Consider the following 115,343-nt stretch of genomic DNA (forward strand, 5'->3'; position numbering starts at 1 on the left):
GCCGGCGTTTGAGGCCATTCAGCCTGGCCGGCGTTTGAGGCCATTCAGCCTGGCCGGCGTTTGAGGCCATTCAGCCTGGCCGGCGTTTGAGGCCAAAAGTCAGCTCGACCGGTGCGTGAGGTCGGCCAAGGCCGCGAGTTCGGCGGGCGTCCGAGGCAATCCCGCCGGCGCCAGCCCATGCGCGGCCAACACCGCGAACGCGGCATGCGCCCAGGTCGGCCGCAAACTCGCCGCAGCCAGCAACGCCGTGTCGGCGAGCAACTCCTCGACCGGCCCGGTGCGCAACCGCCCACCCGCGAGCACCGCCGCGTCGTCGGCCCACCGCAACGCCAGGTCCACGTCGTGCGTGGCCATCACCACGGTCGTGCCCGCCGCCCGCAACGCGGCCAGCGTGTCCAGCAACGCCTCCTGCCCTGCCGGATCCAACCCCGCCGTCGGCTCGTCCAGCACCAGCACCTCGGGCCGCATCGCGATCGCCCCCGCGATCGCCACCCGCTTGCGCTGCCCGAAGGACAACAGGTGTACCGGCCGCTCGGCCAACCCCGAGATGCCCAGCGCGGCCAACGCCTCGGCCACCCGCGACCGAACCTCCGCCGCCGCGAGCCCCAGGTTGAGCGGCCCGAACGAGACGTCCTGGGCCACCGACGCGGAGAACAACTGATCGTCGGGATCCTGCACGACCAACTGCACGGCCCGCCGCAGCTCGGCAAGTCCCTTCCGATCATGCCGAATCGGCACACCGTGCAGTTCGACCCGCCCCGCAGCCGGCACCAGGCCACCCGTCAACAGCCGCAACAGCGTGGTCTTCCCACTGCCGTTCGGCCCGAGCAGGGCCAACGCGCGCCCGGCCGGAATCGCCAGGGACAGGTCGCTCAACACGACCGGCCCGTCCTCGTAGGCGTAGCCGATCTCTCGTACCCGCAACGGAATCACTGCACCACCGGTCCCAGCAGAAGGGTGGCGACGACGACCGCCGCCACGACGAACAGGGCGGACCCGACGAACACGCGCGAGATCCGTACCTCGTCCACCAGCACCCGCAGCCGCCCGTCGTAGCCGCGCCCGGCCAGCCCCGCCTCCAACCGCTGGGCCCGGGCGAACGCGTGCACGAACACCGCCGAGCCGAGCCCGGCCACCGAGCGCCAGCGGGCCCGCCGGGTCCGGTGCCCGAGCCGACCGGCCTGGGCCTGGTTGATCCGGATGGTGGTGTCGTACAGCAGGAACAACATCCGGTACATCACCGCCGCCACGTCCACCACCGCCGCCGGCACTCCCACCCGGGTCAGCCTGGGCAATACGTCCGACAGCGGCGTGGTGAACGCGAACAACAACATCGCCAACCCGGCCGCCCCCGAGCGGGCCAGCAACTCGCCCGCGTGGCGCGGCCCGTGCTCGGCCCAGCCGACCCCGTCCGCGCGGATCGAGACCAGCAGGGTGAGCGCCCCGGTCGCGGCGAACCCGAGCGGCGCGCGGGCCGCCCGCCACAACCGCCGTACCGGCACCTTGGCGAAGCCGAACGCGACGATCAGCACGGTCGCGGCGACCAGCACCGCGCCCGGCCACGGCGGCAACGCCACCGCGCAGCCGAGCAGCCCGAAGGAGAGCACGGCCTTCTCGGCCGGATGGCGGCGCCGCCACGAACTCGCGTGCGCCGCCGCGTCGATCGGCAACACCGGCTCAGTGCCCCGAAGCCGATACCGGGCTCTCCGTCGCCGAGGCCGGAGCCGGGCGCGGGGCCGGGCTCACATCCGCCGGACCACTCTCCGCCTCGTCCGCAGTGTCGCTCGCCTCGGGCGCGAGTCGCCGACGGGTGCGCTTGACGCCGAACATGTACCCGACCACCCCCGCGCCGAGCGCGGCCTGCAACGCGAACAGGCCGGACTCGATCTCCCCGGACGGCGGTTCGTACAGCGGGCTGAACCACGGCTGGTAGCCCGGATCGTTCTCGGTGATCGCGGTCTCCGCCTGGGTGTCGGCGCCCGCGAACGGCTTGTCCTTGTGATCACCCATCCCGAACACCACGGGCAGCGCCGCGAGCAGCACCACGGCCAGCACGATCAGCAGATTGATCTTCGTCGAGCGCTTCATGCGGTCTTCTCCCCCTCACGAGCGACCGACGCGTCCTGCGCGACCGAGGCGTCCTGCGCGACCGGCGCGCTCGGCGCGCTCGGCGCGACCGGTGTGTTCCGCAGCACCCCGAGCCGGATCAGGTCCCCCCGGCTGGACTGCCGCAACAACCGCACCACCAGTACGGTCAGCAGCCCCTCGCTGATCGCCAGCGGGATCTGGGTGAGCGAGAAGATGCCGCCGAACTTGGCCAGCGCGCCCGGGAATCCGCTGTCCGGGTCGGGGAAGGCGAGGGCGAGTTGCACGCTGGTGACGCAGTACGTGCTCAGGTCCGCGACGAACGCCCCCATGAACACCGCGACATCCAGCGGCATGGTCCCGCCGCGTCGATCGAGCAGCGAGCGGGTGAGCCGATATGCGCCATAGCCCGCCCACGGCCCGACGATCGCCATGGAGAACACGTTCGCGCCCAGCGTGGTCAGCCCGCCGTGGGCCAGCAACAGGGCCTGGAACAGCAGGGTGATCGTGCCGAGTACGGCCATGATCGGCGGCCGGAACAGGATCGCGCCCAGTCCGGTGCCGGTGGGATGCGAGCAACTCCCGGTGACGGACGGGATCTTCAGTGCGGACAGTACGAACGAGAAGGCGCCGGAGGCGCCGAGCAGCAGGGTGTTCTCGGGTCGATTGCGTACCTCGCGAGTGAGCGCGCGGGCACCGTGGACGACGAACGGGGCAGCCGCGACGCCCCAGGCGGCGGCGTGTTCCCAGGGCAGATAGCCCTCGGCGATATGCATGAGGAAGGGTCCCTCTCCAACACCTCGTGGACGGACGATCGCCGTGGCCGGTCTCCTGGCTGACGGGTCGTACGTTCACGTCTCCGCCTTCCCGGGGCCGCGCGAGCGGTCCCAGTGGCTTCCCCGAGGCGACGAATCAACGTTCCCGAGGGGATGGAGGAGAACTTCCCGATCACAGTGGCGAGGGCCGCGCCGGCATCGAACCGGCTTCCCGAACACCACGGCGAGCCGACCCTAGTGGTCGGATGGACATGGCGACAAGGTGGCAATTGCAAACCGTGCGCAAGCCCACAATCGGTGCGGAGCGGTCGAGCAATAGCCGCATTCGGCCCATCAGTCCAGCCCGGGACCGCGCCCGCGGACCACAAGGGTGCGGGCGACCCGGTCGCCGATCCGCCGGCGCCGCTCGTCGGTGAGCACCGCGACCAGCCCGACCGCGCCGAGCGCGAACGTGTCGACCGGCAGCAGCAGCCAGCGGATGCCCAGTTGCCGCCGCCCGGCCCGGCCGCCGGAGACGTCGACCACCCGGATCCCGAACGCCTGCATGCCCCACGTCCGCCCGTCGTGCTCGGCGGGGCGCAACACCCAGTACCAGAACAGGATCCCCAGCGCGACCGCGACGACCCCCGCGGTGATCGCCGCGGTCAGCGGGCCGCTGCGGATCGAACCGTCGGGGTGTGTGGGCAGCAGGACGAACAGGAACATCGCCGTCCCGGGCAGCAGCGCCGACGCGAGGACGTCGAGTACGAACTGGCCGAGCCGCCGGCCGAGCACGGACGTGGCGACCGGGCGCTCGACCGCGGGCAGCCAGACCCGGGCACCGGTGCCGATGGGACGTGCCGTGCGCGCGTATCGCTGCGGAAGGCTCCGTTCGTACATGCCCTTGTACTTTCCGCAACCGGGCGGGTTGACTCCCGACGGGTCGGATATCGCCGAGATTGCCCCCGGTCGGCGGACAAGAACGGACGCGGGGGCCGGGCCGGCGATCGGCAACCATCGGGTTCGAGCGAAATCGATCCCGGGTGACCGACCGAGAACGAGCTGCCGGCGACCGACGCGGTCAGGGCCGCGCGGATCCGACCATCCCGACCATCTCGATCATCCCGATGATCCGGACCATCCGGATCGTTCTGACCGCTCGGACCGTTCGGACGGCTCAGACCGCTCAGATCGTCATCGGCCCGTCCGCCCCGAACAATTCCGGCTCGGACCGGCTGATCACGTCGTAGAGCGGCTGGTAGTTGATCCACGCCACCGTGTCGTTGCCGAGTTGCTCCCGGGTCAGCCGTGCGTTCTCCGCCGAGATCGGCCTGAGTTCGCCGGCCGCCTGGGCGAGCAACTGCACCTGGCACGAGCGCTCCATCGTGATGAACCACCAGGCCGCCGCGTCGACCGATTGTCCGACGGTGAGCAGACCGTGGTTGCGCAGGATCAGTGCCTTGCGCGGGCCGAGGGTCTCGGCGATCCGCCGGCCCTCCTCGGCGTCCAGGACGACGCCGGCGTAGTCGTCGAAGAGTTCGTGGTCCTCGTAGAAGGGACACACGTCCTGGGTTATCGGTTCGAGCCGGATGCCGAGCGCGGATATCGCGCGCCCGTGCGTGGAGTGGCTGTGCGCCGCCGCGACCACGTCGGGCCGGGCCGCGTGGATCTGCGAGTGGATCGCGAACGCGGCCTGGTTGACGTGGAATCGGCCCTCGACGACCTGCCCCTCGTGGTTGACCAGGATCAGGTCGTCCACGGTGATGTGCTTGAACGACATCCCGAACGGGTTGACCCAGAAGTGATCCGTCAACTCCGGGTCGCGCGCGGTGATGTGTCCGGCCACGCCCTCCTCGAAGCCGAACCGGCCGAACAGCCGCAGCGCCGCGGTCAGTCGCTCCTTGCGGTGCCGGCGCTCCCGCTCGACCGTCTCGAAGGTGGGCGGCAGCGCGAAGCTCAGGTCCGAGGGCGACACCGGCCGGGGCGGCTCGATGCGCGGGGTCGCGTCCTGGGCCTGCGGCGTGGCGGTGTCGGACATGTACATCTCCTCGGACTCGGGTCGCGCGGGACTCGGCCCGACGCTACCCGCGAGTCACATCCGAGGACAGCCCCGCGCGGGGGTCCGTTCGCGAGCGGCCGCGGATTCTAGCGCCGGATCGCCGCCGGGACCGGATTTCCGGAAACAATTCGAATATTGCCCGCGATCGCCTTCCGGCTGCTTCTACGCTTCCGTGCAGCGAGTCCGGGACGTCGAGTACGAAGCAGTCGAACTCGAATTTCCGGACGCGCGAAATCATGAAGCGCGAAGTGCGGGGCGCACGGCGCGAGCCACGGCGCACGCGGCACTTTACCGGTGCGCGCGGCGCCTTATCGAGGCACACCGAGGGGAAGGGGCGCGTGACGTGAGCGGCGGGGGCGGATATTCGGCGGAGGTCGTGAGCATCGGCGCGCGAGGTCCCTCGACGGCGCCCGCGTACGGCCGCGGCGACCCGGCGGGCTCGCGGGCCAAGTCGGACCCGGGCCGCCGCAACGCCCCCGCGCGGAGCCCGGCATCGCGGGGCCCGATGGCCAGGAGTTGGGCGGAGATGGCACCACCCCCGCGCCGGTCCAGGCCGTCCCGGCGCAGTTCGGGCGACCCGCCGACCGGGTCCGACACCGAGCGGACCCCTGCGATCGAGGCGGATGTCATCGAAGCGAATCAGGCCGACCCCAACACCCCGGTCGACAGTGCGCCGATCGAGCCGGCCCCGGTCGGCGCGCCGCCCCCGGGCGTCGTGGCGCCCGAGGAGGAGCCGGTCGGCGTCCACCGGAAAGCCGCACCGCCGATCGCCCCGGAGGCAATCATGGCCAATATGGAAACGGCCCTCAAGGAAGCAATGACGATCGAGGGCGCCGTGGGGGTGGCCCTGGTCGACTACACCAGCGGAATGGCCCTCGGAATTCTCGGCGGCAGCAAGGAACTCGACCTCAATGTGGCCGCCGCCGGAAACACCGACGTGATGCGCGCGAAGATGCGCACGATGGAGATGTTGCACGCGGGCGATCAGATCGAGGACATCCTGATCACCCTCGGCAAGCAATACCATCTGCTCCGCCCGCTGACCGGTCGGGCCGGCAAGGGACTGTTCCTGTATGTCGTGCTGGTCAAGGACCGCGCCAATCTGGCCCTGGCCCGGCACAGCCTGAAACGTATCGAGGAGGAGATCGAGGTCTGAGTCGCGCTCCGACGACGGGCCTCGGCACGGCGTCGGAGCGCGCGGGCCCGTCCTCGATACCCCCGGCGTCCACCGTCACCCCCATGCGGTGGGCGCCATCGGGGTGTCCGGGGACACGTACGGCGGCCCTGGTCTCCCTGCGCCGTCTCGGATATGACGGTACGTCAGATGTATCGACGCGCCGCCGTACCGATGGGCGCCGCTGGATCGACGCGCGGCCGTACCGACGCGCCGCGATACGGCGACGCCGAGGTACCGTCGCACCCCGAGCCCTCCGAGGAGCCGCATGTTGTCGGGCGAGAAGATCCTGATCACCGGGCCCGCGGGCCAGATCGCCTACCCGCTGACCGAATACCTGGCCCGGGACAACGAGGTGTGGGGCATCGCCCGCTTCTCGAATCCCGAGGACCGCAAGCGGGTGGACGCGCTCGGGGTGACCACGCGCGTCGTCGACCTCGGTGCGGGCAGCTTCGACGACCTGCCGCAGGACTTCACCCACGTGCTGCACCTGGCCACCTTCCAGGGACCGGGGCTCGACTACGACGAGGCACTGCGGGTCAACGCCGAGGGGACCGGGCTGCTGCTCCAGCACTGCCGGCGGGCCAAGGCGGCCCTGGTGATGTCCACCGCGTCGGTGCTCAAGCCGCACCCGGACCCGAGGTACGTCTTCCGCGAGACCGACCCGCTCGGCGACGCCAACGTCGCGCACGCGCCCACCTATTCGGTGTCCAAGACCGCCGAGGAGGCGGTGTCGCGCTACTGCGCGCGTGCGTTCGACCTGCCCGTGGTGATCGCCCGGATGAACGCCTCCTACGGCCCGAACGGCGGCCTGCCGACGATGCACCTGGACGCCGTACTGGCCGGTCGGCCGATCGTCACCCGCTGGGATCCGTGCCTGTACAGCCCGATCCACCAGGACGACATCAACAGCCAGACGGCGGCCCTGCTCGACGCGGCGTCCACCCCCGCGACGGTGGTCAACTGGGGCGGCGACGAGCCGGTGAGCGTGCAGGAGTGGGCGGCATACCTGGCCGAGCTGAGCGGCCGGCCCGCCGAGGTGGTGGTCCGCGAGCAGCCGGGCACGCTGCGCGGTCAGGTACAGGACACCACCAAGCGGGCGGCCCTGACCGGGCCGTGCGCGGTCGGCTGGCGGGCGGGGCTGGCCGGGGTATACGCCGCCCGGCGCGGCGATTCGGCCTGACCGGGCCGGGCGGCCCAGGGGCGTCGTGGCGCTCGGCGGGGGATCGAGGACGCGCCCTCGCCCCACGCTCGATAGCGTCGAGTCTTCAGGTCTTACTCGCGCCGTCTCGGAGCGCTCCACTTCGGCGGATCACGTCGCTGCGAGCGGCACCACGCAGGAGGGACAACGATCATGGGCATCCTCGATACCCCCATCGGCACGCTGGAGGGGGAGCGTACGACCCTGGGCGGGGTGACCGCAGGCCGGGTCGCGCTCGTCGTCAACGTCGCGTCCAAGTGCGGCCTGACCCCCCAGTACACCGGCCTGGAGGAGCTGCAGAAGGAGCTGGGCGCCCGCGGCTTCACCGTGGTCGGCGTGCCGTGCAACCAGTTCATGGGCCAGGAACCGGGCAGCGCCGAGGAGATCCTCGAGTTCTGCTCGACCACCTACGGCGTCACGTTCCCGCTCACCGAGAAGATCGACGTCAACGGCGAGGACCGGCACCCGCTCTACGACGTGCTCACCGCCGCCTCGGACGCCGAGGGCGGCTCGGGTGATGTGCAATGGAACTTCGAGAAGTTCCTGCTCTCCGCCGACGGCGCGATCGTCGGCCGGTTCCGCCCGCAGACCGACCCGCACGACCCGAACCTGATCGCCGCGATCGAGAGCGTGCTGCCGAAATAGTCGGCGACCGCCTCGAACGCCGGCCGGGCCGACGACGGTCCGGCCGGCGTTCGAGGCGGGGGCTCGGTCGTACCGCCTTGCCGGAGGCGGGGTGTCCGGTCGTACCGCTCGCCGAGTTCGCCCGGCAAGGTTCGCCCGCCGAGTTCGCTCAGCAGGTCGCTCACCGAGGTCGCTCACCGAGGTCGCTCGGCAAGGCTCGCGGGCAGGACCTAGACGAGCGCCCACACCGCCGTCGCGTCGTCGCAGATCTTGCCGCGCGGCCACCGGGTTCCGTCCGCGTCGGCGGCCTCCGCGGCCCGCACCCGGGCGAGCAACTCGGCCGGTCCGAAGTGGCGCAGCGTGGTCATCAGCCGGTCCCAGTCGCTCAGCCCGAACCGATCCACCAGCCGACTGGCCCCGTCGGTCAGCGCGGCGATCCCGCGCACCTCGCCGAGCGCCACCCCGCCGGTCAACGCCTCGCCCGCCGCCGCCGGATCGGCCGCCGCGACCCAGTAGCCGCCGGCCACGTTCCGCGCCGCGCGCACGGTGTCCAGGTACTCCTGATGCGCCGTCAAGTAGGCCGCCGAGCCCACCGGATGCGCGTCCCGGCGGCGTCGCGCGGGCACCCCGATCACATCCAACCGGTCGTCGGTGACCATGGTGAGGTCGTCGTCGCGCTCGATCAGCAGCGTCGAATCGGACAACACCAGATACTCCAGCCGATCCTCGATCACCCGCGCCACCACCGCGGTCGCCGCGGGCGCGTCCGGTCGGGCCAGGTCGCAGCCGTCCGCGTGCAGCGCCGAGGTGTCCTCGATCGCGTCGTGCAGACACTCGGCCAGCGACCGGTCCGGCCGGCCGGCGCCGTGGGTGAACAGGGCGGCGCCCAACCGCTCGACGAACCATGGGACACCGTGCTTGCAGCCGTTGTCCGAACTCGACGTCACCCCGTCGAGCAGCACCATCGTGGTCGGCCCCACGACGACGAAGTCCTCGTTCGGCTTGCCCGGATGACCCGGCTCGGTCGCGAATTCCACGCGCATCGCGGACATCCCTCCCTTATAGGTGCCACGCCGTACGGCTGCCCCGCGCCCGGGGCCGGGAAACGGCGAGTGATCATGCCTCCCCCTGGCACGGACGCGGGGAAAGTTCCCAGCGGTTTCACACAACTTCACACAACGGTTTCGCGTGAGGTCTCGTGCCGGTCGGGGAACTGCCCCTAATCTCTGGCTTCGAGACACCCTCAGTCCCCGTTTCTACGCGCGTCGCGCGGGTCGGCGATGCGCGCCATCTCGATCCGAAGGGATCCCATGCTCGGGATTGGACGACGCCGCGGTCGCCTCGCCCTCACCGGCCTGCTCGCCGCGAGCCTGCTCACCATGGGCGGCACCGCGACGGCCGACGCACGCGCCGGCAGCCACCGCCCCGGCGGTACCACGGACCTCGAATTCCTCGCGCTCAACGACCTGCACGGCAACCTGGAGGAACCGCAGGGTTCCGCCGGCAACGTCACCGAGATCGGTCCCGACGGGAAGCCCGTCTCGATCCCGGCCGGCGGCGTCGAGCACCTGGCCACCCAACTGCGCGCCGAGCGGGCCAAGAACCCCAACTCGCTCACCATCGCGGCCGGCGACATGATCGGCGCCAGCCCGCTGCTTTCCGGTCTGTTCCACGACGAACCGACCATCGAGGCGCTGAACAAGCTCGGCCTCGACGTCACCTCGGTGGGCAACCACGAGTTCGACCACGGCAAGAGCGAACTGCAGCGCATGCAGTACGGCGGCTGCCACCCCAAGGACGGCTGCTACACCCCCGGCCGCACCTTCGAGGGCGCCAACTTCCAGTACCTGGCGGCCAATGTGCTCGACGAGCGCACCGGCCTGCCGATCCTGGCGCCGGTGAGCATCAAGAACGTGGGCGGCGCCCGCATCGGCTTCATCGGCATGACGCTCGAGGGTACGCCGAACATCGTCACCGCCGAGGGCGTCAAGGGCCTGACCTTCAAGAACGAGGTCAAGACCGCCAACGCCATCGTGCCGTGGCTGCGCCTGTTCGGCGTCGAGTCGATCGTGGTGCTGCTGCACGAGGGCGGCCTGCCGACGAGCAACGCGTACAACTACGACTGCAACGCGGGCGGCAACCTGGGTCTGTCCGGGCCGATCGTGGACATCGCGAAGAACCTGGACCCGGCGATCGACCTGATCGTCACCGGCCACACCCACCAGGCGTACTCGTGCAACATCCCCGACCCGGCGGGCAAGCCGCGCATGGTCACCAGCGCGTCGTCCTACGGCAAGATGTACACCAAGATCGACCTCACCTACGACAAGCGCACCCGGGACATCGTGCGCACGTCGGTCAAGGCGCAGAACACGGTCGTCCGCCGGGACACCCCGAAGGCCCCGGACCTGACCAAGCTGCTCGCCGACTGGCAAAAGCTCGCGGCACCGGTGGCCAATCGGCCGGTCGGCTACATCAGCGCCGACATCCGCGGTCGCGGCGCCGGCACCCCCGAATCGCCGCTCGGCGACATGATCGCCGACGCGCAGTTGGAGGCGACCGCGCCGGCCGACAAGGGCGGCGCGCAGATCGCCTTCATGAACCCGGGCGGGATCCGCTCCGATCTGCAGTTCAAGGCGGCCGGCACCGAAGGGGACGGCGTCGTCACCTACGGCGAGGCGTTCACGGTGCAGCCGTTCACCAACATGATGCAGACCGTGGACCTCAAGGGTCAGGCCGTCCTGGACGTACTCACGCAGCAGTACACCGGCGGCAACGCGGGCAACCCGAAGGTCCTCCAGATCTCCAAGGGCCTGACCTACACGACGGACCGAGCCAAGACCGGCGCGGACAAGATCGTGCCCGGCAGCGTCAAGCTCAACGGCGTGCCCATCGACCCGGCGGCAACCTACAAGGTCAGCGCGAACGAGTTCCTGACCGGCGGCGGCGACGGCTTCGCGGCCTTCAAGACCGGCACGAACAAGCGCGTCGGCGCGTCCGACCTGGAAGCCCTCCTGGCCTACTTCGCAGCCCACTCCTCGGCAACCACCCCCCTCGCCCCACCCGCGGCAGACCGAATCACCTTCACCGGCTGACCTGACCTGACCCCAACCCACGGACGGGCCCGGCTCCTTGGGGGCCGGGCCGTTCGCGTGTCGGGGGCCCGCGCGTGCTTCGCGGGACGGGTGCCGGGTAGCGGCGGTCGGGTCGGGGGCTGTACTTGGCTGGCGGTTCTGCGCATGCCGCCGGCCCGCTTCGCGGCGGACTCGTCGGCGGGTGCGGCGCTTGCGTTTCGGGCGGGCCGGGTTTTCGGCGGGGGCCGGGTCGTTCGCGTGTCGTGCGGGGGGTGCTTCGTAGGGTGGGTGTGTCGCGTGTTGCGTGTCGCGTGTCGCGTGGGGCGTATCGCGTATCGCGTGGGGCGGATGTCGGTCGGGTCGCCAAGGCGGACGTCGAGTCGGGGTCGTGCCCGGGGAGGTGGTCCGGGCGTGTTGCCGGTCCATTTCGCGGCGCATCGGTCGGCGGCCACGTTGCGCGCATCTCGGATGAGCCGGGTCCTCTTGGCCGGCCGAGCCGTTCGAGTGTCGTGCGGGGCGGGTGTCGCGTCGCCGAGGTCGACGTCGTGTCGGGGGTCGTGTCGGGGGTCGTGTTGGGGTCGAGTTTCGGGTCGAGTTTCGGGGTCGTGCCTGGGCGGCGGCTCCGGGCGCATTGCCGGTCCACCTCGCGGCGCAGTCGCCGATGGGTGCGCTGCGCGCGTCCCGGATGGGCCCGGTCTCCCTGGAGAGGCGGGCCGTTCACGTGTCGCGCGGGACCACGTAATGCGTGCGGCGCCTGTCCCGTCGGCGAGGCCAACGCCGCGTTGGGAGTCGTGCCTGGCAGCGATGCCGGGCGCGCATTGCGACCTACATCGCGCCGCACTGGTCGGTGGGCGTGCTGCCGGCGTTCGAATGGGGCTCGGCCCTCTTGAGGTCGGGCCGTTCGCGTGTCGTGCGGGAAATGCTTCGTGTCAGCCGGGTGCCGCGCCGCCGGGCCCGCGTCGCGCCGGGGCCGAGTCGCGCCGGGCCCGCGTCGCGCCGGGGGCCGCGCCTGGGCGCGTTGCCGGCCTGCTTCGCGGCGTGTTCGTCGGCGGGTGCGCCGCGCGCGTCTCGGATGGGCCCGGTCCGCTGGGGAGTCGGGCCGTTGGTGATTCGCGCGGGGCACGTATCGTGCGGGGTACGTATCGCGTGGGGCGTATCGCGTGGGGCGCGGAGTGTGGGGCACGTGTCCGGTCGCCGAGGCCAACGCCGCGTCGGGGGCCGTGCCTGGGCGACAATCGGCGCATGAATACCACGAGGCGGCCCCCGACCGGGGCCGATGTGGCTCGCGCCGCAGGGGTTTCGCGCGCCACCGTGTCCTATGCGATGAACGACGTATTGGACGCCCGCATCCCCGAGGAGACCCGGCGCCGAGTGCGCGAGGTAGCGTCGAGCCTGGGCTACGAACCGCGGTCCGACGCACGTTCGTTGCGGCGAGGACGGACCGATCTGATCATCGTGCCCACCTACGTGGTGCCGTTCGGCCAACTCATCCAACGCTTCCTGGACGGCCTGGCCCGCGAGTTGCACGTACTCGGGCACACCCTGGTGATCCACGGCAATCCGGCCGCGCACGGCATCGAGGCGGCGAAGGCGTGGGGCGCGCTGAATCCGGCGGTGGTCCTGGTGCTACCGGAGCGGATGTCGGCCGAGGGCGTCGAGTACCTCACTTCACGCGGCATCGCCGTCGTCGCCCTGGGCCACAGCCCGGCCCCGGTCGCACTCACCCTGAAGGTCGACCACGCGGCGGCGGGCGGATTGGCCGCGGAGCACCTGATCGCGCGCGGACGCCGGGACTTCGCGGTGGTGGTGCCGCGCGAACCGGCGCTTGCCGACATGGGCCGCGAACGCCTGGCCGGGTTCCGCGCCGCGGCCGAGGCGGGAGGCGGCACGGTACGGGTGGTGGAGATGGCCGAGGACCCGGCCGAGGCAGCGCGAGTCGCGGGGGAGTGGCGCGCCGGGTGGTGTCCGGATGGCGTGTACGGCTACAACGACGAATACGCGGCCCTGCTGCTCGGCGCGCTGGCTGACGTGGACATCGCGGTACCGGAGCGGCTCGCGCTCGTCGGAACGGACGACCTGACACTGTGCGAGATGGTCCGCCCACGCCTGACCTCGGTCGCCTTCGAGGAACTGCTGCCAATGCGGGCGGTCGCAACGGCGATCGTGGCGGCCGGGGAGGGTGCGGTGCAGGGCGAGTTGACGCTGTGGCGGATGGCGATGCGGGTGCGGGGATCGGGGTGAGCCGAAGGGGGGAGGCGACACTGCCGAGGCCGGCGGAGCATCGCGTCCCACCGGCCAACGCGGCGGGCGTTGCCCGCCACTGGGGGCACCGATCGCGACCGTGAGCACTGCCATGATTTGTGTGCAGTGCCCCGAATAGTGAGCACCGCTCTGAATTGCAAGCATCGCTCCGAATCACGACCGCCGCTCTGGCTTACGATCGCTGCTCCGGATCGCGTGCGCCGCTCGGGAACGCGCGCGCTGCTCCGGAACACGCGTGCCGCTCGGGAATGCGCGCGCTGCTCCGGAACTCGCGCGCTGCTCTGGCTCGCGCGCCGCTCCGTCTCGCGACCGCCGCTCAGAACTGCGGACACTGCTCGGGGCCGCGGGCGCAACCCGGACCGCGACCACCGCTCCAGGCCGCGACCACCGCTCAGAGCCGCCGATAGGGCTCGGGGCCGCAGGCGCAGCCGGGACCGCGACCGCCGCTCAGAGCCGCCGATACTGCTCGGGACCGCAGGCGCAGCCCGGACGGCAACCACCCGTTTCCGGGCTGCGGGCGCTGCTCAGGGCTGCGATCACCGCTCTGGACCGCGGGCGCTGCTCAAGACTGCGAGCACTGCTCCGGTTTGCGATCGCCGCTCCGGGCTGCGGATGCTGCTCAGGACCGTAGGCGCTGCTTGAAAACCAAGAGCACCACTCTCGCTTGCGAGCACTGCTCCGGACCGCGGCCACCGTTCGGGGCTGCGAATACCATTCCGGATTGCAAGCACTGCCCCGGGCTGCGAGCACTGCCCCGGGCTGCGAGCACTGGCCCGGGCTGCGAGCACTGCCCTGAACTATGAGCACTGCCCCGAACCGTGAGCACCGCCCAGGACCGCGTGCCGTGCTCCGAACTGTGAGCCTCGATCCGAACTGTGAGCCCCGTTCCGGACCCCGCGTGCCCCGTTCCGGACCGCGTGCCCTGATCCGGACCGTGAGCGCCGTTCCGAACCGTGAGCATCGCTCCGGACCGCGTGCCCCGCTCAGGGCTGCGTGAGCTTTGTGAGTTGGCGGGATACCAAGGGGTCGGCCGGCAGGCTGGGCGTGGGGCTTGCCTCGTCCTCGTTGCTGACCACCACGATTGTGGTGCCGGTGCGGACCACGATTACGCCAGCTGTGCCGCCCGCCCCGATGGTCACGCCGACCGCGAGTGTTTCGTCGCCGAGGGGTGCGTGCGGGATTTCGGCGTACTTGTCGGTGCCGGTCGTGCCATCGGCGTCGACGGAGGTGACCGACGAGCAGGTCTTCAGCGCCGCGCGGCCCTTGGCGAACAGGTCCCGCGCGCCGGCGTCGGTGAAGGCGAACAACTCGACCGCGGTGAAGGCCGTCGGGTTCGGGTCCCCCTTGGACACCGACGCCTGCGCGGACGCGAGCGGAGCCGGGTTGGCCTGCTTCGGGTTGAGCAGGTCGATGAGCGGCTGGCAGGCGGGCTGTTGGGCGGTCTCGCGGCCGCTGGTGGGGTCGTCCGGGGTGGCGTCGTACGTGCCCTGCGGCATTTCGGCCGCCGTCAACAGCGCGTGGTCGAGCCGGGCTTGGGCGGCCGGGTCGGACCCGGCGCCGCCGCCGGCCGGAGCGGCCGAATCGTCCGTCGGCGGTACCGCGGGCGGCGGTTCGCCTGGCGCCGCCGGATCGGTCGACGTCGGGGCGGCCGCGGTCGATTTGGCGCGCGCCGGTTTGGTCGCCGCCGCGGTGGGCCGCTTCGGCGCGGCCGTCGACGACGCGGTGTCCTTGTCCGCCAACTTGTCCTCGTCGCGACTGCACGCGGTGCCGGCCAGGAGCAGGGAACCGGCGATCGCCGCCGTGCCCATTCGGATCACGATCTTGCGCATGCGGGGTTCCTTCGGAAGGCTCGGCCGATTCCGTGGCCGGCTCGAACGCGCCGGGGGGAAGCGGGCGATCGGGGCCGACCGTGGTCCGGAGGGCCGTCGGAAAACAAAACAGCGGCCGATCGGCCGCACCCTCGTCCCACGCCGCGAACAAGGCAACCGACGCCAGACACAAGGAAGTTCGCCGCCTTGTGCGGCGATGACCACTCCATGCGGCCGAGCGCGGGCTGCTCCGTCGACACGGCGGCAACGAGAGCGGATTCATCATTGTGGACGCCGCTTGCGTTTGCCAACCGTCCGCGCTCGGATCATTGTCGTGACTTTGCCCGCCGTTCGCGTGGACGCCGCTTGCCCGCGCACCCGCTGCCCGCGTGCCCGCCTGCCCGCACGGCCCGCGCCGCGCCGGTCGGCTCGGTCGCCCCCCGGCACGGCACGGCACGTACAGGTCGACGAAGGGCCGGCAGTCGGCCGGCGCCGTGGTCACGCGGACACTGGCCCCGCAACTCCTCCGTCAGGTAGGTACCTTGCGGCAGGCCCGTCGCGGCTCGACCGCGTCTCGCCACCACGCCGGCAGTTCCTCCACACGACGGGCCCATCCACCGGGCAACTCAGCCCGTACACCCACGATTCCGCCCACGATCGCACACGTCGTGTCCACGTCCCCGCCCGCGCTCGCGGTGGCCCAGAAGGCCGCCCGGTAATCGTCGAGATGCCGAGCTGCCGACCAGACCGCGAACGGAACGGTGTCGGGCGCGCTGACCTGCCGACCGTTGCCCAGGATCCGACCCACTGCCCGGGAGTCCTGACGGTCCACCAGGTCCAATGCCGCGCCCAGCCGTTCGCGGACCAATCCGGCGGGCGTACGTTCCCGGACGAAGGCCACGAAGTCCCCTGCGCCCGGCCGCTCCAGCGTCGCCGCGCCCGCCGCCGCGACAGCGACCGCCACCGCACCCGCGATGCCCTCGGGGTGAGTGTGCGTCACCTCGGCCGACAACACGGCCTGGCCCACCACCGCATCGAGGTCGTCCGCGAACCACGCCCCCAACGGCGCCACCCGCATCGCGGCCCCATTGCCCCAGGACCCCTGCCCGGCAAACGGTTCGGCGGCCAACGCCCGCCAATCCCCGCCCTCCCGCACCAATCGCAACATCCGGTTCGTCGAAGGCCCATACCCCCGATCGAAATCGTGCCGAGTCGCGAACTCCCGGACCAGCGCGTCCTGATCGACCCGCCCACGGATCACCAACTCGGCATGCAGGACACACGCCATCTCGGTGTCGTCGGTCCACGGCCAACTCCCGCCGGGGAGACGCCGATCGGCCAGGCAAGGAAGGTTCTCCGGAACAAAGAACTGCGCACCCAGGGCATCCCCGAGCGCAAGGCCCCGCAACGAGGCGAGGGCGGATGAGACAGAGTCATAAGTCATATGGGCGGCCATTATTGCGCCTCCCATGCTTGGATGTCCCGAATGACGTCCCATCAGAAGGTGGCAGCCACCGCCGAGTTGCGCAGCCGAAAGCCCCGGGCAACCGATCGGCCACGCAGCGCCGGCCACCGTCGCCCCGACCCGGCCGCCACCCGGGGTGCAGCGCAACCCGGCACCACCCCTTCGCCGCCGCCCCGCGCACCGCGCGAGCGCGCGTGACCCCGGCGGTCACCGCCGCCGTACTGGGCGCGGCCGGTCTGCACGCGGGCTGGAACGCGCTCGCACACGGACTCCGGGACCGGCTCGGCACGATGACGCTGATTCAGGTGGCGAGCCTGGCCATCGGCGTGATCTGCCTGCCGTTCGTCGGCGTCCCGGCGGCCGGCGCCTGGCCGTGGCTGCTGGGCTCGGCGGCCCTGCATACGGCGTACAACCTGCTCCTGCTCGAGACCTACCGGCTGGGCGACTTCGGCCAGGTGTACCCGATCGCACGCGGCACCTCGCCGTGGGTCACCGCGCTGATCGGGGTGACCCTGCTGCACGAATACCTGACCGTGACCCAGACCGTCGGCGTGGTGGTCATCTCGCTCGGCATGCTCGTCCTGGCCCTGTCCGGCGGCATCCCACGCCGCACCGAGGCCGCCGCGGTGCTCGCGGCATTCACCACGGGCTGTGCGATCGCCGTGTACACCGTCCTCGACGGCCTGGGCGCCCGCTCCTCCGGCTCACCGATGTCCTACGCGGCCTGGCTCTTCATCCTCCAAGCCGCCCCGACCATCCTGATCCTCAACCGCCGCCGCCGCCGAACCCCCACCCCCGAACCCAACCCCCAACGCGCCTGGGCCCTCCTGGGCGGTGCCATGTCCCTGGTCGCCTACACCCTGATCATCTGGGCCCAGACCAAAGCCCCGTTGGCCACCATCGCCGCCCTACGCGAATCCTCGGTCGTCATCGGCGCGATCATCGGCACCACGATCTTCCACGAGCCCTACGGCCGGCACCGAACAACCGCCACGATCCTGGTCCTGACCGGCATCACCGCGATCAACATCGCGTAATACCGGCGGCCGACCGCGCTCGTCCTCCCGCGCGAAAGCCGGTTCAGCCCGCTCGAAACTGGATACGAAGCTTCGGCCGATCGTGGACCTCGACGAAGACGACGGCGTCATGGACGACATCGACCTTGATCACCGTGTCGTCCTCGGCCGAGAGCCGGACCAACCGGTGGCCGGGACCGTACGGTTCCTCGGGCTCGGGAGCGGTCCGGAAGCTCTGGCAGCGATCGTCCCCGCACTCGCACCAGTCGTGAAAACTCACCAGGCCGAGCGCGTCCGCCAAGGCGTGCTCCGCCTCGCCGCGCAGCAGTACGACCAACTCCGAGTGGAACTCCGGTAGGACTTCCGAAACGAGCGGATGAGCATCGTTCACGTCGGGATCCCGAATCCGTACGACATCTCCAGGTCGTCACTGGAGATCTTGAATTCTTCCAGAGCGAGCGGCCGTTGGTGGCGGTTCAAGGTCAACCGCAGTACCTGGAACAGCGGTACGCCGTCGGCCAGATGAAGTGCGGTGGCCTCGTCGGGGAGCGGCATGCGGCTGCGGACGTTCTCGGTCCAGTGGAGTTCGTGGCCGATGCGCTCCAGGGCCGCGTAGAGCTGCGGCGCGGGCGGGGGAGCGGCGTCGGCGTACGGCGTGTTCTCCAGGACCGAGAACGGCACGTACGTGCGATGCGCCTGGCGCAGCCGCCCGTGCTCCGCGGTCTGCAACTCGTCGTACGTGAACATCGGCTCACCCGGCGCCACGCGCAACATGTCCGCGAGCACGAGGGGCGCGTCGGTACGGGTCGCGACCGGCTCCTCCCGCGTGGTCCAACGGATCGCATCGGCCTCGACGTACCGCCCGTCCCGATCCCGCCGCACACCCCGCGGCCGAGTCGTGTTCGGCCGAGCGTGCGGGGAACGTACGAACATCCCACGCCCCATCAGCACCTCGACCAACCCGGCCGCCCGCAACTCGCTGATCCCCTGCCGAACCGTCGGCCGCGAGACCCCGAACTCCCTCGCCAACTGCTCCTCACTCGGCAGCGGCTGCCCGGCCGGAAACGTACCGTCCATGATCCGATCCCGCAGATGGTCCGCGATCTCCTGATACCGCGCCTTCCTACGCCCGGACTCCACGCACACCCTCCACCAACCATCCCTGGGCGGACCCCGCCCGCACACTTCCCCCGGTCAGCATCCCGCAGGACATGGCTCTTGACAAGACGTAGTACGGGTGCAAACGCTGGACCCGCCCCGCAGCCTGGGACGACAGCGTCCACATCGCGAAGCCCCCCGAACGCCGGCCGCGATTCCGCTCGCAGGGCCCACCTCGGGGCGGACCTCGGGCGTCGACCGAATGTGCGCCGCCTTCGCAAAAACGCAGAACCCGGCCCGGTGTGGGGAAATCCACGGCCCTGCCAGGGCCGGGACCAGGGCTGAAGGTCCCAAGATACGACAAAGGCCCAGACCAAGGAAAACAACCCCTGACCTGGGCCTTCGTACTTCTGAGCGGGTGACGAGGATCGAACTCGCACCACTGGCTTGGAAGGCAAGCCCGATCTTGCGGGCGGCCTGCCCAAGTCCCCACGTGGCGCCGCGCGTCCGCTCATCCCCTGAGTGCCCCCAGGCCCCCTGAGCCCCGCGCCGTTCTGGCACGCATCTGGCACGCGACGCGGGCCGAACCCCGCCCTCAAAGCGAGTGGCAGGTCCGGGGGTTCCCTCCTCGATTGGGCGTGCCCCATGCCGCAGTACCGGGCACGCCTTCGGGTGGGTCATACAGGGGAATTCTGGGGAAGTGCAGTCTTCGCGCTGAGCTGAGGGTGAGTGTTTACCTTCGCATCGCTCGGCGGCGCGGGAGCATGGTCAGGGGGCCATACGCTGGCCCGGCAGAGGGGGCCGCAGGCATCCCCACCCGGTTTTGCTCCCCATCGGCCCCCTGATCTTGCTCCAGTAGGGGTCCCCGCCGATCGGCGCGAAGGTAAAGACTCACCCGCGGCGGAGCTGACCCATGTTGATCGCCTGGTTGGGCTGGGGGCTGCGCCGAGGCTGGCGGTCACGCCGCGTGCCCGGCGCGGCCCGCAGGTTAGCCGAGCATCGGCAGGCGGGACGCGTGCCCTTGATCAGATACGGCTCAATTCGACAGTGCACTGAGCCATGGGTTGCTGCCTAAGGGCTGGACACCATGCGCAATGGTTACCTGTTTGGATTCAGAAGCGATCAAAACCGAGAATCAAAAGATCTCTGACGATCAATCTCATTCGAATTCGAGAATATTTGGAGAATATGCCAAAATCGCACACCCTGCTCTGCGTGATCTGTCATCGTCCTCGCATGAGTCGACGTAATCTCCTGCCGGGAGACCCACTGCCCTACGGTATGAGCGCTCCCCGAGTCGTGAACGTGACACCTGAGATGGCGCGGAGTATTCTCGCTCGCGACTTTGACAATCGTCCGATCGATACAAGCGTTGTCATTATGATCGCGGAAGAAATAACCCGCGGCGATTGGCAGGTGACGCATCAGGGCCTGGCATTTGATGGTGATCTGGCGACGGGGCGCCTGATGGATGGCCAGCACCGACTGAGGGCCATTGTCAAGTCTGGTGTTACGGTACCGATTCTAGTCTTCGAGAATGCGCCTCCCGAAAGCTTCTCGGTCCTTGATACTGGAAAGCGGCGATCAGCCGGAGATGTTTTGTTCCTGAAGGGGCACAAGGACGCCACACTGCTTGCTGCAGCCGTTCGACATGCCCATCTTTTCGCGAATATTCCGGACAGTTCATGGGTCGGTGCTTCATCTCGGCTGACTAATAATCAGGTGCTCGATATTCTAGCTACGGATGAAAAGGCCTTCAAGGAAGCGGTCGCTATTGGCAGACTGCTGCATCAATCCATCGGGATTATCCCTACAGCTGGCGCGACCGGATACTACTTGACGGTTAGAGAGGCTCGTACGGTTGATCCAAAGCCGTGGGTTCACGGCTTGCTCACTGGTGCTGATCTTTCGATTGGCGATCCAAGGTTGGCTCTCATTAAAGTTCTGGCCGTGTTGCGGCGCGGCTCAAGTGTGCGGCGCCGTACCGATAATCGTGCGCAACTTGGCCTCTATATTAAGGCGTGGAACGCTTGGGCTTTAGGGCGAGAGGCGAGGGCTTTGCGCTTCCAGGAAAAGGAAAAGATGCCTAGCCCTGTGAAATTGAAAGCAAGAAAAGGTAGGTCTGGAGAAGAAGTTGCGTGAGTACTCTTCGTGGTCTGCGTAGGTAGACCCATTGTCTGAGAGTCGGGGCAGTGACTACGCGCCAGCGAGGTCGATGAGGGTCGGCGTCGGGCGGATCGTGTGGGCTGCGGTCTCCATGTCTGTGAAGTCAGTTGGGCTGAGTGAGCCTGGGCATGGGGCGATGAGGGGTTGGTTCCACGCGACACGTGAGGGTCAGGGCTTTGTGCTCGGTACTGCATTTACCTGCCGGTCGAGGTAGTGCCGCCATGTTTCCTGCGAGATTTCTCCTGCGACCGATCCTTGGTCCAGGCCGCCTGATGGTGGCTCGGCCGGTAGCGTCGCGGTGTGGCTACTGACGATGACGCTTCCTCCGCATGGGTCGTTCATGGCGAACAGATCATCTATGACAACGAGTGGATGCGCGTCTTCCTGACTGACGTCGAGCTGCCTGATGGGGAGCGGTTCGAGCATCATGTGATCTAGCTGCATGCCGCGGCGATGGTGGTGCTGATCGATGATCAGGATCGGGTGCTGATGATGTGGCGCCATCGGTTCATGGCGGACCGGTGGGGATGGGAGATCCCCGGTGGCCTGGTCGATCTCGGCGAGGGTCCCGAAGACGCCGCGTTGCGCGAGCTGCTGGAAGAGACGGGCTACCGGCCTACGACCTCTCGGCACGTGGTGCGGTTTCAGCCCACGGTCGGCATGGTCGATTCGTGACATGACGTGTTCGTGGGCGAGGGGCTACCAAGGTTGCCGAGCCGACCGAGACCACCGAGGTGGCGCGCATGAAGTGGGTACCCCTTGCCGACATCCCGAGCCTGATCGCCAAGGGGCGGATCTGGAACTCGGGCGTGCTGGCTGGTCTCCTGCACGTGTTGGCCACCCGTGGGGGCGCCAAGCTTGACGAGTCGTCAGAGTCGTTCTGACAGACGGACGAGGCGGCGGCGCGAGCGGGCCGATGCGGTCACGGTGCTCAACTCCTTTGCCTCGTTCCAGTGGACGCGGGTTTCTTCGGTGCGGCCGTGGGCGATCAGTGCCCCGGTCAGGTCGCGCCGAAGACCCGCCTCCGCGCGTGAAGCCGCGCATGCCAGCCAAGGCGTTCGTCAGGGTGTCGATGACCTCGGGGTCGCCGAGGTGGACGAGGCAGGATCCGCGCAACCTGGCCAGGTGCGTGAGGTTGGGGGCCGGGAAAGGGAAGGTCCGGGTCGTTCGGGTCCGGTGGCGGTGCTGCCGCGGCCGAGTCCATGGAGTTGATCGATGCGGCCCCGTTGCCCAAGGCCGCGCGTACCTAGGATTCGGCGCGGTACAGCCAACTCCGGGTCAGGGAAGGCAGCCGTGACCAGTTCTCGCCATGGGCGTATCGGATGAGTTGCAACGCTGGCTCGGCCTGCCCCAACTCCAGCAGTACGTACGCCGGTTCGGCCGTTGCGAACGCCAGGATTCTCAGGTCTTCCGTAACGCTTGCTGCGGCCTTCGCGTGCTCGAAGTGCCCCCACGACTCGTGGAGCGATTCGGTGTCGACTCCTTGCCACCCCGCCAGGCCGGCCCGCAGCTCGGCAGCATCGCGTGCTTGAGCGACTGCTCGAACTGCCTTATGTGCGCGCTCATCTCGTCGGCCACGATGGCGGCGCCCAACCGGCGATCCTTCAATCGGATGGCGTTCGCCTGGAACTCGAGTAGCGCCAACATCTCGTCATCGACAGCGCGGGCGTTCTCCAGCCGCGTCATCAGTTTCGCGTGCCGCGCCCTGCGGTGAACTCTCAACGCACGGTAACCAAAGCCAGATGCCCTGAAGGTGGCGATGCTGTGCGAAATACGAGCCTGCAATCGCTGGTGTGGTTGGCCCGGGCAGCGACGACCCGCAATGGTGTCTCAAACGAATGGCACGGAACTCCGCTGATCCCGTATCCGCTCATCATCGGAAAAATCTTCGAATTGGTGGCGGTGGACCGCCAAGTCGGCGAACGGGTACTGGCGTTATACGATCGGGACAACGTGCCCGCCGGCGGCACGCTCTCGGACCCCCGGGTAGCCATGATCGGCTTCTCGGTTCACCGGGACCCGGAATCGCCTCGGTTGACGGTGGCTCTCGCGTGCGACGCGACTTACCGCACCCGCTGTTCCGGGCTCAAGGGGTTCTCCTGGACCCTGCACCGGACCTGGGCGCGCGACGAGCGTCCGACTCCGGTCTGACCCAAGCTCGGCCGGAGATCTTCCGTCACCTCCGGCCGATAAAGAGAACTCCCCGCCTCTGGACCATGGGCGGGGAGTTCTCGCGTGCCGGGAGTCCGGTCACGCCGTCCGGAATTGGGTCCGAAGTTTCGGGCGGCCGATGACTTCGACGTAGACCACGGACTCATGGACCAAATCAAGGTTGATCATGGCGTTGTCGTCCTCCCCTAGAAGGGCGATCATGCGATGGCCAGGGCCGTACGGGCCTTCGGGGGCTGGTGCTGCCCTGAAGCTCTGGCAGAAGTCGTCCTTGCAGTTGCACCAATCGTGGAAGCGCACCATATGGAGATCGCCCGCCAACGAATGCTCGGCCTCGTCGTGGAGGAGCCCGATCAACTCGAGGTAAAGCTCTGGTAGGACGTCCGAGACGAGTGGGTGGGGTTCGTTCACGATGAGATCCCAAATTCGTACGTGATTTCCAGGTCGTCACTCGGGATCTTGAATTCTTCGAGTGCGAACGGTTTGTCGTGCTGATTGAATGTCAGGCGCAGTATCTGGAAGAACGGTACGCCGTGGACCAGGTGTATGGAGGTTGCCTCGTCCGGGCTGGGCGTGCGGGCGCGAATGCTTTCGGTCCAGTGCAGAGCGTGGCCGAGACGTTCGAGTTCGGTACACAGGGCGGGTGCCGGCGGTGGTGCGGACTCGGTGAAGGGTGTCCCGATGAGTCGCGAGAATGGGATGTAGGTTCGGTGGGCCTGGCGCAACCGTCCGCGCTCTGCCGTTTGTAACTCGTCGTACGTGAACATCGGTTCACCCGGCGGGATGCTGAGGAGATCGGCGAGTGCCATGGGGGCGTCCGTGTGCGTGGCGGTTGGCGTGTCGGCGGTCGTCCATCGGACGGCGACCGACTCGATGTAGCGGCCCTCGCGATCCTTGCGGACCTCTCGTGGGCGGGTCATGTTCAGGCGGGGCTTGGGGGAGCGGACGAACATTCTGCGATCCATCAGCACCTCGACCAAGCCGGCGGCGCGAAGCTTGGCGATGCCTTGGCGAATGGTTGGGCGGGGGAGGCCGAACTCTTTGGACAGGATTTCTTCGGATGGGAGCGCCCGGCCGGCGGGGAAGGTCCCGCTGACGATGCCCTCCCGCAGGTAGTCCGCCACCTCCTGATACTGCGGATTGCGCGGCGACTTCTCCACGGCCCTGCTCCTTTCCTGCTCACCTTGTGGTTCCGGGCAGGTCGTTCACTCGAAGCGACTCGTAAGACCGGCATCTCGACGGTGCGTAGTACGGATACCAGGCTGGATACACCCGTACTACGGATGCTCGGCCGAACCCTGTGAAGCACGTCCCGTGACCGTCGAAGGCGCGCTCCTGAGGTGGCTCGGGATGGTTCTCCCGGTTCAGGGGCGCTTACGAAGTTGGTTACTCCGGTGGCCGCCCTCGACGCGTCGATGGGCGTGGCCGAGGCACATCAAGGAAGGCAGGAGACCCCGGTCCGGGCCGACTTTGGCGGGTCCTTCGCACCGGGGCCGCTTCCCGTCCGAACGACCAGTGATCTTCGAAGGGGTTGTCCTCGTGCGAAATGGTGCATACCAGGTTCGGGCGCGTCGGTACAAGCGCGCTGGCGGCCGTCCAGCTCACGGTTGCGACGGCCGGGCTCCGGTGCCGGCTGTTCTCGATCCGGCCCGGGTGCGACGTGGCCGGCCGAAGTCGTCGGGGGCCATCGGGCTGTGGCAGCAGGATCCGGTGATGCGGATCGACGAGACCTTCGGCTACACGTATCCCAGGATCCTGCGCGTCCGACGGCGCGGCCCTGACTCCGCTGTCACGATTGCGCTGCTGCCCGGTCAGACGCCGAAGGACGTCGCCGATCACGTGCCGGGCATCGCCCATACGTGGCGAGTTTCTCGTGTCGCGACCTCGTCGCCGGGGCGCGGTGTCGGGGTCCTGCGGGTCTGCTTCGACAAATCCTGGAGCGGATCCGCTTCGGTGCCCTGAACATCACTGAACTGCCCACCTGGGAAGGGGCGTTGGAGGTATCGACGGCTCGCGGGGCGCATGCCGCCGCGTCTGCAACGAGGGCGAAATGGAGCGATTCATCGGACGACTGGTCGTCGGGAGTCGGATTTGCTTTTCGTACGAAGCGAGCCGGTCGGGACCTTCGTGTTCCGGCCGATGTCTCGCCCGACGAGGGCCACCGTCGACTCCACTCGAATCGGACCTTTGGTGAGAAATATCTCGCCGATCCCACGGTCCTCTCGGCGGGATCGGGCGGCTCGTGGTCGCGATCGCGGAGCCCGCCTCGGACCGCGTTTCAGGAGACGGCCGATTTTCGATGGCTTGCAAAGAGGCGCGGGTCGGACCCGTAGGGGGAATCCGCAGCCCTGTCACGGACACTGCCAGGGCTGAAGGTCCCGAGATACGACAAAGGCCCAGACCAAGGAAAACATCCCCTGACCTGGGCCTTCGTACTTCTGAGCGGGTGACGAGGATCGAACTCGCACCACTAGCTTGGAAGGCTAGGGCTCTACCATTGAGCTACACCCGCAGCTGGTGTGGCGTGCACGTGGCGCCTAGGTTAGCGGATTGGTGCGCGGCCAGTGCAGACTCTAGCGTGTCGTCCTCTAGACTTCATCGGGCGCCACGGGGCGTAGCGTAGTGGCTAGCGCGCCTGCTTTGGGAGCAGGAGATCGGGAGTTCGAGTCTCCCCGCCCCGACCACCACACCGTGAACCCGCCGCAGGATGGATCGGTACCACCGGTTCTGATCCTTCAGTGTGCCGTCAGGCAAGATGCACAGGCCCGGAAGAACAGCCCGCAGCAAGGAGACCCTTACCGTGAAGAGCGCCGTCGAGACGCTGAACCCGACCCGGGTTCGGCTCACCGTCGAGGTTCCCTCCGAGGAGCTGAAGCCCAGCCTCGACGCGGCGTACAAGAAGATCGGCAAGCAGGTGACGGTCCCGGGCTTCCGTAAGGGCAAGATCCCTGCGCGCATCATCGACCAGCGCTTCGGCCGCGAGGCCGTCTTCGTCGAGGCGTTCGATGACATCCTCTCCACGTCGTACGGCAAGGCCGTCGAGGAGAACGAGCTGCGCGTCCTGGGCCAGCCCGAGGTCACCGAGGTCACCGACGTGACCGAGCTGGCCGGCGGCGCCGATCTGAAGTTCACCGCAGAGGTCGACACCCGTCCCGAGATCGAGCTGCCGGACTACTCCGGCATCGAGGTCGAGGTCGATGACATCACCGTCACCGACGAGGACGTCGCCGAGAAGATCGAAGAGCTGCGTGACCGCTTCGGTGCGCTGAACACCGTCGAGCGCGCCGCGGCCGAGGGCGACACCGTCGTCATCGACATCGAGGCCAAGGTCGACGGCGAGGTCCTGGAGGACGGCGTCGCCAAGGCGATGTCGTACCAGATCGGTGGCGACACGATGTTGGACGGCCTCGACGCCGCCGTCATCGGCGCGTCGGCCGGCGAGACCAAGACCTTCGACACCGAGCTCCAGGGTGGCAGCGCCGCGGGCTCGACCGCCGCGGTGTCGGTCCTGGTGACCACCGTCAAGGCCAAGGAGCTCCCCGAGCTCGACGACGACTTCGCCCAGCTGGCCAGCGAGTTCGACACGCTGGACGAGCTGAAGGCGGACCTGCGCGAGAAGCTCGACCACCAGAAGCTGCACGACCAGCAGAACGAGGGTCGGGACAAGGTTCTGGAGGCCCTCCTCGAGCAGATCGAGGTGCCGCTGCCGGAGAGCATCGTCACCGAGGAGATCGAGCAGCGTCGCGGTCAGCTCGAGCAGCAGCTCGGCATGATGGGCATGGACCTGGCCAAGTGGCTGGAGATCCAGGGCCAGACCGCCGAGGAGTACGAGGCCGAGCTCCAGGACAGCGTCCGCAAGGGCATGCGCGCCCAGTTCGTGCTCGACGAGGTGGTCAAGAAGGAGCAGCTCTCCGTCAACCAGGAAGAGCTGACCCAGCACCTCATCCAGCGCGCGCAGCAGTCCGGCATGAGCCCGGACCAGTTCGCCCAGCAGGTCATGCAGTCCGGCTACGTGCCGGTCCTGGTCGGCGAGGTCGCGCGCGGCAAGGCGCTCGAGGTCATCGCCAAGGGTGCCAAGGCCAAGGACGCGTCCGGCAACGAGGTCAGCCTCGGCGTCGACCTGCACGCGGACGACCACGAGGGCCACGACCACGCGGAGGCCGAAGCAGCCCCGGCTGCGGACGAGGCCACGGAGGAGAAGGCCGAGGCCTGATCCCCCGCAACACCGGCGACACCCGCAATACCGGCGACACCCGCAACACCCCACAACCGGGCCCGGCCCCGCTTCGGCGGCGACCGGGCCCGGTTGTGTGTCGGGACGCTCGGACATCCATCCCTAAGCCGCGGACCCGCGATGCCGCGGACCCGCGATGCCGCGGACCCGCGATGCCGCGGACCCGCGATGCCCCGGACCCGCGATGCCCCGGACCCGCGAAGCCCCGGACCCGCCACGCCCCGGACCCGCCACGCCCCGGACCCGCCACGCCCCAAAGCCCCAAACCCGCAGGGCCTCATGCCACCGAGGCCCCAAACCCCCGAACCCGCGACGCCCCGACCACCAGGCACTCCGACCACCCGCCCCCCGCCGCCCGGGCACGCGCGTATGCGCGCCGAGCCTCCCGCCGGATGCCCGCCGGACGCCCGCCCCCTCCCGGCCGTCCCCCGACGACCTCCAGGCCACCCCGAGCAAGCCTCCGCCACGCCTCCGCCGCGCCTCCGCCACAGCTCCACCGCGCCTCCGCCCCCTCCACCCCCGTCGCCCGACCCGCGCGCGATTACCCCGATGGCCGGTTGATATCGGCCTGCTGCGCTCTGGGCGAACAGTCCTGAGTCTGGGATGGCCTGCGCCGATCCGCGCGTTAGGGTCGCTGTACGAAGGGGGTCACCCGCCATGAATGCAGGTGTCTCCCGAGGTCGACTTCGTGACGGCTCGGGATTGCCGTCGGAAACGAGCAGGTGGATACGTGACGAATCCGCAGATCGTGACTCCGGGGCTCGCGGTGCCCACTTCGCGTGCATCTCAGCCGGGTGGGATGGGGCTCGACGACCAGGTCTACAACCGGTTGCTGCGCGAGCGGATCATTTTCCTCGGCTCGGTGGTCGAGGACCAGATCGCCAACGCGATCTCCGCCCAGCTCCTGTTGCTGAACGCGGAGGACCCGGAAAAGGACATCTGGCTCTACGTCAACTCGCCCGGTGGCTCCATCACCGCCGGCATGGCGATCTACGACACGATGCAGTGGATCAGCAACGATGTCGCGACCGTCGCGATGGGCCTGGCCGCCTCCATGGGCCAGTTCCTGTTGACCGCCGGAGCCCCCGGCAAGCGCATCGCGCTGGCCAACTCCGAGATTCTGATGCACCAGCCGTCCGCCGGCCTCGGCGGTTCGGCGTCGGACATCAAGATCCAGGCCGAGCAGTTGCTGCGCACCAAGCGCAAGATGACTCGCCTGATCGCACACCACTCCGGGCAGAGCCCCGAGAAGATCGAGCACGACTCGGACCGCGACCGCTGGTTCTCCGCCGAGGAGGCCAAGGAATACGGCTTGGTGGACCACGTGGTTCGCAGTGCGGCCGAGGTTCCCAACACCGGCAGCACCAGCTGATATCGACGACCGAGCCCGCGTTCGGTCGTCCGGATCACCGAGTCGAGTCCGCAGTCCCGGAGGGCTGAGATTTCCATGAATGACAACCTGTTCCACCGGCCCGAGGGCCTGGCATCGAGGGCCTCGCGCAGCGCCGAGAGCCGTTACGTACTCCCGCACTTCGTCGAGCGCACCTCGCAGGGCGTGCGCGAGTACGACCCCTACGCGAAGCTCTTCGAGGAGCGCATCATCTTCCTGGGCGTCCAGGTCGACGACGCCTCCGCGAACGACGTGATGGCGCAGCTCCTGACGCTCGAGTCGATGGACCCCGATCGAGACATCTCGATGTACATCAACTCGCCCGGCGGGTCCTTCACCGCGTTGACCGCGATCTACGACACGATGCAGTTCGTGCGTCCCGACATCCAGACGGTGTGCATGGGCCAGGCGGCCTCCGCCGCCGCCGTTCTGCTCGCCGCGGGAACTCCGGGCAAGCGAATGGCGCTGCCGAACTCCCGCATCCTCATCCACCAGCCGTACAGTGAAACCGGGCGCGCGCAAGTCAGCGACCTGGAGATCCAGGCTCGTGAGATCCAGCGCATGCGCACCATGCTGGAGACGATGCTCGCGAAGCACAGCACCAGGCCGATCGAGCAGGTTCGCGACGACATCGAGCGCGACAAGATTCTGACCGCCGAAGAGGCGCTCGCATACGGCCTCATCGACGAGATCACCGCACCTCGGAAGGTCGTCGGCTAGTGCCCCCGCCCGGTCGGCGGCTTGCCGCCGACCGGACAACGGTTACCGGTTGATGGTCAAAACCGGGGGATCGGAGATTCCGGCGGGGTACCGTCGAAAGACCAGGCACCAGGTCCGGTACATCCGGGGCCCAGGCGAAGGAGATGCACCTCGTGGCACGCATCGGTGACGGTGGCGACCTGCTCAAGTGCTCGTTCTGCGGAAAGAGCCAGAAGCAGGTGAAGAAGCTCATTGCCGGTCCGGGTGTCTACATCTGCGACGAGTGCATCGACCTGTGCAACGAGATCATCGAGGAGGAGCTCTCCGAGTCCTCCGAGTTGAAGTTCGAGGAGCTTCCCAAGCCACGGGAGATCTACGAGTTCCTCGACGGCTACGTGGTCGGGCAGGAAGTCGCCAAGAAGGCGCTCTCGGTAGCGGTGTACAACCACTACAAGCGGGTCCAGGCCGGCGAGTCCGCCAAGGCCTCCCGTGACGACGGTGTCGAGCTGGCCAAGTCGAACATCCTGCTGCTCGGCCCGACCGGCTGCGGCAAGACGCTGTTGGCGCAGACCCTGGCGCGGATGCTCAACGTGCCGTTCGCGATCGCCGACGCCACCGCGCTGACCGAGGCGGGCTACGTCGGCGAGGACGTCGAGAACATCCTGCTGAAGCTGATCCAGGCGGCCGACTACGACGTCAAGAAGGCCGAGACCGGGATCATCTACATCGACGAGGTGGACAAGATCGCTCGCAAGAGCGAGAACCCGTCGATCACGCGGGACGTGTCCGGCGAGGGTGTCCAGCAGGCGCTGCTGAAGATCATCGAGGGCACCACCGCGAGTGTGCCGCCGCAGGGCGGGCGCAAGCACCCGCATCAGGAGTTCATCCAGATCGACACGACGAACGTGCTGTTCATCGTGGGCGGCGCGTTCGCCGGTCTGGAGAAGATCATCGAGGGCCGGGTCGGCCGCAAGGGCATCGGCTTCGGCGCGCAGATCCGCTCCAAGCGCGATGTGGAGAGCGCCGACTCGTTCGCCGACGTGATGCCCGAGGACCTGCTCAAGTTCGGCATGATCCCCGAGTTCATCGGCCGGCTCCCGGTGCTCACCTCGGTGCACAACCTGGACCGCGAGGCGCTCATCCAGATCCTCACCGAGCCCAAGAACGCGCTGGTGAAGCAGTATCGCCGGCTGTTCGAACTGGACGGCGTGGAGCTGGACTTCGAGATGGAGGCGCTGGAGGCGATCGCCGATCAGGCGATCATGCGCGGCACCGGCGCGCGTGGCCTGCGGGCGATCCTCGAAGAGGTGCTCCAGTCGGTGATGTACGAGGTGCCGTCCCGCAAGGACGTGGCCCGCGTCGTGGTCACCGACCAGGTGGTGCTCAAGCACGTCAACCCCACGCTCGTCCCGCGCGACGTGGTCAAGCGCGAACGGCGCGACAAGAGCGCCTGACCCGGGTGCCCGACCCGGGCACCACCGGCCGACCCGGCGGAACCACCGGCCGACCCGCTACCGCGCACTGCCCGCGTACACGTTCGCGATCACCAACCGGGCATGCGCGGCTCCGGCCCCGTCGCTGACGTAGACCAGGTCGTGGCCGTCGCCCCACAGGCACGTCGCGGTGGTCGGGCCGGGCCAGCAGCGCAGCAGCCCCGGCGGGCCCGGTACGGCCGGATCCTCGGCCACCGCGACCGCCGGGACGAAGTCCCGGACGTAGTCCGCCGGCGCCGTTTCCCGCCCGCCGGCCAGCGTCAACAACACCGTCTCGCCGATCAGCGCGCCGCCGAACACCTCGGTCCGCACATCGGCGAAGGTCCGCCCGAGCGTCGCGGTCAACTCGGCCACCGGCGCGGGCAACGCGGCCCGGGCCACCGGCTGCCGACCCTCGATCGTGCCCGGCATCACCAGCGGCCCGGCGGCACGCGTGCTCGGCGGCGCGGTCGGCAACCCGCGCGGCCGGTGGGTCCCACCGCCGCCGGAGTCGAGCAGCATGACCACGATCACCACCGCGGCCACCACGACCGTGACGCTGCCCAGGACGCCGACCACCAGGGCGGCCCGCTCCCGTCCGCGGCCGGCCGCCGGCGGCCCACCCGACGGCCCGGTCGGATACCCGGCCCCATCCGTTCCGGGCCCCGGCCACCCGCCGTACCCCTCGCTCATCGCCCCACCACCCGTGGCTCGTCGGCACCCGGTACAACGACCGTACGACCACGAGGCGACGCCCGAACCACCCTTCGACCACCCGCCTCGCGGCGTCCCACCGCGCCGAATCCACGCGCACCGCGGCGCACCGTACGGCGGCCCGATCCGCCGACGGACGGGGGAAGCAGCCCACCACCCCCGCGCACCGGTCCGCTCGGCCACCGCTCGACCCCGGCGAACCGGGCCCGCCCGCCGACCCGCCGGCCGGCCACGAGCCGATCGCCCCCACGCGCCGGTGCCGACATGGATGACCCGTCCGAGACCCGCCCACCGTGCCCGCGCCCGGACCGCCACCCCCTGTCCGCGCTCCGCGCATGGTTGCCCCGGCGCGTCGAAGGCGCCCACGTGCCTTCCGTAGACTGGGGCGGTGACCGAGAACACCATCCCCGCAGCCGCTGCCGCCGAGCAGCCGCAGGCCCTTCCCTCCCAGTACACCCCCGCCGAGGTAGAGGGGAAGCTGTACGAGCGCTGGGTAGCCGCGGGTTGGTTCGAGGCCGACGCCAAGAGCGACAAGCCGCCGTACACGATCGTCATCCCGCCGCCCAACGTCACCGGCCAACTGCACCTGGGCCACGCGTTCCAGCACACGCTGATGGACGCGCTCACCCGCCGCAAGCGCATGCAGGGCTTCGAGGCGCTGTGGCTGCCCGGCATGGACCACGCCGGCATCGCCACGCAGAACGTGGTCGAGCGCGAGCTGGCCAAGGAGGGCAAGTCGCGCCACGACCTGGGCCGTGACGAGTTCGTGCACCGGGTCTGGCAGTGGAAGGAAGAGTACGGCGGGAAGATCCTCGGCCAGATGCGCCGGCTCGGCGACGGCGTGGACTGGTCGCGCGAGCGGTTCACCATGGACGAGGGCCTGTCCCAGGCCGTCCAGACCATCTTCAAGCGGCTCTACGACGACGAGTTGATCTACCGCGCCGAGCGGATCATCAACTGGTGTCCGCGCTGCCTGACCGCGATCTCGGACATCGAGGTCGAGCACCAGGACGACGACGGCGAGTTGGTCTCGATCCGCTACGGCGACGGCGAGAACTCGATCGTGGTGGCCACCACGCGCGCCGAGACGATGCTCGGCGACACCGCCGTGGCGGTGCATCCGAGCGACGAGCGCTACGCGCACCTGGTCGGCACCGAGATCGAACTGCCGCTCACCGGGCGGCGGATCCCGATCATCGCGGACGAGCACGTGGACCCCGAGTTCGGCACCGGCGCGGTCAAGGTGACCCCGGCGCACGACCCGAACGACTTCGAGATCGGCCGCCGGCACGACCTGCCGATGCCGACGATCATGAACGAGCGCGCGATCGTCACGGTGCACGGCCCGTTCGAGGGCCTGGACCGCTACGAGGCACGCTTCGCGATCGTCGCCGCGCTGCGCGAGCAGGGCCGGATCGTCGCCGAGAAGCGCCCGTACGTGCACGCCGTCGGGCACTGCTCGCGGTGCAAGACCACGGTCGAGCCGCGGCTTTCCATGCAGTGGTGGGTCCGGGTCGAGCCGCTGGCCAAGGCGGCCGGCGACGCGGTGCGCGACGGGCGCGTGGCGATCCACCCGCAGGAGCTGGCCGGGCGCTACTTCGGCTGGGTCGACAACATGCACGACTGGTGCATCTCGCGCCAGCTGTGGTGGGGCCACCGGATCCCGGTCTGGTACGGCCCGAACGGCGAGACGGTCTGCGTGGGACCGAACGACGAGGCGCCCACCGGCGAGGGCTGGACGCAGGACAGCGACGTGCTCGACACGTGGTTCTCCTCCGCGCTGTGGCCCTTCTCCACTCTGGGCTGGCCGGAACAGACCGCCGATCTGGCCAAGTTCTATCCCACCGACGTACTGCTGACCGGGCACGACATCATCTTCTTCTGGGTCGCCCGGATGATGATGTTCGGGCTCTACGCGATGGACGGACAGGCGCCGTTCCACACCATCACGCTCACCGGCCTGGTCCGCGACCAGTTCGGCAAGAAGATGTCCAAGTCGTTCGGCAATGTGGTCGACCCGATCGACTGGATGGACGCCTACGGCACCGACGCGCTGCGCTTCACCCTTGCCCGCGGCGCCAACCCCGGCACCGATGTGCCGATCGGCGAGGACTGGGTCCAGGGCTCGCGCAACTTCTGCAACAAGATCTGGAACGCCACCCGGTTCGCGCTCATGAACGGCGCCACCGTGGACGGCCCGATGCCCGCCGCCGAACAACTCTCCGCGACCGACCGCTGGATCCTGTCCCGCCTCGACGCGGTGGTCGCCGAGGTGGACGCGTACTACGAGGACTACCAGTTCGCCAAGCTCTCCGACACGCTGTTCCACTTCGCCTGGGACGAGGTCTTCGACTGGTACGTCGAGCTGGCCAAGCTGCCGCTGGGCGGCGACGACGAGGCCGCCGCGCAGGCCACCCGGCGTGTCCTCGGCCACGTGCTCGACGTGACCCTGCGGCTGCTGCACCCGATCGTGCCGTTCGTCACCGAGGAGTTGTGGACCACGCTCACCGGCGGCGAGTCGCTGGTGCCGGCCGCGTGGCCGACCCCGGGCGGGTTCGCCGACCCGGCCGCCGAGGCCGAGATCACCACGCTCCAGCAGGTGATCACCGAGGTCCGCCGGTTCCGCTCGGACCAGGGCCTCAAGCCCGGCCAGCGGGTGCCGGCCAACATCTCCCTCGCGGGCACCACGATCGCCGCGCACGAGGCGGCGCTTCGGCAACTGGCCCGCTGTACGCCGGCCGGCGAGGGCTTCACCGCGACCACGTCCTTCCCGGTCGCGGGTGCCGTGATCGAACTGGACCTGTCCGGCGCGATCGACTTCGCCGCCGAGCGCAAGCGGCTGTCCAAGGACCTGGCCGAGGCGGAGAAGGTCCGCGACGTGAACACGAAGAAGCTCGGCAACGCGGGCTTCCTGGCCAAGGCCGCGGCCGACGTGGTGGACAAGGTCCGGGAGAAGCTGGCCGGCGCCGAGGCCGACATCGAGCGGATCACCGGTCAACTGGACCGGCTGCCCACGAGCTGACCCGGCTGGCCGCGCGGCCCGGGCACACCCGCCCGGGCCGCCCGGCCGACCGGCGAGCCGACACCTCCGGCTCGGCACCAAGACCCCGCAGAACCCGATCGGAACCGGTGACACCTGTGACAGACCCCGCCGAGGCACTGGCCGCCCAGCGCGCCGTCGAGGCCGAGCTGACCGGGCGCTGGCCCGAGACCAAACTCGACCCGTCCACCGACCGCGTCGTGGCGCTGATGGACGTGCTCGGCGAACCGCAACGGGCCTATCCGGTCATCCACATCACCGGCACCAACGGCAAGACCAGCACGGCCCGGATGATCGAGACGCTGCTGCGTACCTTCCAACTGCGCACCGGCCGCTACACCAGCCCGCACGTCGAATCGATGACCGAGCGGATCAGCCTGGACGGCGAGCCGATCAGCGCCGAACGATTCGTCGAGACCTACCGCGACATCGAGCCCTACGTCGAGATCGTCGACGCCGCGCAGCCGCACCGGCTCTCGTTCTTCGAGGTGCTCACCGCGATGGCGTACGCGGCGTTCGCCGACGCCCCCGTGGACGTCGCGGTCGTCGAGGTCGGCATGGGCGGTACGTGGGACGCGACCAACGTGATGGACGCGGCGGTCGCGGTGGTCACCCCGATCGCGGTCGACCACGCGGCCCGACTCGGCGATACGCCCGGCGAGATCGCGGTGGAGAAGGCCGGGATCATCAAGAAGGACAGCCTGGTCGTGCTCGCCCAACAGCCCGTGGACGCCGCCGAGGTGTTGCTGCGGCGCGCGGTCGAGGTGGACGCGACGGTGGCCCGCGAGGGCATGGAGTTCGGCGTGGTTCGGCGCGATCTGGCGGTCGGCGGCCAACTGCTCACGCTGCGCGGGTTGGCGGGGGAGTACACCGACGTCTTCCTGCCGCTGCACGGCAGCCACCAGGCGAGCAACGCCGCGGTCGCGCTGGCCGCGGTGGAGGCGTTCCTGGGCGTCGGGGTGGCCGGTCGGCCCGGGCTCACCGGCGCCGGCGCGCTGGACGCGGACCTGGTCCGGGAGGCGTTCGCCTCGGTCACCTCGCCCGGTCGGCTCGAGATCGTCCGGCGCAGCCCGACGGTGATCATCGACGCCGCGCACAACCCGGCCGGCGCCCGGGCCGCCGCGCAGGCGATGACCGACTCGTTCGACTTCCGGCACCTGGTCGGCGTGGTCGGGGTGATGGGCGACAAGGACGTGCGCGGCGTGCTGGAGGCCCTCGAGCCGGTGCTCGCCGAGGTCGTGGTGACGCAGAACTCGCAGCCGCGCGCGATGCCCGCGGACGAACTCGCCGCGCTCGCGGTCGAGGTGTTCGGCGCGGACCGGGTCGACGTACAGCCGGCCCTCCCGGACGCGATCGAGGCGGCCGTCACGCTCGCCGAGGAGGAGGGCGATCTCGGCGGCGCCGGTGTGCTGATCACCGGCTCGGTGGTCACCGTCGGCGAGGCCCGGGTGTTGCTCAACGGACCCGATCCCGCCGCCCGGACCCGCGACGGAAGGGACGGCTGAGCATGCGCGCGCTGTGTTCCACCCACCTGATCGGCCAGGCCATGGTGATCTGCCTGGCCGCGCTGGTCGCCATGCAACTCAGCGACATCTCCACCGGCGTGTTGTGGGCGGTGGCCGGCCCGTCCGCGCTGGTGTGCGTCCTGCTGTGCGCCAAGCTCAAGGAGCCGTGGGCGATCAAGGCCGGCTGGGTGCTGCAAGTGGGCCTGTTCGTGACCGGTTTCGTGGTCCCGATGATGTTTTTGATCGGCGTGGTGTTCGCGGCCATCTGGTACGCCTGCATCCGGGTCGGCGCGATCATCGACGCCGCCAAGGCGGCCCGGGCGGCCGCTACCGAATGATCCGGGACGTACGGCCGAAGGGCCGACGCGTCACCCCGGATAGGCTCTGCGCGTCGACCGTTCGTCCGGGCGCAAGGCCCGTGCCCGTTCCCCCTTTTCGAGAAAGCAAGGAGCCCAACGTGTCCGAGCGCACGCTCGTCCTGGTCAAGCCGGACGGAGTCCGGCGCGGTCTCGTCGGCGAGGTCATCGGCCGCATCGAGCGCAAGGGCTTCACCCTGGCCGCGCTCGATCTGCGGGTGATGGATCGCGAGACGATCGAGCGGCACTACGCCGAGCACGAGGGCAAGCCGTTCTACGCCCCGCTCGTGGAGTTCATGACCTCGGCACCGTCGGTGGCGCTGATCGTCGAGGGCGAGCGGGTGATCGAGTCCTTCCGGGTGCTCGCCGGCGTCACCGACCCGATCAAGGCCGCGCCGGGCACCATTCGCGGCGACTTCGCCACGATCACCCGGGAGAACATCGTGCACGGCTCCGACTCGGTGGAGTCCGCCGAGCGCGAGATCAAGAACTTCTTCCCCGAGCACGCCTGACGGTTCGGTCCCGGCCGCGCGGGGTGGGTCGGCGCCGACCCACGCTCGTGTGCCGGACCGGATCCGTGCCGCGCCGAAGCGACACCACGACGACTGCCGAAGGCCGCGCGACGCGCGCGGGCTTCGCGACGCGTCGATTTTTTTCCGGACCATGCCGGCCGGCCCGCCGGGTGACCCTGCGGGGCACCGATCGGGCGCCGTCCGTGCGCTGTTAGAGGGAAATCCCTCGACTTGCCGCGCGTGGCACGCAACCCCTCGCCCCGTGATCACGTCATGGTGGATAGAGGGTGCAGCCGTGCCCCGGTACGTCGCGGTTCTGCCGCCGGCACACCGTGCCTACGATTGTGGTCGGTCGGTCCGGCGTCCTTGGTACGACGTCCCCCGGCCGGCTCATGTCCTCATGGCTACGAGCTCGGGAAGGCCCTAGGTTTTTTATATGGCGAACAACTTGTCGTTCATCGGTCGTGACATGGCGGTCGACCTCGGTACGGCCAACACGCTGGTGTACGTCAGAGGCCGCGGCATCGTGTTGAACGAGCCGTCGGTGGTCGCCAAGAACACCACGACCGGGGGCATCCTGGCGGTCGGCGCCGAGGCGAAGAAGATGATCGGGCGCACGCCCGGCAACATCGTGGCGATCCGGCCGCTCAAGGACGGCGTGATCGCCGACTTCGAGATCACCGAGCGGATGTTGCGCTACTTCATCCTCAAGGTGCACCGGCGTCGCTACCTGGCCCGTCCGCGCGTGGTGATCTGCGTGCCCTCCGGCATCACCGGCGTCGAACGCCGCGCCGTGGTCGAGGCGTCCAGCCAGGCCGGCGCGCGCAGCGTGCACATCATCGAGGAGCCGATGGCCGCCGCGATCGGCGCCGGCCTGCCGGTGCACGAGGCGACCGGCAACATGGTCGTCGACATCGGCGGCGGCACCACCGAGGTGGCGGTGATCTCGCTCGGCGGGATCGTCACGGCGCAGTCGATCCGGGTGGCCGGCGACGAGCTGGACAACGCGATCATCGCCTACGTCAAGAAGGAATACTCGCTGCTCCTGGGCGAGCGCAGTGCCGAGGAAATCAAGATGTCGATCGGCTCGGCCTTCGACCTCGGCGAGGACGAGCACAGCGAGATCCGCGGCCGCGACCTGGTCAGCGGCCTGCCCAAGACGATCGTGATCTCCACCTCCGAGGTCCGCAAGGCCATCGAGGAACCGGTCAACACCGTCGTGGACGCGGTCAAGAGCACGCTCGACCAGTGTCCGCCCGAACTGGCCGGCGACGTGATGGATCGCGGCATCGTGCTCACCGGCGGCGGCGCCCTGCTGCGCGGCCTCGACGAGCGGCTGCGGACCGAGACCGGGATGCCGATCCACATCGCCGACAACCCGCTGGACTCGGTTGCCCTGGGCGCGGGTAAGTGCGTCGAGGAATACGAGAAGCTCCAGCAGGTACTGGACGCACAACCGCGCCGTTGACCGACGATCCGGTGGGCGTACGGCCCCGCCGCCGCCCACCGGACCCGGCCCGGCACCGGCACACACCACAACTGCCCACAAGCGCCGCAACGTACGAAAGGGGCGGGCGCGCATCGTGAGGGACTCCCGGCACGGTCGGCTGGTCCTCGTGCTGCTGCTGGCGATCTCTTTCGCCCTCATCACCGTGGACATCCGCGGTGGCCGGAACTCGCCCATCGCGAACGTCCGCGACTGGGCCTCGGCCGTGTTCGGCCCCGCCGAACGCGGTGTGTCCGCCGCCGTGGACCCCGTCGGCCGAGCCGTGAACGCGGTCAAGGACGCGGGATCCCACGAGGGCGAGAAGAAGCGCCTGCAGGACGAGAACGCCAAACTCCGGCAACAGGTGGACAACATCCAGTTCGACCGCAACCGCGCGGCGGAGCTGGACAAACTGCTCAAGGTCTCGGCGGCCGGACAGTACAAGATCAAGCCCGCGCGCGTGGTCGCCATCGGGCCCGCCCAGGGTTTCTCCTGGACGGTCACCATCGACGCGGGCGGCGGCGACGGCATCAAGCCGGACATGACCGTGATCAACGGCGACGGGCTGGTCGGTCGGGTGACCCAGGTGGGCCCGATGACCTCGACCGTGCTGCTCGCCACCGACCCCGGCTTCGCGGTCGGCTCGCGCCTGGCGGGGTCGATGGAAATAGGGATCACTTCCGGCCGTGGCGACAAGCCGATGAACCTCAAAATGCTCAACGGCCAGGCCCAGATCAAGAAGGGCGACCGGCTGGTCACCTTCGGCTCGCAGGGCGGCAAGCCGTTCGTGCCGGGCGTGCCGGTGGGCGAGGTCGCCGAGGTGCGCAACTCCCCGGGCCAGTTGGCCCGCAGCGTCGAGGTGAAGTCGTACGTGCACTTCTCCAGCCTGGACACGGTGGGTGTGGTGATCGAGCCGCCGCGCACCGATCCGCGCGACGCGATACTGCCACCGCTGCCGGCCGCCCAGGAGGCGCCCGCGCCGCCGCCGAGCACGCCGCCCAGCGCTCCGCCGGCGCCACCGGCGACCGGCGAACCGGTCACCGGCGCCTCGGCCGCCAGGCCGCCCGCCTCGGGCGACCGCAGCAACAACGCCGGCGGGGCGGACCCGGCCGGCGGCGGGCACCGCAGGCCGCCGTCCGGCGGCGCGACACCACCGGCGGGAAGGGACTGAGACGGTGCGGATCTCCCGCGTGTTGTATGCCGCGTTGCTGATCGTCGTCGCGCTCGTGGTCCAGGTCAGCGTGCTTGCCCGACTCGGTCTGCCCGGTGCGGTGCCCGACCTGCTGCTCCTGGCGGTGGTCGGCCTGGCGCTGACCTACGGGCCCACCTCGGGGTGCGTGATCGGCTTCGCGGCCGGCCTGTGTGCCGACCTCGCGCCGCCCGCGGACCACGCGGCGGGCCGCTACGCGTTCGTGCTCTGCCTGACCGGATATGTGGCCGGCCTGTTCGCCTCGCGCAACCCCCGGCGCTCGGTGCTCACCCCGATCGCGGTGATCGCGGTGGCCGCCGCCGCGACGACCGTGCTGTACGCGGGTGTCGGCGCCCTGGTCGGGGACGGCGCGGTGCGCCAGGTGGGGCTGACCAAGCTGCTTTTGACCGCCGTGGTCTACGACTCGATCCTGGCGCCGTTCGTGGTGCCGTGGGTGATGGCGCTCGCCCGCAAGGTGGATCCCAAACCGCTGCTCTCGGGCCTGTCCCGGTAGGGGGTGAATGGCCAAGATGCGCAAACGTATGCCCAGTCTGCTCAACGCCGGACGCTCCAAGGGGGACGGCGCGCACAGTGTGCGGGCCCGGATGGTGATCCTCCAGATCCTGGTGTTGTCGCTGATGATCACCCTCTTCGGCCGGTTGTGGTACCTGCAGATCCGCGAGGGCGACCACTACGCCGCGGCCGCGTCGCAGAACGCGGTCCGGGACGTGATCACCCCCGCCGTGCGCGGGCAGATCCTCGACGACAAGGGCCGGCCGCTGGTCGACAACCGCACCGCGCTGGTGGTTTCGGTCAACCGGACCGAGTTGATAAGGATGCCGGACTCCGGCGCCGCGGTGTTGTCCCGGCTGGCCAAGGTGCTCGACCTGCCCTACGCCGAGGTCAAGGCGCGCACCCGGCTGTGTGAGCGCAACGTGCCCAAGCCGTGCTGGAACGGCTCGCCGTACCAGCCGATCCCGGTCGCCGACAACGCCACCACCGAGCAGGCGCTGAGCATCCTGGAGCACCGCGAGGACTTCCCCGGGGTGACCGCCGAGTCCATCGCGCTACGCCAGTATCCGGCGCCCGAGGGAGCCAACGGCGCACACGTGGTCGGCTACCTCTCGCCGGTCACCGACGAGGAGTTGACCAAGCAGAAGGCGGCGGGGAAGAAGGACCTGCAGCGCGCCGACGAGGTCGGCCGCAGCGGTCTGGAGCGCACCTACGACACCGACCTGCGCGGCAAGTCCGGGGTCACCGGCCTGTCCGTGGACCACCTCGGCCGGGTCACCGGCACCGTGTCGGAGACTCCGCCGGTGGCCGGAAACCACCTGGTGACCAGCATCGACGCGAAGATCCAGGCGATCACCGAACAACAACTCGACGAGGCGATCAAGCGGGCCCGCAGCACCTTCGACGCGGGCAACACGCACAAGAATTTCATCGCCGACGCGGGCGCCGCGGTGGTGATGGACGTCAAGACCGGCCGGGTGATCGCGATGGCCAGCGCGCCCAACTACGACCCCTCGGTGTGGGTGGGCGGCATCTCCCCGCAGAACTACAAGGCGCTCACCGACGAGAAGGCCGGCGTCCCGCTGGTGTCCCGGGCGATACAGGGTCAGTTCGCGCCGGGCTCGATCTTCAAGGTGGTCTCCACCTCGGCCGCGGCCGAGTCGGGCTACTCCACCAAGTCCACCTACGACTGCTCGCCGAGCATCTCGGTCGGCGGTCAGACCTTCAACAACCTGGAGTCCAAGGGCTACGGCCCGATCACCCTCCAGCGCGCCCTGGAGGTTTCCTGCAACACCGTGTTCTACGGCATCGGCTACGACATGTGGCTGAAAGACGGCGGCATCTTCGGGAAGAACCCCAAGGACCCGATGGTGACCATGGCCAAGAACTACGGCCTGGGCGCGCCCACCGGGATCGACCTGCCCGGCGAGTCCGGCGGTCGGATCGCCGACCGGGCCTGGAAGAAGCGCAACTGGGAGCTGAACAAGGACGCGTGGTGCAAGCAGGGCGACACCGGCAACGAGTACGTGGACAAGATCGCCAAGGAGAACTGCGTCGACGGCTGGCAGTTCCGCGCCGGTGACGCGATCAACTTCGCGATCGGCCAGGGCGACACCACGGTCACCCCGTTGCAGATGGCCCGGGTCTACGCGGCGATCGCCAACGGCGGCACGCTCTGGAAGCCGAGCATCGGCAAGGCCGTGGTCAGCCCGGACGGCAAGCTGGTGCGCGAGATCGCGCCGCAGTCGGCGGGCACGCTGCCGATAAGCGAGCCCACCCTCAAGTACCTGCAGACCGCGCTGAACGGCGTCGCGCAGAACGGCACCGCCGCCGGCGTGTTCGCCAACTGGCCGAACGCGCAGATCCCGATAGCGGCCAAGACCGGTACCGGCTCGGTGTACGGCAAGCAGAGCACGTCGTGGTTCGCCACCTACGGCGGGCCCAAGGACGGCCCGCAGTACGCCGTGGTGATGATGGTCAGCCAGGGCGGCACCGGTTCCGGTACCTCGGGCCCCTCCGTGCGCAAGATCTACGAGGCGCTGATGGGCGTCGACGACAAGGGCACGATCGACCCGAGCAAGGCGCTGCTGCCGGCGCCGCCCACCGGGCTGCCCGAGATCAAGGCGGACGGCACGGTCGTACCCGCCGCCTACGCGCTGCCGCCGCATCCCGGCGGGGGCGACGGCCCCACCACCACCGCGCTGTCCGCGCCCGGGGCGCTGCCGCCCGATCGGCCGGTCCACCGGACGGGGAGAGGGACATGAACCTGAAACTGCGGCCCGCGTCGCGCGTGGCCGGATTCGGTACCCCGGATCTGGGCCGACTCGCACCGGTGTTCACCCCGCGCCGGTCGATCACCCGGCAGATCATCCAGCGCGACGCGCCGGTGCGCCGGTTGGACTGGATACTCCTGGGCCCCGCCCTGGTGTTGTCCGTGGCCGGCTCGCTGCTGGTCTGGTCGGCGACCCGCAACCGGCGCGGACTCACCGGCGGCGACCCGCAGTTCTTCTTCAAGCGGCACCTGCTCAACCTGGCCATCGGGCTGGTCCTGGCCACCGTGGTGGCGATAATCGGTCACCGCCGGATAAGGGCGTTCTCCCCGCTCGTCGCGTTCGTCTCGGTGCTCGGCCTGCTGGCCGCGCTCAGCCCGCTGGGCAGCACGATCAACGGCGCGCGGGCCTGGATCCAGGTCGGCGGCGGCTTCTCGCTCCAGCCCGCCGAGTTGGTCAAGCTCGGGATCATCCTGTGCATGGGGATGATCCTGTCCGAGCGGGTGGACACCGGGGACCGGGCCCGCCCCGGCGACAAGGCGGTGTTCTGGGCGCTGGCGATCGCCGCGCTGCCGATGGCGATCATCATGCTGATGCCCGACATGGGGTCGGTCATGGTGATCGCGATGATCGTGCTGTGTGTGCTGCTCGCGTCCGGCGCGCGGGCGCGGTGGATGGTGCTGATGTTCGTGCTGGCCGGGGTCGGCGCGGTCGCGGTGATGCACTTCGGGCTGCTCAGCGAGTACCAGATCGACCGGTTCCGGGCCTTCGCCGACCCGAGCTTCGACCCGGCGGGCGTCGGCTACAACACCCAGATGGCCCGGCTCGCCATCGGCTCGGGCGGGCTCACCGGCCAGGGGCTGTTCCACGGCGAGCAGACCAGCGGCTCGTATGTCCCCGAACAGCAGACCGACTTCGTCTTCTCGGTGGCCGGCGAGGAGTTCGGCTTCGTCGGCAGCGCGGTGCTCATCGTGTTGTTCGCGATCCTGCTGTGGCGCGGGATCCGGATCGCGCTGCACGCCGACGACCTGTTCGGCACGATCGTCGCGGGCGGCGTGGTCGGCTGGTTCGCCTTCCAGGCGTTCGAGAACATCGGGATGAACCTGGGCATCATGCCGGTGGCCGGCCTGCCGCTGCCGTTCGTCTCCTACGGCGGCTCGTCGATGTTCGCGAACTGGATGGCGATAGGGCTGCTCCAGTCGGTGCACATGAGACATGCCGGCGCCTTCAAATCTGCCTGAGTGGCCGTTGCGGGTGGGCTCCCATCGAGGCTCTCGGTAGGGGGCCCGCCCGGGTCGCGTTAGGCTGGGAGGTCGATCCCCCGCCCAGCTCATCGGAAGGACCGCCATGCCCGTCGAGTCCCTGTTCCCGCGTCTGGAGCCGCTTCTGCCCCAGGTGCAGAAGCCCATCCAGTACGTCGGTGGCGAACTCAACTCGACCGTCAAGGACTGGGACGCGTGCACGGTCCGCTGGGCCCTGATGTACCCGGACGCCTATGAGGTCGGCCTGCCCAACCAGGGCGTGATGATCCTGTACGAGGTCCTCAACGAGGTCGCCGACGTGCTCGCGGAGCGTACCTACGCGGTGTGGGGCGATCTGGAAAAGCTGATGCGCGAGCACCGGGTGCCGCAGTTCACCGTGGACGCACACCGACCGGTCGGCGCGTTCGACGTGTTCGGGCTGAGCTTCTCCACCGAGCTGGGCTACACGAACATGCTCAACGCGCTCGACCTGGCCGGGATCCCGATCGAGGCGAAGGACCGCACCGAGGATCACCCGATCGTGCTCGCCGGCGGACACGCCGCGTTCAACCCCGAGCCGATCGCGGACTTCATCGACTGCGCCGTGGTCGGCGACGGCGAGCAGGCCGTGCTGCAGATCACCGACATCATCCGGGCCTGGAAGGCCGAGGGCCGGCCGGGCGGTCGGGACGAACTGCTGTTCCGCCTCGCGGTCACCGGCAGTGTCTACGTACCGCGCTTCTACGACGTGGACTACCTCGACGACGGCCGGATCCAGCGGGTCGCGCCGAACCGCTCGGGTGTGCCGTGGCGGGTGTCCAAGCACACCGTGATGGACCTGGACGAGTGGCCCTACCCCAAGCAGCCGCTGGTCCCGCTCGCCGAGACGGTGCACGAGCGCATGTCGGTGGAGATCTTCCGGGGTTGCACCCGCGGCTGCCGGTTCTGCCAGGCGGGCATGATCACCCGGCCGGTGCGCGAGCGCAGCATCGAGGGCATCGGCGCGATGGTCGACAAGGGCCTGAAGGCGACCGGCTTCGAGGAGGTCGGCCTGTTGTCGCTGTCCTCCGCCGACCACACCGAGATCGCCGAGGTGGCCAAGGGGCTGGCGGACCGCTACACCGACGACAAGATCGGCCTGTCGCTGCCGTCCACCCGGGTGGACGCGTTCAACATCGACCTGGCCAACGAGCTGACCCGCAACGGCCGTCGCTCCGGGCTGACCTTCGCCCCCGAGGGCGGCAGCGAGCGGCTGCGCAAGGTGATCAACAAGATGGTGTCGGAGGAGGACCTGATCCGCACCGTCGCCACCGCGTACGGCAACGGCTGGCGTCAGGTCAAGCTCTACTTCATGGTCGGCCTGCCCACCGAGACCGACGAGGACGTGCTGCAGATCGCGGAGATGGCCAAGAAGGTCATCCAGAAGGGGCGTGAGGTCTCCGGCAGCCGCGACATCCGCTGCACGGTGTCCATCGGCGGGTTCGTACCCAAGCCGCACACCCCGTTCCAGTGGGCCCCGCAGCTGGACCCGGCGGCCACCGACGCACGGCTGCACAAGCTGCGCGACGCGATCCGCGCGGACCGGCAGTACGGCAAGTCGATCGGCTTCCGCTACCACGACGGCAAGCCCGGCGCGATCGAGGGCCTGCTGTCCCGAGGCGACCGTCGGGTCGGCCGGATCATCCGCGCGGTGTGGGAGGACGGCGGCCGATTCGACGGCTGGAGCGAGCACTTCAGCTACGACCGCTGGGTCCGCTGCGCGGAGCAGGCGCTGGCCGACGAGCCGGTGGACCTGGACTGGTACACCACGCGCGAGCGCGAGTGGACCGAGGTGCTCCCGTGGGACCACCTCGACTCCGGCCTGGACAAGGACTGGCTGTGGGAGGACTGGCAGGACGCGCTCGACGAGACCGAGGTCGACGACTGCCGCTGGAGCCCGTGCTTCGATTGCGGCGTTTGCCCCCAAATGGGCACCGAGATTCAAATCGGACCGACCGGACAGAAGTTGCTGCCGTTGAGCGTCGTCAAGTAGTCGGATAATCACGCAAAGCAGCGTCGGTGGTCCCACTCCCCGTGAGGGAGTGGGACCACTAATCTTCCCGGGTGAATGCAAACGGGGAGCAACCGGATCGGGTGTCGTGGACACCCGGATCCGACCACAAGCCGGGCCCACCGGCGGGTACGCCCGAGCCGCCCGCGGGGGAGCGATACGCCTTTCCGGCCCATCCGCCGCGCACCGGCCCCGAACCCGGCGAGGGCTGCCTGTACGCGGTGGTCCGCTGGCCGGTCCGGATCATCGCGCTGATCGTCGTGGTGCCACTGCGGTTGTTGTGGGAGCTGCTGCGGCTGATCTGCCGAGGGATCAAATTCCTGTTCTGGGACTGGTTCCTGCGGCCGATCGTGCGGGGGCTGAAGATCCTGCTGTGGGACTGGTTCCTGTATCCGGTTCTGCGCTTCATCGCCCGCTACGTACTGGTCCCGCTCGGCGACGCGATCGCCTGGGTGTGCATCCATCTGATCATCCGACCGCTTGCCTTCCTGTACCGGTATCTCCTGCGCCGGCCCGCGGAGTTGTTGTGGCGATACGTACTGCGTCCGCTCGGCCGGGCCGCGCTCCACGCGCTGCGGTTCGCGTGGGAGATCTCCACCACGATCGTCAACTTCGTGATCGTCCGGCCGCTGTCCTGGCTGTGGCGCGCGGTGCTGGCCCCGATCGGTCGCGGCCTCGCCGTGGTCTGGCGACACCTGGTCGTGCTGCCGGTGTCCTGGGCCTGGCACAACGTGCTCGCGCCGATCGGCCGGGCCATCCGAGCCGTGTGGCGATTCCTGGTCGTGGCGCCGCTGCGCTGGGTCGGTCGAACCGTTCTTCGACCGATCGGCCGGGCCGCCGCGGAGGTGCTCCGGGCCATCGGAATCGGGGGGCGCTGACCCGACCCGTCCGGTGGCCGTACTCTTGGACCGACTTCTGCCCATCCACTCGACCAAGGACTGAGCGAAACTGGCACGACGTACGCCCGAGGGACCGCCGCCCGCGCCGACGGTCCAGCGACTGCGCCTCCGGTACACCAAGCGTGGTCGCCTCCGGTTCACCAGCCACCGGGATTTCCAGCGCGCGTTCGAGCGGGCCCTGCGTCGGGCGGAAGTACCGATGGCCTACTCCGCCGGTTTCACCCCCCACCCCAAGGTGTCCTACGCGGGGGCGGCGCCCACCGGCGTCGCCAGCGAGGCCGAATACCTCGAGATCGGCGTGGCCACGCACTGTGACCCGGCCCGTCTGCGGGAACTGCTCGACGCGTCGCTGCCGACCGGTCTCGACATCGTCGAGATCGTCGAGGCACACGGCGGCAACCTGCCCGAACGTCTCGAGGCATCGGTCTGGGAGCTCGCTCTCGACGGGGTCACCCGCGCGGAGGCCGAGCGCGCGGTCGCCGCGTTCCTGGCCGCCGAGACCGTCGAGGTCCAGCGCATGAGCAAGAACGGTATGCGCACTTTCGACGCCCGTGAGGCGGTGATCGCGCTGACCGTCACCATCCCCGACGGGAACGACGCAGGTCACCAGGGTGTCGATGCGGGTAGTGCTTCACCCTGTGCGATACTGCGACTGGTTGTCCGGCACACCACACCCGCCGTTCGACCCGACGACGTTCTGTCCGGTCTTCGCATGGTCGCCGAACTTGTTACGCCCACCGCCGCCGCGGTCACCCGCCTGGCGCAGGGGCCGCTCGACACCGCGACCGATTCGGTGACCGACCCGCTCGCGCCCGACCGCGCAGCATCGGCGGTGGAGCACACCTCGCAGGGGGACGAGGAACTCCGGACCGGCCCGCAGGGCGGTGCAGAACCCGTCGTCGAAGCCTCGAATCGGTGACGACCGGGTACACGAGGCCCAAGGCTTGAATTTCCGACAGACTTATCGCCCGGTCACGGCCACCAGGCCGGGACCGGCGAGTGAGAGAGAAGCTTCCGCGCGGCGCCCTGCGTTGGAGCGCCCGGAAGCGTGACGGGAGACAGACCCGCATGCTCGACACCGAGCCCAACGACACGCCTGAGACATCAGGTACACCCGGGGTTGTGAACTCCGGTACTTCCGACAACGACAACAGCACGGACAACGACAACAGCACCAGGAACGACACGGCCACGACGCCGGCCCCCCGCCGCCGTCGCCGCGCCGCCAGTCGTCCCGCAGGACCCCCGAGCGTTGCCTCTCCCGAGGCCGCGCCGGTTCCGGCTGCCGTGACCCCCGAGCTTTCCGCGCCCTCCGACGAGGAGGAGCCGGAGGCCGAGGAGGCCGCCGTGGCCGAGATCGCCCCCGAGCCCGAAGCCGCGCCCGAGCCGGAGACGCCGCGCCGGGCGCGGCGCACCCGTAAGCGGGTGACCGCGCCGGTCACCGACACGGCCGAGGTCGCGAGCGCGGCGGTGGAGGCTGCCGAGCCCACACCGGCCCCGGTCGAGGCCGCCCCGGTGGAGGCCGCCGCGGCCGAGGAGGAGGCGCCCCGACGGGTGCGCCGCACCCGCAAGCGGGCGGCGGTCGCCCCCGAGGCGACCCCGGCAGAGGTCGCGCCCGAGCCGGTTCCGGCCGAGCCGGAGCCGGTGGCGGAGGAAGAGGCCCCGCGGCGGACCCGGCGGACCCGCAAGCGCGCGGTGCCCACGTACGACGAGATCGAGGCGGCCCCGGTCGGCGCGGCCGAGCCGGTGGTCGAGACCGCCCCGGCGGCCGAGGCCACGCCGGAGCCCGAGGCGGAGGCGGCTCCCGAGCCGCGGACCAGGGGTGGTCGCAAGACGCCGCCGCCGGTCTTCCAGCCGCTGTTCCAGGCCCCGCAGGCGGCCGTCTTCGCCGCGCCGCAGCGTGCGGCCGAGCCGGCCCCCGCGCCGGCCGCCGCGGCCCCGGCCGAGCCGGAGGCCCGGATCGAGGCGGAGGAGCCGCGTGGTCGGCGCCGCCGTCGCCGGGCGCTGCCCGACGAGGTGCATGCCGCGGCCGAGGCCGAGCCGCAGGACTCGCGCTACCAGGACGAGCAGGACCGGCACCCCGGCCGCGCGGTCACGACGACCGCGCCCGCCGAGCCGGAGGAGGAGCCGGAGAGCGCCGAGGCGCACGAGGACGACGCCGAGGGCGACCGCCCGACCCGTCGTCGGCGCCGTGGCGGCCGGCGTCGCCGCGGTCGCGGTGACGACAGCGCCGAGGACCACGGTTCCGACGAGGACGGCGAGCAGCAGGCCGAGGGGGTCGGCGACGGACCGGACGACGACGAGGACACCGACGAGCCGGGCGACCCGGGCGCGACCACCAGCAGCCGCCGGCGCCGCCGGCGCCGCCGCCGCGACGGTGCCGCCGACGACGTCGTGGCCGGTGAGCCGCAGGACGACCCCGAGCGCACCGTGGTCAAGGTCCGCGAGCCGCGCAAGCGCGAGGTCCGGGAGAGCGACAGCCCCACCGACGAGGTACAGGGCGTCAAGGGCTCGACCCGCCTGGAGGCCAAGAAGCAGCGCCGCCGCGAGGGCCGTGAGCAGGGCCGGCGGCGGGTGCCGATCATCACCGAGTCGGAGTTCCTGGCCCGCCGGGAAGCCGTCGAGCGGGTGATGGTCGTACGCCAGAGCGGCGAGCGCACCCAGATCGGTGTGCTGGAGGACGACGTGCTCGTCGAGCACTACGTCAGCCGCAGCCAGGACAGCCAGTCCGCCTACGTCGGCAACGTCTACCTGGGCAAGGTCCAGAACGTGCTGCCGTCGATGGAGGCCGCGTTCGTCGACATCGGCAAGGGCCGCAACGCGGTGTTGTACGCCGGCGAGGTCAACTTCGAGGCGGCCGGCTTCAGCGGTCCGCGCCGGATCGAGGCCGTGCTCAAGCCCGGCCAGTCGGTCCTGGTACAGGTGACCAAGGACCCGATCGGGCACAAGGGCGCCCGGCTGACCAGCCAGGTCTCGCTGCCCGGCCGCTACCTGGTCTACGTGCCCGAGGGCACCATGACCGGGATCAGCCGCAAGCTCCCGGACACCGAGCGGGCCCGGCTGAAGACCATCCTCAAGCGGATCGTGCCGGAGAACGCGGGCGTGATCGTACGCACCGCCGCCGAGGGCGCGACCGAGGAGGACCTGACCCGCGACGTGACGCGGCTCCAGGCCCAGTGGGAGGAGATCAAGAAGAAGTCCAAGATGATCACGACCAGTTCGCCCTCGCTGCTCTACGGCGAGCCGGACATGACGGTTCGGGTCATCCGGGACATCTTCAACGAGGACTTCTCCAAGCTGATCGTCTCCGGCGACGAGGCGTGGGGCGTCATTCACGACTACGTCGGCCACGTGGCCCCGGACCTGGCCCCGCGGCTTTCCCGGTGGACCAGCGAGGTGGACGTCTTCGCGACGTACCGCATCGACGAGCAGCTGATGAAGGCGCTGGACCGCAAGGTCTGGCTGCCCAGCGGCGGTTCGCTGGTGATCGACCGCACCGAGGCGATGGTCGTGGTCGACGTCAACACCGGGAAGTTCACCGGTCAGGGCGGCAACCTCGAGGAGACGGTCACCCGGAACAACCTGGAGGCGGCCGAGGAGATCGTCCGTCAGCTCCGGCTGCGCGACCTCGGCGGGATCATCGTCGTCGACTTCATCGACATGGTCCTCGAGGCCAACCGCGACCTGGTGCTGCGCCGCCTGATGGAGTGCCTGGGTCGGGACCGGACCAAGCACCAGGTGGCCGAGGTCACCTCGCTCGGCCTGGTGCAGATGACCCGCAAGCGGGTCGGCCAGGGGCTGCTCGAGGCCTTCTCGGAGAACTGCGAGCGGTGCAACGGCCGCGGTGTGATCGTGCACATGGACGCGCCGGAGACCAAGGGCCACGGCAACGCCGGGCACACCCACGCCGGCAACGGCGGCGCCGCCCCGGCGGGTTCCGGACGGCGCAAGCGCAACCGGGGCAACGCCGACAAGAACGGCAGCGGCCCGATCACCGAGATCGTGGACACCGACGAACTGGTGGACCTGGACGAGGTCGGCGAGGTCGGCGAACTGCCGGAGCCGGTCGCCGCGGTCGACGCGGTGGAGGTCGAGCCGGTCGAGGTCGCCGAGGCGATCGAGGTCGAGGTCGAGGAGACCGTGCCGGTCGCCGAGCCGGAGCCGGCCGAGGTCGAGGTGACCGCCGAGCCGGTGGTCGAGGCGGAAGCGGTCGCCGAGGTCGAGCCGGTCGAGGTCGTCGAGGAGGCCCCGGCGCCCGCCAAGCGGGTGCGCAAGGCCGCCGCCAAGAAGACGGTCGCCAAGAAGGCCGCGGCCAAGACCGCGCCGGCCAAGAAGACCGCCGCCAAGGCACCGCGCAAGACGGCCAAGAAGGTCGCCGCCGAGGCGGCGGAGGCGGCGGAAGCCACAGCCGTCGACGCGGCGGCGAGCGAGCCGCCCGCCGCCGAGCCGACGCCCGAGCCGGCCGCCAAGCCGGTCAAGGCGACCCGGACCCGGGCGCGCGGCAAGGCCGCCGCGGCAGCGGCCGAGGCCGAGGCCGTCGAGCCCCCGGCCGCGGCCGAGGCCAAGCCCGCCAAGGCCGCCGCCAAGCCGCGCAAGACGTCGCGGCGGGCGACCCGGCCCGCCGGTCCGCCGGAGGGTGCCGTGGACGGCGCCGAACCGGTTTCGGCGGCGAGCGGATCCTGAGCCACGACGGGTCCGCCCCGGGGTAAACCTCCGAGGCGGACCCGTTTGGCCTTCGCCCCCGCGTGTCCTGTAACCTTTGCCCTTGGTGTGCTTAGGCACAGGCTCCTGAGCAACCACCCTGCGGGATGCAGATCCGGCGGGAGGCCCCCGATTTCTGTTCGGTGTGGCTGGCTTCAGGGGCTCGGACCCAGCAGAGAGAGAGATCCACGGTGTACGCGATCGTTCGCGCCGGTGGCAGGCAGCACAAGGTTGCCGTCGGTGACGTCGTCCAGGTCGACCGCATTCGCGGTGCGGCCGGTTCGGCAGTTGAGCTCCAGGCCATCCTCGTCGTAGACGGTGAAGCCGTGACGAGTGACCCGTGGGTCCTCGCGGGTGTGAAGGTGACGGCCGAGGTCGTCGATCACACCAAGGGCAAGAAGATCGACATTCTGAAGTACAAGAACAAGACCGGTTACCGCAAGCGCATGGGTCACCGCCAGCAGCACACCCAGCTGAAGATCACCGGCATCAACTCCGGGAAGTAGGGAGAAGCGACATGGCACACAAGAAGGGTGCATCTTCCACCCGGAACGGCCGTGACTCGAACGCTCAGCGCCTCGGCGTCAAGCGCTTCGGCGGCCAGGTCGTCAACGCCGGCGAGATCATCGTCCGCCAGCGCGGTACGCACTTCCACCCCGGCACCAACGTCGGTCGCGGCGGCGACGACACGCTGTTCGCGCTGTCGGCCGGTGCCGTGCAGTTCGGCACCGCGCGTGGTCGTCGCGTCGTGAACATCGTCCCGGCGGAATAAGCACGCCGCGGCATTCGCTTTGACACCCGAGGGCGGACCCTATTCGGTCCGCCCTCGGGTGTTTGTCCACAGTGTTTCGCTCCCCGCTCGGGGAGCCGAGGAGGAATCCACGTGACGACCTTCGTCGACCGCGTCGTGCTGCACGTTGCGGCGGGTAACGGGGGCCACGGCGTGGCCTCCGTCCACCGGGAGAAGTTCAAGCCGCTCGGCGGCCCCGACGGCGGCAACGGTGGCCGGGGCGGCGATGTCACGCTGGTCGTCGACGCCAACACCACCACGCTGCTCGAGTACCACCACTCGCCGCACCGCAAGGCCACCAACGGCAAGCCCGGCGGCGGCGCCAACCGGACCGGCCCCGCCGGCGCGGACGTCGTCCTCGCGGTGCCGGACGGCACGGTGGTCAAGCGTCTGCTGCCCAATGGCGACGAGGAATTCGTCGAGGACCTGGTCGGCAACGGTGTCAGCTACGTGATCGCCCAGGGCGGTCGCGGCGGCCTGGGCAACGCCGCGCTGGCCTCGCCGCGCCGCAAGGCCCCCGGCTTCGCGCTGCTCGGCGAGCCCGGCGAGGCCGGCGACTTCGTCCTCGAACTCAAGACCGTCGCCGATGTCGCGCTGGTGGGCTATCCCAGCGCCGGCAAGTCCTCGCTGATCGCCACACTCAGCGCCGCGCGGCCCAAGATCGCCGACTACCCGTTCACCACCCTCGTGCCGAACCTGGGCGTGGTCACCGCCGGCGACGTGGTCTACACCGTCGCCGACGTACCCGGACTGATCCCCGGCGCGAGCGAGGGCAAGGGCCTGGGCCTGGAGTTCCTGCGGCACGTCGAGCGCTGCAAGGCGCTCGTGCACGTGCTCGACTGCGCGACCCTCGAGCCCGGCCGCGACCCGATCAGCGACCTGGACACGATCGAGGCCGAGCTGAAGGCGTACGGCGGCCTGGAGGACCGGCCGCGGATGGTCGCGCTGAACAAGATCGACGTGCCCGACGGCAACGACCTGGCCGACCTGGTCAAGGCCGAGCTGGAGGCGCGCGGGCTCCAGGTGTTCGCGGTCTCCGCGGTCAGCCGGGCGGGGCTGCGCGAGTTGTCCTTCGCGATGGCCGCCCAGGTGCAGGGCGCGCGGGACGCGGCGCCGGCGCCGGAGGCGACCCGGATCGTGCTGCGGCCGACCGCGGTCGACGACAGCGGCTTCACCGTCACCCGCCGGGACGAGGCGTTCATCGTGCGCGGCGCCAAGCCCGAACGTTGGGTGCGGCAGACCGACTTCAGCAACGACGAGGCGGTGGGCTACCTGGCCGACCGGCTCGCCCGGCTCGGCGTCGAGGAGGCGCTGTGGTCGGCCGGCGCGGTCCCCGGGGCCGAGGTGGTCATCGGCGACGACGTCACCGGCGTGGTCTTCGACTGGGAGCCCACCGTCGCGGCCGGCGCCGAGATGCTGGGTCGACGCGGCGAGGACCACCGCCTGCAGACGCACCGTCCGGCGGTGGACAAGCGGCGCGAGCGCGAGGCGATCGAGACGCAGTACGAGGAGTTCGATCCGTTCTCGGACTCCTGAGCGTGCCGGTGCTCCCGGGGCGTCGACGGTGTTGTGTCGACGGCTTCGGGAGCGCCGCCGGGCGGGACGACGGTGACGGTCGACCGGAAGGCGGGGCCTGAAGTGAGCGGTGGGGCCGGCACGGCGCGCGAGGACGTGACCTCGGCGCGTCGGATCGTGGTCAAGGTCGGATCGTCCTCGTTGACGACCGCACAGGGCGGCCTGGACGCGGACCGCGTGGACGCCCTCGTGGACGTGATAGCGGCCAAGCGGGTCGAGGGGGTCGAGGTCGTCCTGGTCTCCTCCGGCGCGATCGCCGCCGGCCTGGCCCCGCTCGGCCTGGCCCGCCGACCGCGCGATCTGGCCACCCAGCAGGCCGCCGCGAGCGTCGGTCAGGGGCTCCTGGTGGCCCGCTACACCGCCTCCTTCGCGCGCTACGGCCTGCGGGTGGGCCAGGTGCTGCTGACCGTCGACGACGTCACCCGGCGGGCGCACTACCGCAACGCCTACAACACGCTGGACAAGCTGCTCGCGATGGGCACCGTGCCGGTGGTCAACGAGAACGACACGGTGGCCACCGAGGAGATCCGGTTCGGCGACAACGACCGACTCGCGGCCCTGGTCGCGCACGTCGTGCACGCCGACCTGCTGGTGCTGCTGTCCGACGTGGCCGGGCTCTACGACGGCGATCCGGCCAAGTCGACGTCGTCGCGGGTGCCTTCGGTGCGTGGACCCGAGGATCTCGAAGGCATCGAGATCGGCAAGGCGGGCAAGGCCGGTCTGGGTACCGGCGGCATGGTGACCAAGGTCGAGGCGGCGGGCATCGCCACCTCCGCGGGCATCCCCGTGGTGCTCACCGCGGCCCGCTTCGCGGCCGACGCGCTGGCCGGCAAGGACACCGGAACACTCTTCCACCGCACCGGAGTTCGCACCGCCGACCGGCTGCTGTGGCTGGCCCACGCGAGCACCGCGCGCGGTCGGCTGACGCTGGATCCGGGCGCCGTCCGGGCGGTCCGCGAGCGGCACAGTTCGCTGCTGCCCGCCGGGATCACCGGTGTCCAGGGCGGTTTCGTCGCCGGCGATCCGGTGGACCTGGTTGACGAAAACGGTCACATCGTGGCCCGCGGACTGGTCAACTTTGATGCGAAGGAACTGCCGGGCCTGTTCGGGCGATCGACTCGGGAGTTGGCCCGGGAGTTGGGTCCGGCCTACGAGCGCGAGGTCGTCCACCGCGACGACCTGGTGCTGCTGCGCCGCTGAGCGACGTCCACGGAAGATCAGCAGCTCGCCGACGGGAGGCCGGCCGTGCCGGAGCGTGGGGACCGCCCCTGGGGAAACGTGGAACACGACGGCGCGGGCCGGATGTGGCACATCACGCTGACCCTGGCCGGCAAGCCGGGTGACCCCGAGGACGTGCGGCGGGCGTTGGAACGGCTCGCCCACGAACACCCCTTCCTGCTCGCCGGTCGCTACGCGGCCGACCACGCGGAGGTGCGGTACTGGGAGGAGGCGCCCAACCTGCACGACGCGGCGGCGATCGCACTGCGCCTGTGGGGCGAGCATCGACAGAGCGCCGGACTGCCGCCGTGGGAGCTGATCGGGCTCGAGGTGGTGGACCGGGCCACCTACCAGAAGCGGGCCGGGGCGCCCGCTCCGCTGCCGGTCCAGCCGGGGCGGGTGCAGCCGTTCTGACCTGCTGACGGGTGTCCGAGCGGCGAATAATCCGTGGCCCCGAAGCCGCTCCCGGGTTAGCGTCGCGACACCATGCGTACGTTCCCTGTCGCCGACCCCGGCGATCCCGACATCCGATCGGCGGGCCGATACCTCACCTGGATCGCGGCCCGCAACCGCAGGACGATCGGCATGGGCGTGCTGTGGGCGTCGGTGTGGATGGTCGCCCAGGCGCTGATGCCCGCCGCCATCGGTCGCGCGATCGACGCGATCGAGACCCGGGACCAGGACGGCCTGTTCGCGTGGTCCGGCGTGTTGTTCGGGCTCGCCGTGCTGATCGGGTTCACCGGCATCATGCGCCATCGCAACGCGCTCACGAACTTCCTGGACGGCGCGTTTCGCACGATCCAGCTGGTCACCGCCAAGGCCGCCCGACTCGGTGCGGTGCTGCAGCGCCGGATCGCCTCCGGCGAGGTGGTCGGCATCGGCACCTCGGACGTGGACGGGATCGGCCATCTGCTGGACATCACCGCGCGCGGCTTCGCGTCGGTGATCACGCTCGGTGTGGTCGCGGTGGTGCTGCTGCACATGTCGGTGCCGCTCGGTCTGCTCGTGCTGATCGGCGTACCGCTGCTGATGGGCCTGGTCTCGTTGCTGCTGCGACCGTTGCACCGACGGCAGAACGCCTACCGCGATCTGCAGGCGGCGCTTGCCGACCGGGCCGTGGACATCGCGTCCGGACTGCGGGTGCTGCGCGGGATCGGCGGGGAGCGTACCTTCGGCACCCGCTACCGCCGCGAGTCGCAGGAGCTGCGGGGGGCCGGGGTACGTACCGCCCGGGTCGAATCGTGGTTGGAGGCCGCGCAGTTCCTGGTGCCCGGCTTCTTCGTGGCGTTCGGTACCTGGTTGGCCGCCCGGTTCGCCCTGGACGGCCGATTGACGGTCGGTCAGGTGGTGTCCTTCTACGGCTACGCGGCGTTCCTGGTGGTTCCGCTGTCCACCCTCACCGAGGCCGCCGACCGGGTCGTGCGCGGCCATGTCGCGGCCCGGCGGGTGATTCGGGTGCTCGCCCTGGAACCGGGTGTCACCGAAGTTGCCGAGCCCGCCGCGTGGCCGCCGCCCGGCGATCTGCTGGATCGGCGCTCGGGTCTGCTGGTCCGGCCCGGCACGCTGCTCGGGATCGCCTGCGAGGACCCGCAGGACGCGCCCGCGTTGGCCGATCGACTCGGTCGGTACGAGGACGCCGACGTGCTCTACGGCGAGGTGCCGCTGGCCGAGCTCGCGCTGGCCGACGTGCGCGAGCGGATCCTGGTCGCGCATCACGACGCCGGGCTGTTCGCCGGGCCGCTGCGGCGTGAACTGACGCCTGGGGGCGGGGAGTCGGTCGCTCTCGCGGAGGCGGTGCGGGTGGCCTGCGCGGAGGACGTGATCGACGCGCTGGATGGTGGACTGGACGCCGAGATCGCGGCGCGTGGGCGGGAGTTCTCCGGTGGGCAGGTGCAACGCCTGCGACTGGTACGGGTGTTGGTCGCCGATCCGCAGACGCTCGTGCTGATCGAGCCGACCAGCGCGGTGGACGCGCACACCGAGGCCCGGATCGCGGACCGGCTCGCCGCGCATCGGCGGGGTCGGACCACGGTCGTGGCGACCACGAGTCCGCTGGTGCTGGACACGATGGACGAGGTCGCCTACGTCGCGGACGGGAAGGTCATGGCGGTCGGCTCGCACCGCGAACTGCTGGCCGGGGAACCGGGGTACGCCGCGTTGGTCACCCGGGTCGACGAGGACGAGGGTGCGACCGAGGCCGAGGGCGCGAGCGAGGACGAAACAGCGGACGAAACCGGGGACGAAACCGGGGACGAGTTCGAGAACGAGGAGGCGGCCCGGTGAGTGCGCGGGAGTTGTTGCCGATCGCGCCGGCCGCCGAGGTCGGTCGGCATGCCGTGCGGCTGTTGCGCGAACGGCGTCGCGATCTGGTCCTGACGGTCGGGCTGTACGCGCTCGCGGCGGTGGCCGGGCTGGTCGCCCCCCGGTTGCTCGGGGCGCTGATCGAGGAGGTGCGGGAGGGGGGTTCGAGCGGGACGGTCGACCTGCTCGGCCTCGGCATCGGGGGTGCGCTGCTGCTGCAGGCGCTGATCGTGCGGCAGGCGGCGGTGGCCGCCGCGCGGCTCGGCGAGGGTCTGCTGGCCCAGGTGCGCGAGGAGTTCGTGGACCGGATCCTGAACCTGCCGCTGTCCACGGTCGAGCGGGCCGGCACCGGCGATCTGCTCGGGCGGGCCAACCGCGACGTGGCCGCGATGTCGCGGACCGCGCGGCGGGCGGTGCCGTCCGTCCTGGTGGCCACCGTGACGATCGTGTTCACGTTCGCAGGGCTGCTGTTGCTCAATCCGCTGCTCGTGCTGCCGCTGCTGGTCACGTTGCCGTTGCTGATCCCGTGCACGTACTGGTATCTGCGTCGGGCGCCGGCCGGCTATCTGCGGGAGATCGCGGCGTGGGCACAGGTGACGGACTCGCTCGCGGAGACGGTGGAGGGGTCGCGTACGGTCGAGGCGCTTCGGCTGGCCGAGCGTCGGAAGCGGCGTGGCGACGAGGATGTCGCGGAGGCGTACGCGGCGGAGCGGTACACGTTGTGGCTGCGGACGATCTGGTATCCGTCGATCGACTTCGGCTACGGGCTGCCGGTGGTGGCCACCACGCTGTTCGGCGGGTGGGCCTATCTGCACGGGTGGGCCTCGCTGGGTGAGGTCGCGACGGCGGTGCTGTATGTGCAGCTGATCATCGGGCCGATGGACGAGTTGATGGATCTGCTGGACGAGGTGCAGATCTCCGGCGCGTCGCTGGCCCGACTGCTCGGGGTGGCCGATGTGGCCTCCGATCGCGAACCCACGGACGCTCGGCCGGTGGACGAGACGCTGACGGCGCGTGATGTGCGGTTCGCCTATGCGGGGGGCCGTGAGGTGTTGCACGGGATCGACCTGACGATTCGGCCGGGGGAGCGGATCGCGGTGGTGGGGCCCAGTGGGGCCGGGAAGTCCACGCTGGGGCGGTTGTTGGCCGGGGTCAACGCGCCGACGTCCGGTGAGGTGGCGGTGGGTGGGGTGCCGCTGGTGGGCCTGCCGATGGACGAACTGCGTGGGCGGGTGGCATTGGTGACGCAGGAGCATCACGTCTTTCGGGGCACGTTGCGGGACAACCTGTTGCTGGCGCGTGCGGACGCGTCGGACGAGGCGATACTCGACGCGCTTCGGGCGGTGGACGCGGACTGGGTGGCGGCGTTGCCGTCTGGTGTGGATACCGAAGTGGGGCCCAAGGGCCATGAGTTGACGGCGCCTCAGGCGCAACAGCTGGCGCTGGCACGGTTGGTGCTGGCGGATCCGGACACCCTGGTCCTGGACGAGGCCACGTCGTTGATCGATCCTCGGGCGGCTCGGCATCTGGAGCGGTCGTTGGGGGCGGTGATCTCGGGGCGGACGGTGATTGCGATCGCGCACCGGTTGTATACGGCGCACGATGCGGATCGTGTTGCGGTGGTGGAAGGCGGGCGGATCACCGAGTTGGGGAGTCATCGGGAACTGATTGCGGCGTCCGGTGCGTATGCTGCGCTTTGGCGGTCTTGGCATGGGTGAGCCGGCGGGTTTGGCCTCATGCGCCGGCCGGGCTGTTCGCCTCATGCGCCGGCGGGGCTGATTTTGGCCTCATGCGCCGGCCGGGCTATTTGGCCTCAAGCCCCGGCCGGGCTGAGTGGCCTCAAACGCCGGCCGGGCTATTTGGCCTCAAACGCCGGCCGGGCTGGATTGGTTTGGCTGACCTTGGGTGTTGGTTGCGCTGGGGTGGCCTCAAGCGCCGGCCGGGCTGGATTTGTGCGGCTCACTTTGGGTGTTGGTTGCGCTGGGTTGGCCTCAAACGCCGGCCGGGCTGAGTGGTCTCAAGCGTCGGTCGGGCTGGATGTGTGTGGCTCACCTTGGGTGTTGGCCGGCAGGGTTGCGTGTTGTTGGCGGAGTTGGCGTTTCAGGATTTTGCCGCTTGGGTTTTTGGGCAACGAGTCTGCGATTACTACGTATTTGGGGACTTTGAAGTTTGCCAGGTGGGTGCGGCAGTGGGTGATTGCCTCTTCCTGGGTGATTGAGTGGCCCGGGCGGGGGACTACCACCGCGGTTACGGCTTCTATCCAGTAGGGGTGGGGGATGCCGAAGACCGCGGCTTCCGCGATGGCCGGGTGGGTGTGCAGGGTTTCTTCCACCTCTCGGCTGGCGACGCTTTCGCCGCCGGTGTTGACCATGTCTTTTTTGCGGTCCACGACGGTCAGGTAGCCCTCGGCGTCCAGTACGCCGAGGTCGCCGCTGTGGAACCAGCCGTTGCGGAAGGCTTCGGCGGTGCGGTCCGGGTCGTTCCAGTAGCCGAGCATGGTGTGTGGGCTTCGGTGCACGATCTCGCCGATTTCGCCGGGTGGCAGTGGGGTGTCGGTTTCGTCGACCACGGCGGTTGTCACGTTCAGGCCCGCGCGGCCGGCCGAACCGGCCTTTCGTTCCTGGTCGTCCGGGCCCAGGACGGTGGCCACCGGGGACATCTCGGTCTGGCCGTAGAAGTTGTACAGGCGCAACTCGGGTAGCCGGCGCCGGAGTTCGGCCAGTACTTCGACCGGCATCGCGGCGGCGCCGTAGTAGCCCCTGCGCAGGGAGGACAGGTCGCGGGTGTCGAAGTCCGGGTGGCGCAGCAGCGCGATCCAGATCGTCGGCGGGCAGAAGAGTTTGGTGGCCCGCTCGCGTTCGACGGTGGCAAGGAGCGTGGCCGGGTCGGGGGCGGGGAGGATGATCGAGGTCGCGCCCAGGTAGACGTCGGGCGTCAGGAAGCAGTGCAGTTGTGCGCAGTGGTAGAGCGGTAGGGCGTGGATTTCCACGTCGTCCGCGGTCATCCCGCCGTCGATGATCGCCGTGGTGTATTGGGCGATCAGGTTGCGGCTGGTCATCACCGCGCCCTTGGGGCGGGACTCGGTGCCGGAGGTGTACATGATCTGGACCGGGTCGTCGTCGTCCAGGTCGAGGTCCGGGACGGGTCCGCCCTCGGCGAGCAGTGCGACGAGCGGCTCCCAACCCTCGACGGCCGGCCCCAGCACCACGCGGAGCGCCTCGCGGCCGGCCAACGCGGCGTCGGCGGTGTCGGTCAGGTCGGGGCCGGCCAGTACGGCGGTCGCGCCCGCGTGGTCCAGGACGTAGCCCACCTCGGGCGCGGTGAGCATGAAGTTGACCGGCACCGAGATCGCGCCGAGCCGGGCCAGCGCGAAGTAGGCCACCACGAAGCCGTACGAGTTGCGGGCCAGTACCACCACCCGGTCGCCCTTGCCGATCCCGCGCGTGGCGAGCGCACCCGCGGCGCGTGATGCCGCGTCGTCGAGTTCGGCGTAGCTCTGCCGCACCTCGCCGGCCACGATCGCGAGCCGGTCCGGCCGGCGCGCGGCGGTGCGGGCGAGCAGGTCGGCGATACCGTGCCGGCGGGCCTGTACAGCGGTCACCGATGGCTCCTTGCCTCGTCGAGTGCGCGGAGGCGACATTGTGTCCGGCGCGGACCTTCGGCGGAAGGTGTCTCGCCCGCTGAAATGCGCATGTCGAGCGCCGATTCGGCTGGGTAGGCTTGCCGGTATGACCAGCAGCGAAGCCTCCGCAGTCCTCGACACCGCCCGTCGCGCCCGGGAGGCCGCCGCCGTCCTCGCGCCACTGACCCGCAGGGTCAAGGACGACGCGCTGCTCGCGCTCGCCGACGCGCTGGTGGCCCGTTCGGCGGAGATCGTGCTCGCCAACGCCGAGGACGTCGCCCGGGCCCGGGCCAACGGGACCGGCGAGTCGATGATCGACCGGCTGACCCTGACCGAGGAGCGGATCGCCGCGATCGCCTCGGATGTGCGCGACGTGGTCGGCCTGCCCGATCCGGTCGGCGAGGTGCTGCGCGGTTCGACGTTGCCCAACGGTCTGGAACTGCGTCAGGTGCGGGTGCCGCTGGGCGTGGTCGGGATCATCTACGAGGCCCGCCCCAATGTCACGGTGGACGGCGCCGCGCTGTGTCTGAAGTCGGGCAACGCGGTGTTGCTGCGCGGCTCCTCGTCCGCCTACCGGTCGAACACCGCGATCGTCGCGGTGATGCGCGACGCGATCCGCGCGGCCGGGCTGCCCGCCGACGCGATCCAGCTGGTGCCGGGCGAGACGCACGATTCGGTCAAGGAGCTGATGACCGCGCGCGGTCTGGTCGACGTGCTGATCCCGCGCGGCGGCGCGAGCCTGATCCGCACCGTGGTCGAGGGCTCGACGGTCCCGGTGATCGAGACCGGCGTGGGCAACTGCCACGTCTACGTCGACGCCGAGACGGACCTGGAGATGGCGGTGAACATCCTGGTCAACTCGAAGGCGCACCGGGTCAGCGTGTGCAACTCGGCGGAGACGCTGCTGGTGCACCGGGACGTGGCGGACGCGTTCGTACCGCTGGCGCTGGCCGCGCTCAAGGACGCCGGCGTGACCGTGCACGGCGACGCCGCCGTACAGGCGTTCTCGGCCGACGTGGTACCCGCCGGCGACGCCGACTGGGACACCGAATACCTCTCCTACGACATCGCCGCCGCCGTGGTGCCCTCGCTGCACGACGCGGTCGCGCACATCCGCCGGCACAGCTCCGGGCACACCGAGGCGATCGTCACCACCTCGCAGGCCGCGGCGCGCGAGTTCGTCAGCCTGGTCGACTCGACCGCGGTGATGGTCAACGCCTCGACCCGGTTCACCGACGGCGGCCAGTTCGGCTTCGGCGCCGAGATCGGCATCTCCACCCAGAAGCTGCACGCGCGCGGCCCGATGGGCCTGCCCGAGCTGACCAGTACGAAGTACGTGGTCACCGGCGACGGCCACGTGCGCTCCTGACCCCCGATCGGCGCAGCTTCGAACGACGCGGATCGCCGGTGGTCCCCGGACCGGTGCGAGGAATCGGTATCCATCCGGGTGCCTGCGGTAATACTGTCTAGGAGTGCCCGAATCACCAGGGCCAGAGTTCCCGGACGGCCCAGACTTTCCCGAGTTCTCGGAGGATGAGCTCTCCTCCGTCGTCTTCGACGAGTCGTTCGTGCGCGCGGCCCGCGTGCACGAGCCCTCGGCGAACGAGCGTGGTGCGGCGATCGATCCTGCGCCCACCCCGGCCGCGCCCGAGCGGACCGACAAGAAGGGCGAACCGGCGGATCGTTCCGACTGGTTCGACGACGGGACGTATCCACCCGACGGCGAGGATCCGTGGCGGGCGCGCACCGGGCCCGCGCACGACCCTTCGCCGATGTTGCCGCAGGTGCCGACCTGGTTCGCCGGCGATCCGTGGGCCCGGGCCGCGCGCGGGACGCGGTGGCGGCGCGGGGTGGCGTGGGTGCTGGCTCTGCTGATGGGGGTCGGTGTGGTGGCGATGGCGGTCACCGCGGTCTACCGCAGCGGCTCCTCGCAGGGACCGACCGCCCCCCGGCAGCCGTCGGTGGGTACCGGTCGCACGGCGACGACCGACAACACTCCGCTGCTCGGGCCATTGCCCGGACAGGACACCTCGCAGGTGCGGATCACCGTGGCACCGGGGGACTCCGGCGCGGCGGACGGGTCCGTGCCCACCCCCTCGCAGCCCGCCGCGGCCCGTTCGGGGCCCGGCTGACCAGGCGTCGGGGCTGACGGAGGGCGGTCGGAACCCCTTCCCCGGGTTCATATCCACCCGGTCGCGCGCGACCTAAGCTGGTCCTATGTCCGGACGGGGAGTACCCCCCGAAGGCCCGAACCGGGGCGGGCCCGACGGCGAGGACGAGTTCAGCGCCGTCGTATTCGACGCGACGTTCGTGCGTGCGGCGGGACTGCACGAGCCGTCCGCGCGCGAGCGACTGCACGCGGGCAAGCGGCCGCACCGGCAGCGCCGGGTGTTCGGCGTCCGGTTGCGCACGCTGCGCGCGGTGGTCGGCACGCTGCTCGTACTGGCGGTGATCGGCGGCGCGAGCTATCTGGGCGCCCGCCGGGCCGCGGTGTCCGGACCGCGCGTGGAGGTCGGCCCCGCGGTGCTGCAACGGGTCTCCCTGGTGCCGCCGGTGGGCTACACACCCGGCCCGCTGCCCGCCGATCCGATGTTGGGCGGCCCGGCCGCGGCCTGGGCCCAGGGCGCCGCCGGAATCGGGTTGGCCGAGCGCCGGGCCACCGCGCACTTCTCGGCCACCCAGGTCGGCCAAGCCCTGGACTTGGCCCGCGAGTTCGTGGTGGGCACCCAGCTCGACCCGACCGTGCTCGCGGGCGGTCGGCCGTGGGCCGCGTTGCCGCTGCTGCGCCGTGAGCAGCGTGATCAGCTCGGCGCGGCCCTGGTCGCCCCGCACGACGACGACATCTCGGCGCCGACGGGTTGGCTGACCCGCTTCGATCCGGCGGCGATCAAGGTGCTCGACGTGCCGACCCGGGTGGCCGGCACGGTCGCGGTCGCCGAGCACGCCCGGGACGATCTTGTGGTCACCGCCGACGTGGTGTTCGTGTACGCGGTCGCCCAGGTCGGCGGCCCCGGCTGGACCCGGTTCGTGGTGCACCGCGTGTGGGACTTCCACCTGGACGCGTCGATGGTGCACGACGGCGTGTTGCAGGCCCGGCGGATCCTGACCGTGGCCGCGCCGCAGGGTTGCGACGAGGACACCTCGGTGTGGTTCCGGCCCGCGTTCGCCGGCCCGACGCCGACCGCCCCGCCGCCGGCGGCCGAGCAGGTGGATCCGTTCCGCTCGGCCCCGGCCGGGACGTGCGGCCGACTGGCCGGGACGCCGTGACGGGCCCGGGGGTTTGCCGATAAGCCCTACTCGCCGCCCGTACCGTTGCCCGTCGTCGGGGTCGCGCCCGGTTCGTCGCGGCGGCCGGTGAACTTGTCGCGCAGCTTGCCGCCCGCGTCCACCGCGCCGTCGGCGAGGTCGCGGAGCAGGCCGAACAGGGGGTCCGTGGTGGTGCGTACCGACTCGCGGTAGGCGTTCGCGGACGCCTTCGCCTCCTCGCGCACCGAGGCGTTCGGGTCGTCCTCGCGGCGCGGGTACTCGCCGGCCACGATCCGCGCGTACTCGTCGCCGTCCGCCCACTTGCGCAGTTCGGCGACCCGGACCACGGGGAACGGGTGCGCCCGGCCGAGCAGGTTCATCAACTTGAGCACGCTGTCCCGCAGATCGCCCGCGCCCTCGTACTCGGCGGCCTGCTCCAGGAACGCGTCGGTGCTCATCTCGTGCAGTTGCGAGCCGCCCGCGACCTTCATCAGCGCGCGCATCGACACCTCGGGGTCCTGCCCCACCAGCAGGCCCGCCCGGTCGCAGGACAGCTCCGACTTGCGGAACCACTCCTGCAGCGCGGTGATGATCGCGTGCACGCCCAGCGAGCCCAGCGGGATCCCGGACACCAGCGAGGCGAACCGGGTCAGGATCAGCAACATCGTGCGGTAGACGGCGTGCCCGGACAGGATGTGTCCGGTCTCGTGCCCGATCACGGTGCGCATCTCGTCGTCGTCGAGCAGGTCGACCAGACCGGAGCTGACCACGATGAACGGCCGGTCCATGCCGATCGCCATCGCGCTCGGCTGCGGGTCCTGGACGACGTAGAGCTCGGGCACGGTCGGCAGGTCCAGGATGTACGCGGACTCGCGGACCATCTCGTGCAGTCGGCGGAACTGCTGCTCGCCGGCGCGGACCGAACCCGCCAGAAAGGCGAGTCGCATCGCCCGTTCGGACACCATGCCCGACATCTGTTTGAGTACGACGTCGAATCCGCTGAGCCGACGCATCGCCACGAGCGCGGTGCGGTCGGCGGGGTGTTCGTAGGCCCGGGAGGAGATCCCGGGGAAGCGCCTGCGCCCCTCGAAGGGCCCGATCGGGTTGTCGTCCGGCATGGTGTGCCCCCTGGCTTCGAGCAATCTGCCCCCACACTAGGCGCGTCGAGCCCTCCCGGCAGCGACTCCTCCCCGGAACCTGGCCGCGCGCCGCGGGGTCCGCGCCCGTACGATGTCGTGCGCACACGCCGGGAAAAACTACGCAAGGGCTGACCACGGATGACCGAGCACGCGACGACCGTCCTCACCACGCTGGCCAGTGGAAGCGGCAAGCACGACAACCTGTACCCGCTGGGCGCCGGCATCGGGGTGCTGGGCACGCTGCTCATCCTGCTGTTCCTGGTGACCCGCTTCAACAAGGACCGCTGAGCGCACGGGCTCGGCCGGGATTCGGCCGTCGGGGTGGAGTTCGTTCGGTGCCCGCGCGCCCGAGCGGATGGGCATCGACACGCCACCGTTCGGGGTAGATAGGGCGATAAGCGTGGTTTTGCTGGTCTGCTGATTCGGTGAACCACATGGTGCGTCGTCGCGGGCGCTGGGCCGTTGCGCTCGTGTTGGTTGCCTCCGTGGTCGGGTGTGGGGGCGGCGGGTCGGGGCCGCCGGTGCTCAACTGGTATGTGCCGCCGGACAACGGGGCCTATCAGAAGCTGGCCGAGCGGTGTGGCCGGGCGTCCGGCGGTGCCTATCGGGTCAAGGTGTCGGTGCTGCCCACCGACGCGTCCGGGCAGCGGGAGCAACTGGTCCGGCGACTGGCCGCCAAGGACTCCTCGATCGACGTGATGGCGCTCGACCCGGTCTACGTACCGGAGTTCGCCGAGGCGGGCTTTCTGCGGCCGTTCGGGGCGGCCGAGGCCGCCGCGCTCACCGAGGGCATGCTGAGCAGCGCCGTGGAGTCGGCGGGGTGGCGCAATCGACTGGTCGCCGCGCCGTTTCGGGCCAACACGCAACTCCTTTGGTATCGCAAGTCGGTGGCCGCCGCGGCCGGGCTCGACCCGAGCCGGCCGGTCAGCTGGGACGACGTGATCGGCGCCGCCGAGAGGACGCACAAGACGGTCGCGGTGCCCGCCAAGCGCTACGAGGGCCTCACCGTCTGGGTCAACGGACTGGTCACCGGCACCGGCGGGGCGATCGTGCGGGACGTGGAGAAGGGCGTCGACCTCAAGCCCGCGCTGCAGGAGGGTGGTTCGGGCAAGCGGGCGGCCGAGGTCATGCGCCGGCTCGGCCGCTCGTCCGCCGCGCCGGCCAACCTGGCCACCTCGATCGAGGACGACACCCGGACCACGTTCCAGTCCGGCGCCGGCGGCTTCATGGTCAATTGGACCTACGCGCGCGGCGCCGCGGCCGAGGCGGTCGCCGCCGGGCAACTCTCCCGCGAGGTGCTCGACGACTACGGCTGGGCGCGCTATCCGCAGACCGACGCCGGCCGGGCCTCCAAGCCGCCGTTCGGCGGGATCGCCCTCGGCGTCAGCAAGTACGGCAGGCACAGCGCGGCGGCGGTGAGCGCGGTGCGCTGCGCGGGCACGCTGGAGAACCAGATCACCTACATGCTGGAGTCGAAGGAGACCACGGCCAAGGCCGCCGCCTACGACGACCCGCGCGTGCGCGCGGCGCTGCCGATGGCGGATCTGATCAAGGAGTCCCTCGACCAGGCCGGGCCACGCCCGCGGACGCCCTACTACAACGACGTCTCCGCGTCGGTACAGCGGTTCTACCACCCGCCGGCGGACGTCGATCCGAACACCGCGCCGCGCAAGACCGACGACCTGATCACCGGGGTCCTGCACGACAAGGTGCTGCTGTGAGTACGGCGGCGGCGACCGAAGCGGCGCCTCGCTCGCCTCGGCACCGGAGGCCGCGGCGGCAGCGCGACCACGCGCAACGGATGCGCCGCACCGGCTGGTTGTTGTCCGCGCCGGCGGTGGCGATCATGCTCCTGGTGGCGATCGCGCCGTTGGTCGACGCGGGTTGGCTCTCGCTCTTCCACAAGCGGCTGACCACGCCGGAGGCGAACTCGTTCGCGGGGCTGTCCAACTACTGGGTGGTGCTCAAGGATCCGCTGTGGTGGACCGACGTGTGGACCACACTGGCACTGACCGTGTTCACCGTCTCGATCGAGTTCGTGATCGGCCTCGGGCTCGCCCAGCTGATGCAGCGCGCCCTGCACCTGCGGCGCACGCTGCGCACGATCGTACTGATCCCGTACGGCATCGTCACCGTCGTCTCCGCCTACGCCTGGCGCTACGCGTTCGACCCGTCCACGGGCTTCGTCAACGACTGGCTGGGCACCGACATCGCGTGGTTCGACCATCGTTGGTCGGCGCTGTTCGTGATCGCGCTGTCGGAGATCTGGAAGACCACCCCGTTCATGTCGTTGCTGCTGCTCGGCGGGCTGATCCAGGTCTCCCCGGATGTACACGAGGCCGCGCGGGTGGACGGCGCGGGACCCTGGCAGCGGCTGACCCGGGTCACCCTGCCGATCATGAAGCAGGCGATCCTGGTCGCGATGTTGTTCCGGACGATGGACGCGTTCCGGATCTTCGACTCGGTGTTCGTGATGACCGGGGGCGCGAACAATACCGAGACGGTGTCGTTCCTGGCCTATCGGCAGTTGGTCAGCCGCACCGCGCTCGGCCTCGGCTCGGCGATCTCGGTGCTGCTGTTCGCGTGCGTGTTGTTGATCGCGTTCCTGTTCATCAAGCTCTTCCGGACCGATGTGAGCAAGCTCGGGAGCCCCGCGTGAGTCAGCCGAGCCCGGCCCGCGAGGGCGCCCGTGTGCTGATCAGCGTGGTGGTGATCGCGATCACCGTGCTGCCGCTGGCCTGGATGGTGTCGTTGTCGTTCAAGCGCGGCGACGACATCAACAACGCGAAGTTTTTGCCCAGCAGCTGGAGCTGGGACAACTATCGGACCGTCTTTCGGAACAACCTGTTCACCGACGCGCTGCGCAACTCGATCGGCATCTCGCTGATCGCCACGGTGATCGCGGTCGCGTGCGCGACCGGCACCGCGTACGCCATCGTCCGGATGGAGTTCCCGGGCAAGCGGCTGATCCTGCTCGGCGCGCTGGCGATCGCGATGTTCCCGACCATCGCGGTGGTCGGACCGCTGTTCGACATGTGGCGCCGCATCGGTCTGTTCGACACCTGGATCGGGCTGATCCTGCCGTATCTGTCGTTCACGATGCCGCTGTCGATCTGGACGCTGACCTCGTTCTTCAAACAGATTCCGTGGGCCCTGGAGGACGCCGCGCGGATCGACGGCGCGTCCGGGTGGCAGGCGTTTCGCTACGTGATCGCGCCGATGGCGGTGCCGGCCGTGGTGACCACGGCGATCCTGGTGTTCTTCTTCGCCTGGAACGACTTCGTCTTCTCGGTGTCGCTCACCTCGACCAACAACTCCCGTACGGTGCCCGCCGCGTTGGCCTTCTTCACCGGCGCCTCGCAGTTCCAGCAGCCCACCGCGGCGATCGCCGCGGCGTCCGTGGTGGTGAGCATCCCGGTGGTCCTGTTGGTGCTGGTTTTCCAGAAGCGGATCGTCGCGGGGATCACCTCCGGCGCGGTCAAGGAGTAGGGACCGATAGATTCTCGCGCCATGAGCGAGCGGAACAGACGTGTCGGTGTCATGGGCGGCACCTTCGATCCCATCCACCACGGACACCTCGTCGCCGCGAGCGAGGTGGCGGGCCAGTTCGGGCTCGACGAGGTGGTGTTCGTACCGACCGGGGACCCGTGGCAGAAGACCGGGCAGGAGGTTTCCTCGCCCGAGGACCGCTACCTGATGACGGTGATCGCCACCGCGTCCAACCCGACCTTCTCGGTGAGCCGGGTGGACATCGACCGCGCGGGCGAGACGTACACCCTCGACACGCTGCGCGACCTGCGCGAGTCCTCGCCCGAGGGGACCGAAATATTCTTCATCACCGGCGCCGACGCGCTCTCCCAGATCTTCTCCTGGCACAACGCGCACGAGATGTTCGAGCTCGCGCATTTCGTGGGTTGCACCCGTCCGGGGCACACTCTGTCCGACCCGGGTTTCCCGGACGGCGGCGTGAGCCTGGTGGAGGTCCCCGCACTGGCCATCTCGTCGACCGACATCCGTGCAAGGGTGGCCGGGGGCGATCCGGTCTGGTACCTGGTGCCGGACGGGGTCGTCCAATACATCAGCAAGCGGGGGCTGTACCGGGGAGCTTCGTGAGCAACGACGACCGGCGCGACTGGGGGCCTTACGGCACCGAGCGAGGGGACGGCGGGCAGGGGCGGGAGCCTTACGGCAGCACGCCGGGCGACGGTGCGCCGGGGCCGGGGGCCGAACCCGGGGCTTACGGGCAGGCGCAGGGCGGCTACGGGCAGCCGGGATCGGCTGGGCAGGCGCAGTCGTACGGGCAGGTGCCGGGGCAACAATCGGGGCAGCCGGGATACGGGCCGGAGGGGCTCGATCCGGTGAGTTTCGCTCCGCAGCAGTACACGTACGACCCGAACACGTACGACCCGAACGCCTATGACCCGAATGCGTACGACCCGAATGCGTACGACCCCAACGCCTACGCTCCGGGCGGGTACGACCACAACGCCTACCAGTCCGGGAGTTACCCGACCGGCGGGTACGACCAGGGTGGGTACGACCAGGGGGGCGTCGCCGGGACGGGCACCGGCGGATACGACCCGACGGCCTATCCCGGCGAGGTTTACCCACAGTCGGGGCCGGGCGGTCCGGGCCCGGCGTACGGCGGTTCGGCCGGCTACCCCGATCCGCAGCAGGGGCAGGTGGGTTACCACCCGCAGGAGCCCGGCTCCTACTACGAGCCGCCCGCGACGCAGGTCGTGCCGCCGGTGGTGCCGGCGAGTCGGTCCGAGGCCGGGACCGGGACCGCGGTGCCGCTCGCGGCGGCCGGGACGGATCCGGCCTCGATCGGGGTCGCGGCGGGGTCGACTCCGGTGCGGCCGGTGCAGCCGACGCGTTCGCGATCGGAGGGGCGTGGTACCGGGTCGTCGACCCCGCCGCCGGCTCCCGCGTCGGGCGAGGACGGGCGGGTGCCGCAGCCGCGGAAGCGGCGGCCGGGGCCGGCTCGACCGGGCAAGGCGGGTTACGGCTCGGACGAGTTCGCCTTCGTCGACGACGAGAGCGAGCAGGCAGAGGACGTCATCGACTGGCTGTCCTTCGCCGAGACCCGGTCCGAGCGCCGGGACGAGAAGCGCCGGGCGATCCGGACGAAGGTGATCGCCCTCGCGGTGGTGCTCGCGGTCGCGCTGCTCGGCGTCGGCGGCTACTTCGCGTGGGACCTCTGGCTGCGCGACGAGAAGACGGTCGCGGCACCCGGGAAGAACGGCGCGGTGCTCGTGCAACTGCGGGCCAAGGACGGCCGGGCCACCGCCAACGCGCTGCTCACCGTCGACCCGGCCAAGCACACCGCGTCGATGGTCAGCGTGTCCTCGGTCACCATCGTCAACTCCGCCAACAGCTCTTTCCCGCTGGGCCAGTTGATGGCCGAGGAGGGCCCCGGCGCGTCCCGGGACGCGCTGTCCGATCTGCTCGGCGTCAAGCTGGACGGCTCGTGGGTGGTCTCCGAGCCGGTCCTGCAGGGGCTCGTCGACCTGGCCGGCGGCATCCAGCTGAATGCCGACGTCGAGGTCAAGGGACCGGACGGCAAGGTCCTGGTCGGGCAGGGCCGCAATCCCGCGAACGGCGTCGCGGCGTTGGCCTTCGCCAACCACAAGCAGCCGAACGAGTCGCCGACGGTGGTCGGGGACCGGTTCGGCCGGGTCCTCCAGGGCCTGCTGACCGCGTTCCCGACCCAACCGGACGCGATCCTGTCGCTGCTCGCCAACATGGCCAACCTGCCGGACCCCTCGCTGCCGGACGACAAGCTGAGCAAGCTCCTGGCGAACCTGGCCAAGGCCACCCAGGGCAAGCAATTGCAGGTCCGGGCACTGCCGGTGTCCCCGGAGGGCATCCTGGACACGGCCGCGGCCGTGCCGATCGTGCGCGAGCTGCTCGGCGGCACGGTGAAGCAGGGCCGGGTCGAGACGGGCCCGGCGCGGGTGATGGTGGAGGACGCGAGCGGCAAGGCCGGTGCCCAGGAGGACGCGCACGCGAAGCTCCTGAACGCGGGCGTCACGTACGTCCCGGGCGGTGCCGCGGGCAAGCGCGCGCAACCGGCGTCGACCGTGCAGTACGCGAACGACGCCCGGAAGTCGGACGCCGAGCAGGTGGCGCTGACCCTGCGGCTGCCGGCCGGCTCGGCGAAGAAGGCCGCCGGGGAGATGCTCGCCGACGTGGTGGTCACGCTCGGGCAGGACTACCAGTACGAGCCGATCAAGTCGTAGGTCACGGCGGGCCACCCCCGTCCCGGTCCGCCGGGGGTGGCCCGGACGCGGAAATATCGGGTGGCCGGCGGATGCCCCGTGTGTGAGACCCTGAACGGTAATCCCCTTGTCGTCCGCAGGAAGCGAATCGTGACCGCAACCCCCCACGCCCTGGAGCTCGCCACCGCGGCTGCCGTGGCATGTGCAGAGAAGCTCGCCACCGATGTCGTCGCCTACGACGTGAGCGAGGTGATCACGATCACCGACGTGTTCGTGCTCGCCTCCGCGTCCAACGACCGCCAGGTCAAGGCCATCATGGACGAGGTCGAGGAAGCGTTGCGCGGGCTCGGCGCCAAGCCGGTCCGGCGCGAGGGCGAGCGCGAAGGGCGCTGGATCCTCCTCGACTACATCGACATCGTGGTGCACGTCCAGCACGCCGAGGAGCGGGCCTACTACTCGCTCGAGAAGTTGTGGAAGGACTGCCCGCGGATCGAGCTGCCCGAATCGGTGCTGCTCGGCAACGAGCAGGCCAAGGCCGCGGAGGCGGCGGAGGGCGCGCTCTGAGCGGGAAGGGGCGCCGTGTCCTGCTGTGGCGGCACGGCCAGACCACGTGGAACGTCGAGCGGCGCTTCCAGGGCCAGACCGACATCCCGCTGACCGAGGCGGGCCTGGCCCAGGCCCGGCGCTCGGCCCGGCTGCTCGCGGCCCTGCGGCCGGACACGATCGTCTCCTCGGACCTGATCCGGGCGGTGGACACGGCGGCCGAACTGGCGCGCCTCGTCGACGTGCCGGTGGTTATCGACCCGGCCCTGCGCGAGACGTACGCGGGGGATTGGCAGGGGCTGACCAACCGCGAGATCGAGGAGACCTTCCCCGAGCAGTTCGCCGCGTGGCGCCGAGGCGAGCCGGTCCGGCGCGGTGGCGGCGAGCTGGAGAGCGAGGTCGCCGACCGGATGGCGGCGGCGATCGAACTCGCGGTGGAGAAGTTGCCCGACGACGGCACCCTCGTGGTGGTCTCGCACGGCGGCGCGATCCGCTGTGGCCTGGGCGCGCTGCTTGACCTGCCCCGGGAGACGTGGGGCGCGCTCGGCGCGCTGTCCAACTGCTGCTGGTCGGTGCTTGGACCGGGAGCGCGCGGTTGGCGACTGCTCGAACACAACGCGGGGACGTTGCCGGAACCGGTCATCGGGGACGACGACTGACGGTGCTCGGTGCGGGGCGGGTCGGCGTGGACCGCGACGATCCCGGAGTCAGGGAGTTTCCCTGGCTTCGGGATCGTTTTTTTCGGTCGACGTGCGGTACAGCTCCTCGAGGTCGGTGAGCATGCCGGCGGCGAGGTCGCGTTCGGCCTGCCAGTAGCGCTCGCTCCACTTGAGTACCAGGGCCGGGAACGGCCAGCGGTCCTGCGCGGAGTCCTCGCTCGCGCGTACCTCCGCCAACGTGGTCGCCGCGAAGTCGCGGTGCTCGGCCACGGCCTTGCGCAGTTCGTCCGGCTCGCTGAGGTGGCCGAGCCAGACCCGGAGCGCGACGCCGTGCTTGAGTACGGGCGGCCCGGCCGGCGTGTCCCGGGCCCAGCGGGCCAACGCCGCCTGGCCGGAGTCGGTGATGCGGTACAGCCGCTTGTTGCGGAGTTCGTCCTGGGAGGCGATCCGCGAGACGGCGAAGCCGAGGTGCTCCAGGCGCTTGAGCTCGCTGTAGATCTGACTGAGCGCCGGGCTCCAGTAGAAGAAGCGCAGCGACGCGTCGGCCCACTTCTTGAGGTCGTAGCCGGAGCGCTCGCCCGGGAACGACAACAGGCCCAGCACGGCCCACGCGGTCGCGGGCAGCTTCGGGAGCGGATCCCCCGTCATCGTGACCTCCATCGCTGCGTTGCGCTGTTGTTGCGGGCTCGACCGACTTTTTCTGATTCTACGTCAGTCGCTCTTGACCTGACTGGTCGTCATATATCTAATTGGAGTATTCCACGCCCCGCGCACCAGGAGTACGGCATGCAGTTCTCGATGATCTTCGAAGCCCAGATGGCCGATCCCACGGCGGAGCACGAGCGTGAGGTCATCCTCGACTCCGTGGAGCAGGCCGTATACGCGGAGCGGATGGGCTTCGACCGGATCTGGGCCGTCGAGCACCACTCGACCAAGTGGTATTCGCACATGAGCGCCCCGGAGATCTTCCTGACCTGGGTGGCCGCGCGGACCAGCCGGATCCGGATCGCGCACGGCGCGGTGTGCATGCCGTTCAACTTCAACCACCCCGCCCGGGTCGCCGAGCGGATCGGCATGCTCGACACACTCTCCGGCGGCCGGCTCGACGTGGGCGCGGCGCGCGGCGGCACGCTCCAGGAGTCGACGCTGTGCGGGGTGGACATCGAGCAGACCAAGGCCCAGGTCGAGGAGGCGCTGCGGATCATCGGCGCGGCGTGGCAGCGCGACGAGCTGGAATGGCACGGCGACGTGCTCGACATCGAGGGCTCGCATCCGATCCTGCCGCGCCCGGTACAGACGCCGCATCCGCCGCTGTTCCTGGCCTGCAGCAAGCAGCCGAGCCTGATCGAGGCGGCCGACTACGGGGTCGGCGCGCTGGTGCTGGGCTTCGCGGGGCCGGAGGAGGTGGCCAACCTCAACCGGATCTACCGGGACGCGATCAAGGAACGCACCGGCGAGCGGTTCGTGTCCACGGTGACCAACGATCACCTGGTCGCGCTCTGCCCGACGATCGTGTCCGAGGACGGGGCCAGGGCCCGCCAGGTCGGGGCGCGTGGCCAACGTTTCTTCGCGCAGTCGATCGCGCACTGGTTCTCCGGCGGGAAGTCCGGCATCCCGGACGAGGCCGTGGTCGAGGGCCGGGACGAGGTCGCGATCATCACGGAGGCCGCGGAACAGCAGGTCGCGATGCTGCACGAGGCGAAGATCCCGGTGACGGTGAATGCGACGGCGACGTACAACATCGACCACGCGTACGGGACGGCCGAGGACGCGATCGGGTACGTGCAAAAGCTGATCGACGCGGGCGCGGACGAGATCATGTGCCTGATCCAGATGGGGACGGTTCCGCAGCAGGACTGCATGGAGACCATCCGGATCTGGGGCGAGCAGGTGATTCCGCACTTCCGGGCGAAGTACGGGGCCTGAGCGGCGCGTTGCATCGAGGCTTCGTTCGGGGCGGCGGCGTTCAAGCGCTGATCGTTGCGGACGGGGGTGGCACGGTCGGACCCGGTGCGGAGGACTGGGTCCGGCCCGCTGCTGCCTTGTTGGGCGGCTTCGCCGCCGGCTCGCGAGATACCGCTTTTTTGCTCCTCCGCTTCGCTCCTCCGCAAAAAAGCGGCACCTCGCTCGGGACGGCGTGTCCCTCCGCTTCGCTCCGGGCCACACCGTCCGAACTTGCGGCTCCGCCGCTCTCCGCGCTTCGCGCGTCGATCACTTGGGGTGGCCGGGGGCGTGGGCGCTGACGCGCCAGGGGTGGGCGTGCGGGGTGGGGGTGCGGGGTGGGGGTGGGTCGTGGTTGGTCCGGGTCGGATTGTGGAGGTGGTTGGTGTGGTGGATCTGCGAGGCAAGGTGGCGGTTGTCACCGGGGCGGCTCGGGGGCAGGGGGAGGCCGAGGCTCGGTTGTTGGCGTCGGCGGGGGCTCGGGTCGTGCTGACCGATCTGCTCGTGGACGAAGGGGCCCGGGTGGCCGCGGAGATCGGGGCGGCGGCGCGGTTCGTGCGGCACGACGTGTCGAGCGCGGCGGACTGGGCGACGGTGGTCGAGGTGGCCGTGGCGGAGTTCGGGGGCGTGGACGTGCTCGTGAACAACGCGGGCATCCTGTGGACCAGGCCGATCCTGGAGGAGACCGCGGAGGGGCTGGATCGCATCCTCAAGGTGAATCTGTTCGGGACCTTCCACGGGATTCAGGCGGTGGCGCCGCTGATGCGGGAGAGCGGTGGCGGGTCGATCGTGAACATCTCGTCGGTGGCGGGGCTCCAGGGGATCCCGGGGCACGCGGCCTACGGGTCGTCGAAGTGGGCGATTCGCGGGTTGACCAAGACGGCGGCACTCGAGCTCGGGGAGTACGGGATCCGGGTCAACTCGGTGCATCCCGGTGCCGTGGATACGGCGATGATCGGCAATCGATTCGCGCGCGGGGCGGGCAACTTCCCGACCGTGCCGCTGCGGCGGGTCGGGGAGCCGGCGGACGTCGGCGAGCTGGTGGTGTTTCTCGCATCGGACGCGTCCTCGTGGATCACCGGGACCGAGTTCGTGATCGACGGCGGGTCGATGGCGGGCATCGTGCCGCCGGTACAGGGGTAACGGCCGCGCGTCGCAGAGTCGCAGAGTTCCAGTCGCAGAGTCGAAGGGTCGGAAGATCGACAGGCAACCGGTCGGTTGATCGGCGATTTGCTTAGTTGTACTATGCAAACGCGAGCCGAGAAGTCGGCAGGCACAGATCGAAGGAATGCATCATGGCTGAACTCCAGGGCCCCAACCTGACCGACAAGGTCGTCATCGTCACCGGTGGCGCCCGCGGTCTGGGCGCCGCCGCGGCCAAGCAGATCGTCGACGGCGGCGGCCGGGTGGTGATCACCGACCTGTTGGACGAGGGTGCCGAAACGGCCGCCGCGCTGGGTACGAACGCGCGCTTCCACAAGCACGACGTGACCGACGAGGCGCAGTGGCGAACCGTCGTGGACTTCGCCGTCGCCGAGTTCGGCCGGCTCGACGGCCTGGTCAACAACGCCGGCGTGTCCACCGGGGCGATGTTCGACACCGAGACGCTCGAACACTTCGAGTTCGTGATCAAGGTCAACCTCACCGGCGTCTGGCTGGGCATGCAGGCGGTCATCCCGCGCCTGAAGGCGGGCGGTGGGGGATCGATCGTCAACATCTCCTCTGCGGCCGGACTGATGGGGCTCGCGATGACCGGCTCCTACGGTGCGTCCAAGTGGGCCGTGCGCGGGATGAGCAAGGTCGCCGCGGTCGAGCTGGGCCCGGCGCGGATCCGGGTCAACTCGGTGCACCCCGGCATGGTCTACACGCCGATGACCTCGTCCGTCGGCATCCGGCAGGGTGAGGGCAACTACCCGAACACGCCGATGGGGCGGGTCGGCGAACCGAGCGAGATCGGCTCGGCCGTCGCGTACCTGCTCTCCGACGCCGCGTCCTACGTGACCGGCGCGGAGCTGGCCGTGGACGGTGGCTGGACCACCGGTCCGACCGTCAAGTACGTGATGGGCGGTTGAGCGTGGTTGCCGTTTCGGGTGTCGTGTTCGGGTTCGTCGATTCGGAAGGGGTGGTCGGCCATGGCTGAGCTGACCGGCAAGGTGGCGATCATCACCGGCGCCGCGCGTGGGCAGGGGGCGGCCGAGGCTCGGCTGTTCGTGGCCGCCGGTGCGAAGGTGGTGCTCACCGATCTGTTGGTGGAGGAGGGTGCGCGGGTGGCCGCCGAGCTCGGCGACGCCGCGCGCTTCGTGCGCCACGACGTGTCCGATCCGGCGGACTGGGCCGCCGTGGCGGCCACCGCGGTCGAGGTGTTCGGTGGGCTGGACATCCTGGTCAACAATGCCGCGATCTACTGGACGAAGGGCTTCGCGGACGAGAGCGCCGAGCGCATGGAGCGGATCCTCCGGGTCAACTTCTTCGGCGTCTGGCACGGGATGCAGGCCGTATTGCCTGCGATGAAGGCCCGCGGTGGTGGGTCGATCGTCAATATCTCGTCCCAGGCCGGCCTGGAGGGCATGCCCGGACACGCGGCCTACGGGGCGACCAAGTGGGCCGTACGCGGCCTCTCCAAGACGGTCGCGCTCGAGGTCGGGGAGCACGGGATACGGGTCAACTCGGTACACCCGGGCACGATCGACACGCCGATGATCGCCTCGGTCGGCCTCAAGCCGGGCGCGGGCGGGTTCCCCTCCGTCCCGCTGCGCCGGATCGCCGCGCCGGAGGAGGTGGCCGAGGTGGTCGCCTTCGTCGCCTCGGACGCGGCGTCCTATCTGACCGGCACCGAGCTGGTCGTGGACGGCGGCGCGATGGCCGGGATGACTCGGCCGGCCGGCGCCTTCTGAGCCGACCGAGCCGAGCCCGCCGTGGGTGACGGGGTTCGCGGAGCGCTCGCCTGGCGGCGTTTCGCGAACCCCGGGCCGGCCCGGGATCGGGGCCCGGAAGCGGGCCGGGAAAGGCGTTTGGATGCCGCCCCGGGGAGCGTGTAAAGTACTCGTGGTCGAGCGGGTAGGACCCGGTCGAGCAAAGTGAACAGCGGGGCTGTAGCTCAGTTGGTAGAGCGCTTGCATGGCATGCAAGAGGTCCGGAGTTCAATTCTCCGTAGCTCCACAAACCAGACCGCCTCCCGGATCCGTCCGGGAGGCGGTCTTTGTGTTGGGTGCGGTCAGGTGTCGAGTGTGGTCACTTCGGGACGAATAGTGTGAAAGCTCTCTTCCGGGCAATGTCTCTTCGTGGCTACGACGAAGGTGGGCGTGCGATGACGGAGAGCGGGTTCTGGGAGCGGGCGATGGATCGGGCGATCCTGCCCGGATACAGCCGGATCGGCTATCGGGTGCGGCGGCGGGCCGGGTTTCCCGCCGACCCCGAGCCGGCCGCACTCAAGGGGCGGACCGTCGTGGTGACCGGGGCCTCGTCGGGGATCGGCGAGGCGGCGGTGCTCGGCCTGGCCCGGCTCGGCGCGACCGTGGTGCTCGCCGGGCGGAACGAGGAACGTGCCGAGGCGGCCCGCCGGCGGGTCGTCGAGCAGGTGCCGGGCGCCGACCTGCTCGCCCGCCGCTGCGACGTGGGCAGCCTGCCGGACGTGGCCCGGTTCGCGAAGGAGTTGCGCGTCGAGCACGGCCCGCTGCACGCGCTGGTGCACGCCGCCGGGGTGATGCCCGCCGAACGCCGGGAGACCGCCGAGGGACACGAGTTGTCCCTGGCGGTGCATGTGCTCGGGCCGCACCTGCTCGGTCGGCTGGTGGCGGCCGATCCCGCGTCCTGCGCGCGGGTGGTGTGGGTGAGTTCGGGCGGGATGTACACCCAGCGGCTGCCGGTGGACGACCTCGAATACGAGCGCGGTCCGTATCGGGCGGCGACCGCGTACGCCCGGACCAGGCGCATGCAGGTGGTGCTCGCCGAGTTGTGGGCCGAGCACCTGGGCGACGGCGGGCCGGTCGTCCACGCCACCCATCCGGGCTGGACCGACACCCCGGGCCTGCGGGCGTCGATGCCGACCTTCCGCCGGGTGAGCGCACCGTTCCTGCGCAGCCCCGAGGAGGGCGCGGACACCGCCGTGTGGTTGTGCGCGGCCGACGAACCGGCGCGCAGCACCGGCCTGTTCTGGCAGGACCGGGTCCCGCGCCCGACCCACTACCGCGCGGCCACGCGCGAGAGTCGGCCGGACCGGGCCTGGTTCTGGCGACGGTGCCAGGAACTCACCCACCCGTGGGTGGGGGAATATGGCGGGCGCTCGCATTGAGTCGTCGGCCGGGTGCTGCGGTCAGCCGAGCGGGAAGGCGAGGCCGTGTTCGTGGGTGGGGCGCGGGCCGTGGATGCGGCGGTCGGCCTCGGCGATCACGACGTCGTTGATGCTCGCCTCGCGGCGGTGCATCAGTCCGTCCGCCGCGAACTCCCACAGTTCGTTGCCGTGGCTGCGCCAGGTCGTGCCCTCGGCGTCGTGCCACTCGTATCGGAAGCGGACCGCGATCCGGTCGCCGGTGTACGCCCACAGTTCCTTGCGGAGCGCGTAGTCCTGTTCGCGGGCCCACTTCTCGGTCAGGAACGTGATGATCGCCGGGCGTCCGGTGATGAAGCGGTCCCGATTGCGCCAGGTCGAATCGGGGGTGTAGGCGAGCGCCACACGTTCCGGGTCGCGGGTGTTCCACGCGTCCTCGGCGGCCTGCACCTTGGCGCGGGCGTCGGCTTCGGTGAACGGGGGCAGCGGTGGCCTGGTCACTCGGACCACCCCGAGTTCTCGATCACGTCGACGAAGTTCGTCCGCTCGAAGCCGGGGACGAACCGGTCGAGTACATCGGCCTTGACGTTGCCGAACGTGGTGTCCGGGCGATGCTCGATGCCCTCGGCGAACGCGCGCAGGATCCGCCGCTTGAAGTCCGGGCGCGGGTGCGCGGCGACCACGGCCGCGCGTGCCTCGGCGGGGATGTCGTCGAGACCGATGCCGAGCACGTCGAGTTCGACGCCCGCGGTCACCAGGGCGATCTCGGGCTCCATCCGGGCCGGGATCCCGGGTGTGGTGTGCAGCGCGACGGCGGTCCAGACGATCCGCGCGGACTCGGCGGACAGCCCGTGCCGCAGCAGGAAGTCGCGGGCCGCGTCGGCGCCGTCGAGTTCGAAGCGCTGCCGCGAGGCGCGGTAGCCGGCGGTCAGCCCGAGGTCGTGGAACATCGCGGCCACGTAGAGCAGTTCGGGGTCGAACGCGAGGCCTCGGCGGCGGCCCTGGAGGGCGCCGAAGAGGTACACGCGGCGCGAGTGGTCGTAGAGGAGTGGGCCGGCGGTGTCCCGGATCAGTTCGGTGGCCTCCTGGGCGAGCGCGCTGTCGGGGACGGTGACGTCGAGGCCGCCGGGGGTGTGGGTGGACATGGGGGCTCCTTTCGAGGTGGTGGGTGGTCCGGTGGGTTGTGCTTCGAGCTTCGGCCGCGGTGGGGGGTCGGTGCCATGTCCATTCGGACGTTGATCCCTCGGATTCGGACACGGGTGGCGGGTAGTTTCGGGGCATGGGACGCAGGAATGTGGTGGTGCTCGGGTACGACGGGGTGCGGCTGCTGGACGTGACCGCGCCGTTGGAGGTGTTCGGGACCGCCGCGCGGATGGGCGGGGCGTACGCGCCGATCCTGTGTTCACCGAGCGGGGCGCCGGTGACCACGTCGACCGGGACCCGGCTGCTGGTCGACGCGGCGGCGGACGAGATGGGCGCGGTGCACACGTTGCTGGTGCCGGGGGCGGTGGATTTTCCGCAGTACGCGCCGCCGTTGGCGCTGCTGGACGCGGTGGGGGTGCTCGCGGCGCGGGCCGAGCGGGTCGCGTCGGTGTGTACCGGGGCCTTCGTCCTGGCCCGGGCGGGGTTGTTGGACGGGCGGCGGGCGGTCACCCATTGGCGGCACGCGGCGGTGTTGGCCCGGAGTCATCCGGCGGTCACGGTCGAGCCGGATGCGATCTTCGTGCGGGACGGCTCGGTGTACACGTCCGCGGGGGTGACGGCGGGGATCGATCTGGCGCTCGCCCTGGTCGAGGCGGACGAGGGGGTCGAACTGGCCCGCGAGGTGGCTCGGGATCTGGTGGTGTTCCTGCGCCGGCCGGGCGGGCAGTCCCAGTTCTCGGTGCCCTCGCGCAGTACGGCCGGCGCCGACGATCCGCTGCGGCCGGTATTGGACGCGGTCGCGGCGGATCCGGCGGCCGACCACTCGTTGCCCGCACTGGCCCGGCTCGGCGGGTTCAGCCCTCGGCATCTGACCCGGTTGTTCCACGAGCGGGTGGGGTCGACGCCGGCGGTGTACGTGGAGGCGGTCCGGATCGAGGCGGCCCAATCGTTGCTGGCGGCGGGGGCGACGGTGACCGCTGCCGCCGCGGGTAGTGGTCTGGGCAGCGACGAGTCGTTGCGCCGGGCGTTCGTCCGGCGTCTCGGGATCACCCCGTCCGTCTACCGGGCCCGCTTTCGCAGCACGACGGGGGCGTGAAGACCCGCCCCGGCGTTCGAGGTTGGCCCGGACCCGGGCCGGGCACGGGTGCGGGGTGACCGTCGTACTCGGGCTCGGCCTCGTCGTCGCGTGGTACCTGCTGCGTGGTCTCGCCCGGCGGTGGGCCTGGGCGCGGCGCCTGGTGAAGTGGCTGAGTCCGTGGACCGCCCGACTGCACGTGTGGGTGCTCTCCGCGCCGATCACCTACACCTACATCGCCATCTTCACCGCGTCCACCGTGGTGCAACGTACGACCCCGCCGCGCCTGATCGACCTGCTGACCAAGCTGAACAGCACCAACCTGTTCCGCCTCGGCCGCCAGCCGGTGGAGGCGCTGCTCACCAGCGCGTTCTGGGTCGCCGACCACGGCTCGGGGCTGGCCACGTACGTGTTCGTGTTCGGCACGGTGGTGGCCTGGGCCGAACGGCGCTACGGGTCGCCGCGGATGTTGCTGATCGGCGCGAGTGCGCACGTGTTCGGGTCGCTGATCACCGCGGCCGTCGAGAAGGGCGCGATCCGGGCGGGCCGGTTGCCGCACAAGATCGCGTACGCGACCGACGTCGGGGTCAGCTACGTCGAGGTCGGCTCGTGCGCCGCCGCGGTGCTGATCATGGCCGGCTGGTTCCGGCTGATCGGCGTCGCGGTGATGTTCGTTACCGTCGGCCTGCCGGTGATCATGGACCACAGCATCTGGGACTTCGGCCACCTGATCGCCACCCTGTGCGGCCTGACCGCCGCCCTCCTGGTCCGGCTGGCCGGACCCCTGCGCAAGCCACCGCCGCTCAGACCCCCCTTGGTCGTAAGCACGGTGACCGACCGGGTAGACTCTTAACGTATTCACGCGGGGCTGTAGCTCAGTTGGTAGAGCGCTTGCATGGCATGCAAGAGGTCCGGAGTTCAATTCTCCGTAGCTCCACGGCAGATCGAAGGCCGCTTCCCGATTCGGGAGGCGGCCTTCGGCGTTTCCGGCTCGGGCGCGGTCAGCGAAACAGGGTGGTCAGGTCGATGTCGATCGCGAAGGGCACGAGCAGCTCGAGGCGGACACGCTCGATGGCGGTGGCCACGTAGGTGCTGGTGGCCGGTTCCAGTTCGAAGACGTGCACGACAGGGAGGTTGTTCTCTTCCTCGATCCGCCAGAAGTGCGGGATGCCGGCCTTGGCGTATTTGAGCGGCTTGGTCTCGCGGTCTCGTTCCTCCGATTCCTCCGAGACGATCTCGACAGCCAGCACCACGTCCGCAGCCACGTAGTGCGTGCGTTTCGCTTCGAGCGGAACCTTGGCGACCACTACATCCGGCTCGGGGCGGTTGCGTTTGCCGAGTTTGATGGGCATGTTCATCTCGACGACGAAGCCGAGTGGCAGGTGCTCGTCCAGGTCTTGCCACAAGCGAGCCATGACCCGGCCGTGAAAACTGCGCTGCGGCGACATCATGAAGACGAGGGCTCCGTCGATCAGCTCGGTGTGCCGAGGGGCGTCGGGTGACAGGGAATCCATGTCGTCTGCGGTCCAACCGTCCGGGGACGGTGGATACATCCAATCCGGAAGCGTCGTCACGGTGTGGCTCCTTTCCTTGCCTTGGTTGGTTGCAGCCTTGGTTTCAGCGTACGGTCCCGCCTGTCTCGCGAGTGGACATCGGCCGATGGTCCGCCGGTCGAGTGAGACGGAGGCGGGGCCGGCCGGCATTCGAGGCCGCGTCGCGGCGGTTGGTGATCACGATTGGGACCGTTCCCGTCACGGTTGCGTGACGGGGAGAACTGGTGGGCGAATGGTCCGGTTTCCGGTCAGTAGTGTCGCCGGACGTGACCCTCACCGCCGTACTCGTGCTGGTACTCGCGAGCCTGCTCGCGATTGCCGACTGGGTGGCCGTCGCCCGGGAGCGACTTCCGCTCGATCGGCTGTTGAGACCTGCGGTGACCCTGGCCCTGATCGTCGTCGTCTGGTCGTTCGACGAGGTCGACGGGGCACTGCGGGCGTTGTTCAGCGTCGCGTTGGCGCTGTCGTTGGTACGGGACGTGCTGGCCTCGCGGTGGTTCGTCGGCGCGGTCGCCGGGTCGTTGCTCGCGCACGGGGTCTATGTCGCGGGCTTTCAGCGGATGGGCTGGTCCTGGTTGTGGGCCGCGGCCGGGATCGTGGTCGTGCTGTTCGCGGCGGGGGCGTACGCGGTGCGGCTGGTCACGGGTGCCCGGGAGACCGCGCCCGCCTATACCGGGATGGTGCTGGTCTACGTCGGCGTGGTGTCGGTGATGGTGGTCGCCGCAGCGGCGACCGGGCGGCCGAGTGCGGTGGCCGGCGCGTTTCTGTTCTACGTCTCGGACACCCTGGCCGGCTGGAATCGGTTCCGGGTCCCGACGCCGCACGCGCCGGTGTTGATCGTGAGCGCCTACCACCTCGCCCAGATCCTGCTCGTGGTGTCGTTGTCCACCGCCGCCGCGCCGGGACTGTGACCCGGCCACCACCGGGCCGGGCGCGACCTGCGGTAACCTGAGGCCATGCGTGCCGTACTGCTGCTTACCGGGCCGCGCTGAGCAGGCCGGGTGGCGGACCATTCCCACCCGACTCGGCGCGGCGACCCCTCCTGAGCGAGGGGTCTTTTCGTTTCCGGAACCGGACGCGGCCGAAGGCTGCCCACACCCCGATGGTTGAGGACGATGACCGAGATGACGCAGGGCCCTGCCGGCAACACCGAAGCCCCGACCGAGCCCTACCGCTACAACGCCGTCCTGGCCGGCGACATCGAGGCGCGCTGGCAGGACCGCTGGGAGGCCGACGGCACGTTCGAGGCGCCGAACCCGGCCGGTCCGCTGGCCGAGCCGGAGAAGGTCGCCGGGCGGCCCAAGATGATGGTGATGGACATGTTCCCGTACCCCTCGGGTGTGGGCCTGCATGTCGGCCACCCGCTGGGCTTCATCGCCACCGACGTCTACGCCCGGTACAAGCGGATGACCGGGCACAACGTGCTGCACACGCTGGGCTATGACGCGTTCGGCCTGCCCGCCGAGCAGTACGCCGTACAGACCGGCACACATCCGCGCGTGACCACCGAGGCGAACATCGCCAACATGCGCCGCCAGTTGCGCCGGTTGGGCCTGGGGCACGACCAGCGCCGGTCGGTGGCCACCACCGACCCCGCGTACTACCGCTGGACGCAGTGGATCTTCCTGCAGATCTTCAACTCCTGGTACGACCCCGAGGCGCCCGGCGTGGCCGGCGGCTCGGGCCGGGCCCGGCCGATCGCCGAGCTGGTCGAGCAGTTCGAGAAGGGCGAGCGGCCCACCCCGGACGGGCGCGCCTGGGCCGACCTGACCGGTACCGAGCGCTCGGCGGTGCTGGACGAGTTCCGCCTGGCCTACGTCTCGCAGGCCCCGGTCAACTGGGCGCCGGGCCTGGGCACCGTGCTGGCCAACGAGGAGGTCACCGCCGACGGCCGCAGCGAGCGCGGCAACTTCCCCGTGTTCAAGGCCGACCTGCGGCAGTGGATGATGCGCATCACCGCCTACTCCGACCGGCTGCTGGCCGACCTGGACCGGCTGGACTGGCCCGAGCCGATCAAGATCATGCAGCGCAACTGGATCGGCCGATCCGAGGGCGCCAAGGTCGCGTTCGACACCGATGCCGCGCCGATCGAGGTCTTCACGACGCGGCCCGACACGCTGTTCGGCGCCACCTACATGGTGCTGGCACCGGAGCACGACCTGGTCGATGCGATCGTCGCCGACGCGTGGCCCGAGGGCATCCCGGCGGTATGGACGGGCGGAGCCGCGACACCGGCCGAGGCGGTCGCCGCGTACCGCCGGTTCGCCGGCTCCAAGAGCGACGTCGAGCGGCAGAGCGAGGGCAAGGACAAGACCGGCGTCTTCACCGGCGCCTACGCGACCAACCCGGTCAACGGCGAACGGGTGCCGATCTTCATCGCCGACTACGTGCTGATGGGCTACGGCACCGGCGCGATCATGGCGGTGCCCGCGCACGACCACCGCGACTTCGAGTTCGCGCGCGCCTTCGAGCTGCCGATCCGGTGTGTGGTCCAGCCCACCGACGACCGCTCGACGAGCGACACCACCGAGTGGGCCGACGCGTTCGTGTCCTACGACGCGACCCTGGTGAACAGCTCCGGCGCGGACATCGCGCTGGACGGCCTGGGAGTGGTCGACGCCAAGAAGGCGATCACCGAGTGGCTGGCCGAGCGCGGCATCGGCGAGGGCACGATCAACTTCAAGCTGCGCGACTGGCTGTTCTCCCGGCAGCGCTACTGGGGCGAGCCGTTCCCGATCGTCTTCGACGAGGACGGCGTGGCGCACGCGCTGCCCGACTCGATGTTGCCGGTCGAACTGCCCGAGATCGACGACTACCGCCCGCGCACGTTCGACCCGGACGACGCGGACACCAAGCCCGAGACGCCGCTGTCGCGCAATGCGGACTGGGTGCACGTCACGCTGGACCTGGGCGACGGGCCCAAGCGGTATCGCCGCGAGACCAACACGATGCCCAACTGGGCCGGTTCGTGCTGGTACGAGCTGCGCTACCTGGACCCGACCAACGCCGAGGTGCTGGTCGACCCCGAGGTCGAGAAGTACTGGATGGGGCCGCGGCACGAGGGTCACCCCGGCGGGGTGGACCTGTACGTCGGCGGCGTCGAGCACGCGGTGCTGCACCTGCTGTACTCGCGGTTCTGGCACAAGGTGCTGTTCGACCTGGGCCACGTGTCCTCGTTCGAGCCGTTCCACAGGCTGTTCAACCAGGGCTACATCCAGGCGGACGCGTTCAAGGACGAGCGCGGCGTCTACGTCGAGGCGAGCGAGGTCGAGGAGCGCGACGGGAAGTTCTTCCTGGGCGAGCAGGAGGTCACCCGCGAGTACGGGAAGATGGGCAAGTCGCTGAAGAACTCGGTGACGCCCGACCAGATGGCCGAGGAGTACGGCGCGGACACGCTGCGCCTGTACGAGATGTCGATGGGCCCGCTGGAGATCTCCCGGCCCTGGGACACCCGCGCGGTGGTCGGTTCGTACCGCTTCCTGCAGCGGCTGTGGCGCAACATCGTGGACGAGCGGACCGGCGCGGCGATCGTGGTCGACGAGCCGGCCGACGAGGCCACCCTGCGGGCCACCCACAAGGCGATCGACGGGATGCGTCGGGACCTGGAGGCGCTGCGCTTCAACACCGCGATCGCCAAGGCGATCGAGCTGAACAACGCGCTGGTCAAGCTGCCGGCGGTGCCGCGCGAGATCGCCGAGAAGCTGGTCCTGATGGTCGCGCCGCTGGTGCCGCACGTGGCCGAGGAGCTGTGGGCCAAGCTGGGGCACGGGGACACGATCACCTACGAGGCGTTCCCGCAGGCGGATCCGGCCTATCTGGTCGAGGACGCGGTCACGTGCGTCGTGCAGATCAAGGGGAAGGTCAGGGCGCGTCTGGAGGTCCCGCCGACGATCGGTGAGGACGAGTTGAAGGCGCGGGCGCTGGCGGATCCGGCGATCGTGGCCGCGCTGGCGGGCGCGGGCGTGCGGATGGTGATCGTGAAGCCGCCGAAGTTGGTGAACATCGTTCCGGCGTAGGTGGATTGCTGGGGTCGGCTCGTCGGTGCGGGTTGGCGGGCCGGCCCTGGGCGATGGTGTGTGCGTGTGTGTGTGTCTGTGTGTCTGTGTGTCTGCGTTGGTGCGGCGGGCGGTTCGGTGGTTCGGGTGGGTTCGGATGGGGTGATTTCCGGACCGTGTCCGGGCGGTTTCCGGGCGGTGACGATCGGTCCGGGGCGCGGGGTTTTCCGCCGCGTGCGTAGCGAACCGGCTTGGCGGGGTTAGTGTGAGGGGATACCTTCCGGCCCCGATCTGGCAGGAGACGCCTCGTGGCCCTCGCCGACGTTCCCGCGACCACCGACTCGTTGGCCGATGGCGCCGAGACCTTCGGTGTGGTGCTCGGTGTGGGTGCGTGTGCGATTTTCGTACTCGTCGGGGTCGTGGTGGGCCTGCTCACGATGGCCCGCCGGGCGGTACGCCGGCGGATCGACCGGCACGCGCCGCGGGTTCGTGGCCTGGTGGAGGACGCCACGTCGAAGGCTCGGGCGTACACCCTCACCGGCGGCTCGGCCGAGGCGGCTCGGCTGCGTGGCTCGGTGCGGCGTTCGCTCGACCACACCCGACGGGTGCTCGAGGCGGGCTACGCGCACGATGCCCAGCTCTCCGAGGCGGTCGCGCTGTTGCGTCGGCTCGACGAGTTTGCCAAGGCGCTGGACACCGACCTGAAAATGGTCGAGCGCGAGCCCGATCGGGCCCGGGTGGACCGCGAGCTGCCCGGCCTCAAGGAGCGCGCGGAGCGTATCGAGCATGCCGCGGGTTCGCTGCGGTGGGCCGTACAGGATCGCGAACGCCACTTGGGCGAGGACGAGTTGGACCGGCTCGGCGCCGATGTCGAACGTGAGGCGGCGGCCCTGCGCGCGTACGCGGACGAGCACCGACCCCGGAGCAAGCCGCTGACCTGAGCAGGCGCCGGCGCCGATCCCCACGACGGGACGCGTCGGCCGCACCGCGGCGCGCGTCACCCGCGTGTCGGGGCGTGGCATGGTGACCGAAAATTGATTGTGGTGTCTCGACTCAGCGACCCGACCCGGGGTAGCCGAGATACCGAACCCGCCCCCCTGTCGTCTCACATCCGGGTGGTTGCCCGCTCATGCCGACGATGCCGACCGATCTCGCCGTGGTCACGGACTCCACGGCCTACCTGCCCGAGGAGCTCGTGGAGCGGCACCGCCTCGTGGTGGTCCCGCTCAAGGTCGTGCTGCGCGGCCGACCGCTGGACGACGGCATCGAGGCCACGCCGGCCCAACTGGCCGACGCGCTGCGCCAACGCCGGATCGTGACCACGTCGCGCCCGGCGCCCGAGACGTTCGCGGAGACCTATCGCGAACTCGCCGAGAAGGGTGCGGCGGGGATCGTCTCGATCCATCTGTCCAACGAGCTCTCGGGTACATACGAGGCGGCGCTGCTCGCGGCGCGGGACGCCGAGGTGCCGGTACGGGTGGTGGACTCGCGCACCCTCGGGATGGGGATGGGCTTCGCGGTGCTGGCCGCGGCCGAGGCGGCGGCCGACGGGGCGACGCTGGAGGAGGCGGCGATCGCGGCGGAGAAGCGGGCACAGGCCGGGTCGGCGCTGTTCTACGTGGACACGTTGGAGTATCTGCGGCGCGGTGGGCGGATCGGCGCGGCGGCGGCGTTCATGGGCACGGCGCTCGCGGTCAAGCCGCTGTTGCACGTGAGCGACGGGTTGATCGGGCCGTTGGAGAAGGTTCGCACGTCGGCGCGGGCGATCAGTCGGCTCGAGGAGTTGGCGGTGGAGCGGGCGGGGGCGGCCGGGGCGGGGCCGGTCGACGTCGCGGTGCACCATCTGGCCAGTCCGGAGCGCGCGGAGGCGCTGGCCGGGCGGTTGCGGGAGCGGTTGGGTGAGGGGTTGGGGGAGCTGTATGTGAGTGAGGTGGGGGCGGTGATCGGGGCGCATGCGGGGCCCGGGTTGTTGGCGGTGGTGGTTTCGCCTCGTCGGTGAGGTGGGGGTGGCGGTAGCGGTGGCCCTGGTGGTGGGGGCTGGGGTGGGGTGTGGGCGTGGGTGCTGGGGGCGTCACCCACGTGGGTGAATTCGGTTTCCACAGGTGGCGGGTTGTGCACAGGGCGGGTTCGGGGCCGCGAGTGCTTGGGCGGAGCGATCTAGCTTCGGGACATGTCGGGTTCCTCTTCGCCTTCGCCTTCGCCTTCGCCTTCACCTTCGTCTGTGTCTTCCCCTTCGCTCTCGCTGTCGCCTTCTGCTTACTCCTCGGCCGCTGCTCGCTCTTCGTCGGCCCCGTACTCGTCGTCGGCTGCGTACTCGTCGTCGTCCGCGCCGCCGAGGTCGGCCGCCGAGCGGGTCGCGGCGTTGTTGGGGTCGCCTGAGCCGGACTTCGAGCAGGGGACGGATGCGCGGCGGCGGTTGGTCGAGGCGGTCGCGGATCGGGTGCCGGCGCGGCTTCGGGTGGGCGTGGATCGGCGGGTGGTGGCTGCGGTCGCGGTGCTCGCACTGGTCGCGGTGGCGCTGGCGGTGGGCGGGTGGTGGCGGGCCCGTCCGCAGAGTGTGGCGGCGCCGGCGGCGGTGGGGTCGGGGCCGGGGGTCGCGGCGGTGGGGGCTCCGGTCTCGGGGAGTGTGGCGCCGGCTTCCTCGGCCGTGCCGCCGACGGTGGCGGTCGGGCCGATCACCGTTCATGTGGCGGGGAAGGTGGCGCGGCCCGGGCTGATCGTGCTGCCGCCGGGGGCGAGGGTGGCGGATGCGCTACAGGCCGCCGGGGGCGCGCTGCCGGCGGCCGATCTGGCCACGTTGAATCTGGCTCGCCCACTGACCGATGGCGAACAGATCCCGGTCGGCGTCCCCGGCGCACCCGTCCAGCCGCCGGCCCAGGTCGCGGCGGGCCCCACGGGCTCGGGGGCCGTGCTCGACCTGAACACGGCGACAGCCGACCAGTTGGACCAACTCCCCGGCGTAGGGCCGACCTTGGCCCGCCAGATCATCGAGAAGCGCACCCAGTTGGGGCGCTTCGCCAGCATCGACCAACTCCGCCAGGTCCGGGGCATCGGCGACCGCAAGTACAGCGACCTCAAACCCCGGGTGCGGGTATGACGCACCACCTCGACCTCCGTGGCTTCGGGACACGGACGTGGGCGGTGGCCACGGGGGTGGTTGCGTTTCGGCCGGGGTGGGGGCGCGGCTGATGGGTCATGGTGACGTGACCTCGACCGATGGGCGGCGGGTCGGGAGCGATGCTCGGCTGCTTCCCGGTGCGGTCGGTGCCTGGGCGGCGGCGTGGGGTGCGCCGCTGGTTCCCTTTTGGGTGACGGCGGGGGTGAGTGCGGGTGGCGTGTTGGGGGCCGCGTGGCTCGTGGGAATGCCGACGGTGCGTCATCGGGCCGCGGTCGCCGTGGTTCTGGTGTGTGTGGCGGCGGGGGGTTTGGTAGCCGGGCTGCGTACCGTCGCCGATCATGGCGGGCCGGTTGCGGTGGCGGCTCGGCAGCGGGCGGAGGTGGCCGTCGAGCTGACCGTACGCAGCGATCCGGAGCGTCGGGGGAAGGGTGTTCGGGGCAGTGAACTCGGGCCGCCGCCCACGGTGTTCGCCGCCCGGATCGATCGGCTCGGGGATCCGGCGGGGCGTCGGGCCGTGCGGGTGCGTACGCCCGTCACGGTGCTGGCGAGCGGGCCGGACGCGGGTGCGTGGCTCGGGTTGTTGCCGAGTACCGCGGTTCGGGTGCACGGGCGGCTCGGGTCGGGGAAGGGTGGTGACGCGCTTCTGCTGGTTCGGTCCGGCCCGGAACGGATCGGCGGCCCGGCGGCCCATCAGCGCTTCGCGGGCCTGCTTCGGGCCCGACTTCGGGACGCGTGTGCGGATCTGCCGCCGGCCGCCCGTGGGTTGTTGCCGGGGTTGGTCGTCGGTGATACGAGTCGGCTGCCCGCCGACCTGGAAGCCGACTTCCAGACCACGGAACTCACCCACCTGATCGCGGTGAGCGGGACCAACATCACCATTTTGCTGGGCTTTGTCCTGCTCGTGCTTCGGCGCAGCGGTCTGCGTGGCCGCGTGCTGCCGGTCCTGGGCGCGGTGGCCGTGGCCGGCTTCGTGGTGGTGGCCCGGCCCGACCCCAGCGTGTTGCGTGCCGCGGCGATGGGCCTGGTCACCGTGGTCGCGCTGTACACGGGCCGACCTCGGCGGGGGCTGCCCGCGCTCGCCGTAGCGGTGCTCGGCCTGGTGCTGATCGACCCGACCCTGGCCCGGTCGTACGGCTTCGTGTTGTCGGCGCTGGCCACCGGGGCGCTGTTGTTGCTCGCGCCGCACTGGACCGCGCGGCTTCGGGCCCGGGGATGGCCGCACTGGGCCGCGGTCGTGGTCGCCGTGCCGCTCGCCGCCCAGGCCGTATGCGGGCCGGTCGTGGTGACTTTTGCGGGGCGGGTCAGTCTGGTGGCCGTACCGTGCAACCTGCTTGCCGAGTTTGCGGTTGCGCCGGCCACGATCCTCGGCTTTATCGCCCTCGTCCTGGCCCCGGTGTCCCTCCCGCTCGCGCACGTCGCCGCCTGGCTCGGCTCGTGGCCGATCCGGTGGATCGCGACGGTGGCCCGGACCGGTGCGGGGTTGCCGGGTGCGGCCGTGACGTGGCCGACCGGGTTGTTCGGCGGCATGGCCCTCGCGGCGATCACGGCCGCCGCCGTGCCGACGTTGCGGTTGCTGCGCCGGCCGCCTCGATCCGGGCGGTCGGCTCCGCCTCGCGCGCTGCCGGTGGCGCTGCTCGCGACCCTCGCGGTGCTGATCCTGGTTCGGCCGCCGGTCCTGGTCCGCCCGCTGACGGGCTGGCCGCCGCCGGGGTGGCACCTGGTCATGTGCGACGTCGGGCAGGGCGATGCCCTTGTCCTGAACGCGGGTTCCGGCGCGGGGATCCTGGTCGACGCGGGCCCGGACGCACGCGCGGTCGACGGCTGCCTCCGCGATCTGGGCATCCGTCGGCTGCCGCTGGTGTTGCTCAGCCACTACCACGCGGACCACGTCGAGGGCCTGCCTGGTGCGTTGCACGGCCGGGCAGTCGGCCTGATCCAGGGCACCACGGTCCGCGAACCACCCGGCGAGTTCACCCGAGTCCGCCACTGGGCCGCCGCGGCCGGCGTCCCGCTGACCACACCAACCGACGGCGAACACCGCACAACGGCCAACCTGACCTGGCAAACCCTCACCCCGCCGACCCCAGGTGCGACCCCACCGGGCGCCCCCGGACCGGACGTCGTGCGGTTCCCCCGACCCGGCCGAGGAAGCGCGACGGCTACTCCGGACACGGCGCCGACGCCGGAGCCGGGACGGCCGAGCGGCGCGGGCGGCTCCGCGTCGGACGTCCCGCCGACGGGCGAGCCCGAGTCGGCGAGCACGGCGGGCAGTTCCACGTGGGGCGTGGTGCCGATGGGGAAGCCCGGGCGAGGGAGAGAGGGAGGCCCTTCCGGGGCGGGCGTCCCGCCCATCAGCGAGCCCGGATGGGGAAGTAGAGCAGGTACTTCCGGTTCGGATCTCCCGGCGGTGAGCCGGTGCGGGTGGGGGAGCGTGGGGTGTCCTTCGGGGTCGAACGTCGTGCCGATGGGGATGCCCCGCTGGGAGAGCGCGGCGGGCGGTACCGCGCCGGGCTTCCTGCCGTTGGTGGTGCCCGAGTCGGGGCGTGCGGTGGGGGGTTCCGTTGCCAACAACGCCAGCCTTGTGGTGCTGGCCGAGCGGCACGGGGTCCGCATGTTGCTGACCGGGGACGCCGAAACCGAGGCCCAGGAGGCCCTGCGGGGTCGGTTGGCCGGTGTCCGGGTGGATGTACTCAAGGTCGCCCATCACGGCTCGGCCCGCCAGGACCCGGCCCTCGTCCTCGGGCTGCATCCCCGCCTGGCCCTCGTCTCCGTGGGCCGGGACAACCCCTACGGCCACCCGTCCCCGTCCGCCCGCACCCTGATCGCCGCCACCGGTGCCCGCCTCCTGCGCACCGACACCGACGGCCCCATCGCGGTATCCGGCCCCCCGAACCACCTCCACGCCACCGCCCGAGGCCCCGCCACCCCCACCAACCCCAAACCCGCGAGAAAGCCGCACACCCCCACGCCACTCCACGCACTCCGGCAACCCAACACAAGACCCATCACAAGACCCATCGCAAGACCCACCCGAGGAGCCAACGCCCCAAGACGACGACGTCACCCCAAAAAACCGGTGCCCAACTCGCGTCACCGATCCGCCCAAAGCGCCACCCCGCCCCGACGCAGCCGACGACGAAACCCCAAGCGCCCGCAGAAACACACCGCACGAGCCGCCGGCTCTCCCGCCGACAACCACGGGCCGGACCCCGCGTGGGGGCCGGCCCGGGTAAGTCCAACCATCTGCTCAACCGCGGCCGGCACGGGGGCGCATCGCCGGAAACGACGGCTCCGTTTCCGAGGAAGCGCACACCCGTGCTGCGGCACTCCTACGCCGGAGGCCAACCCACGCCGCCCCTGCCGGGATTCGTCCCCGGACCGCGCGCAGGGGAGCGCACCGTGCACGTCGGCGGTCGCCTCGGAGCGGGAGATCCGGGTGTGCGGTGCGGGCTCGAGTGGGGGATCGGGCCGCCGCCCAGGGCCTGGCAATGAGCAGCTGACACCGCATCGGAGCAGCGCATCGCGGAAGGCGGTGCCCCGCTCCGGGAAGCGCGAGCCAGGCTTCCGGCGCCGGATCACGCACCGGCCAACCTGCACGAGTCTTGCCGCGACCCACCTCCGGCCGCGAGCCACGGCCGTTCCACGTGCGGCGACCCGGATTCCGGAGAGCACGATTCCGACTCCCCACGTCGGTGTGGCCACGGCGCCCACTCGCGTCGGCCCGTCCGGATTCGCCTACGGAGCGCTTGACGGAGCGCATCCTGGCGGGCTGCGCCCACCGCTTCCCACCTGCGCCGCCATCCGCGGCCCGGCCCGCCCCACCTTCGCTGCTGCCCGATCGCACCCCGACCCCACTTTGACGTCCCCCGGTACATCTCCCGCCCGCGCCGTCGTCGCGCGCTCCCGCTCCCGCGCAGCCGCCCCGCCGCGCGCTTCACCTTCGACATCGCCCGACCGCGCCCCACTCCGCCGTCTCGGGCCCACCCGCGCTCGGCACGGGTTGTCCCACCGGCGTGGGATGCTTGGTCGGGTGGCCAGGAGAACGCAGGATGATGTGCTCGCGCCGGTGACGCTGATTGTCGGGGCCGAGGAACTGCTCGTCGATCGGGCGGTCGGGGATGTGGTGCGGGCCGTCAGGGCCCTGGATGCCGAGGCCGATGTGCGGGATCTGGCGCCGGGGACGTTGCAGGCCGGGATGTTGTCCGAGTTGGCCAGTCCGTCGTTGTTCGGCGAGCGTAAGGTCATCGTGATTCGGGCCGCGCAGGATCTGGGTGCGGATCTGGCCGGTGAGGTCAAGAAGTTGATCGCCGACCCCGCCGACGAGATCGTGCTCGTGCTCGCCCATCTCGGCGGACCCAAGGGCAAGAATCTCCTGGACGCGGTGCGCAAGGCCGGCGTGCGGGAGGTCGCCTGTCCCAAGGTGACCAAGGTCGGCGATCGCATCGCCTTCGCCCGCGCCGAGTTCCGGACCGCCGGGCGCTCCCTCACCGAGGACGCCTGCCGCACCCTGGTCGAGGCGATCGGCAACGACCTGCGCGAACTGGCCTCGGCGTGCAGCCAGTTGATGGCCGACGTCGACGGCGTGGTGGACGAGGAGGTGGTCGCCCGCTACTACAGCGGCGTCGCCGAGGCGTCCAGCTTCACCGTCGCGGACAAGACCGTCGAGGGCCGCACCGCCGAGGCGCTGGAGCAATTGCGCTGGGCGCTGTCCGTGGGCGTCGCGCCGGTCATGGTCACCAGTGCCCTGGCGCAGAGTGTGCGTCAGATCGCCCGAGTCGGCGCCGCCCCGCGCAACGCCCGCCCGAACGACCTCGCGCGCGACCTCGGCATGCCGCCGTGGAAGGTCGACCGGGTCCGCCAACAACTGCGCGGCTGGACCCCGGACGGCATCGTGCGCGCACTGTGCGCGGTCGCCGACGCCGACGCGGCGGTCAAGGGCGGCGGTACGGATCCGGCGTACGCCCTGGAGAAGGCCGTGGTGACGGTATCCACCGCCCGTAATGGGTGACCACCTGTAATGGGTGACTACCCGTGATGGGTGACCGCCCGTAATGGGTGTAGGGAACACCCGGCAGGACAGACAAAGGCGCCGTCCCCCGAATCCGGGGGACGGCGCCTTCGAAGTCACCGTGAGCGCGGGCGCTCGGGTGTCACGGTGTCACCGGGTGACCGGTGACACACGCCGCGAGTCAGGCCTTGGCCGTCGCGACACGCTTCGCCAGCGCCGACTTCTTGTTGGCGGCCTGGTTCTTGTGGATGACACCCTTGCTGACGGCCTTGTCGAGCTTGCGGGCCGCGAGGCGGGTGAGCGTCTCGGCCTGCTCGACGTTGCCGGCCTCGGCCGCCTCGCGCGCCTTGCGCACGAAGGTCTTGAGCTCCGACTTGACGGCCTTGTTGCGCTGACGCGCAATCTCGTTCGTCTTGTTGCGCTTGATCTGGGACTTGATGTTCGCCACGAAAGAGCCTTCTGAGTACTAGGTCGGGATCCGATCCAGGGAGAGGGCCCGTTCGGACGTTGACTTGCGTGGCAGAGACACGTACGCCACACGCGATCCATCAGATTACCAGCACTCGGCGGGTCGCCGGGACACGGCCCGCTCCGGACCGCCGGCCACCCGCCCGACGGCCGCCCCCACCGGCCCCGACTCCCGCCGGCAACGCGTGCGACCCACGTCGCATGGGACGATATGGCGGACACCTGTGCTCGGACGTGTGATCCCCACCCGATCACCCGCCGCCCGCACGGGGCACCCGCAACATCCCCGCTCGACCCTCGCCAGTCCACCCGATCGAGAATCTGGAAGCCCGCGTGCCCGCGACCCCGCCAGTGAACGTGCCGGAGCCCAGCCGTACCGACCCGGCGCTGATCCGGAACTTCTGCATCATCGCCCACATCGACCACGGCAAGTCGACGCTCGCCGACCGGATGCTTCAGATCACCGGTGTCGTCGATGCGCGGCAGATGCGCGCGCAATACCTCGACCGGATGGACATCGAGCGTGAGCGCGGCATCACCATCAAGTCGCAGGCGGTGCGGCTGCCCTGGACGGCCCCCGACGGTCGCACCCACATCCTGAACATGATCGACACCCCGGGCCACGTGGACTTCACCTACGAGGTGTCCCGCTCGCTCGCCGCCTGCGAGGGCGCGATCCTGCTGGTCGACGCCGCCCAGGGGATCGAGGCGCAGACCCTCGCCAACCTCTACCTGGCGCTGGAGAACGACCTCCAGATCATCCCGGTACTGAACAAGATCGACCTGCCCGCCGCCCAGCCGGAGAAGTACGCGGCCGAGCTCGCGCACATCATCGGCTGCGACCCGGACGACGTGCTCAAGGTCTCCGGCAAGACCGGCGTGGGCGTGGCCGAGCTGCTCGACGAGTGTGTACGTCTGGTCCCGCCGCCGATCGGGGTCAAGGACGCGCCCGCCCGCGCGATGATCTTCGACTCGGTCTACGACTCCTACCGGGGCGTGGTCACCTACGTCCGAGTGGTCGACGGCGACCTGAAGAAGCGCGAGCGGATCCAGATGATGTCGACGGGGGTGACCCACGAACTCCTGGAGATCGGCGTCATCTCGCCCGAGCCCAAGCCCTCCGACGGGCTGAGCGTCGGCGAGGTCGGCTACATCATCACCGGCGTGAAGGACGTCCGGCAGTCCCGGGTCGGCGACACGATCACCTCGCTGCACCACGGTGCGGTCGAGGCGCTCGGTGGTTACAAGGACCCGAAGCCGATGGTCTTCTCCGGCCTGTATCCGCTGGACGGCTCGGACTACCCCGAGCTGCGCGACGCGCTCGACAAGCTCCAGCTCAACGACGCCGCGCTGGTCTACGAGCCGGAGACCTCGGTCGCGCTCGGCTTCGGCTTCCGCTGCGGCTTCCTGGGCCTGCTGCACCTGGAGATCGTCCGGGAGCGCCTGGAGCGCGAGTTCAACCTGGAACTGATCTCGACCGCGCCGAGCGTGGTGTACCGGGTCGTCATGGAGGACGGCACCGAGCACACCGTGACCAACCCGAGCGAGTTCCCCAGCGGCAAGGTCGCCGAGGTGCACGAGCCGGTGGTGCGGGCCACCATCCTGGCCCCGAGCGAGTACATCGGCACGATCATGGAGCTGTGCCAGACCCGGCGCGGCGTACAGCTCGGGATGGACTTCCTCTCCGAGGACCGGGTCGAACTGCGCTATACGCTGCCGCTCGCGGAGATCGTGTTCGACTTCTTCGACGCGCTCAAGTCCAAGACGCGCGGCTACGCGTCGCTGGACTACGAGACCACCGGCGAGCAGGAATCCGCGCTGGTCAAGGTCGACATCCTGCTCCAGGGCGAGGCCGTGGACGCGTTCAGCGCGATCGTGCACAAGGACAAGGCGTACAACTACGGCGTCGAGATGACCAAGAAGTTGCGCGAGCTGATTCCGCGTCAGCAGTTCGAGGTGCCGATCCAGGCCGCGGTCGGGGCGCGGGTGATCGCCCGCGAGAACATCCGGGCGATCCGCAAGGACGTGCTCGCCAAGTGCTACGGCGGTGACATCAGCCGCAAGCGCAAGCTGCTGGAGAAGCAGAAGGAAGGCAAGAAGCGGATGAAGATGGTCGGCCGCGTGGAGGTGCCGCAGGAGGCCTTCATCGCGGCGCTGTCCACCGACGACAGCGGCGGCAAGAAGTAGGCGGATGGAAGCAGGCGGATAGTCGGTAGGCCGCCGGCCGGAAACAGCCGGCGGCAGGACCGCGGTCGGGGCGACCGGTGGGTGTGGCGACGGGATTCGACGGCGGATCCGGGCGAAGCTACTACCGCGTAGCCCTGCGGCGGCGTACGTTGCGGGTGCATCGGGCACATTCGATGCACCCGCTTTGCTTTTGCCACATGGACGACGTTCCACCCCGGACCCCGACCGCACCCCGGCCGACCCGATACCCGTACGGGTACCCGTACGAAATACCGGCACGGCCACCTCGCACTCGGCACCGCCACCCCCTGAAATCCGCCCAGGACACGGAGGCAGCAGTGAGTCCAGAGCCCGTCGGCATCGACGACCGCCCGCCCTCGATCGCGGTGGATTTCCTGGCGCGCGTGCGGGCCACGCCCGAGCGGGAGGCCTATCGGCATCCGGTCCCGGTGGGCGACGGCGACCGCGAGGAATGGCGGTCGCTCACCTGGGGGCAGGCCGGCGATCGGGCCAAGGCGATCGCCGCGGGCCTGGTGGCGCTCGGCGTCGAGCCCGAGGACCGGGTCGCGATCGTCGCCGAGACCCGGCTGGACTGGGTGCTCGCGGACCTGGGCGTGATGTGCGCCGGCGCGGCCACCACCACCGTCTACCCGACCACCAACGCCGACGAGGCCGCGTTCATCCTGGCCGACTCGGGCAGCGTGGTGGTGTTCGCCGCCGACGCCGGGCAACTCGCCAAGCTGCGCGGCGAGCGGGCCGGGCTCGGCGCGGTCCGCAAGGTGGTCGTCTTCGACCCGGTCCCCGACGACGCGGACGACTGGGTGCTCGGCCTGGCCGACCTCGAAGAGCTCGGCCGCGCTCGGTTGGCCGAGGAACCGGACCTGATCGAGACCCGGGTCGCCGCGATCACCCGCGACCAACTGGCCACCCTGATCTACACCTCCGGCACCACCGGCCGACCCAAGGGGGTCCGGCTCGCGCACGACACGTGGGCGTACCAGGCCGCCGCGCAGGCTGCGATGGGGCTCACCGACATCGACGAACTCCAGTATCTGTGGCTGCCGTTGGCGCACTGCTACGGCAAGGTGATGATGTCCGGGCAGATCCGGATCGGCTACTCGACCGCGGTGGACGGCCGGATTCCCAAACTGATCACCAACCTGCCGATCGTGCGACCGACCTTCATGGCCGCCGCGCCGCGCGTGTTCGAGAAGGTCTACAACGCGGTGCACATGCGGATGCGCGCCGAGGGCGGGGTCAAATATCGGATCTTCCGCTGGGCGGTGGGCGTCGGTCGGGAGACGTCCCGGGTCCGGCAGGCCGGGAGGACGCCGTCCGCGCTGCTGAGCGCCGAGTATCGGCTGGCCGATCGGCTCGTCTTCGGCAAACTGCGCGAGTTGTTCGGCGGTCGGCTCAAGGGTTGTATCTCCGGCAGTGCGGCACTCTCGCCCGACGTCGCGGAGTTCTTCGACGCGATCGGCATCCCGATCCTGGAGGGCTACGGGCTGACCGAGGCCAGCGCGGGCAGCACGGTCAACCGCTACGACGGGCACCGGATCGGCACCGTCGGCCTCGCGCTGCCCGGCTCGGAGTTGCGGATCGCCGAGGACGGCGAACTGCTCGTCCGCGGTCCGGCGGTGATGCAGGGCTATCACAACAACCCCGAGGCGACCGCCGAGGCGCTCACCGAGGACGGCTGGCTGCGCACCGGCGACATCGCGGTGCTCGAGGACGGCTTCCTGCGGATCACCGACCGCAAGAAGGACCTGATCAAGACCTCGGGCGGGAAGTACGTCGCGCCCAGCGAGATCGAGGGCCGGTTCAAGGGGATGTGCCCGTACGTGAGCAACATCCTCGTACACGGGGAGAGCCGCAATTTCTGCTCGGCGCTGATCACGCTGGACCCGGACGCGATCGCGGGTTGGGCGGCGGATCAGCCGGCACTGCGGGACATGTCGTACCAGGCACTGGCCGCCGGCGCCGAGGCCCGCGCCCTGATCGCCGACTACGTCGACCGACTCAACGCCGACCTCCAGCGCTGGCAGACGGTGAAGAAGTTCGCCATCCTGCCGCGCGATCTCAGCGTCGAGCACGACGAGCTGACGCCCAGCCTGAAGGTCAAGCGACGGGTGGTGGAGCGGCGGTACGCGGCGATCCTGGACGACATGTACGAGGGCACGCTGGTCACCTGAGCCCGGGAGGTCCGGGGCGCGGGTCGGACTCGTGGACAATGGGGAGATGCCCTCCGCACCCCCCGACGGTCTGCCCGCGCCCGCGGACGGGTCGCTGCCCGCGTCCGCGCTCGCCGAGTTCGCGGGCGCGAGTCGTCCGTTCGGCTTCTATGTGCACGTGCCCTACTGCGCGTCGCGCTGCGGCTACTGCGACTTCAACACGTACACCGCGACCGAGCTGGGCGGGTCGGCCTCGCAGCAGTCCTACGCGGACGACGCGATCGCCGAGATCCGCCTGGCCCGCCGGGTGCTCGGCGACGTGGACCGGCCGGTGTCCACGGTGTTCTTCGGCGGCGGTACCCCCACCCTGCTGCCGGCCGCCGACCTGGCCCGGATCCTGGGTGCGATCCGGGACGAGTTCGGCCTGGCCGTCGGGGCCGAGGTGACCACCGAGGCCAACCCCGAGTCGGTGGATCCGGCGTATCTGGACACGCTGCGCGCGGGCGGCTTCAACCGGCTGTCGTTCGGCATGCAGAGCGCCCGCAAGCACGTGTTGCAGATCCTGGATCGGCGGCACACCCCCGGGCGGCCCGAGCAGTGTGTGGCCGACGCGCGCGCGGCCGGGTTCGAGCACGTCAACCTGGACCTGATCTACGGCACGCCGGGGGAGTCCGACGACGACTGGCGGGCCTCGCTGGACGCGGTGCTCGGGGCGCGGCCCGACCACGTCTCGGCGTACGCGCTGATCGTCGAGGACGGTACGCGCCTGGCCGGCCGGGTGCGGCGGGGCGAACTGCCGATGCCGGACGACGACGTGCTCGCGGATCGCTACCTGATGGCGGACGAGGCGTTCGGCGCGGCCGGGCTCGGGTGGTACGAGGTGTCCAACTGGGCGACCGACGCGGCGGCGCGGTGCCGGCACAACGAGCTGTACTGGACCGGGGCGGACTGGTGGGGAGCCGGGCCGGGGGCGCACAGCCACGTCGGCGGCGTGCGGTGGTGGAACGTACGGCATCCGGCGGGGTACGCACAGCGGCTGGCCGCTTCGGCGTCTCCGGCGCAGGCGCGCGAGGTGCTTTCCGCCGAGGATCGGCGGGTCGAGCGGATTCTGCTCGAGCTGCGCTTGGCGGACGGGATGCCGGTGGAGTTGCTCACCGAGGTGGGGCGGAAGGCGGCGGAGCGGGCGGTTGGGGATGGGCTGCTCGAGGCGTTGGGTGGGGGCCGTGCGGTTCTTACGTTGCGGGGGCGGCTTTTGGCTGACGCCGTGGTTCGGGACCTGGTGGACTAGGTCGGGCTTTTTTGGCCTCAAGCGCCGGCCGGGCTACTTGGCCTCAAACGCCGGCCGGGCTGGTCGCCTCAAGCGCCGGCGGGGCTGTTTGGCCTCAAACGCCGGCCGGGCTGGATGTGTGTGGCTCGGCTTTGGTGTTGGTTACGGCGGGTTGGCGTCAAGCGATCGCCGGGCTGGATGTGCGCGGCTGACCTCGGGCGTTGGTTGCGTTGGGTTGGCCTCAAACGCCGGCCCGGCTGGTGTGTGCGGCTCACTTCGGGGGGTTGGTTGCCCCTGCCCGGCTGGATGTGTGCGGCTCACCCCGGGGTTGGTTGCGTCGGCCCCGCTGGGGTTGCTCGGTCGGTGGTTGTTGTGTCGAGCTACATCGCCACGTCCATGATCAGGTCGGCCAGTGCCTCGTCGACTCGGTTCAGTTCTTGGGTGCAGCGGCGCATTTCGGTGGTTTCGCGCTTTGCGTTCGACTCGCCCTGTTCCTTGGTGCGGAGTGCGGCGCCCACCTCGTCGCGGATCGACTTGATTTCGGCGTCGAGGCCCTGGGCGATCGCGTCGCGCATCTTGCGGAGTTGTTTGACGACCTGTTCGCCCAGGTTGGTGACGTCGGTGTCGGACTGCCTGCGCAGTTCGAGTCGGACCTGCTCGGCCACCTGTTCCTTGAGCCGGCGGTTGGCCTTGTTCAGTTGCAGGGCGCCCTTGAACACGGTCGAGCCGAGTACCGCGCCCAGGATCACGAACGGACCCAGGCCGACCAGGAACGCCGCCGTGCCGACCGCGATCTGTGGGAGCAGCGCGGTGAGCATCGATCCGAGGCCGAACTTCCCGCCGGAGACGGCCGTCGCCGGGTCGAGTACGAAACCGACCGCGTCCGCGAGCAGGCGTTCGATCGGGGTCGCGGGCTTGCCGGTCTCGTCCGTGCCGTCCGCGGCGACCGGTCCCGCGGTGAGCGACGCGCGGATCTCGTCGATCCGGGTGACGAACTGCTTCACGTCGTCGTCGATCATCCGCTCCATGTCCTCGACGCGACGCGCGACGAGCGGCTTGAGCTCGCTCTCCTGCCACTGCACGAACTCGACCTGGACCTGCCCGGAGAGGTGGTCGGTGATCTCCTCGACCGCCGCCTCCATTTTCTCGCGCGCGTTGAACGGATTGGCGCCGATGGCGTTGCTCGGGTCGTACTCCTGCGCCCAGTTCGGGATGTTCGCGGCCACCCGGTCCAGGAACCGGCGGGTTGCGCCCTCGACCTCGCCCCGGGTCTCGCGCAGGTGCTCCTCCATCTGCGCGACGATCACCCTCCGGTTCTGCTCGAGGCGGGTGAGCGGACCCTGGACCCGCTCGTAGGTGGCGCGCAGTTCCTCGACGTCCCGGGCGAGCAGCGCCTCCTTGCGGTCGATCTGCTCACGCGCCTCGATCAGCAGGTATTTGAGCTCCCGGGCCGGGGACAGGATCTTCGCCCGGCCGCGTTCGCGGGTGAGGAACTCCTCCAGGCCGCGCTCGAGTTCGGGCATTCCGGAGCCGGCGAGCAGTTCCGGGTCGGGCTGCTGCCGGCCGGTCAACGCGGCCCGGGCGTTGACGAAGAAGACCCGGTCGGGACGGGAGAGGTAGGGCGCCAGGCGTTTGCGGATCTCCCGTTGTACGTCCTCACGTTCCTCCTCCTCGACCAGGTTGATCTTGTTGCCGACGTAGAACACGTCCTCGTGCCCGCGCGCCTTGACGTGCACGTCCAGGAACAGCTGTTCGCTGCGCGACATCGCGGCCTGACAGTCCACCACGAACACCAGCACGTCGGCCTGTTCGAGGTAGTTCAGGGTGACCTTCTCCCGCTCCGGGGCCTCGTTCAGGCCCGGCGAGTCGACCACCACCACGCCGTTGCGGCACAGTTCGAGCGGCCAGCGCACCACGGCCCGCTGGTACGGGTTCGGGGTGTTGTCGTCGTCCGCGCCGATGGTGACGTAGTCGGCGATCTCCTCCACCCCGACGGCCAGCGGTTCGCCCGCGCTGCCGTCCGGCTCCAGCGGGTAGATCAGCGCCGAGCGGGTGTCACCCCACGTCACCTCGTTGATGATCGCGGTGCACGGCCGGGCGAACGAGGGCAGCACCTTCTCGCCGAGCATCGAGTTGATCACGGTGCTCTTGCCGCGCTTGAACTCGCCGACGATCATCACCTTGAACGCCTCGGACGCGGCCCGGTGCTTCAACGAGTCCAGCTTCTTGACCCCCGCGCCGATGCGCAGTCCGGCCACGATCGGCGTGAGCCGGTCGATCAGGCCGACCAGGGTCTCCTGCCGGGCGCGCCACGCGCCGTAACCCGCGTAGGCCGGATCGGCCGCCCCGTGACCCCTGTCCACCCTGAAGCTCCCCTCCTCGACGGCCGGCCGTCAGCCTCTCGTGCCCAGCATGCTGTTCAGCTGGACCGCGAGCTGCTCGCTGCGCGCGACCAGATCCTGCCATGCGGGTCCATCGGCGCCGACCTTGGCCAGCGCGGCCCGCCGATCGTTCCGCCACACCTGTTGGCCGCGCACCGCCTCGTCCATCACCCCGGAGTAGAGCGTGTGCAGCCGCTTGGCGACCTCTTCGGAGAAGCCGCCGAGCACGTCCTCGACCATCGGTTCCAGCGCCTTCATCGCCTGCGCGCGCTGCCCCTCGGTCAGCGACGTCGACTTGACCTCGCCGAGCACCATGCCGCCCGCCGAGGCGGCCATGCTCGCGCCCATCGGCAGCGCGGCGACGCCGCCGGTGAGCGGGATCAGCAGCGCGCCGAGCACGGCCAGGCCGGTCGGGCCGATCCGCCAGGCCAGCTTGCGACTCTTGAGGTCCTTCAGGCCGAGCGATTCGGCCTCGCCGAGTTCGAAATCGGTGGAGAGTTGCTCGACCCTCTCCGGGCGGTACGTGCTGCCGCGCCCGAAGTGTTGCTTCATCCCGGCGTCCAGCCACTGCACGTCGGCCTGCACACTCGAATGCAGCTGGGCCTCGAACTTCTTGGCCAGCGCGGTCAGTTCGCGGCGCAGTCGGAACGGCAGGTCACGCTCCCACCAGATCCGGGCGTCCGGGGCGCGCTCCAACTCGTAGCGCAGCGTGTCCAATACGTCGCCGCGTGAGAGCTGGAGATGCTCGCGGAACTTCTCCGCGGTCCGCGTGCGGCGCCGCTGGAGTTCGACCCGGACCCTGCCCCACTCGGTGCCCATCCGGTCGATCTCCACCTCGGACTGCTCGGCGGCGCGTTGTCGCTCCGCCGCGCCGAGTTCGGCCGCGGCCAGGCCGTCCCGGCCCAGCCGGGCCATCTCGTCGAGCAGGGTGAGGAGTTGGCCCGCGGTCTGGCGCGAGCGCAGGCCGCGTCGGCCGCCGGAGGTGGTGTATTCGGTGATCCGCTCGTACAGGCCGGCCACCGGTGCGGCGTCCTCGCGATGCGGGCCGGCCAACACCTGGAGGGTGGGCGAGATGCGGCGCACCCGGCCGCCGAGGTAGTCGACGAGGTCGGCGCGCTCGTCCTCGTCGACGGTGTCCAGCTTGGAGACCACCACGGTGATCCGCGGCACATGGCGGGCGATCACCTCCTCCTCGAGGAACGCGGTCTCGGACAGGCCGAGCGGCGCGCTCGCGGAGACCACCATCAGCACCGCGTCGCTCGCCGCGACGGTACGGCGGACCAGATCCTCGGTGCGGCGGTCGTGCGCCTCGGCGTCCGGGCCCTTGCCGCGGCCCGCATTCACCCCCGGGGTGTCCACCAACTCGACGTCCAAACGGGCCAGTTCGGGATCGGCGACGAGTACCCGGACGCCGATCAGCCGGACTGCGTCCGGGTCCTGACGGGCACTCAGGTGGTGTACCTCGTCCCACGACGCGGCCACCGCGGGGCGGGGTTCGGCGCGCCCGTCGGCGAATCGCAGCTCCAGGCGGGGCTCGGGACCGGCGGCGATCACCAGTGGGACGGGGGTATGCCGACCCTCGGGCAGCACGGGGGCGCCGAGGAGCCGGTTGAGCAGCGAGGACTTGCCCCGGCCGAACTCGCCGACCACGGCGATCCGCAGCCCCGGCCGACGCATCCGGGCCCGCAACCGGTCCAGTTCGACCCCGATCGCGTCCAGTCCGAAGTCGGCCGCGATCGCCTGCGCGTCGTTGATCCGCCGGGAGAGCGTGGTCGCCGAGGGTGCGATCGCCCGCGCGGCGGGCGGGTCGGGGACGGGCTTGCGGGGGACCGGGGTACGCGGCGCGACGGTCGCCCCCGGGGCCGGTGCCGAAGCGGAGCCGGCGGGCGGGCCGGCGGACGCGGGAGACGCGACGCCCGCTCCGGCGCCCGATGACGCGGCAGCCGACGCGGGTGCGGCGGGCGTACGAGATCCCACGGCGGATCCGGCAATCGGCCCCGGCGCAGCGGTCGTGCCCGTCGGGTGCGGACCCGGGGCCGGGGCCTGCCTCCGGTCCGCCGTCTGTCCCGACGGGCCGGGTAGGCCGATGGGCGAGTCGCCCGAAGCGCCCGAGTCGCGCTGCGCCGCCGCCTCGCGCGGGCCGCCGGTGCGCAGCCACCCGGCCGTGCTCGGCACCAGCGTGTGATAGGCGGCCACCGCGCCGCTCGGCATCACCCGCGCGTACAGCCCGGCCAGGATCCGCGGGCCGCCCCGGGCCTCCGCCTCGGGGTCGGCCAGGAACCGGCCGAGCGATCGGAAGAAGCGGGCCCGTTCGGCGAGGGCGTCCGGCTGCATGGACAACGTCCAGGCCGACACGTCCACGATCGTGGCCGCCACCGACGCGGCCACCTCGGGCAGCTCGGTCAGCTTCACATGGCGCAGTACGTCCTCGGCCGGCCAGGCCCATTGCACCGCGCCCCAGATCGGGTGGATGGGCAGTTCGCGGCGCCCCGGGGTGGCCTTGCCGACCCCGATCAGGCTCCACAACGTCCAGCCGTTCGCGGTCCGTTCCGGCACCGGCGGCAGTGCCACCGATTCCATGGTGACCCAGCCGCGCAGCTCGTCACTGCGGTGGATCCCACTCAGCAACCCCGCGACACCCGGCCGGCGGCGCGGCTGTACCTGCGCGGCCTGACGCAGCACGTGTTCACGATCGAACGACATGTGTTTTCCCTACTCCCATCGAATTCGTTGTGGTGTCGAACGATCAGGCGTGTGTGGGGTGGGCCAGGATCATCGTGGTGTCCCGGTCCTGCCACGCGTTGAGGAAGTCGGCCAGCGGCACCGGCTCGATCTTGCCGAACGGCGCGCCCGGGTCGTTGAGCAGCACATACGTCGAGCCGTCGGGCTTGGTGTCGACGCCGGTGACCCATACCGCGTGCCCCATCGTGGGGTCCTGCTCCAGCGGCGCGCCGGTGGTCGCGTCGTGCACCGGCGACCAGATCTCCTGCGCGTCCAGGGCGACGATCACCTGGTCGCCCTTCTGGAGCGCGTCGAGCATCTGCTTCATGTCGGCGTGCCGCACGGTGTCGGTGTCCACGCCGTGCATCTCGAGCAGCTTGCCGATGTCGCCGGTCATCGTGCCGTTGGCCGGATCGTAGATGCCCGCCTGCTGGGCCTCGGTCATCAGCGCGTTCTCGTTCAGCGGGACGCCGGTGAGTTTCTCCAGGATCATCCCCTGGGAGACCACCGCACAACTGGTCGGACTGGTCTGCTCGTGCCAGTACTTGGCGTCGCCGAGCGGGTCGCCGGTGCCGTGGAATTGGTCCGGCGTCCAATCCGGCGCGTGGTAGGTCCAGTTGCCCTGGTCGTCGTAGACCGCGCCCCAAGGGACGCTGGTGGCGTGTGTGTACGCGCTCGGTTCGTGGCCGGCGGGATCGTGGCCCGCGGGGTCCGCGTACGGGTCGGGGCCGTACGGGTTGCCCTGCGGATCGGCGTACGGGTCGACCTCGTGCGGATCGGCGTAGGGATCGGCGTACGGGTCCGCGTACGGGTCGTCGACCTGGTCGTCGTGCCACTGCCGGCTGGGCGTCGGGTGGTTCCCGTCGGTGGGGTCGAACGGGCTCGGGTCGTCGGCGTCGACTCGGCCGTCGCCGTCGCTGTCCGCGTGGAACGGGTCGTAGTTCGGGTCGTGCAACGGATCGAAGCCCGGATCGGGGTAAGGAAGGGTGGAGTTCGGGTGGGCGCCGTTGAACTCGCCACCCGCGTCGGTCTCCCACAGCGGTGCCGCCCCGATGTCGCCCCCGTCGGCGCTGCCCGCTGTGTCGATGGTGTCGTCGGAGAGCACCGCGAACAGGTCGTCGTCGTGCGTGTAGTCGCTCATCTGCCGAATTCCCCCCGGCGTGTCAGACGCTCGCGTCGGTTGTTCACCGTGGTGCGACGCCGTTCCGTCTGCCTGTCCGCGTCCTGCAACAGGCTTCTGCGAGCCGCGAGAAAATCCTCACGGCGTCGATGTTCGGCCACCAGTTCGGCGACCGTCGCCTCGTACCGGGCCCGGTAGCCGTCCACGTGTCGCGCGACGTCCTGCGAGTAGTGCGTCGTGGCCGTGCGCACGGCCTCGTCGATCTGTCGGGACAAACCGTCCGCGACGGTTCGCAGTGTCCGATGCATGTCGGCACGCGCGTGGTTCCGCAGGGCCGTCATGTCGGTGGACGACGGGGAATCGGTCATTTTGGCGATGAGTCCGCCGAAACCGATCCGCCCCGGGATCGGTCGCGGCTCGCTGTCGCGGGTGCCGCCGAACCACTGGTCGAGCGCGCCGCCGAGCCGCGCGCCGGGGGTTTTGGGCGCGGTCGGGTCGAGCCGAACGGCACTGATCCGTCCGGTGACTCCGGTGGCCGAACTCTGGTAGGCCCGCAGGGCCGCGTCGGCGAGCTGATGCCCCGAGACCACGGTGACCGGAGCCGCATCGGGCGACTCGGCGACGGCGCCGAGCTTTCGATAGGCCGCGGTGAACGCGTCGTCCGCGGCCACCCGCGCGGTCTCGGCCGCGGTCTCCAGCGCGCCGGTGACCGCCTGTTGCACGATGTCGCCGATGCGCGGCAGGCCCCGGCGGATCAGCTCGGGGGCCTGCTCGGCCAACACCGCGCGCAACTCGTCGGGGGTGTCCGCACGATCGAGCGCGCGGTCGATCTCGGCCCGGGTGTACCGCCACCACTGCGGGGCCATCCCGCCGACCGCCTGCTGGGCCCGCTGCGCGCCGGCCCCGAGCAGTCGCGCGCTTTCGCCGTGCCGGCCGCGGACGAATCCGGCCAGGTCGGTGATCCGGGCCCCGGCGAGTTCGAGCTCCTCGGCGTCCAGGCGTTGTTCGGCCAGGGTCACCTCGTGGCGCAGTTCGTCGAGCAGATCCTCCAGGAGGCGCAGCAGACGGTCGGACACCGCGACGATGCGGTGCCGCCGCATCAGGTCTCGGAGTCGGGCCAGGGTGTGCGGGAACTCCTCGGCCCAGTGGGCCTGTTCGGGCCCGCGCAGCGGTCGGCCGGCGGCCCGTCGGACCACCGGTTCGGCGGCGACCGGTTCGACCACCGGATCGGTCGTGCCGAGTATCCGGGCGAACCGCCGCCGCACGTGGGCGAGCAGGTCCTCGCGCTCGTCCGGGTCGATGTGGTCCATCTTGGTGACGAGCACGATGCAGCGGCGCAGTTGGCCGGGGTCGAGGGCGTCGGTGAGGAACTCGGCCAGCGACACCGGCGAGGGCGAGCCGGCGGCGGCCAACACGGCCGCGGCGTCGGCGACATCGCGCATCACCGCGCGGGTGATCTCGGTGTGCCCGGCGCGGGCGTTGGTCCCGGGGGTGTCGATGATCACCAGGCCGTCGCGCAGCGCGGGCGCGGGATGGCGTACCTCCAGGCTCCGTACGTGCGGTGCGATCGTCTCGTCGGCGGTGAGCACGCGCAGCACGCCGGTGGTGTCCTCGGGGACGGATATGTCCGGGGCCAGGCGCGTGAGCATCCGGCCGAGCGGGCTCGCCGCGCCGGGGTGCCGGCCGGAGGGGTAGACGTAGCGGATCCCGTCGCCGGCGAAGCGCACCTCGACGGCGAGTTCGGCGCCGTGGGTGATCCGGGTGGCGGCGCCCGTGGTGGGCAGCGCCGAGGTGGGCAGGAGGTCCTCGCCGAGCAGCGCGTTGATGAAGGTGCTCTTGCCGGCCGAGAATTCGCCGATCACCGCGAGGTAGTACCGGTCGTCCCGCAGCCGGGACTCGATCTCCCGGATGCGGGCCGTCAGTTGCCCGAGCCGCTCCTGGTCGCCGACGATCCGGCGGACCATCGCGAGTGCGAAGTCGAGGTGGTCGGAGGTCTCGGTGAGCGCCTCGACCACGTCGCGTCGTTCCGAACCATCCCCGGCCATGCCGCGAGAATCCACCACCGCGCCCCCTCCCGACGGTGCCCTCCCCGATGTACGGGCGATCCTGTCACGCGGGCCCGAATCCCGTCTCGGTGGATGCGGCAGGTGTTTCGGAGGTGGTGGTCGATCCGCTGTGCCTCTTGTGTGACGGCCGTTCGGATGATGCGATGAGGGCGCCGAGGCGATCCCTCGCACCTGATCCACGTCGTCGTCCCATCCGGCCTGATCGGTCCAAATGGTATGCATACGGCGCATACTGGTCGCGTGGGTGCTTCGGCCCGTTGGGGAGTCGATTCCGATGCGATCAGGAGATGGCATGTTCGAGGAGGCCCAGTATCTGGCCCCGGTCACCCGTAGGGCCGATGGCGGAGTCGAGGTCGAGCTGTCCCGCAGCCACCCGGGGTTCGCGGACGCGGTGTACCGCGAGCGCCGCAACCGGATCGCGGAGCTGGCCCTGGACCACCGGCGCGGCGATCCGATCCCGGAGGTCGAGTACACCGACGAGGAGCACGAGGTCTGGCGCCTCGTCTCGCACGAGCTGTCCGTCTCGCACGCGGAGTACGCGGTCGCCGACTATCTGGAGGGCACCGCTCGGCTGAAGTTGCCGACCGACCGGATCCCCCAGTTGGAGGAGGTCAGCAGCGCACTGCAACCGCTGACCGGCTTCCGCTACCTGCCGGCGGCCGGACTGGTCCCGCTGCGCGACTTCTACGGGTCGCTGGCCGACTCGTACTTCCACTCCACGCAGTACATCCGCCACCACAGCGTGCCGCTGTACACCCCCGAGCCGGACGTGGTCCACGAGGTGATCGGCCACGCCAACATGCTCGCCTCGGACCGCTTCGCGGCGCTGTACCGGGTCGCGGGCGAGGCGGCACGGCGGGTGGAGTCGCGCGAGGCGCTGGAATTCGTCTCCAAGGTCTTCTGGTTCACCCTGGAATTCGGTGTCATGCACGAGGGCGGCGCGCTCAAGGCCTACGGCGCGGGCATCCTGTCCTCCTACGGCGAGATCCGCGAATTCCGCACGGTCGACATCCGCCCGCTCGACCTGGTCGCGATGGGCACGCTGCAATACGACATCACCCACTACCAGGACATCCTCTACGCGGCCGACTCGATGACCCACCTGGAAGACCTGGTCGGCGGCTTCTGGTCGACCTGCACCGACGACTCGATCGCCGCACTGTCGGCGTCGGCGAAGACGCCGTAGCAACCTGCCCTCCGTAGTCGTTCACCCGTGCGGGTGACCCGGTGCCAAACGCCCGGTCGCGCGCACGGGTGCCTTCATATGCTCGCGTCGACTACGGAAGGGGTTCAGAATGTCAGCTATGACACACGAGATCCCCACGCAGGAAGACGTCCTCCTGGACGGCTTCCTGGCGTTGGACACCCCCCTGGGCTTCCGCGCCGAGCTGATCGACGGGGAGATTGTCGTGACACCACCGGCGTCGGGCAACCACGAGCGCATCGTCAGTGCAGTGTCGCGCCAGATCACCGGCGCTTCGGACACCGAGATGGAATTTTCCGGCGGAAAGGGGCTGGAGGTGGTGAGTCGAGGAGCGTTGCAGAGTAATCACGTCATCCCCGACGGCACCTTCATCCCCCTGGAACTCGATCTGTTCCTCGATGCGGGAACGTGGATGCCATGTGACGCGGTCGCCTTGGTGCTCGAGGTCACGTCGCACCGGGCGGACATCGATCGGGAGGCAAAGCGGCGAGCCTATGCCGCCAGTGGTATTCCGCTCTACTTGCTGGTGGATCGAGAGCGAGGGAGTTGGGCGCTCTTCTCGGCTCCCGAAGGTGACGACTACAAGGAGAGTCACACCGGCCCGTTCGGCAAGGAGATCGAGCTGCCGGCGCCTTTCTCGATGACGTTGGAGACCACCAGGTTCGTTTGACGCGTGGCGACGCATTGGGTCGGGGGTTCACAGCCGCCGGACGAACACCCGGCCGAAGTCGCCGCCCGTGGCCAAGAGGGTGCCGTCCGCCGAGAAGGCCAGGCGGCGGGCGCCTTGGTCGTCGTGGCCCGGGAGGGTGACGGCATCAGCCGCACCGCACGATCCGGCCACTTCCGCACACGACGCCCGCGCAGGGTCACACGTCGGGCGTCGCGGTCACGAAATCGATCAGTTCCTCCACCCTGCCCAGCAGCGCGGGCTCCAGGTCGCGGTACGAATTCACCGCCGCGAGGATCCGCCGCCAGGCCAGGGGTGGGTCCACCGGCCAGCCGAGGGCCGCGCACACCCCCTCCTTCCACGGCACCCCGCGCGGTACGTCCGGCCACGCCGCGATGCCCACCGACGCCGGCCGGACCGCCTGCCAGACGTCGATATAGGGGTGTCCCACCACCAGTACCTGATCGCCCGTCACCCGCGCCGCGATCCGGCTCTCCTTCGAGCCCGGCACCAGGTGGTCCACCAACACGCCCAGCCGACGACCCGGCCCCGGTGCGAACTCGCGCACCACCGCCGGGAGATCGTCGATGCCCTCCAGGTACTCCACGACCACGCCCTCGATCCGCAGGTCGTCGCCCCAGACCCGCTCGACCAACTCGGCGTCGTGCCGGCCCTCGACGTAGATCCGGCCGGCCCGGGCGACCCGGGCCCGGGCGCCCCGCACGGCCACCGAACCGGACGCGGTGTGCGCCGGTGGGCGGGTGGGCGCGGCGGCCGACGGGCGGACCAGGGTGACCACCTCGCCGTCGATCAGGAAGCCGCGCGGATCCATCGGGAAGACCCGCAACCGCCGATGCCGGTCCTCCAGCGTGACGGTGAACCCCTCGGGGGTCTTCTCCACCCGGACCACCGCGCCACAAAAGCCGGTGGACGCCTCCTCGACGACCAGATCGCGTTCGGCCGCGACCTCCGGGACGGGCTTGTCCTGCTTCCATCCCGGGATCAGCGACTCGGGTCCATAGCTGCGCATAAGGGTGACGCTAGCCGGGTGACGGTGCGTCAGTCCGGTACGACGCGCCCGGCGGCCACCTCGGCCAGCAGGCGGTTCTGCCGGACCACGAACTCCTCGTCCACCACCGCGCCGTGTCCGGGCAGCCAGACACTCGCGTCGAGCGCGCGCACCCGGGCCAGCGAATCGCTCCACTCGGCGGCGAACGCATCAGAGCCGAACACCGGCGGCCCGCTCTCCTCCACCAGGTCGCCGGCGATCAGCACGCCACAGTCCGGGACGTGCACGATCAGGTCGTGGTCGGTGTGCCCGCGCCCCGGCGCGTAGAGCACCACCTCGCGCCCGCCCAGATCCACCGTCACCGGATCCCCGGTGGACACCAGACGGGTCGGCGGCACGATCCGCGCGGCGTTCATCAGCTCCGGATCGAAGCCGTACGCGATGCCGCTCGCCCGACCGGCGTCCGCGCGGCGCGCCAGATACCCGGGCAGCTCCGCGTGGCCCCACACCTCGGCGTCGGGGAAGGTGCGCAGCACCTCGTCGTTGCCGTAGCAGTGGTCGAAGTGGCCGTGCGTGTTCACCACCGCCACCACCCGGTCCGGCAATCCGTGCGCGGGCAGCTCGCGAGCCAGCGAGGACAGCAGCTCGGCGGCCTCCCGGTCGTGCGAACCGGTGTCCACGAGCAGGATCCCGTCGCGACCCGTGACGACCGCCACATTCAGTTCCAGGCCGGGTAGCCGGCGGCGCAGCACCCCCGGTCCGATCGGCTCCCAGGTGGCGTGTTTCGGCTGTTCGGCGCGTAGCATGCGTCAACCTTGGCACGGACGCAGGGGTACGGTCCGGATCGGGTGACCCGTACACTGGCACTCGGCGGGACGGAGTGCCAACCAGCAGGACGAACCGCCGCCTACGGGACACGGCAACGGGTGGAACAACGGGTCAGGGAGGTGCGCACCATGCTCGACGATCGTAAGCAGGACGTGCTGCGCGCCATCGTGCAGGACTATGTGGCGACCCAGGAGCCGGTCGGCTCCAAGGCGCTCGCGGACCGACACAACCTCGGCGTCTCCCCGGCCACCATTCGCAACGACATGGCCGCGCTGGAGGAGGAGGGCTACATCACGCAGCCCCACACCAGCGCGGGTCGGGTGCCCACCGACAAGGGCTACCGGTTGTTCGTCGACCGGCTCGCCGGCGTCAAGCCGCTGTCCGGCGCCGAGCGCCGGGCGATCCAGACCTTCCTGGCCGGCGCGGTGGACCTGGACGACGTGGTGGGCCGCACGGTTCGGCTGCTCGCGCAGCTGACCCATCAGGTCGCCGTCGTGCAATACCCCTCGCTGACCCGCTCGACGATCCGGCACGTCGAGTTGCTCACCCTCGCGCCGACCCGGGTCATGCTCGTGCTGATCACCAGCACCGGCCGGGTCGAGCAGCGGGTGATGGACACCCCGGGACCGGTCGGCGAGAACCTGCTCGCCGACGTGCGGGCCCGGTTGAACAGCCGGATCACCGGCAAGCGGTTCGCCGATGTGCCGTTGCTGGTCCAGGATCTCGCCGAGCCGTTCACCGCCGAGGAACGGCCGATCGTGGCGGGCATCCTGGCCACCCTGCTCGACACCCTGGTCGAACACAAGGAAGAAAAGGTCGTCCTGGCCGGGACGGCCAACCTGACCCGCTTCGGCATGGACTTCCCGAACACCATCCGCCCGGTCCTCGAAGCACTCGAGGAACACGTCGTGCTGCTGCGCCTGTTGGGCGAGGCGACCGACCCGGGCATGGTCGTGCGGATCGGACACGAGAACATGCACGAAGGACTGGCCGCGACCTCGGTGGTCGCCGTCGGATACGGCAGTGGGCAGGAAACGCTGGCGAAGCTCGGGGTGCTCGGGCCGACCCGAATGGACTACCCCGGAACGATGGGAGCGGTGCGCGCCGTGGCACGGTACGTCGGACAGATCCTCGCGGAGTCGTAGAGTTGGCTACCGATTACTACGAGGTCCTCGGGGTACGGCGCGACGCCACCCCGGAGGAAATCAAGAAGGCCTTCCGCCGGCTCGCTCGGGAGCTGCACCCGGACGTCAATCCGGACCCGAAGACGCAGGACCGGTTCAAGGAGATCAACAACGCCTACGAGGTCCTCTCGGACCCGCAGAAGCGCCAGATGTACGACCTCGGCGGCGATCCGCTGTCCTCCGGGGGCGGCGGTGGCGGCTTCGGCCAGGCCGGTTTCGGGTTCAGCGACATCATGGACGCGTTCTTCGGCCAGGCCAGTCAGCGCGGCCCGCGCTCGCGCACCCGGCGCGGCCAGGACGCGATGATCCGGATCGAGATCACCCTCGAGGAGGCCGCGTTCGGCACCACCCGGGAGATCCAGGTGGACACCGCCGTCACGTGCAACACGTGCAACGGCGAGGGCGCGGCCCCGGGTACCTCGGCGCAGACCTGCGACATGTGTCGCGGGCGCGGCGAGGTCAGCCAGGTGACCAAGTCGTTCCTGGGCCAGGTCATGACGTCGCGGCCGTGTCCGCAATGTCAGGGCTTCGGCACCGTGGTCCCGCACCCGTGCCCGGAGTGTGCGGGCGAGGGCCGGATCCGGGCCCGGCGCACGCTCACCGTCAAGATCCCGGCGGGCGTGGACAGCGGCACCCGGATCCAGCTCGCGGGCGAGGGCGAGGTCGGCCCCGGTGGTGGCCCGGCCGGCGATCTCTACGTGGAGATCGTCGAGGTCCCGCACACCACGTTCCAGCGGCGCGGCGACGACCTGCACTGCACGGTCACCATCCCGATGACGGCCGCGTCGCTCGGCACCAAGGTGCCGTTGCAGACGCTGGACGGCACCGAGGAGATCGACATCCGCCCCGGCACCCAGTCGGGCCAGTCGATCCCGCTGCACGGGCGGGGCATCACCCACCTGCGCGGCGGCGGGCGCGGCGACCTGGTCGTGCATGTCGAGGTCCAGACGCCGAACAAGCTCGACCCCGAGCAGGAGGAACTGCTGCGCCGGCTGGCCAAGCTGCGCGGCGAGGAACGGCCCTCGGGCCAGTTCACGCCGGGCCAGCAGGGGCTGTTCTCCCGGTTGAAGGACGCGTTCAACGGACGTTGAGCCGATGTCCCCGAGCGCCGGACGGGCTGATTTCGGCCTGTCCGGCGTTCGGGGGCGAATCGGCCGCGGCCGGGGCCGTCGGCTCCCGCCCGCGTCCGCGACGTCCCGCACCGGACGCCGCGGGCCGGTCCGGCGCAGGCCCGAGCGCACGGCCTAGGCTTGGTCCGGTGAGCGAACCGAGGCGACCGAGCGAACGGGGAGCATGATGCCGACCACCACCGACCCCACCCGGCTGAGCGAACTGCCGATCATCCAGGCCCCCATGGCCGGCGCGGCCGGTCCCGCCCTCGCGGCGGCGGTCACCCGTGCGGGCGGGCTCGGCTTTCTGGCCGCCGGTT

95 protein-coding genes, 4 tRNA genes, 1 pseudogene and 1 riboswitch (1 of these 101 running past the window's edge) are annotated in these 115,343 nt (G+C 70.3%); of the genes and pseudogenes, 71 read left to right on the top strand and 29 right to left on the bottom strand.

The genetic code is table 11. The features are described from left to right. Nucleotides 1-99 precede the first annotated feature (99 nt). The 6 genes from ABIA38_RS00005 to ABIA38_RS00030 all read right to left on the bottom strand — a co-directional run bounded on the left by ABIA38_RS00005 (nt 100) and on the right by ABIA38_RS00030 (nt 4,878). The gene (locus tag ABIA38_RS00005; RefSeq protein WP_424636228.1) at nt 100-933 is read right to left on the bottom strand and encodes an energy-coupling factor ABC transporter ATP-binding protein; all 834 of its coding nucleotides are present in this window, start codon (nt 931-933) and stop codon (nt 100-102) included. Beyond that, nucleotides 930-1,673, bottom strand: a complete 744-nt coding sequence (gene cbiQ / locus ABIA38_RS00010) for a cobalt ECF transporter T component CbiQ (protein ID WP_424636229.1) — start codon at nt 1,671-1,673, stop codon at nt 930-932. The genes ABIA38_RS00005 and cbiQ overlap by 4 nt, the downstream gene beginning before the upstream one ends. Nucleotides 1,674-1,677: 4 nt before the next feature. Beyond that, nucleotides 1,678-2,088, bottom strand: a complete 411-nt coding sequence (locus ABIA38_RS00015) for an energy-coupling factor ABC transporter substrate-binding protein (RefSeq protein ID WP_424636230.1) — start codon at nt 2,086-2,088, stop codon at nt 1,678-1,680. Further along, entirely contained in the window at nt 2,085-2,861 is a 777-nt protein-coding gene (locus ABIA38_RS00020; RefSeq protein ID WP_424636231.1) for an energy-coupling factor ABC transporter permease, read from the bottom strand. Before ABIA38_RS00020 ends, ABIA38_RS00015 begins: the two co-directional genes overlap by 4 nt. Before the next feature lie 28 nt (nt 2,862-2,889). Further along, nucleotides 2,890-3,099: riboswitch (cobalamin riboswitch) on the bottom strand. Between the two features lie 95 nt (nt 3,100-3,194). Continuing rightward, the gene (locus tag ABIA38_RS00025) at nt 3,195-3,740 is read right to left on the bottom strand and encodes an RDD family protein (RefSeq protein WP_424636232.1); all 546 of its coding nucleotides are present in this window, start codon (nt 3,738-3,740) and stop codon (nt 3,195-3,197) included. 286 nt (nt 3,741-4,026) lie between these two features. Beyond that, nucleotides 4,027-4,878 (bottom strand): class II aldolase/adducin family protein, encoded by an 852-nt coding sequence (locus ABIA38_RS00030; RefSeq protein ID WP_424636233.1) that lies wholly within the window; start codon nt 4,876-4,878, stop codon nt 4,027-4,029. An 805-nt stretch (nt 4,879-5,683) separates the two neighbouring features. Between ABIA38_RS00030 and ABIA38_RS00035 the strand changes: the two genes are divergently transcribed. The 3 genes from ABIA38_RS00035 to ABIA38_RS00045 all read left to right on the top strand — a co-directional run bounded on the left by ABIA38_RS00035 (nt 5,684) and on the right by ABIA38_RS00045 (nt 7,919). After that, on the top strand, nt 5,684-6,055 hold the full coding sequence (locus tag ABIA38_RS00035) for a hypothetical protein (RefSeq protein ID WP_424636737.1): 372 nt from the start codon (nt 5,684-5,686) through the stop codon (nt 6,053-6,055). A gap of 286 nt (nt 6,056-6,341) precedes the next feature. Beyond that, the gene (locus ABIA38_RS00040; protein WP_424636234.1) at nt 6,342-7,256 is read left to right on the top strand and encodes an NAD-dependent epimerase/dehydratase family protein; all 915 of its coding nucleotides are present in this window, start codon (nt 6,342-6,344) and stop codon (nt 7,254-7,256) included. 171 nt (nt 7,257-7,427) lie between these two features. Further along, nucleotides 7,428-7,919: a glutathione peroxidase gene (locus ABIA38_RS00045; RefSeq protein ID WP_424636235.1), complete on the top strand. Its 492-nt coding sequence runs from the start codon at nt 7,428-7,430 to the stop codon at nt 7,917-7,919. A gap of 209 nt (nt 7,920-8,128) precedes the next feature. On the opposite strand, the gene ABIA38_RS00050 is transcribed toward ABIA38_RS00045, so the two are convergent. Beyond that, nucleotides 8,129-8,941, bottom strand: coding sequence for an integrase (locus tag ABIA38_RS00050; protein ID WP_424636236.1), 813 nt, complete (start codon nt 8,939-8,941; stop codon nt 8,129-8,131). 267 nt (nt 8,942-9,208) lie between these two features. Here ABIA38_RS00050 and ABIA38_RS00055 point away from each other — a divergent pair, with 267 nt between their 5' ends. Then, complete coding sequence (locus tag ABIA38_RS00055; protein ID WP_424636237.1) at nt 9,209-10,993, top strand: bifunctional metallophosphatase/5'-nucleotidase; 1,785 nt, start codon at nt 9,209-9,211, stop codon at nt 10,991-10,993. Nucleotides 10,994-12,214: 1,221 nt separating this feature from the next. Then, entirely contained in the window at nt 12,215-13,213 is a 999-nt protein-coding gene (locus ABIA38_RS00060) for a LacI family DNA-binding transcriptional regulator (RefSeq protein ID WP_424636238.1), read from the top strand. Nucleotides 13,214-14,217: 1,004 nt separating this feature from the next. On the opposite strand, the gene ABIA38_RS00065 is transcribed toward ABIA38_RS00060, so the two are convergent. Together ABIA38_RS00065 and ABIA38_RS00070 are read right to left on the bottom strand one after the other, a co-directional pair. Further along, nucleotides 14,218-15,063 carry a hypothetical protein gene (locus ABIA38_RS00065; RefSeq protein ID WP_424636239.1) on the bottom strand — a complete coding sequence of 282 codons (846 nt, stop codon included), beginning with the start codon at nt 15,061-15,063 and terminating at the stop codon, nt 14,218-14,220. Nucleotides 15,064-15,571: 508 nt separating this feature from the next. Further along, the gene (locus tag ABIA38_RS00070) at nt 15,572-16,486 is read right to left on the bottom strand and encodes an ADP-ribosylglycohydrolase family protein (RefSeq protein ID WP_424636240.1); all 915 of its coding nucleotides are present in this window, start codon (nt 16,484-16,486) and stop codon (nt 15,572-15,574) included. Nucleotides 16,487-16,701: 215 nt separating this feature from the next. Here ABIA38_RS00070 and ABIA38_RS00075 point away from each other — a divergent pair, with 215 nt between their 5' ends. Continuing rightward, entirely contained in the window at nt 16,702-17,544 is an 843-nt protein-coding gene (locus ABIA38_RS00075) for an EamA family transporter (protein WP_424636241.1), read from the top strand. Between the two features lie 43 nt (nt 17,545-17,587). Here the strand turns inward: ABIA38_RS00075 and ABIA38_RS00080 are convergent, their stop codons facing one another. Next, nucleotides 17,588-17,914 (bottom strand): hypothetical protein, encoded by a 327-nt coding sequence (locus tag ABIA38_RS00080; protein ID WP_424636242.1) that lies wholly within the window; start codon nt 17,912-17,914, stop codon nt 17,588-17,590. Further along, nucleotides 17,911-18,663 carry a GntR family transcriptional regulator gene (locus ABIA38_RS00085; protein ID WP_424636243.1) on the bottom strand — a complete coding sequence of 251 codons (753 nt, stop codon included), beginning with the start codon at nt 18,661-18,663 and terminating at the stop codon, nt 17,911-17,913. The genes ABIA38_RS00080 and ABIA38_RS00085 overlap by 4 nt, the downstream gene beginning before the upstream one ends. Nucleotides 18,664-19,857: 1,194 nt before the next feature. On the opposite strand from ABIA38_RS00085, the gene ABIA38_RS00090 reads away from it, so the two are divergent. The 4 genes from ABIA38_RS00090 (at nt 19,858) to ABIA38_RS00105 (ending at nt 21,671) form a co-directional block, all read left to right on the top strand. Beyond that, nucleotides 19,858-20,763 carry a hypothetical protein gene (locus tag ABIA38_RS00090; RefSeq protein WP_424636244.1) on the top strand — a complete coding sequence of 302 codons (906 nt, stop codon included), beginning with the start codon at nt 19,858-19,860 and terminating at the stop codon, nt 20,761-20,763. A 324-nt stretch (nt 20,764-21,087) separates the two neighbouring features. Then, nucleotides 21,088-21,225 carry a hypothetical protein gene (locus ABIA38_RS00095; protein WP_424636245.1) on the top strand — a complete coding sequence of 46 codons (138 nt, stop codon included), beginning with the start codon at nt 21,088-21,090 and terminating at the stop codon, nt 21,223-21,225. 15 nt (nt 21,226-21,240) lie between these two features. Next, complete coding sequence (locus tag ABIA38_RS00100) at nt 21,241-21,462, top strand: NUDIX hydrolase (RefSeq protein ID WP_424636246.1); 222 nt, start codon at nt 21,241-21,243, stop codon at nt 21,460-21,462. Nucleotides 21,463-21,530: 68 nt separating this feature from the next. Further along, a complete protein-coding gene (locus ABIA38_RS00105) occupies nt 21,531-21,671 on the top strand; it encodes a hypothetical protein (protein WP_424636247.1) in 141 nt (46 codons plus the stop codon). A gap of 517 nt (nt 21,672-22,188) precedes the next feature. Here ABIA38_RS00105 and ABIA38_RS00110 read toward each other — a convergent pair. Further along, nucleotides 22,189-22,473, bottom strand: coding sequence for a hypothetical protein (locus ABIA38_RS00110; RefSeq protein ID WP_424636248.1), 285 nt, complete (start codon nt 22,471-22,473; stop codon nt 22,189-22,191). Between the two features lie 78 nt (nt 22,474-22,551). Between ABIA38_RS00110 and ABIA38_RS00115 the strand changes: the two genes are divergently transcribed. After that, entirely contained in the window at nt 22,552-22,938 is a 387-nt protein-coding gene (locus ABIA38_RS00115) for a hypothetical protein (RefSeq protein WP_424636249.1), read from the top strand. A 99-nt stretch (nt 22,939-23,037) separates the two neighbouring features. Here ABIA38_RS00115 and ABIA38_RS00120 read toward each other — a convergent pair whose 3' ends face one another. Next, nucleotides 23,038-23,367, bottom strand: a complete 330-nt coding sequence (locus ABIA38_RS00120) for a hypothetical protein (protein ID WP_424636250.1) — start codon at nt 23,365-23,367, stop codon at nt 23,038-23,040. After that, on the bottom strand, nt 23,364-24,116 hold the full coding sequence (locus ABIA38_RS00125; protein ID WP_424636251.1) for a GntR family transcriptional regulator: 753 nt from the start codon (nt 24,114-24,116) through the stop codon (nt 23,364-23,366). Before ABIA38_RS00125 ends, ABIA38_RS00120 begins: the two co-directional genes overlap by 4 nt. Before the next feature lie 553 nt (nt 24,117-24,669). On the opposite strand from ABIA38_RS00125, the gene ABIA38_RS00130 reads away from it, so the two are divergent. Continuing rightward, nucleotides 24,670-24,918: a hypothetical protein gene (locus ABIA38_RS00130; protein ID WP_424636252.1), complete on the top strand. Its 249-nt coding sequence runs from the start codon at nt 24,670-24,672 to the stop codon at nt 24,916-24,918. 479 nt (nt 24,919-25,397) lie between these two features. On the opposite strand, the gene ABIA38_RS00135 is transcribed toward ABIA38_RS00130, so the two are convergent. Next, nucleotides 25,398-25,468, bottom strand: a tRNA-Gly gene (locus tag ABIA38_RS00135). A 96-nt stretch (nt 25,469-25,564) separates the two neighbouring features. Between ABIA38_RS00135 and ABIA38_RS00140 the strand changes: the two genes are divergently transcribed. The 5 genes from ABIA38_RS00140 (at nt 25,565) to clpX (ending at nt 30,733) form a co-directional block, all read left to right on the top strand. After that, nucleotides 25,565-25,640 (top strand) — tRNA-Pro (locus ABIA38_RS00140). Between the two features lie 116 nt (nt 25,641-25,756). Continuing rightward, nucleotides 25,757-27,169 (top strand): trigger factor, encoded by a 1,413-nt coding sequence (tig, locus tag ABIA38_RS00145; protein ID WP_424636253.1) that lies wholly within the window; start codon nt 25,757-25,759, stop codon nt 27,167-27,169. A 682-nt stretch (nt 27,170-27,851) separates the two neighbouring features. Next, nucleotides 27,852-28,562 (top strand): ATP-dependent Clp protease proteolytic subunit, encoded by a 711-nt coding sequence (locus tag ABIA38_RS00150; RefSeq protein WP_424636254.1) that lies wholly within the window; start codon nt 27,852-27,854, stop codon nt 28,560-28,562. 75 nt (nt 28,563-28,637) lie between these two features. Next, a complete protein-coding gene (locus ABIA38_RS00155; RefSeq protein WP_424636255.1) occupies nt 28,638-29,300 on the top strand; it encodes an ATP-dependent Clp protease proteolytic subunit in 663 nt (220 codons plus the stop codon). A gap of 152 nt (nt 29,301-29,452) precedes the next feature. Then, entirely contained in the window at nt 29,453-30,733 is a 1,281-nt protein-coding gene (clpX, locus tag ABIA38_RS00160; RefSeq protein WP_360304477.1) for an ATP-dependent Clp protease ATP-binding subunit ClpX, read from the top strand. Nucleotides 30,734-30,790: 57 nt separating this feature from the next. Here the strand turns inward: clpX and ABIA38_RS00165 are convergent, their stop codons facing one another. Further along, nucleotides 30,791-31,444, bottom strand: coding sequence for a hypothetical protein (locus ABIA38_RS00165; protein ID WP_424636256.1), 654 nt, complete (start codon nt 31,442-31,444; stop codon nt 30,791-30,793). 409 nt (nt 31,445-31,853) lie between these two features. Between ABIA38_RS00165 and ABIA38_RS00170 the strand changes: the two genes are divergently transcribed. From ABIA38_RS00170 to ABIA38_RS00265, 20 genes and pseudogenes are all read left to right on the top strand, one after another. Then, the gene (locus ABIA38_RS00170) at nt 31,854-34,487 is read left to right on the top strand and encodes a valine--tRNA ligase (RefSeq protein WP_424636257.1); all 2,634 of its coding nucleotides are present in this window, start codon (nt 31,854-31,856) and stop codon (nt 34,485-34,487) included. A gap of 116 nt (nt 34,488-34,603) precedes the next feature. Then, nucleotides 34,604-36,010, top strand: a complete 1,407-nt coding sequence (gene folC / locus ABIA38_RS00175; protein ID WP_424636258.1) for a bifunctional tetrahydrofolate synthase/dihydrofolate synthase — start codon at nt 34,604-34,606, stop codon at nt 36,008-36,010. 2 nt (nt 36,011-36,012) lie between these two features. Next, nucleotides 36,013-36,348, top strand: a complete 336-nt coding sequence (locus ABIA38_RS00180; RefSeq protein WP_424636259.1) for a DUF4233 domain-containing protein — start codon at nt 36,013-36,015, stop codon at nt 36,346-36,348. A 119-nt stretch (nt 36,349-36,467) separates the two neighbouring features. Next, complete coding sequence (ndk, locus tag ABIA38_RS00185) at nt 36,468-36,878, top strand: nucleoside-diphosphate kinase (protein WP_424636260.1); 411 nt, start codon at nt 36,468-36,470, stop codon at nt 36,876-36,878. Between the two features lie 448 nt (nt 36,879-37,326). Next, nucleotides 37,327-38,346 (top strand): rod shape-determining protein, encoded by a 1,020-nt coding sequence (locus ABIA38_RS00190; RefSeq protein WP_078979486.1) that lies wholly within the window; start codon nt 37,327-37,329, stop codon nt 38,344-38,346. A 115-nt stretch (nt 38,347-38,461) separates the two neighbouring features. Next, a complete protein-coding gene (gene mreC, locus ABIA38_RS00195; RefSeq protein WP_424636261.1) occupies nt 38,462-39,535 on the top strand; it encodes a rod shape-determining protein MreC in 1,074 nt (357 codons plus the stop codon). Between the two features lie 4 nt (nt 39,536-39,539). Then, nucleotides 39,540-40,046 (top strand): annotated as a pseudogene (mreD, locus tag ABIA38_RS00200) (rod shape-determining protein MreD); the annotation flags it as partial. A gap of 49 nt (nt 40,047-40,095) precedes the next feature. Then, on the top strand, nt 40,096-42,330 hold the full coding sequence (mrdA, locus tag ABIA38_RS00205; protein ID WP_424636738.1) for a penicillin-binding protein 2: 2,235 nt from the start codon (nt 40,096-40,098) through the stop codon (nt 42,328-42,330). After that, on the top strand, nt 42,327-43,577 hold the full coding sequence (gene rodA / locus ABIA38_RS00210; RefSeq protein ID WP_424636262.1) for a rod shape-determining protein RodA: 1,251 nt from the start codon (nt 42,327-42,329) through the stop codon (nt 43,575-43,577). The genes mrdA and rodA overlap by 4 nt, the downstream gene beginning before the upstream one ends. A gap of 106 nt (nt 43,578-43,683) precedes the next feature. Further along, nucleotides 43,684-45,609 carry a TIGR03960 family B12-binding radical SAM protein gene (locus ABIA38_RS00215; RefSeq protein ID WP_424636263.1) on the top strand — a complete coding sequence of 642 codons (1,926 nt, stop codon included), beginning with the start codon at nt 43,684-43,686 and terminating at the stop codon, nt 45,607-45,609. Between the two features lie 71 nt (nt 45,610-45,680). Next, nucleotides 45,681-46,505, top strand: a complete 825-nt coding sequence (locus ABIA38_RS00220) for a hypothetical protein (protein WP_424636264.1) — start codon at nt 45,681-45,683, stop codon at nt 46,503-46,505. A 70-nt stretch (nt 46,506-46,575) separates the two neighbouring features. Next, nucleotides 46,576-47,445, top strand: a complete 870-nt coding sequence (locus tag ABIA38_RS00225) for a TIGR03936 family radical SAM-associated protein (RefSeq protein WP_424636739.1) — start codon at nt 46,576-46,578, stop codon at nt 47,443-47,445. Between the two features lie 203 nt (nt 47,446-47,648). Beyond that, nucleotides 47,649-51,209: an Rne/Rng family ribonuclease gene (locus ABIA38_RS00230; RefSeq protein ID WP_424636265.1), complete on the top strand. Its 3,561-nt coding sequence runs from the start codon at nt 47,649-47,651 to the stop codon at nt 51,207-51,209. Between the two features lie 209 nt (nt 51,210-51,418). After that, nucleotides 51,419-51,733: a 50S ribosomal protein L21 gene (rplU, locus tag ABIA38_RS00235; protein ID WP_026218258.1), complete on the top strand. Its 315-nt coding sequence runs from the start codon at nt 51,419-51,421 to the stop codon at nt 51,731-51,733. An 11-nt stretch (nt 51,734-51,744) separates the two neighbouring features. Continuing rightward, the gene (gene rpmA, locus ABIA38_RS00240; RefSeq protein ID WP_020550744.1) at nt 51,745-51,999 is read left to right on the top strand and encodes a 50S ribosomal protein L27; all 255 of its coding nucleotides are present in this window, start codon (nt 51,745-51,747) and stop codon (nt 51,997-51,999) included. A 111-nt stretch (nt 52,000-52,110) separates the two neighbouring features. Further along, the gene (obgE, locus tag ABIA38_RS00245) at nt 52,111-53,553 is read left to right on the top strand and encodes a GTPase ObgE (protein ID WP_424636266.1); all 1,443 of its coding nucleotides are present in this window, start codon (nt 52,111-52,113) and stop codon (nt 53,551-53,553) included. Nucleotides 53,554-53,688: 135 nt separating this feature from the next. Beyond that, entirely contained in the window at nt 53,689-54,792 is a 1,104-nt protein-coding gene (gene proB / locus ABIA38_RS00250) for a glutamate 5-kinase (protein ID WP_424636740.1), read from the top strand. 45 nt (nt 54,793-54,837) lie between these two features. After that, nucleotides 54,838-55,224 (top strand): hypothetical protein, encoded by a 387-nt coding sequence (locus tag ABIA38_RS00255; RefSeq protein ID WP_424636267.1) that lies wholly within the window; start codon nt 54,838-54,840, stop codon nt 55,222-55,224. A gap of 72 nt (nt 55,225-55,296) precedes the next feature. After that, on the top strand, nt 55,297-57,093 hold the full coding sequence (locus tag ABIA38_RS00260) for an ABC transporter transmembrane domain-containing protein (protein ID WP_424636268.1): 1,797 nt from the start codon (nt 55,297-55,299) through the stop codon (nt 57,091-57,093). Then, complete coding sequence (locus ABIA38_RS00265; RefSeq protein WP_424636269.1) at nt 57,090-58,829, top strand: ABC transporter ATP-binding protein; 1,740 nt, start codon at nt 57,090-57,092, stop codon at nt 58,827-58,829. Before ABIA38_RS00260 ends, ABIA38_RS00265 begins: the two co-directional genes overlap by 4 nt. Before the next feature lie 299 nt (nt 58,830-59,128). On the opposite strand, the gene ABIA38_RS00270 is transcribed toward ABIA38_RS00265, so the two are convergent. Continuing rightward, nucleotides 59,129-60,751, bottom strand: coding sequence for a fatty acyl-CoA synthetase (locus tag ABIA38_RS00270; protein WP_424636270.1), 1,623 nt, complete (start codon nt 60,749-60,751; stop codon nt 59,129-59,131). A gap of 70 nt (nt 60,752-60,821) precedes the next feature. Here ABIA38_RS00270 and ABIA38_RS00275 point away from each other — a divergent pair, with 70 nt between their 5' ends. The 3 genes from ABIA38_RS00275 (at nt 60,822) to ABIA38_RS00285 (ending at nt 64,000) form a co-directional block, all read left to right on the top strand. Further along, on the top strand, nt 60,822-62,102 hold the full coding sequence (locus tag ABIA38_RS00275) for a glutamate-5-semialdehyde dehydrogenase (protein ID WP_424636741.1): 1,281 nt from the start codon (nt 60,822-60,824) through the stop codon (nt 62,100-62,102). A 103-nt stretch (nt 62,103-62,205) separates the two neighbouring features. Further along, nucleotides 62,206-62,865 (top strand): hypothetical protein, encoded by a 660-nt coding sequence (locus tag ABIA38_RS00280; protein ID WP_424636271.1) that lies wholly within the window; start codon nt 62,206-62,208, stop codon nt 62,863-62,865. A gap of 85 nt (nt 62,866-62,950) precedes the next feature. Then, nucleotides 62,951-64,000 (top strand): hypothetical protein, encoded by a 1,050-nt coding sequence (locus tag ABIA38_RS00285; protein WP_424636272.1) that lies wholly within the window; start codon nt 62,951-62,953, stop codon nt 63,998-64,000. 26 nt (nt 64,001-64,026) lie between these two features. On the opposite strand, the gene ABIA38_RS00290 is transcribed toward ABIA38_RS00285, so the two are convergent. Beyond that, complete coding sequence (locus ABIA38_RS00290; RefSeq protein WP_424636273.1) at nt 64,027-65,097, bottom strand: M48 family metallopeptidase; 1,071 nt, start codon at nt 65,095-65,097, stop codon at nt 64,027-64,029. 159 nt (nt 65,098-65,256) lie between these two features. Between ABIA38_RS00290 and ABIA38_RS00295 the strand changes: the two genes are divergently transcribed. The 8 genes from ABIA38_RS00295 to ABIA38_RS00330 all read left to right on the top strand — a co-directional run bounded on the left by ABIA38_RS00295 (nt 65,257) and on the right by ABIA38_RS00330 (nt 72,541). Continuing rightward, on the top strand, nt 65,257-65,406 hold the full coding sequence (locus ABIA38_RS00295; RefSeq protein WP_424636274.1) for a hypothetical protein: 150 nt from the start codon (nt 65,257-65,259) through the stop codon (nt 65,404-65,406). Between the two features lie 146 nt (nt 65,407-65,552). Further along, nucleotides 65,553-66,839, top strand: a complete 1,287-nt coding sequence (locus tag ABIA38_RS00300; RefSeq protein ID WP_424636275.1) for an extracellular solute-binding protein — start codon at nt 65,553-65,555, stop codon at nt 66,837-66,839. Between the two features lie 80 nt (nt 66,840-66,919). Continuing rightward, the gene (locus tag ABIA38_RS00305; protein ID WP_424636276.1) at nt 66,920-67,777 is read left to right on the top strand and encodes a carbohydrate ABC transporter permease; all 858 of its coding nucleotides are present in this window, start codon (nt 66,920-66,922) and stop codon (nt 67,775-67,777) included. After that, nucleotides 67,774-68,607 carry a carbohydrate ABC transporter permease gene (locus tag ABIA38_RS00310; RefSeq protein ID WP_424636277.1) on the top strand — a complete coding sequence of 278 codons (834 nt, stop codon included), beginning with the start codon at nt 67,774-67,776 and terminating at the stop codon, nt 68,605-68,607. Before ABIA38_RS00305 ends, ABIA38_RS00310 begins: the two co-directional genes overlap by 4 nt. 21 nt (nt 68,608-68,628) lie before the next feature. Continuing rightward, nucleotides 68,629-69,231, top strand: a complete 603-nt coding sequence (gene nadD / locus ABIA38_RS00315) for a nicotinate-nucleotide adenylyltransferase (RefSeq protein ID WP_424636278.1) — start codon at nt 68,629-68,631, stop codon at nt 69,229-69,231. Next, on the top strand, nt 69,228-71,360 hold the full coding sequence (locus ABIA38_RS00320) for a LytR C-terminal domain-containing protein (RefSeq protein WP_424636279.1): 2,133 nt from the start codon (nt 69,228-69,230) through the stop codon (nt 71,358-71,360). Before nadD ends, ABIA38_RS00320 begins: the two co-directional genes overlap by 4 nt. Nucleotides 71,361-71,489: 129 nt before the next feature. After that, on the top strand, nt 71,490-71,903 hold the full coding sequence (gene rsfS, locus ABIA38_RS00325) for a ribosome silencing factor (RefSeq protein ID WP_424636280.1): 414 nt from the start codon (nt 71,490-71,492) through the stop codon (nt 71,901-71,903). Then, nucleotides 71,900-72,541: a histidine phosphatase family protein gene (locus ABIA38_RS00330; protein WP_424636742.1), complete on the top strand. Its 642-nt coding sequence runs from the start codon at nt 71,900-71,902 to the stop codon at nt 72,539-72,541. The genes rsfS and ABIA38_RS00330 overlap by 4 nt, the downstream gene beginning before the upstream one ends. A gap of 48 nt (nt 72,542-72,589) precedes the next feature. Here ABIA38_RS00330 and ABIA38_RS00335 read toward each other — a convergent pair whose 3' ends face one another. Further along, entirely contained in the window at nt 72,590-73,189 is a 600-nt protein-coding gene (locus tag ABIA38_RS00335) for a PadR family transcriptional regulator (RefSeq protein WP_424636281.1), read from the bottom strand. Between the two features lie 138 nt (nt 73,190-73,327). On the opposite strand from ABIA38_RS00335, the gene ABIA38_RS00340 reads away from it, so the two are divergent. The 6 genes from ABIA38_RS00340 (at nt 73,328) to ABIA38_RS00365 (ending at nt 78,773) form a co-directional block, all read left to right on the top strand. After that, nucleotides 73,328-74,467: an LLM class flavin-dependent oxidoreductase gene (locus tag ABIA38_RS00340; protein WP_424636282.1), complete on the top strand. Its 1,140-nt coding sequence runs from the start codon at nt 73,328-73,330 to the stop codon at nt 74,465-74,467. Nucleotides 74,468-74,869: 402 nt separating this feature from the next. After that, complete coding sequence (locus ABIA38_RS00345; RefSeq protein WP_424636283.1) at nt 74,870-75,625, top strand: glucose 1-dehydrogenase; 756 nt, start codon at nt 74,870-74,872, stop codon at nt 75,623-75,625. Nucleotides 75,626-75,777: 152 nt separating this feature from the next. Further along, nucleotides 75,778-76,554, top strand: a complete 777-nt coding sequence (locus ABIA38_RS00350; RefSeq protein WP_424636284.1) for a glucose 1-dehydrogenase — start codon at nt 75,778-75,780, stop codon at nt 76,552-76,554. Between the two features lie 60 nt (nt 76,555-76,614). Further along, a complete protein-coding gene (locus ABIA38_RS00355; protein WP_424636285.1) occupies nt 76,615-77,376 on the top strand; it encodes an SDR family NAD(P)-dependent oxidoreductase in 762 nt (253 codons plus the stop codon). Between the two features lie 192 nt (nt 77,377-77,568). Further along, a tRNA-Ala gene (locus ABIA38_RS00360) sits at nt 77,569-77,641 on the top strand. A 148-nt stretch (nt 77,642-77,789) separates the two neighbouring features. Further along, nucleotides 77,790-78,773, top strand: a complete 984-nt coding sequence (locus tag ABIA38_RS00365) for an SDR family NAD(P)-dependent oxidoreductase (RefSeq protein ID WP_424636286.1) — start codon at nt 77,790-77,792, stop codon at nt 78,771-78,773. Between the two features lie 21 nt (nt 78,774-78,794). On the opposite strand, the gene ABIA38_RS00370 is transcribed toward ABIA38_RS00365, so the two are convergent. Next, entirely contained in the window at nt 78,795-79,250 is a 456-nt protein-coding gene (locus ABIA38_RS00370; protein ID WP_424636287.1) for a DUF1348 family protein, read from the bottom strand. Continuing rightward, complete coding sequence (locus ABIA38_RS00375; RefSeq protein WP_424636288.1) at nt 79,247-79,894, bottom strand: HD domain-containing protein; 648 nt, start codon at nt 79,892-79,894, stop codon at nt 79,247-79,249. The genes ABIA38_RS00370 and ABIA38_RS00375 overlap by 4 nt, the downstream gene beginning before the upstream one ends. Before the next feature lie 134 nt (nt 79,895-80,028). Here ABIA38_RS00375 and ABIA38_RS00380 point away from each other — a divergent pair, with 134 nt between their 5' ends. The 3 genes from ABIA38_RS00380 (at nt 80,029) to ABIA38_RS00390 (ending at nt 81,904) form a co-directional block, all read left to right on the top strand. Next, nucleotides 80,029-80,988 carry a GlxA family transcriptional regulator gene (locus tag ABIA38_RS00380; protein ID WP_424636289.1) on the top strand — a complete coding sequence of 320 codons (960 nt, stop codon included), beginning with the start codon at nt 80,029-80,031 and terminating at the stop codon, nt 80,986-80,988. Between the two features lie 55 nt (nt 80,989-81,043). After that, nucleotides 81,044-81,820, top strand: a complete 777-nt coding sequence (locus tag ABIA38_RS00385; RefSeq protein ID WP_424636290.1) for a rhomboid-like protein — start codon at nt 81,044-81,046, stop codon at nt 81,818-81,820. Between the two features lie 11 nt (nt 81,821-81,831). Beyond that, nucleotides 81,832-81,904, top strand: a tRNA-Ala gene (locus ABIA38_RS00390). A gap of 64 nt (nt 81,905-81,968) precedes the next feature. On the opposite strand, the gene ABIA38_RS00395 is transcribed toward ABIA38_RS00390, so the two are convergent. Further along, the gene (locus ABIA38_RS00395) at nt 81,969-82,541 is read right to left on the bottom strand and encodes a Uma2 family endonuclease (RefSeq protein WP_424636291.1); all 573 of its coding nucleotides are present in this window, start codon (nt 82,539-82,541) and stop codon (nt 81,969-81,971) included. A 245-nt stretch (nt 82,542-82,786) separates the two neighbouring features. On the opposite strand from ABIA38_RS00395, the gene ABIA38_RS00400 reads away from it, so the two are divergent. The 6 genes from ABIA38_RS00400 (at nt 82,787) to holA (ending at nt 94,641) form a co-directional block, all read left to right on the top strand. Next, a complete protein-coding gene (locus ABIA38_RS00400; RefSeq protein WP_424636292.1) occupies nt 82,787-83,431 on the top strand; it encodes a lysoplasmalogenase family protein in 645 nt (214 codons plus the stop codon). Nucleotides 83,432-83,635: 204 nt separating this feature from the next. Beyond that, on the top strand, nt 83,636-86,536 hold the full coding sequence (leuS, locus tag ABIA38_RS00405) for a leucine--tRNA ligase (RefSeq protein ID WP_424636293.1): 2,901 nt from the start codon (nt 83,636-83,638) through the stop codon (nt 86,534-86,536). A gap of 287 nt (nt 86,537-86,823) precedes the next feature. Next, nucleotides 86,824-87,456 (top strand): hypothetical protein, encoded by a 633-nt coding sequence (locus ABIA38_RS00410; RefSeq protein ID WP_424636294.1) that lies wholly within the window; start codon nt 86,824-86,826, stop codon nt 87,454-87,456. A 197-nt stretch (nt 87,457-87,653) separates the two neighbouring features. Then, nucleotides 87,654-88,514, top strand: a complete 861-nt coding sequence (locus tag ABIA38_RS00415) for a DegV family protein (RefSeq protein ID WP_424636295.1) — start codon at nt 87,654-87,656, stop codon at nt 88,512-88,514. 363 nt (nt 88,515-88,877) lie between these two features. Next, a complete protein-coding gene (locus ABIA38_RS00420; RefSeq protein WP_424636296.1) occupies nt 88,878-89,612 on the top strand; it encodes a helix-hairpin-helix domain-containing protein in 735 nt (244 codons plus the stop codon). Between the two features lie 106 nt (nt 89,613-89,718). Continuing rightward, nucleotides 89,719-94,641, top strand: a complete 4,923-nt coding sequence (holA, locus tag ABIA38_RS00425) for a DNA polymerase III subunit delta (protein ID WP_424636297.1) — start codon at nt 89,719-89,721, stop codon at nt 94,639-94,641. 181 nt (nt 94,642-94,822) lie between these two features. Here holA and rpsT read toward each other — a convergent pair whose 3' ends face one another. Beyond that, nucleotides 94,823-95,089, bottom strand: coding sequence for a 30S ribosomal protein S20 (rpsT, locus tag ABIA38_RS00430; RefSeq protein ID WP_424636298.1), 267 nt, complete (start codon nt 95,087-95,089; stop codon nt 94,823-94,825). A 353-nt stretch (nt 95,090-95,442) separates the two neighbouring features. Here rpsT and lepA point away from each other — a divergent pair, with 353 nt between their 5' ends. The 3 genes from lepA (at nt 95,443) to hemW (ending at nt 100,755) form a co-directional block, all read left to right on the top strand. Then, on the top strand, nt 95,443-97,296 hold the full coding sequence (gene lepA, locus ABIA38_RS00435; RefSeq protein WP_424636299.1) for a translation elongation factor 4: 1,854 nt from the start codon (nt 95,443-95,445) through the stop codon (nt 97,294-97,296). Between the two features lie 338 nt (nt 97,297-97,634). Continuing rightward, nucleotides 97,635-99,488, top strand: coding sequence for an AMP-dependent synthetase/ligase (locus ABIA38_RS00440; protein ID WP_424636300.1), 1,854 nt, complete (start codon nt 97,635-97,637; stop codon nt 99,486-99,488). Between the two features lie 46 nt (nt 99,489-99,534). Continuing rightward, nucleotides 99,535-100,755 carry a radical SAM family heme chaperone HemW gene (gene hemW / locus ABIA38_RS00445; protein WP_424636301.1) on the top strand — a complete coding sequence of 407 codons (1,221 nt, stop codon included), beginning with the start codon at nt 99,535-99,537 and terminating at the stop codon, nt 100,753-100,755. A 359-nt stretch (nt 100,756-101,114) separates the two neighbouring features. On the opposite strand, the gene ABIA38_RS00450 is transcribed toward hemW, so the two are convergent. Genes ABIA38_RS00450 through ABIA38_RS00465 form a run of 4 tightly spaced genes read right to left on the bottom strand, consistent with a single transcriptional unit; the run spans nt 101,115 to nt 109,019 of the window. After that, nucleotides 101,115-103,097, bottom strand: a complete 1,983-nt coding sequence (locus ABIA38_RS00450) for a dynamin family protein (RefSeq protein ID WP_424636302.1) — start codon at nt 103,095-103,097, stop codon at nt 101,115-101,117. A gap of 30 nt (nt 103,098-103,127) precedes the next feature. Then, nucleotides 103,128-105,818: a dynamin family protein gene (locus tag ABIA38_RS00455; RefSeq protein WP_424636303.1), complete on the bottom strand. Its 2,691-nt coding sequence runs from the start codon at nt 105,816-105,818 to the stop codon at nt 103,128-103,130. A gap of 43 nt (nt 105,819-105,861) precedes the next feature. Beyond that, the gene (locus ABIA38_RS00460; RefSeq protein WP_424636304.1) at nt 105,862-106,977 is read right to left on the bottom strand and encodes a C39 family peptidase; all 1,116 of its coding nucleotides are present in this window, start codon (nt 106,975-106,977) and stop codon (nt 105,862-105,864) included. Continuing rightward, nucleotides 106,974-109,019: a dynamin family protein gene (locus ABIA38_RS00465; protein WP_424636305.1), complete on the bottom strand. Its 2,046-nt coding sequence runs from the start codon at nt 109,017-109,019 to the stop codon at nt 106,974-106,976. The genes ABIA38_RS00460 and ABIA38_RS00465 overlap by 4 nt, the downstream gene beginning before the upstream one ends. 295 nt (nt 109,020-109,314) lie before the next feature. On the opposite strand from ABIA38_RS00465, the gene ABIA38_RS00470 reads away from it, so the two are divergent. Next, the gene (locus ABIA38_RS00470; protein ID WP_424636306.1) at nt 109,315-110,208 is read left to right on the top strand and encodes a phenylalanine 4-monooxygenase; all 894 of its coding nucleotides are present in this window, start codon (nt 109,315-109,317) and stop codon (nt 110,206-110,208) included. A gap of 118 nt (nt 110,209-110,326) precedes the next feature. Continuing rightward, nucleotides 110,327-110,896, top strand: a complete 570-nt coding sequence (locus tag ABIA38_RS00475) for a Uma2 family endonuclease (RefSeq protein WP_424636307.1) — start codon at nt 110,327-110,329, stop codon at nt 110,894-110,896. Nucleotides 110,897-111,092: 196 nt separating this feature from the next. On the opposite strand, the gene ABIA38_RS00480 is transcribed toward ABIA38_RS00475, so the two are convergent. After that, on the bottom strand, nt 111,093-111,923 hold the full coding sequence (locus ABIA38_RS00480) for a DUF3097 domain-containing protein (RefSeq protein WP_424636308.1): 831 nt from the start codon (nt 111,921-111,923) through the stop codon (nt 111,093-111,095). Between the two features lie 29 nt (nt 111,924-111,952). Beyond that, entirely contained in the window at nt 111,953-112,708 is a 756-nt protein-coding gene (locus tag ABIA38_RS00485; RefSeq protein ID WP_424636309.1) for an MBL fold metallo-hydrolase, read from the bottom strand. A gap of 150 nt (nt 112,709-112,858) precedes the next feature. On the opposite strand from ABIA38_RS00485, the gene hrcA reads away from it, so the two are divergent. The 3 genes from hrcA to ABIA38_RS00500 form a co-directional block, all read left to right on the top strand. Then, nucleotides 112,859-113,875 (top strand): heat-inducible transcriptional repressor HrcA, encoded by a 1,017-nt coding sequence (hrcA, locus tag ABIA38_RS00490; RefSeq protein WP_026218791.1) that lies wholly within the window; start codon nt 112,859-112,861, stop codon nt 113,873-113,875. A 2-nt stretch (nt 113,876-113,877) separates the two neighbouring features. Continuing rightward, nucleotides 113,878-115,005: a molecular chaperone DnaJ gene (dnaJ, locus tag ABIA38_RS00495; protein WP_424636310.1), complete on the top strand. Its 1,128-nt coding sequence runs from the start codon at nt 113,878-113,880 to the stop codon at nt 115,003-115,005. A gap of 205 nt (nt 115,006-115,210) precedes the next feature. Continuing rightward, nucleotides 115,211-115,343, top strand: the 5' portion of a protein-coding gene (locus ABIA38_RS00500) for an NAD(P)H-dependent flavin oxidoreductase (RefSeq protein WP_424636743.1). It continues 935 nt past the right edge of the window; only the first 133 of its 1,068 coding nucleotides appear in the window; its start codon is at nt 115,211-115,213; its stop codon lies beyond the right edge, outside the window.

Origin of the sequence: Embleya sp. AB8 (assembly GCF_049739465.1) — a bacterium.
Lineage (GTDB): Bacteria > Actinomycetota > Actinomycetes > Streptomycetales > Streptomycetaceae > Embleya.

Bases quoted from the DNA above. Each gene is read 5' to 3' on its own strand.
- ABIA38_RS00040 (WP_424636234.1), top strand. From the start codon at position 6,342: ATGTTGTCGGGCGAGAAGATCCTGATCACCGGGCCCGCGGGCCAGATC.
- hemW (WP_424636301.1), top strand. From the start codon at position 99,535: ATGCCCTCCGCACCCCCCGACGGTCTGCCCGCGCCCGCGGACGGGTCG.
- ABIA38_RS00065 (WP_424636239.1), bottom strand. From the start codon at position 15,063: ATGCGCAAGATCGTGATCCGAATGGGCACGGCGGCGATCGCCGGTTCC.
- ABIA38_RS00155 (WP_424636255.1), top strand. From the start codon at position 28,638: ATGAATGACAACCTGTTCCACCGGCCCGAGGGCCTGGCATCGAGGGCC.
- ABIA38_RS00305 (WP_424636276.1), top strand. From the start codon at position 66,920: ATGCGCCGCACCGGCTGGTTGTTGTCCGCGCCGGCGGTGGCGATCATG.
- mrdA (WP_424636738.1), top strand. From the start codon at position 40,096: ATGCCCAGTCTGCTCAACGCCGGACGCTCCAAGGGGGACGGCGCGCAC.
- ABIA38_RS00375 (WP_424636288.1), bottom strand. From the start codon at position 79,894: ATGTCCACCCACACCCCCGGCGGCCTCGACGTCACCGTCCCCGACAGC.
- ABIA38_RS00055 (WP_424636237.1), top strand. From the start codon at position 9,209: ATGCTCGGGATTGGACGACGCCGCGGTCGCCTCGCCCTCACCGGCCTG.
- ABIA38_RS00090 (WP_424636244.1), top strand. From the start codon at position 19,858: ATGAGTCGACGTAATCTCCTGCCGGGAGACCCACTGCCCTACGGTATG.
- ABIA38_RS00300 (WP_424636275.1), top strand. From the start codon at position 65,553: ATGGTGCGTCGTCGCGGGCGCTGGGCCGTTGCGCTCGTGTTGGTTGCC.
- ABIA38_RS00485 (WP_424636309.1), bottom strand. From the start codon at position 112,708: ATGCTACGCGCCGAACAGCCGAAACACGCCACCTGGGAGCCGATCGGA.
- ABIA38_RS00180 (WP_424636259.1), top strand. From the start codon at position 36,013: ATGCGCGCGCTGTGTTCCACCCACCTGATCGGCCAGGCCATGGTGATC.
- ABIA38_RS00290 (WP_424636273.1), bottom strand. From the start codon at position 65,097: ATGCCGGACGACAACCCGATCGGGCCCTTCGAGGGGCGCAGGCGCTTC.
- ABIA38_RS00380 (WP_424636289.1), top strand. From the start codon at position 80,029: ATGGGACGCAGGAATGTGGTGGTGCTCGGGTACGACGGGGTGCGGCTG.
- ABIA38_RS00105 (WP_424636247.1), top strand. From the start codon at position 21,531: ATGAAGTGGGTACCCCTTGCCGACATCCCGAGCCTGATCGCCAAGGGG.
- ABIA38_RS00100 (WP_424636246.1), top strand. From the start codon at position 21,241: ATGGTGGTGCTGATCGATGATCAGGATCGGGTGCTGATGATGTGGCGC.
- ABIA38_RS00025 (WP_424636232.1), bottom strand. From the start codon at position 3,740: ATGTACGAACGGAGCCTTCCGCAGCGATACGCGCGCACGGCACGTCCC.
- ABIA38_RS00365 (WP_424636286.1), top strand. From the start codon at position 77,790: ATGACGGAGAGCGGGTTCTGGGAGCGGGCGATGGATCGGGCGATCCTG.
- ABIA38_RS00060 (WP_424636238.1), top strand. From the start codon at position 12,215: ATGAATACCACGAGGCGGCCCCCGACCGGGGCCGATGTGGCTCGCGCC.
- leuS (WP_424636293.1), top strand. From the start codon at position 83,636: ATGACCGAGATGACGCAGGGCCCTGCCGGCAACACCGAAGCCCCGACC.
- ABIA38_RS00030 (WP_424636233.1), bottom strand. From the start codon at position 4,878: ATGTCCGACACCGCCACGCCGCAGGCCCAGGACGCGACCCCGCGCATC.
- rpmA (WP_020550744.1), top strand. From the start codon at position 51,745: ATGGCACACAAGAAGGGTGCATCTTCCACCCGGAACGGCCGTGACTCG.
- ABIA38_RS00460 (WP_424636304.1), bottom strand. From the start codon at position 106,977: ATGAGCGACTACACGCACGACGACGACCTGTTCGCGGTGCTCTCCGAC.
- rodA (WP_424636262.1), top strand. From the start codon at position 42,327: ATGAACCTGAAACTGCGGCCCGCGTCGCGCGTGGCCGGATTCGGTACC.
- ABIA38_RS00270 (WP_424636270.1), bottom strand. From the start codon at position 60,751: ATGTCGCCTCCGCGCACTCGACGAGGCAAGGAGCCATCGGTGACCGCT.
- hrcA (WP_026218791.1), top strand. From the start codon at position 112,859: ATGCTCGACGATCGTAAGCAGGACGTGCTGCGCGCCATCGTGCAGGAC.
- ABIA38_RS00045 (WP_424636235.1), top strand. From the start codon at position 7,428: ATGGGCATCCTCGATACCCCCATCGGCACGCTGGAGGGGGAGCGTACG.
- ABIA38_RS00215 (WP_424636263.1), top strand. From the start codon at position 43,684: ATGCCCGTCGAGTCCCTGTTCCCGCGTCTGGAGCCGCTTCTGCCCCAG.
- ABIA38_RS00165 (WP_424636256.1), bottom strand. From the start codon at position 31,444: ATGAGCGAGGGGTACGGCGGGTGGCCGGGGCCCGGAACGGATGGGGCC.
- ABIA38_RS00015 (WP_424636230.1), bottom strand. From the start codon at position 2,088: ATGAAGCGCTCGACGAAGATCAATCTGCTGATCGTGCTGGCCGTGGTG.
- ABIA38_RS00335 (WP_424636281.1), bottom strand. From the start codon at position 73,189: ATGACGGGGGATCCGCTCCCGAAGCTGCCCGCGACCGCGTGGGCCGTG.
- ABIA38_RS00480 (WP_424636308.1), bottom strand. From the start codon at position 111,923: ATGCGCAGCTATGGACCCGAGTCGCTGATCCCGGGATGGAAGCAGGAC.
- nadD (WP_424636278.1), top strand. From the start codon at position 68,629: ATGAGCGAGCGGAACAGACGTGTCGGTGTCATGGGCGGCACCTTCGAT.
- ABIA38_RS00470 (WP_424636306.1), top strand. From the start codon at position 109,315: ATGTTCGAGGAGGCCCAGTATCTGGCCCCGGTCACCCGTAGGGCCGAT.
- ABIA38_RS00020 (WP_424636231.1), bottom strand. From the start codon at position 2,861: ATGCATATCGCCGAGGGCTATCTGCCCTGGGAACACGCCGCCGCCTGG.
- ABIA38_RS00070 (WP_424636240.1), bottom strand. From the start codon at position 16,486: ATGACTTATGACTCTGTCTCATCCGCCCTCGCCTCGTTGCGGGGCCTT.
- ABIA38_RS00035 (WP_424636737.1), top strand. From the start codon at position 5,684: ATGGCCAATATGGAAACGGCCCTCAAGGAAGCAATGACGATCGAGGGC.
- ABIA38_RS00350 (WP_424636284.1), top strand. From the start codon at position 75,778: ATGGCTGAACTCCAGGGCCCCAACCTGACCGACAAGGTCGTCATCGTC.
- ABIA38_RS00110 (WP_424636248.1), bottom strand. From the start codon at position 22,473: ATGACGCGGCTGGAGAACGCCCGCGCTGTCGATGACGAGATGTTGGCG.
- ABIA38_RS00475 (WP_424636307.1), top strand. From the start codon at position 110,327: ATGACACACGAGATCCCCACGCAGGAAGACGTCCTCCTGGACGGCTTC.
- ABIA38_RS00355 (WP_424636285.1), top strand. From the start codon at position 76,615: ATGGCTGAGCTGACCGGCAAGGTGGCGATCATCACCGGCGCCGCGCGT.
- ABIA38_RS00260 (WP_424636268.1), top strand. From the start codon at position 55,297: ATGCGTACGTTCCCTGTCGCCGACCCCGGCGATCCCGACATCCGATCG.
- ABIA38_RS00130 (WP_424636252.1), top strand. From the start codon at position 24,670: ATGCGGATCGACGAGACCTTCGGCTACACGTATCCCAGGATCCTGCGC.
- ABIA38_RS00050 (WP_424636236.1), bottom strand. From the start codon at position 8,941: ATGCGCGTGGAATTCGCGACCGAGCCGGGTCATCCGGGCAAGCCGAAC.
- ABIA38_RS00455 (WP_424636303.1), bottom strand. From the start codon at position 105,818: ATGTCGTTCGATCGTGAACACGTGCTGCGTCAGGCCGCGCAGGTACAG.
- ABIA38_RS00415 (WP_424636295.1), top strand. From the start codon at position 87,654: ATGCCGACCGATCTCGCCGTGGTCACGGACTCCACGGCCTACCTGCCC.
- ABIA38_RS00340 (WP_424636282.1), top strand. From the start codon at position 73,328: ATGCAGTTCTCGATGATCTTCGAAGCCCAGATGGCCGATCCCACGGCG.
- ABIA38_RS00295 (WP_424636274.1), top strand. From the start codon at position 65,257: ATGACCGAGCACGCGACGACCGTCCTCACCACGCTGGCCAGTGGAAGC.
- ABIA38_RS00285 (WP_424636272.1), top strand. From the start codon at position 62,951: ATGTCCGGACGGGGAGTACCCCCCGAAGGCCCGAACCGGGGCGGGCCC.
- ABIA38_RS00150 (WP_424636254.1), top strand. From the start codon at position 27,852: ATGCAGGTGTCTCCCGAGGTCGACTTCGTGACGGCTCGGGATTGCCGT.